Origin of the sequence: Paenibacillus sp. FSL R5-0766, assembly GCF_037971845.1 — a bacterium.
Lineage (GTDB): Bacteria > Bacillota > Bacilli > Paenibacillales > Paenibacillaceae > Paenibacillus.
The window spans coordinates 2,075,822-2,191,164 of sequence record NZ_CP150227.1 but is presented as its reverse complement, the minus strand read 5'-3'; the positions used below and the strand labels follow the sequence as shown (position 1 = coordinate 2,191,164).

Sequence of the window (115,343 nt, the reverse complement as noted above, 5' to 3'; positions counted from 1 at the left end):
AATTCAACTCTTTTGTATTGGAGTGATCCATATCCGGGAAATATTGGGCTGCATATTTCAAGCTCTCCTGCATGGAATAAAAAAGTGAATCCAGCGTTTGGCTCATTTGCACAGCGCTTGCATAGTTTAAGGACAGGGTGTTATCAATGAGTGACTGTTTCTGAGATGTGTAAGATGAGATGACCATGAGGGTCAATGTCATTATAACTGAAATAGTGACCAACCCGCCGAGTAAAGCCGTGAGGCTGATCTTCTTGATGTTCTTTATTTTTTTTCGTAATCTAGATCTCTTGATCTGTGCAATCATCGTTTACTTCCCCCGGATTTTCATGAAAAGGCATATTCCTTCTATCTTATACAAAAGTTGTTAAGATCAAATAAAGAGTTTGAGAAATCTTAACAATTACATCGTAAGATTGACGATTTAATGACATTTTACTTTCCCTGGAAGAATCACTGCTCAGGATCGCCCTAATCGACAATGATATATCCTTCTTCTGGCTCTTGTTCAACAAACCCTGCCATCTGACGAACCTGAAATTCGATCGGGTGATGACTACCCATTAAAATGCGATTTTGAACTTCATCCGCTGTTTCTGTAGGTAATGCAAATGCACGTGTATAGGCAAACTGTGCCTGAAGTGTCGTATAGATTGCATTGACAAGCCGATCGTTGCCCGCACATCCGAACACATTAAGGATCACAGCTCCGTCCGAGTCCAGCTTATCCTTGACCATGGCAAAAAAATCACTGGATATAAACTGCTCCGGTGTACCCGTTGCCGTAAAGGCATCAATAATAATATAATCATATGTCGCAGCGGGTTCCTGGCCTAATAATTCACGACCATCCCCAATGAGCACAGGACTTCCCTCATATCCAAATAAGGTTTGGCTCAACTCCACGACCTCTGCGTCAAGCTCGGCCACCTTTACCTGACGATCAGACAAGTAAGTTGGCAATGTGCCAATACCATGTCCCACCACAAATACGGTATCAAACTCAGGATCATTCCGTTCCATTAGATGCACCATCGCTCTCGGATACTCCAGCACCATCCGATTAGGCTCATCCAGATCCATGGCTCCCTGCACAGCTGCGTTGGAGAATTCTAATACACGAAACTGGCCCTTCTCTCCATAAAGCTTTTTGGTATCATATACCGTCAGCTCATGCTGTTCACTTTTATTCCGATACAGAACTCTCACTCACCGTTCTCCCTTCGATCTCTTGCACACATTCGACATATACCTTCATTCTATTACACGGGATGACAACATACCACCCTATACTTGAAAGATCGTGGTACAACAAAAAGACCGTTCCGACTCAACCGGAAACGGCCTTTTGATGAATCATTTAACACTTCTAAGACCCTATGGCCTCATGCAAAGCTTGGACATATGCTACACCCAGATTAGAGAGGGAAGTACTCTTGTGGCTTATCCACCCTACATTAATCGATTCCTCACATTCCAGCGGTACAGGAATGATCTCGTTTCCGTTCAGATCAGCGCTAAGTACACCCGTAGAGATCGTATAACCATTCAGACCAATCAACAGGTTAAACAATGTTGCGCGGTCATTAACCTGTATGCTTTTTGGGTGAGATAACGTACTCAGGATCTCTTCGGAAAAGTGAAATGAATTGTACTCTCCCTGGTCAAATGACAAGTACGGATAATCCTGCAATTGCTCAATTGCAACCGACTCCTGCTTCGCCAGCGGGTTCTTCACACTGATAAAGATATGGGGCTTGGCTGTGAACAAACTTGTGAAAACCAATCCCGCATCTTTTAACAATTTGTTAATCACCTTGGCATTGAACTCATTCAAATACAGGATGCCAATTTCACTACGCAGGCTTTTCACGTCCTGAATAATCTCGTAGGTCTTGGTCTCCCGAAGCGCCAGCTCGTATTCATCCTGACCATACTGCTGTACCAGACGAACAAAGGCATTCACCGCAAACGCATAATGCTGCGTCGATACGGAGAAGTGCTGCGGGGATGGCTTGGCGTTCAGATAACGATTCTCCAGCAATTCAGCTTGTTCTACCACCTGACGTGCATAACTCAGAAACTCAACGCCTTCTTTAGACAGAGATATCCCCTTATTGGTACGTTCAAAAATAGTAATTCGCAACTCCTGCTCCAGATCCCGAATGGCATTCGAAAGGCTGGGTTGCGAGATAAACAACCTTTTGGCTGCTTCATTCATGGAACCGCGCGTGGCAACTTCGATCACATATTTTAGTTGTTGTAATGTCACTGCACTATTCCTCTTTTCGTATCAATTGAACCTATTATATACCAAAAGAGGATCAGACCTTAAGCCATGCTTGCCGTCGGTCTCACTACAATCTCATTTACGTCCACCTCTGCCGGCTGGCTAATGGCAAACAAGATACTTTGCGCAATCGCCGAAGCGGGAATGGATATGCGCCGATACTCTTTCATGAGATCACGTGCTTCTTCATCAGAAATCGTATCCGCGAGTTCCGATTCCGTCACGCCCGGTGATACAAGGGTTACACGGATATCTCCGCCTACTTCCTGTCGCAACCCCTCCGATATGGCGCGGACCGCGTATTTGGTTGCACAATACACCGCTGCCGTTGGTGACACGGCATAGGCTCCAATAGAGGCGATATTAATAAACTGGCCGAAACCCTGCTTTTTCATAACAGGTAGTCCAGCCGCAATGCCATGCAGAACACCACGAATGTTAACATCTATCATGCGATTCCACTCATCTACTTTTAACGATTCAAGGGGAGATAGCGGCATGACTCCAGCGTTATTTAAAATAACATCGACACGTCCATAGCGAGTTTGAGCGAGGTCAACGATGGTTTGCATCTCTTCCAATCTGGTAACATCCAGTGAATGATACTCCACCGATCCGCCTTCCAAACGAATGGAGGAGGCCAACGCCGCCAAACGTTCCATACGTCTAGCTCCAATAACTACATGCGCTCCATGCTGTGCAAGCAATCGAGCTGTTGACTCACCAATTCCACTACTCGCACCGGTAATGACAACAACTTTCCCTTTTACATTGGACATATTATATCGCTCCTTATTTGATTGTTATTGTACATTTTCTCTATACAACACCATGCCTGCATGATACAAAACGCCGTCCCTGAAGACTCCATCCGCTGTAAATCCCGTATCATCCACGTATTCTATATGCTTCCCATGAACAACATAGCGACCCTGATATGCACTTTGCCGATCTCCTCTCGCTTCATCATATCTACCGCAAGGAAGGAGTTCGTGTCTGATATATCCATCCTTCGTGACCCACATCCCCACATACGGGTGTTTTGGTTCTTGTGGGTCGCCCATTGAATTACGTTCCATTGTCTCTCACTCCTCTCTGCTTCAAAAGATTCCGTTGCTTATCTCCATTATGTAGAGGATCAGTCGTTGTACGATAGAAAAATCCCGCAGTATTCTTGCCTATTCCTCCAGCGCGTTTTAAAATAATAGTAATAGTGATTTATAAGGGGGCTGCAATTCATGCTTATCAAAACAAATGAAGCGGATACGGGCATCACAGAGCAGCAGCAACAATTGGCTCAACTTATTGAGCATTTCACCCCAAATGACGGGATACATCCAACAGCAATCCCATCCCTTGCCTTAATCCGTGCCTCCGAGATCTCACAACCCATATATTCCGTTCATCAGCCTGCCCTTTGCATTGTCGCCCAAGGCTCCAAATTAGTTATACTCGGCCGCGAGAGTTACACCTACGATCTGTCACAATATTTGGTAGCTTCCGTAAACTTGCCTATTTCAGGGCAGGTTGTACAGGCTACAACCGAACATCCCTATCTATGTATTCGACTGGATTTTGATTCAGGGCAGATTTTTGATCTGATTCAGGATACGCCTTCTGCACAACCCAAACCTGACCATTCAACACAAAGAGGATTGTTTGTTAGCTCATCCAAACCATCCCTTCTTGAAGCCATGATCCGACTGGTTCGGCTGCTGGACACACCTGAAGACATTCCCGTCCTTGCCCCTCTGTTTATCCGCGAAATTCTATATCGTATTATTCAGGATGAACATGGACATTCCATCAAGCAGTTTGCTATTCAGGACAGTCATGCACAGCACATCGCCGAGGTGATCGAAGTCATCCAGTCTGATTACGCCAAGCCACTTCGGATTGAGCAACTTGCTGCCATGATCAACATGAGTTCTTCCTCATTACATCATCATTTCAAAGCCATTACTGCCATGAGCCCTTTGCAATTCCAGAAACAAATTCGATTGCATGAAGCCCGGCGAATGTTGCTAGCAGGTTCAACCGATGCCGCCAACGCTGCGTTCCAGGTTGGCTATGAAAGTCCGTCTCAATTCAGCCGGGAGTATGCCCGCATGTATGGTCTCCCTCCCAAAAGCGATATCAAACGACTTCGTCATACACTCGATATTAAATACTAGAAACAGCAAAAAGACCCGCGTCATCATGACGTGGGTTTTCAGATTCAAATAGGCAGCAGCGCCATCAAGAGAATAGGTTCTGTTTTTCAAAAACAGACAACTGCTTCTCCCCCGTAATAGGACATTCATCAGGATACATACTTCGTTTCTCCAACTTCTCATCGATAAAATCAACGACTTGCTGTAGCGAAGCAATCTGTGCTTCAACTTTCTTCCGGTGATTCACCAGCATCTCCCGTTCATCCGGGAAATCGGCGAGATCGGAATCCATGGACATTTGTAAATAAGGCTTCATTTCCTCCAGAGACATTCCTGTTTTTTTCAGGCAAGTGATCAACTTCATTGTATGGATATCCTCCGAGCGATATACCCGATGGCGATTGGCCTTGCGTTCCGCTCGGGGAAGCAGCCCAATCTTCTCATAATAACGAATTGTATCTTCTGATAATCCAGCCTGTTCTGACGTTTCTTTGATGGAGAACACTTCATTCTCACTCATTATATGGGCCTCCTCCACATTCATTTCTCTCCATATTACAACTTGGAGCTGACTCCAAGTCAAGCATGATCCATTCCATCCCAACACCCCTTGACTTGGAGTCGACTCCAAGTTATAGAATGAGCGCAGCATACAGATTCGTTCTGTAATCCCATTCTATCTGGAGGTATATATGAACACACAAAATCAGCTTCGCACCGCTCTCATCACAGGTTCAACGTCAGGAATTGGTCTTGAACTGACACGCAAGTTACTGGCTGAGAGATGGCAGGTAATCGGTCTCAACCGTTCTGCTTTCCCTTCCGAGGATACCGATATTCAGAACACCTTACGTTCAGGCCAGCTCCGCCCCGTTCAGGCTAATCTGACCAACTACGACAGCCTGAGAACTGCACTGGATCAGATTAAATCCGATACCGATTCGATCGATGTCTTGTTTAACAATGCCGGAGGCAGCGCTGCCGAACTTCGTTTCTCTGATCAGGGGCATGAACTACACTTTGAACTTCAGACGGTAGTCCCTTACATCATCTACATGGAATTCGTTGAGCTATTGCTCAAAGGACAGATGAAAACAGTTATTAATACTTCCACCACCTCGTTCAATATGGTCAGACAATTTGATCTGAACATCCTGGAACGTCCAGCCGAATTCAAAAAGCTGTTTGGTCCTTATGCCACCTCGAAGCTCGGCTTATCCCTATGGACACGCGAGGTTGCCAAGTCTGCCAGTTCGGATGGCATACAATTACTAAGCGTAGATCCCGGTGGAAATAACACGCTAAGGGGCAACAAAACATCCGGCCTGCCCTTCTATATCAAACCTATCATGAAATGGTTCTTTCCTCATCCAAGCCATGGCGCTTCATTGCTCTACAATGCGGCTTTATCCCCAACCGGACATGAATCCGGTACATTTCTGGTGAAAAACAAAGCGACAGCACTTCGTTTCACAGAGCAAGGTCCTGCCGTTCTCCATCGGGTAAACGAGATTTATGAGCAGCGTTTTCGTACAATGTAGTCTGGAATAAAGACGTGACCGCATGCGGTCACGTCTTTTTTGTCGTTTGTCCCTCATATTATCCAGGCCCTGATTCATAGGTGTAAACATAACGATACCATGTCGCGTGTGACATGGGACTGAATCTGGAGGGATCACTTCATGACCAAAGGACAGCAACCAAACGAAAAACCATTTATCATCCCGCAACCCATTCGCAGTGATGGCGCAGGAGGACCTGATCTGGGACCCAGAGACGTCATGAGAGATATACAAAACCCCGATATGCTGGTACCTCCGGCAACCGATAACGGGTTATTGCCCAATCTGAGAATGTCTTTTTCCGATACCCATATGCAATTGAACCATGGGGGTTGGTCACGTGAAATCACCGCACGGGATCTCCCTATTGCCACTACACTGGCGGGTGTGAACATGAGCCTGACACCGGGAGGTGTAAGGGAATTGCACTGGCATCAACAATCCGAGTGGGCCTATATGATCTGGGGAACGGCAAGAATCACTTCGGTAGATCAGAACGGACGTAATTTTATTGCGGATGTCGGGCCTGGCGATCTCTGGTTTTTCCCCAAAGGTCTACCCCATTCCATTCAGGGGCTGGAGGAAGGTTGTGAATTTCTGCTTGTGTTTGATGACGGGTCCTTCTCCGATCTGAATACGTTATCCATATCCGATTGGTTTGCCCATACCCCACCAGAGGTACTGTCTGTCAATTTCGGCGTGCCCGAATCCGCTTTTCAGTCAATGCCGAAGGAACAGGTCTACATTTTCCAAGATAACGTCCCGGGTTCCATCGAGAGCCAGGAAGTTCAGTCGCCATATGGCACCGTTCCTCTCACATTCAAACACCGATTGCTGGCCCAGGAACCACTCATTACCCCCGGCGGAAGCGTGCGGATCGTAGACTCCACCAACTTCCCCATCTCAACTACCGTTGCAGCCGCACTCGTTGAGATCCGACCTGGCGCCATGCGTGAACTGCATTGGCATCCCAATGCAGATGAATGGCAATACTATCTGACAGGACAAGGTAGAATGACTGTCTTTGGAGGCAATGGCATTGCTCGCACATTTGACTATCGGGCTGGAGATGTCGGATATGTTCCTGTCGCCATGGGACACTATATACAGAATACCGGCACAGACACTTTATGGTTTTTGGAAATATTCCGAAGTGATCGATTCGAGGATGTATCGCTGAATCAGTGGATGGCGTTAACCCCGCGGGATCTGGTCCGTGATAATCTTAATGCGCCACCTGAGTTGCTTGATGCGTTGCGTAAAGTAAAATGGCCCGTCGTTTAAATTAGTATGTATGTCTATCATTTATGCTGAAAAGGGGTAATTGTCAGAGAATCCCACTATAATAAGGAGGAATATGAAAGATGAGAGCCGTTACGTTTCAGGGAATCAAGGACATTCAAGTCAAAGAGGTTGAAGATCCCAAACTGCAACAGAAGGATGACATTATCGTTCGTATAACTTCCACAGCTATATGTGGATCCGATTTGCATATTTATCAGGGAGCCTTGCCTGCTGCCAAAGATTACGTTATCGGTCATGAACCGATGGGCATAGTAGAAGAAGTAGGTCCGGAAGTGACACGTGTGAAGAAGGGGGACCGTGTGGTCCTGCCTTTTAACATCGCTTGTGGTGAATGCTTCTATTGCAATCATGACATGGAGAGCCAGTGCGATCATTCCAATGGCAATCCGGATATTCATACAGGGGGTTATTTTGGGTTCACCGAACGCTACGGAAATCACCCCGGAGGTCAGGCAGAATTATTGCGTGTTCCCTACGGGAACTTCACTCCGTTTGTGATTCCGGAATCCTGTGAACTGGAAGATGAAGCCCTATTGTTCCTGTCCGATGTTCTTCCAACCGCTTACTGGAGCGTCGAGAATGCAGGAGTTAAACCGGGAGATACAGTCACTGTACTCGGAAGTGGTCCAATTGGGCTGATGACACAGAAGTTCGCATGGATGAAAGGTGCCAAACGCGTTATTGCTGTGGATCGCCTGCCCTATCGACTGGAGAAAGCCAAACGTTTGAACGATGCAGAGATCTTTAATTTCGAAGATTACGATGATATGGGTGAGCACATTCGCGAGATTACACAAGGCGGAACCGATGTTGTTATCGACTGTGTAGGTATGGATGGTAAAAAGAACATGCTGGAAGAAATCGGGCAGAAGCTGAAACTTCATGGCGGTTCACTAAGTGCGATTGAAATCGGCATGAAAGCGATCCGCAAATTCGGTACACTCCAACTTACGGGTGTATATGGCTCTTCCTACAACATGTTTCCTTTAGGCAATTTGTTTGAACGTAATATCAACCTCAAAATGGGACAAGCTCCTGTTATACATTACATGCCTGAATTGTTCCGCAAAATCACCGCTGGTGAATTTGATCCAACGGAGATCATCTCCCATCGGATTTCACTGGAGAATGCAAGCGATGCGTATCGCATTTTCAACGATCATGAAGACGAATGTACCAAAGTTATACTTAAACCCTAAACCGTCGCTTTGATTATAAATATGCAGAATAAAACAAGCAGAACTACCTGTTCAAGGTACTCTGCTTGTTTTATTTTATCAGCATTCATCCTGTTACCGTTGCATAAACTGCTCAGCTAAATGGTCCTTTACCTAATCAGATATGAGTCGGTTTAATCGCTTGGATATACACACTTTCTCCTTGGAAGCTGTCAAGCTTCCCGTTCTTGGTCACTTCAAAATTGAAAAAATTTCTAATGATGGACGGTGCACTCAACATGCTTGCCTCAAGCTCACCTCTCTCCCGTTCCGGCAGTGCTGCACGGTTACACCATTCTTCAAACTTAAAGCGTTTCTGAAAGGAAACCATCGTTTCCATTCGGAAGCCGGCATACTCCAGCATATGAATCCATTCCGTCTTGCGCCATGCTCGAACATGGCTTGTATCCCGGCACTTCTCCACTTCATTGTAAAACTGATCATTCTCATCACGTTCAGGTGCCACGTTGTCAATGAATAACAACCTTCCACCGGGCTTCATGACTCGTAATGCCTCATGAACAAACGAAGAAACGTCCGGAAAATGGTGGGCAGCAATTCGGCAGGTCACTAGGTCAAAGACATCATCATCGAATGGCAGCTTCTCTGCATCCCCGGCTACAAAATCTACATTACCGTGTCCATTCCCCAGGATAAACGCTTCAGCTACCTGAAGCATTTCTTCCGTTAGATCGAGGGCTGTCACCCGCTGAACAAGTGGAGCCAATGCATTAGCGACATGCCCTCCTCGAGTGGCGATATCCAGCACGTTCATATCCGGAGTGGCTTGAGATGAAGCCACGAGCAACGCGAGATCTTCACCTTTGGCATGCCCCGCACTCGTCACGTATTTACCTGCATTTTTCGCAAACTGCTTCTGCACCTGACTTTTGATTACATCAGACATTCCAATTCCTCCTGCATAAGTTTCATCAGCCGAAACATAGTTTCAAAATATAATTATATTTAGTTTACCACACATGAATGTAAAATCTAAATAAGCATTTTACACAAATCCGGAGGCAACTTTCCACTACCTAACAAAAAAGCTGAAATAAAAAACATCCCCCAAGTGAATTTCACCCAGGAGATGTTTCTTATATCTGTTACTTCACAAGTGTTGGTGACTTCTTCCACAGTCCCAGAATCAGACCAGAGATCACAGAACCAATTGCAACAGCGAGCAGGAACAATAATGCGTGGTTCGCCAGTGCTGCAACAAAGATGCCGCCGTGCGGAGCTGGCACATTAATGCTCCACAGTTGTGTCAATCCGCCAGCAACAGCGGAACCCAGAATACAAGAAGTCAATACACGCAATGGATCAGCCGCAGCAAATGGAATTGCACCTTCTGTAATGAAAGAGAATCCAAGTACATAGTTAGTCAAGCCTGATTTGCGTTCTTGCTCTGTAAATTTGGATTTGAAGAACGTTGTTGCAAGTGCAATCGCCAGAGGAGGCACCATACCGCCTGCCATAACCGCTGCCATCCATGCACCGTCTGTGTTACCACTGGATGTGAATACCCCAATGGCGAAGGTGTAAGCCGCTTTGTTGAACGGTCCACCCATATCGATGGACATCATGCCGCCAAGCAGCAAGCCCAGCAATACCGCATTACCTGTACCCAGGTTACCCAGTGCATCTACCAGCCAGGTGTTCAGGGAACCAAAGATTGGATCAAAGACATAGAAACTGATGGCACCCACGATCAGTAAACCAAATACCGGATACAGCAAGATTGGTTTCAAGCCATCAATCGCTTTTGGCAATCCTTTGAACAACTTACGGAGACCAACAACGACATAACCCGCCAGGAAACCAGCAGCCAAACCACCAAGGAAACCGGCGTTTGAGTTAACTGCCATCAATCCACCGACCATACCAGGCATCAGGGCCGGGCGATCACCAATGCTCATCGCGATAAATCCGGCAAGTACCGGAATCAGGAAGTGGAACGCACCTGTTCCGCCACCGATCGTTTGAAGCAGTTGCACAAGCGGATTCTCAGGGCTAGCGAGCTGTTCGAACAAGAAGGAGATTGCTAGCAGGATGCCGCCACCTACAACGAATGGTAGCATATGCGAGATACCGTTCATCAGATCTTTATAGATTTTGCTACCTACACTGATTTTGCCAGTGTTTGCGCCCTCTTCTTTGGCATTTCCGCCTTGGCTGCGATAGATCGGCGCGTCACCGTTAACGGCTTTGCGAATCAGCTCTTCGGATTTACGAATTCCATCACTCACCGGTCTTTGCAATACCGGTTTGCCATCGAAACGTGCCATCTCCACATTTTTGTCTGCAGCAACGATAACCCCTTTAGCACGAGCGATCTCATCAGCTGTGAGAACATTCTGCGCTCCTTCGGAACCGTTGGTCTCTACGCGAATATTAATGCCCATTTCCTGAGCTTTCTTTTTAAGTGCATCTTCAGCCATAAACGTATGCGCTATTCCGGTTGGACAGGCTGTAACCGCAACAACAAAATCTTCTGAATTGGCATTACCTACAATCACACCAGAAGTATTCTGTTGCTGACCAGTAGTAGAAGTGGATGCGGCATTTGCTGCTTTTTCAGCTTTTACTTTTTCTTTGGCTGCTTCCTTCTCCGCTGCTTCTGCCTGTTTGGCATCAAACAATGCACTAACTTCGGCAGGTGTATCTGTACTCATCAATTGTGAGATGAAATCGCTATCAATCAACAACCTGGAAAGAGCTGCAAGCGTACGCAGATGGGTATTACCAGCGCCTTCTGGAGCCGCAATCATGAAGAACACATGAGCTGGCTGATCATCCAACGCTTCAAAATCAAGCCCTTTTCTACTCTTGGCAAATACAACCGTTGGTTCGTTCACTGCTGTTGTCTTGGCATGTGGCATCGCAATTCCGCCACCGATCCCCGTGCTGGATTCTGCTTCTCTTTTATAGATCATTTCCTTGAACAGGACCGGATCATTAATTCGTCCGCTTCGGTTCAGGCTTGCAATCAGTTCATCAATAGCCTCATCTTTGGTTGTGGCTTGCAGGTCCATGATCATCGTTTCCTGGATCATCAAGTCTGTTATTCTCATCTCGGTACACTCCCTTAAGTTCAGTCGGCCTGCCTAGGCAGGCCTCACTACATTACAATTACAAAGAAGACCTTTTATATGGCAGTTAGACTAGATCGTCGTAATGGTTACTTGATTACGCAATTCATCAATTAATTTACGTGTTGCCAGATCATCCGAGAACGCAGTTGCGCTTCCAGATGCAACCCCTGTGCGGAAAGCTTCCAGCAAATCTCCGCTCTGTACATAGGTACCTACGAATCCGCCAATCATGGAGTCACCGGCACCAACCGAGTTTTTCACAGTGCCTTTTGGCACATTCGCATGATGAACTTCCGCTTTGGTAATGAATAGTGCACCCTCGCCTGCCATGGAGATCAACACATGTTTGGCACCGGCTTCCAGCAACTTACGCCCGTATAACACCAGTTCCTCGCGTGTATCAATCGTTACACCAAACAGTTCAGCCAGTTCATGATGATTTGGCTTCACCAGCAATGGTGCATGTTCAAGAGCTTCCATTAACGCAGGGCCAGTTGTATCAATCACAAATTCGGCACCCGTCTGCTTGCAGACTTTAATGAGACGATCATAAAAATCCGTTCCAAGTGAAGGCGGTACACTTCCGGAGAGGATGACAATATCTCCTTTTTCCAATGAAGACAATCTGTGAAGCAACTGCTCTGCCTCTTCGGCACTAATTGCAGGTCCAAGACCATTAATCTCTGTCTCTTCTCCATGCTTCAGCTTGATGTTAATGCGAGTATCGTCTGCAATTGTGACAAAGTCTGTCCGAATGTTATCTTCTTGCAACTTGTCATTAATGAAACGTCCCGTGAATCCACCAAGGAAACCAATAGCCGTGTTATCTGCTCCAAGTTGATTCAGTATGCGAGAGACATTAATGCCTTTGCCGCCAGGGAGCTTCAAATCCCGATTCATTCGATTCAATCCGCCAAGTTTTAGCTCATCCACTTCCACGATGTAATCAATGGACGGGTTAAGTGTTATCGTATATATCATCGTTATCCCTCAATTATTTTAGTTTTCTGGGCGATTCCAGGCCGCCAATGTTCTGGCATCTGCTCGGTAATCAAATCGGCCTCCTCCAAATCAAACAATTTGGCAAAAGTAATTTCCCCTATTTTGCTGGAATCAGCCAGCACATAAGATTTTCCCGACAATTGATGTGCACGCCTTTTAATCAAGGCTTCCTCCGGATCCGGTGTTGTATACCCCATTTCAGGATCAACTCCGTTGCTTCCAAGAAAACATTTATCAAAACGGAAATTATCCATGTTCTGTAATGCGATACTGCCAATGACTGCTTTCGTATGAATTTTCATCATACCTCCGAGCAAATAACTGCGAATACGCTTGCTTACCAAAGCTTCAACATGTGAAAGTCCGTTAGTAACAACCGTTACATCCTTAGCTTCAATGAAAGGAATCATGGCTAACGTTGTCGTCCCTGCATCCAGATAAATGCATTCGCCATTTTCGATCTCCTGTGCAGCCAAACGGGCAATCGTCGTTTTTTGTTGAATGTTTTTGAATGTTTTTTCTTCCATGCCTGGTTCCAGCGTTTTTTCATTCACCAGTGCGGCACCGCCGTGGATGCGTTTGAGCATCTGACGACTCTCCAGATCAATCAAATCACGTCTAATCGTTGATTCAGAAGCACCTAACACATCAACAAGCTCTTGTAATTTCACAATTCCCTGTAAATGTAAGCGCTCTATAATTGCAGCATATCGTTCTTCAGTCAGCATCTTCATTCCTCCAACTGCTTCTATAGTATCATAAATCCCTCAAAAAACAACCACTTTCATTCAAAATAATTTAGAAACCTTCAAAAACCCGCAACTTTCGACTTATTTTCTTGTCCAATTGTCCTTCGCGTCTTCATTAAAAATCCTGCAGCTTCCAGCGCTTGATGCGCGGCGTTGCAGGATTTTGCTTATCATGGGAACTTTATGGCGTTTAGGACTCTACAACCATTGTATCAGGTTTGGGTTTAAGCCATTTGCCATCCTCATTAATAAAAGCCCCCTTGAAGCGGCCCATTTCCAATTGTTCTATCAACCGCTCCTCATCCATGACCAGAATCTCAGCCAATTGCCCCGAGGTGTAATAATGAGCGGGATTGTAATCGAGCAGCACAGGAACAGACGTATCATATAGTTCTTTGATCAGATTCTCAAAGGAATGCCGACCCAGGTTCTCCATGTCTCTATAAAACTGCAAATGTTGGGACACCATATTACGGAAAGATTTATTCTCCAGATGCATCCACAACGTATTGCAGGCCTGAACACTCATATGATTTTGTTCCACATCGTAAAATTGAACTTCTTCAATTTTCATGTATTTCTCTTGAAATGCAACGATTTTAATCAAAGGTACATTTCGTTTACGCGACGCTTTCTTCAAATGGGCTCTAAATTGTTCATAGTTCATTTCATTCATCTATTATCCCTGCCTTTAACATGTTCCAACCGACATTTTACAACAAATTAAAGGCAAGTGTAACCTTCATCATATGAAAAACAAAAAAACGTGCAGCAACAGATGCCACACGTTCACAATATTATAGAGTGCAATTACTCAGCGAGTGCACCACTTTTCACCCACGTAGCGGTAAATTCCTGTTCTTCATACGCATAGAATTGTTGTAAAATAACCTCCCGATCATCGAGGAACAACTGATCCGCTATGGCAGAGACCAGTTTGGGCACCGCGCTCTTGGTTCCCGATATTGCCGATGCCGACAGACCACAACTGGCAAGTGCAGAGTAGTTGAATACAAACAGACCGTGCAACGTTTTCTCACCCTCTTCGCTCCTGCTCGTCATTGCAAACCCGGAACTCAGGTATGGATGTGCGTCCAACAATGCATTGCGATGTTCTGGCGGAGCCTGGTAACAGTCCTGCCAACGCGCGATGTACGGCTCCACAAGCTTCAGTTCAGGACGGAGTGCCGGATCACTAAGCAGACCTGTGCTAATAATCAGAAAATCAAACGTAAATGCTCCCTTTGCCGTGTGCACAATCGCACCTTGGTCCGTCGCTTCTACACTCAGCCAAGGCGAATTCAAATGCAGTTCGAATCCAGGCCAGGCTGCCGCACGATTAAACGTATCGTTGGTTGGCGGTTGATTGAATTTGAAGAAGTGAGAGATCACTTCATATTTATCAGCAACCGGCAGAGCGTGGTATCGCTCAATCATACCGGATTGTTCCATCTGACGAATGGGATTAACACTTGGCAGTTGTTCCCGCCGCACAAATACATGAGCTTCCGCCACACCCGTGGCAAGGGCATAACTCGCATTATCGAATGCAGAAGCACCGCCGCCAAGCACAGCAACCCTTTTACCTTTTAACCGATCAAAATCAATCGCTTCAGACGTATGGGCATACCGATCCCGAGGTAATCTATCCGCAATCATGGATGGCACATGCCACTCTCCACCACCTTGTATTCCCGTAGCAAACACTACTTTGCGAGCAAGGATAACGTCCATCTGAGTTCCTGCCTTGTTCACATGAAGTCGATGTATTCCGTTCTCTATAGGCTCAACCAGCGTTAATTTCACCTCATTAAACACAGGCAGATTCAGCACTTCCCGATACCATCGTAAATAATTCATCCAGTCTCCACGCGGGATCTTGTCTACCTCTTCCCAACCTTCGGGCCCAACCTGTGCTTCCCACCATGACCGAAAGGTTAACGAGGGGATACCCAGATCGATGGAAGTCAGATGCTTGGGTGTGCGCAAAGTAACCATACGTGCATAAGTCTCCCAAGGTCCTTCAAGCCCCGATGCATTCTCGTCAATGACCACAATATTGGAGATCCGTTCCCGTAGAAGTCCAAATGCCGCCCCTAATCCACTCTGTCCTCCACCCACAATGACAACATCATAGACATGACCATCCGCATGTTCTCTTGAACGCACCCAGTTTGCTCCACCAAATGACAAAAACGCCAGATCATTCTTCACACGTTCATTCAAAGCCTCCAGACTCATGATTCATCAACCCTTTCGAGATACATATATGAACTAGTCTTTCTTTGATTATTTGATGTAAGTTTTTTGTTAGATATTATTGAGGATGATTGTGATTTAACCTTGTATTGCTGAAATATATTAGCGTTATTATATGAGTTATCCGAGATCATTTAAAGTTCGCGGTAGCTTTATTGTCATCAAAACTAAAAATATCTAACATGCTTGTTAATTCACACGAAATCCTAACTGGGCGGTATCCTCTTCTTTGATGAGCTTTCTTCTAGATGGATGCTTTACAGAAAATAAAAAAGACAGACCAAGATGTAACCTTGGTCTGTCTTTTAAAGGAATGCTATTGGCCGGCCTGTTCCCGGCGCTGCAATTTTTCATTGGTTAATTTCTCAGGGGTCACATCATGCCCCAGCGGGTCCACAACGGATACTGCCAGCATGGTTGTCAGTACCTGACCTCGAATAGCCTGCAAATATTGTTTTCTAAGCTCGTGCTGCTCGCTTTGTTCTGCTTTTGTCAAACCGACGCTGCTGCGTTGTTTTCGACTTAATTCGTTAATGCGTCCCAAAATAGGAATCATGAAATCCACCTCACTTGTTAGTCCAATTTCCAAAAGATATTTCGAATATCTTCAAACTAACTTATTACAACTTTACGAATTTGTCCATAGGCATAATCCGTTGAGAAGTGTTTAGGTGATCTCATGCACAGACCACACAATGCCATTTGTAGCACCACTGCCCAGGTTCAACGTAATCGTCTGAAACAGATTCGTACCATGCGGTACAAGAGTGTCTGTTCACTGCTGGAGAAGTTTACGCAATCGGGATTCCGAATCCAGCTTCGGACAACTGTCACAATACCCATGTGTATGACTTCCGTCTCCAACCTGATATGCCAAACAACAATATCGGCGTATCAGGAACGGCGGTCCCTGCCACCCGGAATGTTCGAAGCACTGTAGCTCATTGGCAAATGTAAATGCATTTTCAGTTTGTTCTTCAAGCCATATGTTTTGATCTTCCTTGATCTGTTCAAGCCGTTCATCTGTCTTCCATATGCTCTCATCATTAATCATTCGTGCATACAATTGTTGCACATTATGCGCAACCAGAGACCACATGACCTTATCGTTCGCTCCTGTAGCGACGGCCACTGCTCGTAGAACAGGTTCCAGATGTAACAGCATTCTCTTCTTGAGCAAGCCACTCTCTGATCTGCGCTGAACAGGATCTCCCCCCTCCAACAAGGAGCTCTTCAGCCGAGTCTCATATCGCATGCCACCTGCTCCATTCAATTCAAACCGCACATCATCGTCTGCAACACTAAGTATAGTATCGTATAGACTGAAAGCTGAGATTACGGACATAACAAATACGGAGTAACGTTTGGCAAAAAGTGTACCGACGGCCACACTTCCTTTGCCGCCCAATTGAAGCCCTTGCTGCACAGCCTGTTCACGCAATATCAAGTTTCGTTTCTCTTCATTCAGCAGATCTTTCACATGGAAAGGATACTTGGAATCATCACAAGTCGCTTGGATCGTCGTCACAAAAAATTGCTGTAACGCTTCCGACATCTCTGAATAATCATGTCTTGGATAACGTCTCATCTATTAATCATGTCTTCAACTTCGTTGATAATCTCGCTTCGCCCAATTGCTCCCCAGCCCTTAAACAACCAGAAGGAATCTGTCGTATAGACCTGATCTGTACCAACAGCCGGTACTCCCTTCCAGAGTGAGCTTGCATTGATGTTGTTTAAATACTCATCGGCATTCGGGTCAATCTCCAGAACTACGAAATCAGCATCCACATCTGCAATTTTCTCCATGGACAAATCCTCACGTTGTTCGGCAGGTGTCACAGTCGTTGGCACAAATCCAAGATCATGATACAAAAGTGTGTTGGTTGGATGTCCTTTTGCCGCGTAAATTTGTAAGGTCTTCTCTCTTACACGCAGATAAGCCAACTTTTTTTGATCCAGTTGTTCGATCTTCGCTTTTAATTGCTTCGCCTGCTGCTCTACCTCGGCTATCTTTTCTTTTGCCAGATCCACTTTGTTGTACATCCCGGCAATGGTCAACAGATCCTGTGTCCAATATGTTGTATCATCAACAAAATCCAGCCATTCAGTACCAAGTACAATCGTCGGAGCGATTTTCTCCAACTGATCATACGTACTCTCCGCAGTTCGACTCTCAATAACGATGACATCCGGATCAATCTGAAGGATAGCCTCCAGGTTAGGACTGTCTGCAGACCCTACCGTTGGAATGCCGGCAAGCTGATCTGCAAAGTAAGGCAAATAATCTCCTCCGTAACGAACTTCTACATTAACGCCTGCTGGTTTCTCACCAATCGTCAACATGTGATCGATGTAAGCAGCAGATAATACCACCATACGCTCTATTTTTTGCGGTACAACCGTTGTTCCTTTAAGATGCTCAATCGTTTGTGTACCACTCTCTTCCACAGGTGTATCCTGTTGCGGAGGCGTTGCTTCTGTTGCCTTGCTACATGCCGTCAGAACGAGCACAAGCAGGGCAAACAGTATCATCGTTGTTGCTCTCTGTCTTACCATTTGTAGTAAATCCCCTCTACTATTTAATAATAATAATCATTATCACTATAGTAGGGAAAAGCGTACAGGCTTACCATGGATTATTCCACTCTCTTCTCTTGCACAATATCACCGTAAGGTAACCCCAAGTTGCTCTGCCACATATCGCATGGCCCACATGCGTCCGGTGGGACCCAGCGTTTTGAAGAAAATATCTCCTGCATTATATACATGGCCTTCTTGAACAGCCTTTAATGCCAACCATGCACTGGATTGCTGTAATTGCCTCAGTTGAGCACGTGCCTCTTCTGTGGGATCGACCATTACAAACACATGATCCGCGTCGTATAACTGCAAATCGCAAACTTTACTCTCTACAGCCCACTGTTGTTCCGGAAAATCACGAGGCAAATAAAATCCCAGATCATCATACAACAGGGCCCCTGTCTGGTTATTCAACCCATACATTCGGTAGAAATGAGAAGTCACCCGGATGAACATGGCACTCTGTTTCCCCCACCTCGATTGAATGCGTCCTCGAAGCACCCGGCTCAGTTCAGCATGCTGTTCAATCCACTGTACAGCCTGTTCGGTGCGGCCCATAATGTCCGCCATATACAGAAGCCTCTCGCCAAAATGGTTGGTGTGCTCCAGCATGGTGGTAGGCGCGATCCGATGCAGGGAGTCATTTGGCTCCAAACGATCACTTGTAATGATCAGATCCGGTTGGACTCGCCTCAAATCATCATAGTTCTGATTGAAGCTATCCAGAATAAGTCCCTGATGACTGTGTGCTTGAAGCACAGGTATGGCAACATGACGAACCACCCTCTGACCATAGGATAAAACGGATACTGGCCTCAAACCGAGCGTGATCACAAAATCGTCCAACCCGTAATACAAGGTCGCAATACGATTCACTTTATTTTTCATATACAACGTTGGGGCGATTCCTTCATTTTTCTTGAAGACTCTGCTGAAATAGTGCTCGTCCTTATAACCCACTTGCTCCGCAATTTCCTTGATTTTATCTGAAGAAAATAACAGCTGCTTGGCCTTCGTCATACGTAGTTTCATTATATATTCAATCGGGGTCATATTGAGTTGCCGTTTGAATGTTCTTATAAAATGATTCACACTAAGACCTGCCATGCGGGCCATCTGATCCATTCGAATGTCTTCCATATACTGATGCGTCATATATTCAAGTGCCAGATCCATCCCTGTTACAGGGGTAGTTGCTTCTTTCACGTGCATCATTAACTGAATCAACAACTGATGCAAAAGATGTTTCCTGCGCGTCTTCTCAAGACTCTTGATGGAGTACTTTCCATTCATCAGGGTATCCATCATCTCCTGAATATCACGTGTATTGGAAGGAACATTAAGCTTGCCCGTCACAGGGAGATCAAATGCCTCGGTATGCCAAGCATTCTGACGCCGAGTAAGTGTAACACAAGAAAATAAAATGATCTGATATCGGACAGGTGCTCCCATATCTGTCTGAAACTCCACATGCATTCCTGGCTTCAACAAAAACCAATCGTCTTGAGACACCGTATGTACAATGTTATCCATAGACACAGATCCCTTGCCAGCGATGACCCTGCAAATGGCGAACCTTTTCCATATCCGATGATGGACAGCCCCCGGACTGCTAGAGTAATGGTAGACGTGGACAGCAGAGAAATGTAGTTGCTCCAGTCGTTTGATCCAATCATTCTCCTCCATGCTCACGTCCCCTCCCCGTTCTGATCCGATTCTGTGTGAACTAATTAACTCTATTTTTTAGCTCCCAATAGTAAATTCTTTATACTATCTAACTGCAACTCCAGTGAATAGGGATCTTCCATGACGAACTCATCCTCTGTACCATCCAAGGAACCATAGACGTAAACTTGTCCTTTCTGCACAGCAGGCAGACGTTTCCACACCTCGCTGTTCAGGATCTCTTTGGCGTCTTCGCTACCCGAACCATATAAGAAGATATGATCTCCCATATACTCAGGCAGTACTTCAAGGGAGATCGTCTCGAATCCATCCTTCATATCGAGTGCTTGCTGAGTAGGAGGCAGTTTCAGCATCTCATAGATCGTGGAACTACCATAGTTCCCACCTTCTGCACCAAGTACATACAACGCTTTGTATCCTATTTGAATGATGGATACGGTCTCGCCTTCTTTAATTACACCATCAATCTGCTTCTTAGTCTCTTCGATATTCTCTTCATATGTCGTGATCCATTGCTCTGCTTCCTTCTCTTTACCAAAAACACCAGCAATCCGGCGCAGCTTTTCCAGTGGACCAGAAGTTTTATCGCCTTCCCAATAAGGTAAAAAGACGGTCGTTGCAATTTTTTCGTAATCCTCAATATTTTTATCAATGGAACCGATGATGAGATCCGGCTCAAGTGACACTAATTTCTCCAGATTCATTGGGAACTCTCCTCCCAAATCCTCAATACTCGCTATAACATCAGAAGCAATGCCAGACTTTTCAATCCATCCTTCGTTCAGCATAAATGTTCTTACACCAATCGGTACAATGCCCAGTTTCAGCAGGTACCCCATATATTGATCTGAAGCAACACGCTGAGGATTGGCCGGAATTACCACATCTCCCCTCATTGTGGAGACCGTCCGCGTCTCCGGTTGTGCAGTCGATTTCCCTGTCTCCGTTGTCTGGTTACCCGATTGTGTAGTAGCCGCATTGGTCTCTGTTTGCGTACCACTTGCAGACGGTGCCGGACTGGAACAGGCCGTGAGCAATAGCGTTAGACACAGCATCATGCTTAGTGCTGTCATTTTGAATTTTCCTTGCATTATTAATTCCCCTCCAACATTCTTTTGATATTGATAATCAATATCATTATATAGCTGGGAATGTAACGAATGAAGGGCATTTTCTTGCATTATACTGGGCAAATCTTGCTTGTTGTTCAATACCAATGTCTGTTTCGACTTGTTAAACCGTTGGCTTACTCCTTTTTTGTAGCGAATTGGAGAAAGACCTTTTATTTTTTTGAAGCTGCGGCTCAGTGAATGTGCATCCGGATAGCCGACCTGTTCTGCAATCTGTTGCAGCGTAGCACGGGTATGCACCAGAAGATGTGCTGCCCTCTCCATTCGGATCTGTCCAAGATACTGGATGGGACTGATGTTTAACTTTTGTTTGAACAACCTGGACAAGTGCCCCACACTGCATTCCATTGCTTCTGCCATTACGTCAAGAGCTATGGGCTTATGGAGATGAGCATTCATGTATTCAATAGCCTGTGTGACCGTATCCGGTTTATGTGGCTGAATGGATTGTTCGTATATGTCTGCCAACAAAGAATATACCCATTGATGAAATAAGGTTTTGGCATGTAACTTTGCAAGCTTAGTGGACTGTTCCCACTCCTGTTTTAATTCCTCCATACACTGATACATGTGCAGCGGACGGGTTGGTACAAGTGCGTATTGGTCCTGGAACGGACGTTCATGGTCCATCAGATGCTGGATTTCCATCCCACAGGGCAAGGCCAGAATGGCTTTGTACAAAATCATATAATACACCACGCCCGAATCCGTCTCCATGTTTAAATTCGCCTGTTTGCCTCCATGAATGATGTGGAATCCCTCCACGATGTATCTGTGTTGATCCATTCGTATCCGTGCACTCCCATCGGTGATATATAGATAGGTACTCGCTGGTAGTTGATAGTTCTTCAGCTTCTCCCCGGGATGCAAAGCGTTCTGGCGTACATCCAGTATTTTGACAAAAACATGATTCCACAACCTGATGTGATCATTCAAATTCATATCCGCTGTACTTTCCCTCCCGCCAAATTACATCGACATACCTTCTTGTTGCTGTTATGAACTTGCCTGTTATTTTCGATCATGATGTACATTTCATTATAAGTTAGTTGATAATAATTCTCAATAACATAAACAATCAATATTAACTTACCCATTTGGACAACATATACGGACTGCAATGTAACGTAGCGGGATAATAACACTAGAATCAGCAACATTTTCTAACCTGTTGCAAAATCATAAAAGGCATGATATATTAATTGAGCCATCAATGATTGACGCATCAAATATTGATACATCAATGATCGAGAGCATCCAAATAATCATTAGGCAATGGCATTGTATACTGCAACATTAATCATTGGTTAACATACGCCGTTGTTCATGATTCAGATTCACCCGGGAGGTCTAGTCATGACACGTATTGTTTCCAAAGAAGAACAAATCATCAATCTGTTAAACGTGTTGGGTAACAAAATCAGTCCCAAGTTTGAACGCTGTACAGGTATCAGTTCCTCTCGCTTCGAAATTCTGCATGAGCTGGATCAGGTAGATGAGATTAACCAATCCATGCTGCAGAAAATCATTAACATTGATAGTGCTGCGATTACACGCCACTTGAAACAGCTTGAGGCGGACCTGATGGTTACAAGACGCAAGAACCCCGAAGATAATCGGGTCACTTTTGTTCGTCTGACGGACCACGGTCGGAAGCAGATTGAAGGCTACAAAGCAGAGAAGACCAATTTTATCAACCAGATTTTACAGGATTTCAGTGAAGACGAAGTTCAGTCACTCGCGGATCTCCTGGAACGTATGCACAACAATTTCTAAACCCATATATAGAGGAGAGATCCATCATGAGTACAATTCAAAGCAAATTCCAAAAAACCAATGATTTTAACGAAATTACCTACGGTCGCCGTTCTGTTAAACTTTACGATCCTGAAGTGAAAATCAGCCGTGAAGAGATGACAGAAATTCTGTCCGAAGCTTCCCGTGCACCATCTTCGATCAATTTGCAGCCTTGGCGTTTTCTGGTTGTTGATACGGCTGAAGGTAAAGAAAAGCTTGCTCCACTTGCGAGATTTAATCAAAATCAAGTGTTAACTTCTGCCGCTGTTATTGGCGTATTTATTGATATGAACAACGTTGAATACATGGATGAGATTTTTGGTAAAGCTGTAGAACTTGGTTACATGCCACAAGACATTAAGGATATGCAGCTCAAAACTGTAATGCCTTATTACGAAAAGATGGCTGCTTCCGATCTTCGCGACGTTAACCTGATCGATGCTGGCCTTGCTTCCATGCAATTGATGCTTGCTGCACGTGCGCATGGTTATGACACCAACCCAATTGGTGGTTATGAGAAAGATCAAATTGCAGAAGCATTTGGCATGGACAAAGAGCGTTATCAACCCGTTATGTTGATCTCGATCGGTAAATCGGCCAAAGAAGGTCACCCTTCCTACCGTCTGCCTGTAGAAACCATCACAACTTGGGCATAATATCAGGGAGGGTTTCCCTATAAGTCTCGATTATATTGGTCAATAAGCATACATTCTTAACACATTCCAAACAAACACAATATGGAGGTTATACATTATGATTATCATTCACGCTCATCTGCAAGTTAAACCGGACCAAGAGCAAGCATTCCTCGCATCTGCGAAAGAACTGATTGCTGCAACACGCCAAGAAGAAGGTAACATCAGCTACGACCTGGCAAAAAGCACAGAACACGAACAACAATACACGATGATCGAGCTGTGGAAAGATGAAGCTGCTACAGCTTCCCACAACACAAGCGCGCATTTCCAAGCTTTTGTTCAACAAGCAGCAGCATTCATGGCCGCTCCAATGAACGTTGAAGTATTTGCTGGAGAACAAGTTAAAGCTTAATAGCTCATTAACTGCCATGCGTATCTAACATGTGAAAAAGCCGCTCTTGGTCATATGACCGAGGGTGGCTTTTTCATTCCTTTGAAAAGTAAGTTCGGCACACTGCCAATTAGTTCTCATGTTTGACCGTAATCACGACATTTCCCCTCTTTCGCCCTGTTTCCACATAACGATAAGCTTCCCGAATTTGCTCCAAGGCATAACGTCTATCAATCACCGCTTGCATCTCACCAGCCTCCATCAACTCTTTAAGAAGTATCAGATCCTTCGCAGTAACCCTTGCGATGCCTTGCCCATCAACAGTGACATATGTGCCGTTAGGTGCCAATAGGGGCCGACACTGAACTTTCGAGATTTTTCCAACTGCATCCAATATCAGATCATACCGCTGACTTGTTTTTGTGAAGTCTTCCTTCATATAATCTATAACATGCTCGGCACCAAGTGACTTCGCGAACTCCACATTCGTTGTACTGCATACCCCCGTCACTTCTGCTCCAAAATATTTCGCAAGCTGTACAGCAGCAGTTCCTACGGCTCCCGAAGCTCCATAGATGAGCACTTTCATTCCCCGTTTAATGTTTCCTTTGCGCAGAAAATATAAGGCCGTAGTTCCACCAAACGGAATTGCTGCTGCTTCCTCATACGTTGCGTTGAGGGGTTTCAGAGCGACTGGATCCTCTTCGGACAGACATATATACTGAGCATGGGCACCAAAAGACAATCCATTGATGGCATACACCTGATCACCTAACTTAAATTGCTTTACTTCCTTGCCAATCGCCGTAACTTCTCCTGCCAACTCTACGCCCAGGACCGAATTTCGAGGTTTTCGGAATCCCAAAAAAAGACGCATCGGTACCCAGTACAGAAACGGAACATTGGAACCACGAACTCTGCAGTCCCCGGATGTTACAGTTGTTGCGTGTATTTTAATCTGAATCTCATGATCTTTGGGTGATGGCTTCGCTATGTCTTTAAGCTGCAACACATCTGGTGATCCATACTTCGTACATATGATAGCTCTCATATCTTTCCCCCCACATGTTCCTGTTTGCCATGAGTATATCGGGAAGTGGGTTCGGCCCCTAGATACTAAAGTATCGTTTCAAGGATACACCCGTTACAGGAGTTTCCATTCACGTGCTTTTGCCACGGCTTCGGTTCGTCGCTTCACCTGCATTTTGTCAAAAATAATCCGGTTATGTCCTTTCACGGTAGGCAGCGCAATATGAAGTATCTCACTAATCTCCCGATTGGATCTTCCCTGCGCAATCAGATGTAATACTTCGAGCTCTCTCACACTTAACGGATCAATTCGCAGTTCAGAAACGTATGGAAATACATCTGTCTCTTCCGAAATCATTTCTATTCTGTTGTCCTCACTTTCATCAAATGCAGCCAGTAATTGAAGCAGATATAAATGCGAGTCACCGCGTGCTCTCATACTCTTCAAAAGACTGTACACGACAACACCTTCGTCTACAAATACACGAATGAAGCCTGCTGGCTCTGCCATCATCATGGCCTCAGTCAGGAGCTCGATAGCTTGTGTTCTATTTCCATGTTCCTCATGAATAACCGCCAGAAGGATTATTGCCTTGAGCTGTTCATCCTTGAAGCCTTTGGTTATGGCCAAGCGAAGACAGGATTCCATCATACCAAGTGCCTCCAAGGTGTTACCCTGCTTCAGCAATACTCTGGCCTGACTAAGCGCATGATTACTGTCCCATGATAATCGCATTGCTTTTTTCAGATCACCCTGACGAAGGAGCACAAGAACGTATGCAGCAGTAATATCAGGGATCGCCTTTGTAAAATTTAACCGTTGGGCCGTTTCGTTGATTCTATCTAACATGATAGCGGCTTGATGAAGATCCGCCTTCGCAAGCGTCACTCGGGCGAGCCATAACTCACTTGCAACAACCCTGTCCGTTTGGACAAATTGATGTGCCAACTGCACACTCTGTTGAGCGTGCAACATCGCCTCATCAAGGTTATTCCATTCATAATGAACTCGCGCCAGACCCAAATGGGCTTCACATGCTATGGGTAGCGGTGGCTTACCTGCCATATGTACCACCTGCTGATAGGCTTCATCCGCCAGGTGTAGCTGATTGTTGGATTCCTGCATATTCCCCACGCCCAGTGTCGCCATCATCGTGATGATATGATGTCCGATCCTGGTACTGTTCGATAATGATTCCTCGTAGGACAATTCGGCTTCCACACGTTTTCCCTGAAGCTGATATGCATATCCTAAGGTCCAAGCTGTTGCTGCACGAATGGGCAGATTATGAGGATGCAAATATTTGAGTGCTCGGAGTGACTCCGTAATAATCGTATCCGCATCGTGCCGGCTGACAGCCAGCGTGGCTCGGATGGAAGCGATATGTCCGATGAGATCAGAATTGATCTTTTCAGGTTCCATATTTTGTAACGCTTGTTCAGCAGACTGCAATTTGGGCACGACGTCTATCATATGTCCTGATACTAATAACGCAGCCGCATGCATCACCCATAAGGAAGGTATTGAATCCATTTCTGCTGAGGATAGAGAACTCAACCATTGCAAGGCAGGAGCAGCACCCCCGCGAAAAAGAAGTGGCATACCTTTACCTTCCAACAGATCCGATGCCCGATGAGTATCTGCCGCAGCTACAGCATGATTGAAAGCCTCCAGCTCCATTTGATGCTTCTCATACCAGATGCTCGCTCGCTTATGTATCTCAGTAACAGACAGATTGGTGTCAGCTGTGCCGGCATAATTTGAATTCTGGTGTACTCTTTTACGCAATAAATCTGCAAATAGATGATGGTAACGATACCATCGCCTCTCATTGTCCAAGGGAACGATGAAAAGATTGGCTTGCTCCAGCCACTCCAACATGTCCTGTCCGGTAAAATCAACGGATTCATGTTCCTTTGGTTCATCTATATTAAAGATCGCATCACACAATGAACCGCATAATCGATCCAACATGCACGTTTTCAACAAAAAGTTCTGTACCTGTTCGGTTAGCCCTTGTAATATTTCTTCCATTAGATAGTCCAGAACAAATGGGTCTCTGCCACTGAACGTTTCCATAAAGTGATTTGGATCAGAAGAACCCTGCATGGATAAGGCCGCTAACTGCAACCCGGCCACCCAGCCTTCTGTTCGTTTTTCAAGGAGAGCGACATGTTCCTCTGAAAGTTTCAATCCCATGACCCGATCCAAAAACTCACTGCATTCGGCAGAAGTAAACCGCAGATCACTACCACGTATTTCAATCAATTCCCCCTTTGCCCGCAGTCGAGCCAAAGGTAACTTGGGTTGCTGACGCGTAGTCATGACGATATGCATATGCGGGGGCATGTGCCTCAGTAAGTAGGCAAGCGCTTGATGGATCACTTCTGAAGTCATGAGATGATAATCATCCAGAACAAGTACAAAATGATTTGTTATTTGAGAAACTTCATTAAGAAGGTATGTAATAATGGTCTCGATCGGTGGCGGCTCGGAAGATTGAACAAATCCCATGATTCCTTCAGCAAGCTTGGGGACAATCGTCTGTAACGAAGCACATAGATATGTCAAAAAACGTGAAGGATCGTTATCTGCTTCTTCCAGCGAAAGCCAAGCTGTACCTATTGAAGAAAACTTAACCCATTGATTGACTAGTAGTGTTTTGCCTGATCCTGCAGGAGCAGAGACCAATATGAGTTTAGCATGCATCCCCTCGTCCAAACGGACATACAGGCGGGGACGATCGACTACATGGGAGCGCTGAACTGGAATGGTTAATTTCGTAGATAAGATCGGTGCATACATGAGCCAAACCTCCATTCAAGTGTCGAACAGCAACTGTATCGTTTCATATATCGTTTTGGCATCTATACTACCATAAATATCAATAAGACACGCCATAAAAGACGTGTCTTTATTATTAATAATACACAGATGAATTTAACTTCTAATTAGCACTAGCTGCTATTAAAAAATGAATGGCTCTACCTTACACTATCCGAGCCGGAGTGATACTTTGTGGATTGTTGAACACATTTTTCGGGTCATACTTGGCTTTGACTCTCCGCAGTCTGGCATAGTTGGCTCCATAGTACACTGGACCGGAATTTTTGATCCCTTGGTCTGGAACGTTGATATAGGAACCCACAATGTATGGTTGCAATTTCTTGCGAGTATTACGAGCGAGTGCGATATTTTTGGCGGCATGGGATGGTTTGAGCCACGTACTGGTCCATTCCACATAGAACTTCTCTTTACGCCAGAAGAAGGCGGTTGATCTAGGTGATTTGCGACTTACTGCTCCGCCCCAGTTGAGGAAATAGAATCCGCCTGGTCCCTCTTCCAGGTTCTCCAAAAATGTTCGCATCGATTTAATGGCTTTGTCGGGGAATGGTTTTCGTCCAAAACCGGACGAGAACTGGTTGCTATACCGTTGAGTCTCGGTCGGATCAGGTTGTAATAAGAACTTCACAACTTCCGTGTAAGGTAACAAACGAACAATGGAACTTGTCGGTGTGCCAACACTCGTAATCGGCTGCAATAGACGGAGTGCCTCTGTTTTTGACCCTAGGAACAGCCCCTCCATGACAACATTGCCACCCTTTTTCGGTCCGATGGACAACTCGCTGCCCAGTCTTGTATCCACAGAGGGAGCCCACCTCTGCCATACTTTGAGCACCTTTTCGAATTGAGACCATGGCCAGGTGATCTTAAATACAGTTGCTTTCGCTGGAGCACGGCGCACTTTGAATTTGTAACGTGTGTATACTCCGAAGTTACCGCCGCCTCCTCCCCGCGAGGCCCAAAAGAGATCCGAATTACGATTTTTATTAGCCCGAATCACTTTTCCTTTGGCGTCCACCATCTCTACCTCAAGCAGGTTATCACTGATGAGACCGATCGTACGCTGGAGAGGCCCAATTCCCCCACCTAACGTAATTCCACCGATCCCTACAGTAGGGCTGTCACCAAAAGGAGCTATGAAACCTTGCTTGGCAAGGGTATTCGCAATTCTCCCTACTCGGTTACCCGTACCCACAACAACGGTTCCATTTTTTTTATCAAGTTTGATGGAATTCAGATCACTTACATCAATGACAATTCCACCATTAACTTGTGAAAGGTTTACTTCAAGCGCATGTCTGCCGCTCCGCGGCCTGATCGGTACATTATTTTCTCGAGCCCATCGGATAGCGTTGGATACATCCTTCGTCTTTTGGGCAAAAACAAAAACTTTGGGAAATCTGTCCGTATGCGGGTCCCAGTTCTTACGCGCCGCTTCATATCCTGGATCACCTTTGTAAATAACCCGTCCGGTAAGCTTGGTTGATGATTTCACACATCCCACTCCCTGCTGAATAATTGTCCTACAGCCTCTGCTGCATCAAGCACTTTATACTGTATGACGGACATTCGCGGAGGGAATGGGCTGGTGCCCTTAATTTTCAAGGTTCATGTCTCAGATGAATCAATTCTGATTAACTTGCGCGCTTCCTGTTCTTTTTCACCATACCAGACGAGCACGTCGGCAAACAGATCCATGATGCGAACAAAGTTCTGCTTATCTGCTTCTGAAATCTGATCTGCATACTTGAAAATTTCATCAAAGCAAAGCTCCCTTACAAATTCGGTATACTTCGCATATACCTCGCGACCTTTCGGTGAAGGTTTGACGTAAATGTCTTTGCGGTTGCCGCTTAAATGAAATTTTTCGAGTAGACCTTTTTCCGTCAGATTCTTCACATTCTTGGAAAATGTACTGCGGCTTACGCCCAAGCGTGCGGCCATTTCCGACATCTTCTCTTCTTTGTCCTCAGCTTCCAGAATGTATTCCAGCGTCTGAATCTGTGAAGCCGAGAACATCATGTCTGTACCATAACTTCGTTGCAACTTGTAAGTGTTCGAGTACGCATTACCGTATTTGATAATTTTCTCAATCAGTTCCCGATGGTCGCCCATCCAATCTAATTTCATGAGTAATCCCTTTCATGTTCAGATTCTCTCTTACTCTACTGAAATCAGATTCGTTTTTCAATCCATGTAATTGCTTCTTCAATAACATCATCACGAGTCGGTTCATTAAAGATCTCATGCATCAGATGAGCATAAATTTTGAGTGTTTTATCCGTCGAAGCGATATCGCCGTAAAAGTCACGGGAATCCTTTTCGCTGACCAGTCCATCATTGGCCCCATGTAGTACAAGCACGGGATCTGTAAACTGCTTGGGGTTCTCCTTGAGCCATGTTATGCCATTTCCCAAGCTGTTAAATAAATCTACAGAGATCTGCTTTTCAACCAGTGGGTCATTGGCGTAAGCGGATACAACTGCGGGATCACTACATACGCCGCTGCCCAGCTCATTTAGGAAATACGTGCCTGCAGGAAGATCCATTGGCAGTTCTCCGGCAACTTTTGTATTGTATCGAGTGAGGGCTCCGGAGAGCACGATGCCTTTGACCTTGCCTGGATATTTCGTTCCAAAGGACGAGGTTGCAAAACCGCCCATACTATGTCCGATGATAAACAGCGGAAGATCGCCACTCTCTCGCAATGCCGCCTCGACAATGACATGAACATCTTCAATAAGATGATCAAATTCTTTATAGAACGTTCGCTGTCCCTCGGATCTGGCATGACCACGATGGTCAAACCGATACACGCTAAACCCACGCTGATTCAGCTTCTGTGTCAAATAATCGTAGCGCCCTGCATGCTCAGCTAGTCCGTGAACAATAACGACAGCGGCTTTTGCATCACTAACTAAATTTTTACTAGAATATAGCCGAGTACCGTCAAAAGATTCAATTGTTGTTTCAATTATACTCATAATATTTCCCATCCCTCTCGTTACGCTCAAGCACCAAACAATTAAAATTCTTTAGCACAGGGCGTTATTCGTATACTTAAGAATGAAGTCCTTATAATTATATTTGATAAGAACAATATAGTTTCTTATAGAAACAATATTATCACCGTCGACATCCCTTGTCTATATTAAATTAGAGCGCTTACATAAAGACTGTGTCATACCTTTGGCATCATTCCTGATCTGCTGTATCTAGTCGATTTACAGCTTCATGCACGCACGCGGACTAAGCTACGCATTCACTACCTGAACAATCCATAACGAAAAAAACGCCATAATATATTTCGTAATGACGTCTTTTTCGTTATGGTACCTAGGGGATCGAACCCCTGACCTTATCGCTGTCAGCGGATCGATACTCTTCTGATCGTTAACAGAAATGCGGAGAAAAGCCACTTGTGTCATCAGGCAATAATTTTATGCTCTACCACCCTGTAAACAACGGCTTCGGACCCACATGCGTGGGAAAGAGGGGCAATACTTCCTCTGCCAACTCCTGAATCACCTCAGCAGGAGGCCGACTCGAAAAATGAATGCCTAGTGCAGCATGATTAACGCCGACTGTTCGCCATTCCTCCAAAAGCTGAATCAAACCTGCCCGACCTGTACGTAATATGTACCCACCTCGAAGCGGTGTTCGAGGATAATTGACATCTTCCACCAGATCAATCCATTCGTTGGTCATATGCGGCTTGAACATGCCATTAGGTATTTTTTCACGCCAAGCACTAATCTTATGACCGAGCATTTGGGGACCGGATTCGTTTGCCGTTGCTTCGGGATATGTGAGCCAGCCGTCACTGTTCTCCGCAATCCAATCTAAAGACTGCCTGCTTGAACCCGTCACAACGAGCGGAATGCCACCGGCTGCGGGCTTCGGGAGCAATTCAAGCCCTTTCAATTGACCAAGAGAAGATTGAATTGCGCCAGTTCTATCCTGTATAAGCTCACGAAAAAACTCCACCGTCTCCCGGAATCGCACATCACGCTGCTCCCCATCTATCCCATAAGCCGGAAACTCAGCAGGTCGGTCGCCGGAAGCAATCCCTAGCACAAGTCGTCCGCCCGAAAGTACATCAATGGATGCAGCTGCCTTGGCTAAATCAATCGGATGGCGAAGTGTGAAGATCGCGCTTCCTGTTACCAGGGAGACGTTTTGGGTTCTTGCAGCAAGATAGGCAAGATAGATAAATGGATCAAATACTTGTCCAGCATCTCCAAAGGCAGGATCAAATAAAGGAACATCTCGCACCCATACGGCTGCAAAATTTCGTTGATCAATGCTTTCCACGAGGTCAGCTTGACCTTTTAGAACATCCATATGACCTTTATAAAATTTAAGTGGTAAAAACAGCCCGATTGTCAACTGGTCCGGGGCAAACATGCGGCGGAAACCAGGGTGTTGATTGAAGTTGTGCAACGCTTGTGTTGACGGATTTTCTATTCGTTCCATAACATCTATAGGTTTGTTCATTCCTTCTCCTCCTACAACAATAGTAATCCAGTAGACTGATATCTTTTTAATTCGACTGGAACTGATATAATTGTAACCATCGGTTGACCCCATAAGTAGTGACAACTCTCAACAAAATAACAGGGTCAGTTCCTGCAACGAGGAGGATTAGCATGATTGATTTGACATTATTGTTGAACAGAGAGTCTGGAGATCCGTTATACGCTCAGCTTTATCACTATATTAAGAAAGATATTTTGAACGGAAAGTTACCAGCCCATACTCGACTTCCCTCTATTCGCTCACTGTCCAGCCACCTCCACATTAGCCGTAATACAGTGTATATGGCGTATCAACAATTATTAGCCGAAGGTTATGTCCAGAGCAGACCTAGAAGTGGCTTATACATAATGGATTTGAAGCTGGAAGCATTACCCTTGTCCCATGTAGTGAGTAAGGATTGGTTGGAAAACAGTATTCAGGATAGCCCAGAGATTCGATACAATTTTCGTTATGGTGACGTAGATGCCGAGCATTTTCCATTTGCCACTTGGCGCAAGTTATCCAATCAGAGCTTGCTCCAGAACCAAATGAAGTTGTTCTCTTATGGTGATCCTCTTGGAGAACCGGGACTTCGATCTGAAATTGCAAATTACCTGCACAGCTCTAGGGGAGTAAATTGTTCACCTGATCAAATTATAATTGGAGCTGGTGTTCAATACCTGCTCGGTGTGTTATCTGGATTAATAGGTAACGTTAGTCATGGTATCGCGATGGAAGACCCGGGATATGACGGTGTTCGGACGGTTTTTCAACATAAAGGTTTGGACATTCACCCGATTCCGCTGGAAGCAGATGGACTTCATATCCATAAGTTATACAAAAGCAATTCCCGCATCGTCTACATTACACCGTCACATCAGTTCCCCTATGGAATGGTCATGCCGCTGGCCAAGAGAATGCAATTACTAAAATGGGCAACAGATCAGAATGGGATCATTATTGAGGACGATTATGATAGTGAGTTCAGATATGTCGGCAAACCGATACCTTCCCTGCAAAGCCTGGATACTCAACAGCGAACCGTTTACCTGGGGACATTTTCAAAGTGCCTTCTTCCTTCATTACGAATTGCATATATAGTTCTACCACAGACCATGTTAGAGCTACACCGTAAACAAGACTACCGATTATATGATCAAACGGTCTCTCATTTTCAGCAGAACACCTTAGAACTGTTTATGAGTAATGGACATTGGGAAGCCCACATTCGCAAGATGAGGAAGGTATATCGACAGAAGCAATTCACACTTATTTCAATGATTCAGAAGATGATGGGTGCTCGAGTTACCATCATTGGTGAGGATGCAGGACTTCATATTTTGTTGCGTGTGCATAACGGAATGGATGAACACAAGCTGATTGCTACTGCTGAGAAGGAAGGTGTCCAGGTCTACCCGGTATCCCCCTTTTGGGCGCAACCAGCTCAAGCGGAGCAATCCATGGTTCAGATTGGTTTTGGTGGATTGAGTATTGAGGATATTACAGAAGGCGTATCCGCCCTTCACCGGGCTTGGTTTGGGGTCTGAGAACATTCGTGTGAACACGACCACAAAACCAAACCATTTCCACATCAAAAAAACCCGCTTAACACTCGAAAATCCTTGTGTTAAGCGGGTTCTTTACTATGGAACCTGGAGTGATCTATATTTCTTATTTTATAACATTCTAATCATTCATTTCATCAACAGCAGTCTTACCAGCGATTCGTCCAAAAGTAAAGATATCCGTCAAGGCATTACCGCCTAAACGGTTGCCTGCATGTATGCCTCCTGCAACTTCCCCAGCGGCATAAAGATGTGCAATCGGCTGACCGTTTTCATCCAATACGCGAGTTTGGGTATCGATCTTGATACCACCCATTGTATGGTGAACCGCCGGCTTTCTAGGCGTAGCATAGAATGGAGACTTCTCAACTTTTAAGCTAAACGTATCCTTATGGAACTCCGGATCAAAGCCAGCATCCACATATGAGTTATACTTATCAATCGTATTTCTAAGAACTTCAGGTTCCATATTGATTCTCACGGCCAGTTCTTCTATGGTATCGGCTCTGAACAAGGTACCTGCTTCGACTTGACGGTCTATCTTTTCCTGGCTTGTGTTCGCTGCCGTTTTCTTGATCTCGTCATCCGCAATCAGGTAAAATAAACTTCCCTGCTCGATAGCTGCTTTCGTTAGGACATCTCGTCCAGAGAATTCATTAACAAATCGTTCTCCCTTTTTATTAACAATGACAAAGTTTTCAGGCGGTACTTGCAGTCCACTGAAGAGTTCGCCCGTATCCGGATCGGCTACCGGCATCATTTGAGTGAAGCCCATGCCTGTCAGTGCTGCTCCTGCACTCTTACCAAGTGATATTCCATCACCAGTCATCGCATAGGAATTTGTTGTTTTGATATCATCGTCAATATGGCTCCAGTACGTGTTATATTCCTTGAGCATCTGTGTATTTGCACCAAAACCACCACTAGCAAGAACAACCGCTTTTGCATGAATGGTAATTTTCTGTCCGTTAACTCCGGTTGCGATGACACCTGTTATTTCTCCATCTTCGATGATCAGTTGTTTAACCGGGCTATCTGTAATAATTTTCCCCTTATTCTCTTCTACATATTTGCTAAGTGCAATGATAAATGCAGAGCCATAACTTTTCACAGGTTTATGACCGCGACGCCAAAGGGCACCCACTGGAGCAAACACGATGCTTTTATCGTATTCAACACCGATATCCTCAAGCCATTGCACACTTTCCAAGGCACGGTCTGTAAGTACTTTGACCAGATCGTATTGTCCATAGATCATGCTCCCATTCAGGTCCGTACGTTTGCCCCCAAAATACGTTTGCATTCTGTGAAGAAGTGGGGAGTCGAATAAATAAGCCTTTTCTGTGCCGAACTGTTCCTGATACGCATTAAACTCTTCTTTGAGTGCATGGAAATCATCTACATATTCTGGATGGATCAAGCTCTCATCGGTACTTAATAAATTCTCAATCGTCTGTCTTTCCCCTGGATTCTCAGTGAACTGTTGTTGCCATACAGGATCTGCAGCATTGACAGGACCACCTGAGCGGATCGTATTTCCCCCAACAGCAGGATATTTCTCAAGTACAATCGCACTTGCTCCTTGTTGTAAAGCTGTAGCAGCAGCACTGAGTCCTGCGCCACCTCCACCTACAATGACCACATCGCAAGTGTATTCTTCGTCATCTTTCATCTGGCTGCTGGCAGGTTTTGGACGTCTTTTCAGGATGTCAGGGTTCACTCCGGCAAGCTTAACCGCTTTGGCTACACCATTGATGACAGCATTACTGGTTTCAGAAGCACCTGAGAGAGCATCTACATTCAGCGTCTGTCCCTCAATGATTTTATTCGGAATTCTTACAAAAACAACATCGGCGATGCCTTCGGTTTCACCCTTCGAATCGATATCGATGCTTTCAATTCTATTTTCACTAAAGGATACCTTCATCGGCAGATTGCCACTGTGACCTATGGCATTGATCTCATACACACCGGGTCTATAGGTAAACTCCTCTTCTTCGTTGAGCTGATTTGAAATTTTGGCAAACCGCAGGAATCGCAGGAAACATGTTTCCAGGAAATCGATCGTTCCTTCATTGTTCAGGTTACCTGATTCGTCAAATGCTTTATGTGCAGTTCCAAGTAAAAACTCATACCCTGGCATCACGTTAGCTTCGACACCTGGTGCATCCAGAATTTGACGAAGATGCAGCTGTGCACGCGAGGAACCTTGTGTTCCCTGTGACGCACCAATGATCATCACGGGTTTACCAGCCAGCGGATGGATTTCAAAGCTCAACCATTCCAGCAGGCTTTTAAGGGATGAAGGGATGGAATGGTTATATTCTGGAGTCGCAATAATGACACCATCACTTGCCATAATTTTTTCATTAAACGATTGTATAATTGCACTGTTTGTTTGGTTATCGGACTGATTAAACATCGGAACATCTGTAATATCGAGGATTTCAATGGCTGCTCTGGACTCAAAATGCTTTTGTATGAACTGAAGCAGCTTGCGATTATACGATTTCTTTGCATTTGTGCCAACGATCGCTATGATTTTCATTGTGATTAGCCCCCTACTCTTGCCAGGAAAATTTTTTCGTTTTTTTCTTCAACGTCCTTTTTGATAGCAGTTCCGTAGTGATCTCTGTAAACAAAACAAACTCATTGAAGATTTCGGCAAGCTCCGCTACTTTGTCAGCGTTAATGAGATTACCACTGCTATCAAACGCACTCTGTGATTTTCCCAAAAGAAACTCGCTGCTAGGCATCAATCTCGCACCAAGCTCAGGGGAATCCAGGATTTGTCTAAGATGCGCTTGTGCCCTGGAAGAACCGAGTGCACCATGTGAAGCACCCACAATCAGAACAGGCTTGTCTTTCAAGGTTTGAGTGGTATAACTGATCCATTCCAGCGCACTTTTCAACACTGCAGGGATCGCGTGATCATACTCAGGAGTAGCGATAATGACACCTTTCGCTTTAGAGATTTGATCTAGTAAGTCTTGTACCTTCACAGGAATATCAACTTCAGCATCCTCTAATTCATCTTTTTCAATAAAGGCAGGCAAACTCTTAATTTCAAACAAGTCAATCTGGACTTCACTAGCAAAATGCTTTTGCATAAATTGAAGCAGCATGCGGTTAGTGGACACATCCGAATTCGTGCCCACGATAGCTAAATAGTTCATCGTAATCCCCTCTCTGTCATTTGAGATGATGTTCGTAACTGTCAGGTTCGATCTTTCGGCCTAACTCTAACATATCAAAGCTCAAATAATCTAATAGTTATTCATTGCAGTTTGATAACTAATTTGTTATAATCACCTCAAATTCAAAGTTTGTTACTTTTTTCACAAGGGATGAGGGACATGTCTAAATTAGAATCTCAAGATATCTTGTGTTACATTGACAGCCTATTGAAATTCAGTAACTATAGTAGGGCTGCCCAATCTCTTTACATATCTCAGCCCTACCTCACTAAGGTTATCAAGAAAATCGAAAGTGAGTTGGGCTGTGAGCTAATCACTCGCAACAAACTTCCGTACCGATTAACCGAGCAGGGGAAAATATATTATCAATACCTAACGTCACTTGAACATAGCTACGCAAAGCTTATAAGGGAAATCTCATATGTATCGGATATCGACAATAAAGTGTTACGGATCGGCATTCTTCCGAGCCTCGGTGTATACTTAACGCCCCTTTTTCTACCAGATTTTTTGGAGCTTCATCCTGCTTATCAAATTAATCTTGTCGAGGATTTACCTGAAAAAAATGAGAAACGTCTCCAAAATAATGAACTGGACTTCTGGATCGGGCAAAATTCAAGCAGTATCTCCCCTAACTTGAACTCGTTTAACTGGGGCAGGCATAGTTACCAGGCCATCATTCCGCGTTGCTGCGAATTATATCAAGAGAATGTTGCAGTTATCCCGGAGGGCACGATTGAGATCAGCACCATTTTGAATCAAAAGCTTATTCTAACGTCCAAGGGTTCCGCAATCCGAAAACAGATTGATCAATTGCTCAGTGTCTACAAGGTACAGCCTAATATCGTTATGGAAAGCAATGAAATCTACACTGTACTCAAGCTTGCAAAACATAATTTAGGTCTGACCTTTGTGCCTGAAAGTATCCATATCAAGGAGTGCCCTTCTGAATACAACATCTATCCAATCCCTGTAGAGAAGATGAGTCTGGATTATTTTATAGCCCATCATGGAGCAAAAAAGCTGAATAGCGTGGATCATGACCTCATCCATACTTTTCTCAATCACGGACAACAATGTGCGATATAGGAGGCTATCATGAAACCTTTTACGAGAACGATACCGCTTATGGGAACTAACATATCCCTCTATATCGAGGGGACAGATGCTGAAGAGCTTGCCGAGGAAGCAGTGAATATGCTTGTCCGTTATGAACAAGTGTTTAGTGCCAACAGTGAGCACTCCCAGCTTGCCATGTTAAAAAAAGAAGCCGCATCACATCCGCTTAGAGTAGACAAGGAAATGTATGATCTTATTAAGATAGGCAAAGAACACAGCCTGAATAAAGATTCATTTTTAAATATTGCGATAGGGCCTTTGATCAAATTGTGGAGAATTGGTTTTCGCGAGGCACATGTGCCGGAAGATACCGAGATTAAAGCGGTGCTGGAGCTCTTGAATCCGGAGCATATACAGCTTGATGATGAGCAGCAAACGGTTCATTTATTAAGAAAAGGTATGGAGATCGACCTTGGGGCTATCGCTAAAGGTTATTTTGCCGATCAAGTGATGGCATTTTTCAAGGAAAATGGAGCTAGCTCTGCTATGGTTGATATGGGCGGCAATGTCTTGGTTCATGGCGATTCTCCCACCGGGTCCAGTCACTGGAAGGTTGGAATCCAAAATCCCTTTTTACCTAGGGGAAATGCAGCAGCACTCGTTAGTATACGCGAGCAATCCGTCGTTACATCAGGAATATACGAGAGAGTTTTAGAAAAGGAAGGACAGCAGTACCATCATATATTCAGCAGTAAAACTGGCTATCCCATCGAAAGTAATATTGCTTCGTTAACGATTATTGCGGATAAATCGCTGGACTGCGACATCTATACGACAGAATTGTTTGGGTGCGACGCTGTCTCCATTATTCATAAAGTAAATAATATGAAGGATATCGAAGCTGCCGTAATTACTACGGATGGAAATCTGGCCTATACCGATAATCTTAGGGGAAGAATTGAGCCCGTATTAAGGTAAAGTTAACAACTACTTCATTAAACCAGGATCTAACGGCTTCTCCTGCTCACTGATTAAACAGACAATAAAGTGGACGGAACAAGTTCTTCCGCCCTACTTTATTATCAGAGTGAATCAATAGCAACTGCCCTATACTTAACGTGTCTACATCAACCTCAACAAATTATAGATCATCACTGCTGCTTCTGCACGGCTAGCATTCTTCTTTGGTGCAAACTCATCGTTACCTACACCGTTTATTATGCCTGCTCCCTGTATTGCCTCTACCGCTTGCTTCGCATAACTTGCGATGTTTGCTTCATCCTTGAAGGCTGTAGCTTCACCACTTGCTAACGCTAGTTGCTTAATTTGGACAGCCTTGTATACCATAACCGCCATATCTTCTCGCGTAATGTTCTCATGAACTCCGAATCGTCCATTTGGTTTCCCGTTCACAATCCCCAGCTTCTGCGCGGTTGCGATATTTCCATGGTACCATTCTCCTTGCTTCACATCACTAAAACTTGTCGTTGCGCTCTCATCCGATAGCTCAAACATATTCATCAGCATGGTGATGAATTCTGCTCTTGTCACTTGACCATTCGGATTAAACTCGCCGTCGCCTACACCCTTCACAATGCCTCTTGCTCCCAATGCTGAGATCGCATCCTTCGCCCAATCTTGGGTCACATCCTTAAAGCTCGTTGCAACATACGCTACCGTATACTTGCTTAGATACGTTGGCTTGAACTCTACTTTTCCTGTCGCTGCATTGTATTTACCATTCGTCACCACTCTTAGCTCTCCGTTGTCCTTCACATCGTATACAACGACGTTGTTTGGATTTTCGCCAGCCTTTAGTGTGTATGGCAATTCAATCACGAGATCATCTCTGCCATCAAACTCTGTACGTTTCTTACCATCAATCGTTAGCTCGATATCGTATACGACCTCACCGGTTAGCCCAGCTTGTGCACTAGCTGGCAGTTGATTAGCTGTTATTTTCTTAATCGACAATCCTAACGTTTTCCCTGCACTTGTTCCTGTTCCAAGCAATTCGGTTGCCACGGTTACAACTGCAGAGCCTGTGTTGATCTCGATGCGATCTACCGTAGAAGATCCACTTGTTAAACGCGCATCTACTGCTAGCTCAATCGTTAGCCCGTTCAAGCTTTCATCAGCTTCGACTCGCACCCGTAGCTCACCGCCTGTCGTTTGATCAAGCGCACGCTTCACCGTATCCGCACTTAACTTCACGTTAGAAGCACCGCTATCACTTACGACTGGCTTAATGTTTATTTGACCGTTGTCCGTGACCACTGGCTCACTTCCACCTGGAGTTGGTGGTGCTGTAGGTGCAGGGATTTTACCGCCATCACTTCCATCCCCACTGCTTGGTGCTTGTGGTATCCCATCAATCAATGGTGTTACCGTTACCGTAGCGCTGGATGATAAACCACCATCCACTGTAGTTACTGTGATCCTTGCTGTTCCTGGTGCCACCGCTATTACTTGACCTGTCGCACTTACAGTGGCTACAGCTGTATTGCTTGAGCTCCATGTTACTGCTTTTTTCGTTGCATTAGCTGGTGCTACCGTAGCTGTCAATTGCCCTGATTGACCTTCTACGATGGACAACGTCGTTTTGTCCAAGCTAATTCCGCTAACGGGTACGGTCTTCCCGTTGAGTGCATCATACTCACTTTGTGTAATTGGAATTACCGTTCCGTGACGCGGACTAGCCGGTAAGTTGTAGTTAGAAGATAATGTCCAGACACCTGATGCAAGATTGGTTGTCTCGAATGGAACATAACCTCTTCCACCAAACTCATCTACGAATAAATACCATTTTTCATCTGTATTTGATTTGAAGATCGTTGGACCCTCGACCCATTTGATGTTACCAACGCCTTGATTAATCATCTTGAAGGTTGGATCTAAGATCGAGTCACCCACCTCTTGGAAGATCATCTTGCCAAATGGAGCAGAAGCTCCATTGTCTTGCTCATCCTTCGTAAAACGATACACTTTTCCTTCATGCTCAATCATCGTTGTGTCAATGATGGAATATCCATAATCCAAATATACTTGCGGTTCAGTAAACGTATAGAAATCTCTTGTCTTGCTATACATCATTTTTTGATAAGCACTGCCTGTATGGGATGCATCATCAAACATTCTTGATGCCCAAAATACGATATATTCACCCGTTGTCTTGTCGTACATAATTTCTGGTGCCCATGTATTACCCGCTTCTTCCGGTGCAACCTCTACCATGCGTTGATCTGTCCAGTTGACTAGATCATTCGATTCCCACACCATAATGGAACGACTGCCCCATGTCTGTGCTCTGCCCCAGTTACCATTGCCGTTAATTTTCAGATCGGTAGCGATCATGTAGAACTTGTCACCTTCAGGCGAACGAATAATGAACGGATCACGTACCCCCTTCTCCCCTAAGGTAGAGGTCAATACAGGTTTACCATCATTCAATTCTCGCCAGTTCAACGGATCATTGCCGTTACTTAGTGCAAAGTAAACTTGCTCGCCTGTTGCAGTACCTTCTCCAGTGAAATATGTGAAAAAGTATCCCGCATAATTTTCATCAGCAGGCAGTTCCTTCACCTTTGCAATGAATTCCTTCGTAGTGGATGCTGAATTTAATGTAATCGTAGCTGTAAGCTTCACGTCTACATTTCCACTACCGTGTGCCGGACGTTTTACTTCTCCAGTAACTGAAACGACGTTCGGTTGAGCAGAAGCCCAAGTAATTGTTGTTCCATATAGTCCAGATGCTGGTAGTGTTATATAACCTCTTACATCATTAATGTTATGAACGACTAGTGCTGCTTTTGCTTCATCTACAGAAGTGACATCGTTTGGCAATGCCTTAACTGTCAACTGAAAAGTTTTGTTAACTGTCTCTGTACCATCTGTAAATACTGCTGTTAACGTTACAACTTGATCACCTTTTGCGTTAGCTGGTCTGGTTACGGCACCTGTAGTTGAGATGACATTCCCCTTATCTGAAGTCCAGCTTATTGTTGTGCCATAAGCTCCTGATGTTGGCAATGTGACATTGCTTATAATCGTATCTTTTGATGCATTAGCAGCAAGAAGATCATGAATCGTTAATTTCTCCGTCGCAGCCGATACAAGCATACCCTCCATCAAAGCAATCTTCTGATCTGAATGGGCCTTAAGTGATGTAATATCTGCCGCAGTCATCGCACCATCATAGATTTGGAAGTCTGCAATCATACCACCGAAGTATGGATCAGCTGGATAGAATGACTTACCGATGTATCCACTGCTGCCTGAAGTATTTTTTATTTGTTCTAGTGTCATTCCATTCGTTGAGCCTGATGCAACTGCAACACCATCAATATAAAGCGTTAGTGTACCATCCGTGCCTGAAACAACAGTCGTAACGACTTTCCATTCATTATTCTTTAAGCCTGTGGTAGAAGTTGATGACTCATTATTCCAAGCATTCGTCGCGATACCAAGGCGAGCTAGACCGTTAGCATTATAACGTGGAGTGAAGTACGTATAGTGCGTGTTATTGTCTGGTCTTCCTAATGCATACAACCACTCCGCAGCGTTTTTACCGCTCCAGTTCACAATGGATGAAACGGTCATATCCGTTAATCCATCGAGTACTCCTTGTGGTAGCTCTACATAAGAGTTAGTTGTGCCACCAGTAAAGCTTAGTACACCAGCATCTTGTGTACGAATCCATTCTGCTTTTGACGGATTCATCCATTTCCCGTTGAAGTTTCCTGTTTGGTCAATAACCGTCGTACCATCGATATCATTCATATCGTAGTGAAGAATGAGCTCTGCCCCAGATGGCTGCTCTACTGGAGGAGTAACGTCTTCATCAGCTAATGTTGCAATCTCTTCAACGGATAATGCACGATTATAAATACGGAAATCATCAAATTTACCATCAAATAGACTGTGAGAGCTGTTTCTCGATTTACCAATATAATTCATCGTTGTTTCCAGTAACATTCTCGGCTCAACGTTAAATGTCGAGCTACGTTTAACCTCTTGACCATTCACATACAATACTGCATCAAATTCATCCATTGTAATGGCAACATGCTGCCAAGTCTTCGTTGGTAATAACCCGGTATTTCTCACCGCATATTTATATTCTGATCCGAGTTTCGTGCTGTCACTGCTAAATTTCTCTGTAAAAGGTGTTACGACAGCAAACTCCAGACCACCTGTATCCCCTTGTGTGCTCAAGTACATCGTGTTGCGGTTAACCTGTCTGCCTGTCTCGGAAGCAAAATCAAATATTCTTTGATTTGCTTGATTGCTGTCCATTTGAACCCATGTAGAGAACGTAGCCTTCTCAAGATTCAAGGATTGAATCAAGTTATCTGGCAGCTTCACATATCCTGTTGTTCCATTAAGCTCTAGTGCACCACCCGTTTTACCGATACGATCCTCTTCATTAATCGTTGCTCCACCTACTAGTGTTGCGTGATGACCATTACCAGAAATGTCATTCAACGTTGTACCATTCACTGTATTTGCATCAAATGAGTAATGTACAACCGGGTCTGTTGCTGGTGCTGGACCTTTCCATGCATACTTCTCTTGCAAAGCATCATACTCTGCACGTGAGATTGGAATTACCGTTCCGTGTCGTGGTCCTGGCGGAAGTGCATATTGATCACTACTTAATACATTGTTCATATATTGCGTGCTACTATCCAGATCTGTTGTATATCGGACATGATATGGCCATGAATCAAGGAACAGATACCATTTGTCTTTATTATTATCCTTAAAAATCGTCTGCCCTTCGTTGTTTCCATTATTTCCGATCAAGCCAAGTTTATTATCACGTGTACCCGGAACAGCGTCGTATTGAAGGCCGTTAGCTGCAATATTGTCCTTGTCATAGTAAAAAGTTGGTGCTTTCTCCACATACACTTTAGTATTTACTTCTGATTTGGTGAATCGGTACAACATATCATTATGCTCAATAAACGTTGTATCAATGGTCGGAAGTGACTCATCAATCATGACCTTTGGCTCAGAGAAGTTGTAGAAGTCTCTTGTTGTTGCGTAGTACATCACATTGTACTGACCTGCAGGTCTTCCGTTATAATCACCATATGTCTCTGTGTTTTTCATCGATGATGCCCAAAATACGATATACTCTCCAGTTACCGGATCATAGATCGCTTCGGGTGCCCACGTATTTCCTCCAGTCTTAGGAGCAACCTCGATCATACGCTGTTCGCTCCAATGAACGAGATCCTCCGACTCCCAAATCATCATGTAATGACTACCCGTAATTTGAGCTTGGTCGAAATTTGTACTTTCACCCATTTTCAAATCGGTTGCCAGCATATAGAATTTATCACCTTCTGGTGACCGAATAACGAATGGATCTCGAAGTCCTTTTTCACCCATATCCGATTGAAGGATCGACTTACCGTTATTCAACCCTTTCCAGAACAATGGATCTTCTGCTGTAGCGAAGGATATCTCTTCACCACCCTCATATTCACCTGTAAAGTACGCAAAGAAGTACGCATCAGGCTGTACTGGCGCAGCTGCTTTTTTAATCGTGACGTTAAAAGTACGCTCTTTAGAAGCTGTACCATTCGTAATTGTAGCTATTAGCGTAACGGGTATATCCGTAGCTTGACGGCTTACCCAGCCTAACTGTGTAGCGTTACCAGCCGCTTCAGCCGTTCCTTTAACAACCGTCGGTCTGCTAGATGTCCATGTAATGCTGGAGCCTTGTTCACCTGTAGTTACAAGACGTACGTTACCTTTTACGTTGTCCGCATTGTAAATCTCTAATTGTTCAGCATCCAGATCAACCTTCTGCTCGTCATCGAATTGCTTCAAGATCGTAACAGGGAATACAGCTGTAGTTGATACTCCTTGATACGTTAAAGTAGCCGTAAGCTCTGCCTGAACATTACCTGCTTGAACAGCTGGACGTTGTACAATGCCATGGTTAGAAATGACAGTAGGATGACTGGAACTCCAAGTAATGCTCACGCCGTTTTTACCGCTTGTCGGTAATGTAACGTTTCTCGTTATCTTATCGGTGCTTTTATCGCCTTCACCTAAGAAACTACTGATGTTAAGTTGATTTGCTGCATCATCAACAGTGAGCTGACGTATTTTTGAGATGTGAGTTGCTCCTTCTTGTTGATATAACTCGCCTACTTCTTGCTCTGTCAAGGCGCGATCATATACTTGAAAATCAGCCACGCTACCTTGAAGGTATGGATCGTTTGAGAAGATTGATTTACCGATAAAACCAGAGAACGTAGCATCCGGATTAATAATTTCTGACAGCTTTAGTCCCTTCGCATTACCCGAAGCAACCTTAACTCCATCCACGAATAACGTTATCCTATTGCTAGCTTCGGACAAGGACACCGTTACATGCTTCCACTGCCCACCGATCAGGTTTGAGTTTGCGCTACCTGTAACTAATGCTTCGTTTGGCCAGCCATTTTTAGAGATACCTGTAGCAATCATATTACCTGATCCGCTACCGTGCCGTGGGGTTACGAAGAAATATTTGTTCGTTTCTGGTGTTAATACAGTACCCAAACCGAAGATCCAGCGATTTGTCCCATCATTCGTCCAGTTCACGATTGAAGATACTGTAATCTCATTCAGACCGTGTAGTAGATCTAGTCCATTTGAGCCCTTAGGAATCTCAACATGCCCACTATTCGATGTAAAGCTTCCACCATTGAAGGAAATAAAGCCAACCTCACTGTTTGAAATGAATTGTCCATTGTTTGGATTTCTAAATATTCCGTCAAATGTAACTGCCTTGTTGGCAACATCCTTCAGTACGAGTTGACCGTCTACTTCTTCAGTCGTTTTCATGTTGTAATGAAGAATAAGATCATCTTTTAGCGATTTTCCCTTAACGGTAACGGCTGATGTAGCTGTAAACTCTCCATCTTCCGTCTGTACCGTAATTGTGGCTGTACCTTCACTAACAGCTGTAACTTTACCCGTTGAATTGACAATCGCTATACTGGAGTCACTAGATGTCCAGATAACTCTTTTATTCGTTGCATTTGAAGGTGAAATCGTAGCCACTAATGTCTCGCTGTCCCCCACTGATAAAATAAATGTAGGTTCATTAAGCGAAACATTCTTAACGGCAATCTGCTCAATAGAGTCATCCTTAGGTAGTAAGGTAACAATGAACTCCTTCGTTGCCTGGCTTCCACCCAAAGAAATGGTTGCAGTTAACGTCACTTGTTGTTCAATTTCTCGTAAGATTACTTCACCCGTTGGACTGATCGCACTCTCATCACTAGACGTCCATGAGATCATTGCGCCATTCTTATCTTCAGTAGGTAGTTCAAGAGATTCTGTAACTGCCGATATGTCTCCTAACGTTAGCTCTATTTTGCCTTGTTGTACTTGCTTTTCATTAAACGATTGTTCATATACTACAGCAATATCTTCATTATTTAGTGCCTCTCCGTAAATTCTTAAATCTTGAAAGCTGCCCGCAAAAGTAGCATCGCCTAAATAATTGGAGCGACCGATGTAAGCTTGCAGATCAGTACCAAAGCTTGCTGTTGTTTTCTCTTTGGCGGTCGTGCCTATATGAACACCGTTAATATAACCTGAAATAGAGCGTTCTGTAATAACCGTCGTATAGTGAACCCATTGACCTTCGTATGGTGACGTAGAAGTGCCTGATACTCCTACCTCAGTCGTCCAAGGCTGGTCAACATTATTGTTATTCGTAAATACTGACTTAAAATCACCACTTGGATTCGATGGATTAAACATCCAGTAATTCGTTGGCAAGTTATTGCCAGCTGCTGGAGTACCGTAGAATAACGCTGAGTAGTTCCCACTCCCAGTGTTGCTCTTGATCCATACAGATATCGTTGTATTTTCTTGATTATCAAACAAACCCGTAGGAAGCTGAACGTAATTTGTAGTACTATCTGTTCCCCCAGGCAGAGTGAGACCATCGGTGTACGTAATGTTTCCTACGGCCGTTCCATGCTTTTCATTCCCTGATATATCCTGTACATCCTCAAGCAATGGATAATGTGCCAACATCGTTGGTGTTATTGTGTCCGCTGAAGCTTGATTGCTAAATGGCAGGACAAGACTAAAACAGCTACTAAAGGTCAAAAGAAAAGCTAACATTATGATTGAAATTCGCTTCCGCATAGCATTCTCCCCTTCGGTTAATTTTCAGAAGCATACAACCCATATCCCTCACCTTTAAAACCAGACCCCCTCGCTCAAGGTACTAGAGATACGTCTTAAAAAAGAATGCGCTTACATTTCTTCTCATATTACGTCTTCAACACTTCCAATTCAATGTAGTATCTTGTTCATAAGGTGGATTTTTTTATTGCAATTCACGCTAACTTCAACACTATCCCTATACTTCGAAGTAATCGTTTTCATTCTGAATATACTCTATGTTTAAATTAAAGGATTGAACGCCTGATAAACATAATATATATAGTTGGGCGCTTGTCATATGGCAACGTGTCCGAAGACGATGCGGGTAAGCCATGGGCGCACCGGATCGAAAAATAAGGAGGATTTTCATTTATGCCAAAACGATTTAGCAGAATGCTCGCGTTCCTCTGTTGCTTGGTAATGGTGGCGTCGCTAATGCCTACCAGCTATGCCGCCGCCACTGACAACATCGAGAACGCAGAAGCGAATGAAACACCCACCGCCATTTTTGGAACTCCCGAACTCGGGTCAAACGACCCACTCTGGGACCAGACCATGGAGCATCACATCAACAAAAGCACTGTGCCCGCCGATCCCAGACCCCATGCCACGGGCACAGCCAGAATCCTTTGGGACCATGACTACCTGTATGCCCGAGTATTTGTGAATGACAGTAATCTATATCAGGGAGCTGGCGGAGATCACCAGTACGACAGCCTGGAGTTTTATGTCGGCACCGGAACCGGAGGCTCAAACCAATGGCGCGTCAGCGCGACGGGCGTGTTCTCAGGGCAGGCCGCTCCGGGCAGAGCTGCATGGACCCAGATCACGGAAACAGGATATATCGTGGAGATGAGAATACCCAAAAGAACCTTGACCTTGGAGGAGGGCAAGCTTACCTTTGAGGTTTATATTAATAACTCAACGGAAAAGGGCGGTGACCGCTATGAAGTCGTTTCCAGTTTCGGAGATCCGGACGCGGCTTACACCAGCGCTGCTTCTTTTACAGACAGCCTGCAGCTCTCTTTAGCCAATGAAGTGGACACCAGATTCTCAATCACCGCCACTGCGGGACCGGGCGGCCGAATAACGCCGAACCCACCCGGCGATGTTCTGAGAGTAGATCGGGACTCTAACAAAGAATTTACGTTTACCCCCGATTCCGGCAAAATGGTGGATACCGTAACGGTAGACGGCGAGACCGCGACTCTCTCTGCTGGCACTTATACCTTTTCGAATATTGAGGCTGACCATACAATTCACGTAACATTCAAAAACGATCCAGACGCGGGGCTGCTTCCCTTTGTTGTATGGAATGACAACTTCGCCAGTGGCGAGTACACAACGGCTGTCATCATTGATTTAGGCGAGGGGAAGGCAGCGTTAGGCTCCGCGCTTAATCCGGACTTGTTTGCCTTATCGGCTAGGAACACGACCCTGAACGGCGAAGCAGTTACCTTTGAAGGAACGCGCAAGATCACAAGGGTATATGCTAATGACGAACCGAAGGTACGCGGCTATCTGGGGCCGGTAAGCAATTCACCGGATTATCAGGACGGACTGGCAAGTGGCCGTTACATCGTAGTTGAGTCTGAGTTTTATTCAGCGAGCGGCGGCAAAACAACGCTGGATGGCAGCAGTAACTCGACAAAGCAGGTTTACAACATCGTACCAAACGGAGAGATCGTACTGACAGAGGGGAGTCCACTTCGCAACGTGGTTTTTGAACAGGAAAAAGTTGTGAATCCAATCCTTGACAAGTTTACAACATTCACGGACAATTCGGTCAATCGCTCGCTCTACCTTCACAAGGATGAAGACGGTAAAGTGATCAAAGGATTGCCGCTGTATGTTTATACACACGGCATGTCACGCGGCGGCACAAACGCTGGGACAGACCAAAAAGCGGCCATGAAATCCGCCAACGGCTCGGTCGCTCTAATGAAAAAAATGGAGAAAAATCCTGACAAGTACGCCAGCCATGTACTGAATATTTCCTATAATGGCGTATCTGTTCCCTCAACAGAGAATGTTAAGAAGGTCATAGACGCCCTGATTGCCAGCGGCGAAGTAGACCCTAACCGTGTTTACGCAGCTGGCTTCTCCTGGGGTGGCCAGTATACAAACAACTTAGTTAACAGCTACCCTGGCTTCTTCGCCGCCGCCGCACCTATGGCCCCGGTAAGCGGTTCACCGAACGCTAAGGACAATGACGCTCACAACAACCTGGCCTATTGGATGTTTTTAAATGCTCATAATGTTGGAGGCTACCAGACTAACCTCAATAACTTTATCAATAACAATATGCCGAAAATGATCAACGCAAGGGCTTCGCGCTTTGAGAGTAATGAGGTCCTCACGTGGCCCTACAATCAATTTGATCAGCCGAATCTGAGGCCGAATCCGGCCAACACACCTGTTCTGGCTGATTACATAGCGCACGAAGTTGAAGCGGCGGTTCTTTACAACGAGATAACTATGGGGGATTGGAGCATAGCTCCCACGGCGCAGTCCTCTAACTTGCCGGCTTGGAACAATGACTACACAGACGTCTTTGAATGGATGTTTGCACAGAGAAAACCGGTCGTGCCCGGTGCTCCGAGCGGCTTCAAGGCGACAGCCGGTGACGGACAGGTCACACTGAGCTGGACCGCCCCTGCTGACAACGGTGGCAGTGCGATCTTGGGCTACAAGGTATGGTATGGCAACGTAACGCCGGTCGTAATCGATGCGTCGGAGACCAAGTATACCTTCAAGAACCTGACAAACGGCCAAAATTACAGCTTCAAAATCGTTGCGGTGAACGCGAAGGGAGACGGCGCGGAGATCAGTGCACCGGCGATGCCGACGAAGACGACGACTCCTACCGTACCTGGTTCTGGTGGTACTACGGGCAACAACGGTAATACAGGCAACAGTGGTAATACACACAACACTAACAATACGAACACCGGGACAGACGCTGGAATGTCGAAATCGACCTACACATTGAATACACCGAAGGATAAACCCGCTATCACAGACAAAAATGGCAACACCACCCTGCCCGGCGGCGGCACGATTACGACCAAGGGAGGGACGGAGATCAAGGTGCCCGAAGGCACAACGATAGACTCAAATGGTAAGGTAACCATTCCGGCAGACAAGAGCGCCGAAGTGACACTACCCGCCAGCAACAGCACGGTGACCATTTCTGGCGGCTCGACGATAGCGAGCGACGGTACGGTCACAGTAGGCGGCAAAGACGCGCATGTGAAACTGCCAAACGGCAACCAGGTGCATATCCAAGGAGGATCGAAGATACGGAGCGGTGGAACGGTTGTGGTAGGACCCAGCGGTGCAAGAGTTGGCTTAGACAACGGCATGTCGCTGAACATCCGTGAGGGTACGGAGCTGGCGTTTGATGACTCCATCCCACTGGGCTTCCACGTGATAACAGGTAATCCTTTCAGGGATGCCGACATGGACGACTGGTTCTACAACGATATAAATTTCGCCTACACATACGATCTTTTCAACGGCACGACGTCCACAACGTTCTCACCGGGCAACGCAATGACGCGTGCAATGTTCGTGCAGGTACTGGCCAATCTTGAGAACATAAATCTCTCCAGCTACACAAGTTCCCGCTTTAGCGACGTGACGGACGGACAGTGGTACACCGCGGCAGCCGAGTGGGCGGCTGAAAAAGGCATAGTCAACGGTACAAACGCAGACCTGTTTGACCCCAATTCACCAATGACGCGTGAGCAGATGCTGGTGATCCTGTACAACTACATGAAGTACAAGGGCTATGAGATACCTGAAAGCCACTCTAAGTCCTTCACGGATCAGAGTGAGATCAGCTCCTGGGCGTTGGAGGCCGTTCAGGCGCTGCAAGGCAACGGCATTGTATTAGGCAAACCGGGCAACTTTTTTGCTCCCAAAGCCACCGCCACCCGCGCCGAAGTAGCCACGATCTTTGTAAGATTCGTCGAATATCTGGCTAACTGAAAGCGTATACAGATAAATGCAGACCCTTCCGGTTGGACAAAATCCAGCCGGAAGGGGATCCTTGTTTTCAAACTGACCCTCGATTTTTTGCATCTAGAATATTCGTCCTCAAGTCCAAAAATTCTAATTAATTAATGCATGTTCTGATTTATTTCACGCACAAAAAAACGCCATCAAATAATGTGATGGCGTTCTTGATTATGGAGCCTAGGGGGATCGAACCCCTGACCTCATCGCCGCCAGCGATGCACTCTCCCACGTAGTTCAGAAACACTTCCATTTCCAGCATTAGATAGAAACTGCACAATATCCAGTCTGAATTTAATATCAACACCATCGCGCATTACAGTGACAACATCGATGATGCTTCTTAACATAGTTTTCTTTTTTTCATCAGTCGCATCCTTGAAAATATCAATCCATACACTGATACTTTCAGCTAATTCTTTAATGTCGATAAGCTCCGATTTTTTAGACTGTAAATCTATTTCTAGTTTTCTTACTTCGGAATCTATAAGTGTCAACTCGTTTTGTTTTTGTTCTATTAATTCATTAAGCATTTCAGGTTTGAATACACTCTTCCCCAAGATACTTTTCGATATTTCAGATTTCAGAGCGTTTATTTCTTCGTAGCATGATTCAAGCTCTTTGTTTTTATTTTCAACCTCCTGTTTAATATAGTCGTATTCATCTTGATTATAGTCTTTGGCATATTCTTGATAATCCATCTTTTTTAAATAAGAAAGATAATTATCCACCTCTTCTAAAACGGGATCTTCTATTTTGGCTTGAGCATACATTGTTTGCCCCGCACATTCAACTTTCTTTAGTGCTTTCCCGCTACATCTGTATACTGCTCTCTTCCACTTCTGGATGTCTCCATTAGCTAGAATATATTTCTTACTATTATAAGTAGTCGTTAATGGTGATCCACAATAGCCGCATCGGATCATTCCAACAAGCAATAACGGACTTTTGGTACTATTTACTCTTGAGTAAAAGTGGTTTTTAATATTCTCTACCGATCTAGAGCTCCTAAATGTTTGTATGTAATCAAAATCATCTTCCGGTATGATAACTAAGTGAGTTTGACATTTTTCAGGCATTTTCCATTCACTTCTATCCTTTGTAACAAAAACCCCTTCTTTAGACTTTCTTTTTCCATATGCAGGATACCCCTTATAGGTTGGATTTCTTAATATGAAGTTTATTGCTCCTGTATTCCAATTGGAGCCAGTTGCAGTTTTAATTCCTCTTTCATTTAAATATTGCGAGATTCTATTACTTCCATAACCTTCATCTTTAACGAGATTAAATATTTCTCTAATTACAATAGCGCTCTCTTCATCAATTTCAAGCATCATAAGTTCTTTGCCTTTTTTATTTACATGTCCTGATTTTACTAGCTTATATCCAAACGGTGCGCTTCCACCTCTAAAAGCACCATCCTCAGCCATTTGCACATGTTTTTCGTCTACACGCATGGAAGTCTTACGTGACTCAATATTAGATTGCCAGAAGCGAAGAAAGTTAGTGATATCATGGCTCTCATCTTTAAATTCTTGCTGCCCTTCTTTGACTGACCACACTTCCACTCCTTGAGTGGTAAACCATTTAATTAACATAGGCGTTTCATATGTTCTTCTTCCTAATCTATCAAACATAAAACACAATAAAATGTCGTAATTTCCATTTTCAGCATCATATTTTGCTCTTTGTATTTCATCGCGATCATCGTTAGATGTCTTATATCCAGATACACCTTTCTCCACATACTCCTTTACTAATGTCCAACCTTTTGAATCTATAAATTCGATACACGATCTTCTTTGCATTGGTATATCATTTCCATCCAACTGTCCTTTAGTAGAAACCCTGTAGAATGTTGCTACACGTAACTTACCTGCCATAATTAATCCCTCCAATCGCTCTTATGTACATCCATAATTATATAGCATTTCTTTAATTGAGTAAACAAGCGTTGACTGTTTAAGATTAAAATGATATATTACTTTTTGTGTTCATCTCGGGGCGTTAGTTCAGTGGGAGAACGCTTCGCTGGCAGCGAAGAGGTCAGGGGTTCGACCCCCCTACGCTCCATAAATTTAAGACCCTATCTAATGTAGGGTCTTTTTCTTCATTTAAATATGTAATGTTTCTTATTCCCCGATATTGAAGGCTACCTTTTGGTCTAACTCTGCTATATTCACTGCATTTGAAAAACTCAAATTTACCCACATCATAGTCTTGCTATTAAACCGCTTTAATCCGTCTATTTTTCCGGTTGAATCTATACTAGTAATTCGATATGTATTATTTCCAATATTAATCTCTTCTCCAACAACTTCTTCTATGTATGCACTTTCTTTTAACCGCTCATACTCAATACTCATCCTGCGTCAATAGCGATAAGTGATCTGCATACTTTGCCGAGATGAGCCCGTCATGATGAAAGTCATGAATCCTATCCGCTATCTCAAATGACATCATTCCATTTTCACGCAACAAATTGATTAGTGCCAATATTACAGCGTCCTTATTTTCCCTTTTCGACATTCAAAAACTCCTCTATGTTTTTTGTTTACTTCATACTTTAACTTGGTATAGTGGCCCACCGTTAGATATTGCTACAGTATATGAAAGCATTCCGTGGGATGAAGAAACCCTTAAAGATAATAACGGCATATTCTTTTATAAAATTGCCCCATCGCTTGAAGAGTTGAATAAGTTTGGCGATAGTCTTTCATCTAACTAGCCCCCTAACAAGGGCTTTTTATTTTGTCTCAGTTTGTTTCATATGTGATTTTATTAAAATTTGATCTATTCATCTAATAGACACTTCAATATTTTTTTCCATAATTTATATCTATTTCTTCATTAACTCCTGCAATCAAACTTCTTTCATCGCTTCCCCAACCTCTTCATCAGAAAGTTGGTCATATTCCTCACCATTGAAATGTAAAAGAATATTTGTCATAATGTCTCCCTCTTCTGACTCAGAGTACATCTTCCATGCTGCCATGCCATGATTCTTATAGTTGTCTTCACATTTATCCATCCATTCGTTTACAATTGATACGTACTCACGAATCGCTTCATTCTTATCATCAAATTAAAACACTTCCGTTTTAAAGTGTCGCGGCTGTCTATTGATGCGCTTTGAGTCATCAAGATAGAAATGTGCTAAGATAATTTGCCATGGTTTCATGCTTACTCCTCTTTTCTAATTGTAGTTTTATTGTAATTCTTCAATTCAGTTTTAAATCCTATATGTATTGTCGAATATCCAAGTCCGACTTTGAATTGTACAATAACTACTGTTTGTGATATTTAATTTCACACAAGAGTTGGAACCCAAAGTTCTCTTATCCTTGGTCGTCAATAATATAGGACTCGCCATAAACGGCTAGTTGCAAGGATTCGCTTTTCGATTTAGAAAAGAATGTGGTAAGGGATTTACCCCGATTTCGTGGAGGAGTATTGTTCGTGTTATGCTTGAATTGGATGAAATAATAGGCGATAATCCAATGTGCACAAAAATGTGCATATTCAAAACATGAACAATCAGGATTGGTTATGAGCCATCATAACGTTGGGGGTTACTAGTTATCAGGTAAAGCAAAAAACAGCCGTGTGAGGGCTGTTAGGAGTGTTTCATTATATACTAACTCTTTGTTTGGAACGATCTATTTTAAAATCAGCCAGTATATATTTTGAGTAGATGCCTTGCTTCATGCATTCCCCACAAAACGTACCAACTTCAGTTGAACTTAAACGTATAGTTCTTTGACATCTGTTACACTCACACATCAATAATTTCTTCCTTAACTCATAATATTTCTTTGAAAGAGCTATGGTTTTATCATTGGTGTATCCTTCTTTTACTCGCTGCTTCTTACGATGATTGTTTGCTTTAAATCTCACTAATTGAACCAACTCCTCACATTTTTATTTCCTTTTTATTCTAACATACTTCGGTACTATACCCCAAGTTTTTACATCATAAGAACAAATAAAAAAGCCCCTAAGGGGCCGTATTTGAGAAGTCAGGTTGCATATAGCCAAGTTGGGTCATCAAGTATCTCCAAGTTAATTCAACCAGATTGCTAAGACTATTAAAAATTACCGATGAAAGGTCGGTAAAATTTGGAGTGTATTTGTAAAGTAAAATTGCTATCGCTGCAACTCCAAGGATGAATAGATATTTGATTTCATCCAATTTAATTGCGCGTATTATATTCATGTCCTTGATATTTATAGGGATATTATCCCATGAGAAGGACTGGAAATAAAAAAAGCTACGCTTTAAGCGTAGTTTCTAAATTGCTTTGTTATGTACTTTGGTAGTGTTTCTAGTAAGCGGGTTCTCCCAGCTGAGCTAAGGCCCCAGGATATGAAATAGATAACTTGTCCAGCACTGCTACGTTCCACAGGCGACTCCTATATCATATAAAATCCAGCTTTCGCTGTCAATCACTTTTTCAAGATCCAAAGTGATTGGAGAAGAACAACCGATTTCTCTGGTACACACGGACTGGAACTCCAGACTGCTCTTCTCCCTTTCCCCACTTCACTAATCCTCCAGATTGTCTTTGGACAACAGGGATTTCAGTTCTTTCATGAACATATTGATATCTTTGAACTGGCGATATACCGACGCAAAGCGTACATAAGCCACTTCATCTACGGGAAACAGCTGCTCCATCAATAACTCACCAATCTGGCGACTCTCGACTTCAGCATCGGCTGTATTACGCAGAGATTTCTCTACTTCAGATACCATCATCTCCAGGGTCTCTACGGAGACTGGACGTTTCTCACAGGCACGAATAAGCCCGCGGAGAATCTTGTCCCGGCTGAACTCTTCCCGACTGCCATCTTTCTTAATAACAATCAGTGGAGTCTCTTCAATCATCTCAAACGTTGTAAATCTGCGGGCACACTGCTCACACTCACGGCGACGACGAATGGATTTTGCCTCGTTGGCCGGACGCGAATCAAGCACTTTGGTACCCATATAACCGCAATAAGGACACTTCAAATCAGATCACTTCCCACGTTTTACTTTTTACCACATATTCCCTGTCTTGATTTTGTAATGAAAAATGCATTGCCGACACATAATACTTTTACCAACCCACGAGGAGGTGAACAGCAATGGCACAAAGCAATGGTAACTCCAACAACCTGGTGGTAACTAAAGCTTCCGCAGCACTCGAGCAAATGAAATATGAAGTTGCTCAAGAACTCGGAATCAGCATCCCACAAGACGGATACCAAGGTAACATGACTTCTTACGAGAACGGTTCGATCGGTGGATACATCACGAAGCGTCTGGTAACAATTGCAGAACAGCAATTGGCAGGTCAATACCAATAATATCTGCATCGTAATACGCTACACAGAGGAGCATGGAGCGGCCGGTGAATAACCGGCCTGCTCTGTGCTTCTACTTATATACTTAGAACGTATTATAGATCTTTACATACTGATTATAATAGTAAATGACTCTTTGTACATAGTGACGCGTCTCACCAAACGGAATATCTTTCACCGTATCAAATGAGCCATCCCACACACCATCTCTAAGCCAACTGTTCACTTTGCCTGGTCCCGCATTATAGGCAGCGATCATAACTGCTTCATTGCCATCGAATTGATCGGATAGATTCCGCAGATACCATGTGCCTAACTGAATATTTCGTTCAGGCTCGTGCTTTAATTCCTCCAGTGAAGTGTCGGGAATTTTGGCTTGTTCCAGTATCCAGTTTGCCGTGTCTGGCATCAGTTGCATGAGCCCGATGGCGCCCCGTTTGGATTCCTTGCTTGTCTTAAAATTGGTCTCCACCTTGATAATGGAAGCAATCAGAAACGGATCAACCTCATAACTCTGAGATTGGGCACGGATCTCTTCCTTATAATGTATGGGATAGAACCATGCCATCCAGTTAGTATTCAGAAATAACACCAGTACAAAGGACACAAACATCAACAGCAGTACACGTTTCTTACGCAATATTCTCATAACAAACCCTTACGCTGTAGAAATGAGTCAATTTGCTGCTCCGTCGCAGGCCATAAACCGCTGTTATCAATGACAATGTCTGCCAGCTTCTTTTTGCGCTCAATATCCATCTGTACATCCATCCGGGCCTCAGCCTGTTCTGCAGTCATTCCATCCCGACTCATCAAGCGATCTCGTTGGACCGACCTTGGAACATATACAACCATGACTTCCTCGAAACCATCTTCCAGACCTGATTCATAGAGCAAAGGAATATCAGACACCACAAGTTTATCCGGATGTTGCAATTCGTATGCAGCAGCCCGTTCACGCATCACTCTTCGGATCGCCGGATGTGTGATAGCCTCCAATGCCTTTCGTTCCTCTGGTTGTTGAAAAACAATGCTTCCGAGCTTTTTCCGATCCAGTGTTCCATCTTCGTTCAGTATGGCTTGTCCAAACCGCTTAACAGCGGCGGCCAACACGGGATGCCCGGGCATCATAACTTCCCGGGCAATAACGTCTGCATCGATGAGCAACGCTCCCTTACTGGCGAGATAGGCGGAAACACTGCTTTTGCCTGTCGCGATCCCGCCGGTTAAGCCTATATTCATCGTTTCACCTCATAACAACTTCATTATTCCCATAATCATTAACATTAGCGCTGGCAATACAGACAGTCTTCGCATCCAGCGCAGAGCTGAGAATCGTAGGCCAACCTTCATGCCGAGTGACAGAAACGCCCCACTAAACAGTGCAATAATGAGTGCTGTCCATAGTGTAGGGAATCCCAGAAGTGCCGCTCCCAAACCTGCTCCAAACGCATCCAGAGACAGGGCAATACCAAGCCACATCGCTTCTTGGGCAGATATACTCCCCGAGTTATCCATATCCGCCTTGGAGGGACTGCGAAGGATCTGAATGACAACGCCCAGCTTGCGCAACTCCAGTGTAAATACCATTCGTTCCAGTGATCCATTTGAAGCCGACTGCTCCAGATCCAGTGCAAGCACCTGATTTCTGCCCTTTGAAGTCGACAGTCTCTCTTGTGCTTCTCCCACCCCAGTTACCGTTTCTTCTGTTCCCTCACCCATTCCAGTGTCTATTTCCAGCTGTTCTTTGCCTTGCTTCCGAATTAGTTGCAACAGTGACCATGCACCAATACCTATCAATATGACGGCTCCCACGATCGAAGCGATATCCGGTGACACCACATGGGACAACAACACACCTACTTGCATCGACAAGGCAATAACCAATCCCGAACAGATCGAAATAACAGCGATAGATAACAGGGGAATCTTAGTCCTCCGTAACCCATATGTAATCCCGACTCCAAAACCATCTAAACTAAGCGCCAAAGCAAGCGCCAGCAATGAAATAAAATGATGCAGCACCCCGGACTCCTCCTCTGTGCGGTACTCGTGCCAACTGAAGATGCCAGTATGGGTATACGCCCGCTTATTTCTGCCATATCAGTATATGGAGGGAGGAATCCAAGGGTGCTATGATTTCATCATTTCGTTCATTCAGTTCATGTTACAACAGCTGACAGTTTGGACAAAAATGCGTGCCACGGCCACCAACCACCGTTTTTTCAATTAACGTACCACAAGTTGTACATGGTTCTGATTTGCGTCCATAGATTTTCAGTTGATGCTGGAACATCCCCATCTCACCCTGTCCATTCACATAGGACTTGATGGAAGATCCACCTGCATTCACTGCATCTTGCAACGTAGCCACAATCGCTTCATGAAGCACCGTTAACTGAGCTTCGGTCAGTGTCTTGGCGATGGTCTCGGGATGGATACCTGCGCGAAATAAAGCCTCGTCCACATAAATATTCCCGATACCAACCACATATGCCTGATTTAAAAGCACAGCCTTGATTTTGGTTGTACGCTTGCCAACCGCCTCGCGGAATGCAGTTACCGTAAAGGCTGGATCAAGCGGCTCCAGTCCCAGCTTCAGCAGAGGTTTGGACACCAGTTCCTCACCTGCATTGAACAGATGCATCGTACCAAATTGACGCACATCCTTATAACGCAATTCCGTACCATCATTAAAATGGAAGATCACATGTGTATGTTTCTCCACATCTTCATGCTGCTCGTACACACCGTATCTTCCTTCCATCCGCAGATGGGAGACAAGCACCAGCCCGTCCAGCAAAATACGCAAAAACTTGCCGCGGCGCTCCACCCCAATAACGGTATGTCCCGCTAGTTCCATTGCAAATGCATCTATGTCGTCCGGCCGCTGAATAATCCGCGGCAAGCTAACGGTAACATGATCAATCGTTTTGCCCACAATAAGTTGATTCAATGTTCTTCTGACTGTTTCGACTTCCGGTAATTCCGGCATGATGTTCTCACCTCCCCTATATTATAACGGAAGATGGCACTCAGCGGGACCCTTTTCTTATATCTCAAACATGGAAAGGCCTTTTGTAAAATACCGGAAAAACCGCGCAGCACTTGATTTATTTCGCTTCGTACCAGTTATCACCAAAGCTGACTTCTGCTTTCAGAGGAACGGACAGTTCCAAAGCTTTTTCCATAACAGAAGGGACTAACTCTTTCATCAGTTCCAATTCATCCGCAGGCACTTCGAATACAAGCTCATCGTGCACCTGAAGCAACATACGGCTCTTCAGCTTGCGTTCCCGCAGCGCTTCATCCATCTGTACCATGGCCAGCTTGATGATATCTGCCGCTGTTCCCTGAATCGGTGTATTCATCGCCGTACGCTCTGCGAAGGAACGCAGATTGAAGTTGCTGGCATTAATCTCTGGCAGGTAACGACGTCGTTCCAACAGCGTTTTGACGTAACCATCCTGACGAGCTTCCTTCACAATGTCATCCATATATCGGCGGACACCCTGGAATACTTCAAAATATTGATCAATAAACTGCGCAGCCTCTTTACGCGTAATGTGCAGGTTCTGGGACAAACCATAATCACTTATTCCATACACGATACCAAAGTTAACTGCCTTGGCGGAGCGACGCATATCTCCATCCACATCCTCAGGCTTCACGCCGAATACATCCGAAGCGGTCTTTGTATGAATATCCATATCGTTGACAAACGCTTCCTTCAAGCGCTCATCGTCCGAAATGTGTGCCAGTACACGCAGTTCAATCTGGGAATAGTCTGCTGCCAAAATGGACCATCCTGGCTCGGAAGGAACAAATACCTTCCGGATTTTGCGACCTTCCTCCATCCGAATCGGAATGTTCTGCAAGTTCGGGAATTGGCTGCTAAGTCGTCCGGTAGCGGCGATGGTCTGACGATAATACGTATGCACCTTGCCATCCCGATTGGATATCTCTTTGAGCAACCCTTCCACATAAGTGGATTGCAGCTTGGCAAGCTGACGATATTGCAGAATATGCTTGACCACATCATTATAAGGAGCCAATTTCTCCAATACTTCCGCATCTGTGGAATAACCCGTTTTTGTTTTCTTCACCACTGGCAAGCCCAATCTATCAAATAAAATCTCACCCAGTTGCTTCGGTGAATTTAGATTAAATTCCGTTCCTGACAGCTTGTAGATCTCAGCCATCAACCTGCTGATCTGTTCTTCAAACTCACTGCCCAAAGCCTGTAGATCGGCTGTATTGGCCTTGATACCCTGTTTCTCCATGTCTGCCAATATGCGTGACAACGGCATCTCCAGTTCATGGAACAGTGAATTCATCTCATCGGTTTCCAACACCTGCTCCTGAAGTGGAATAATGGCTGCTACTGCAGCAGCCTTCCGACATAGGAAATCGCCCAAGATCTCCACTTCCGGTACCTTGTACTTGGCCCCTTTGCCCATAACCGTGTCATCCTCCACAAGTGACGGCAGACCATACTTGGTCGTGAGTCCACTAATCGTCTGGTTGGATTCCGTTGGATCAAGCAAATACGCTGCCAGTTGTACATCAAATGACGCACCAGCAAATTCAATGCCATGCGCATGCAGGGCCAGGTCTACACGATGAAGATCATACCCGCGCTTTGGCTGGTCTGAATTACCAAGCCATGCACGCACTGGAGCCGCTGCCTCGGAATGAAGCAATTCGGGAGATATGAACGTATAGGTTCCAGCGGAACCTACAGCAAGTCCAATCAATTTCGCTTGGTGCGGGTTATCCCCATGTGTCTCCACGTGGAGGACATCAATGGAATCGAGGGAACTGAACAGCTCACTGATGTTGTCCTCTGTTGCAATGGAGGATTCAACTTCGGCAGCAGGAACCGCTTCCTGTTCAGAACCAAGACTGCCACTGAACGACAGGCGTTCGAGCAGAGATTTGAATTCCAGCTTAGCCAATGCAGGGCCAGCATGTTCTTCTTTTAATCCCGCGAATTGCATATCCTCCCACGTCTGCTCCAGCGGAACTTCCCGGTGAATCGTCGCGAGTTGTTTGCTCATCCGGGCATCTTCGGCATGGGCCTCGATCTTTTCTTTCATCTTGCCTTTCAGCTCACTTGTGCCGTTCAGCACATCCTCTACCGATCCGAACTGGTGCAACAGTTTCAACGCTGTTTTCTCTCCAACCCCGGGAATCCCCGGAATGTTATCGGACGCATCGCCCATCAGACCCTTGAGATCAATGATTTGCAATGGCGTCAGACCATAACGCTCTTTAATCTGAGCAGGATCATACAGCTCGATATCGGTTACCCCTTTACGTGTCAGCCCGATATGTACATGTTCGGAAGCAAGCTGCAGCATATCTTTGTCACCCGATACAACAAGCACCTGTCTGCCCGCTTCATCTGCGCGTTTGGTTAACGTTCCGATGATGTCATCCGCTTCGAATCCAGCCAGCTCAAACTGAGCAATACCAAGTCCTTTCAGCAGTTCTTTGAGCAAAGGAAATTGCTCTGACAACTCTGGTGGTGTTTTCTCCCGTCCACCCTTGTATTCCTGGTACCCTTCGTGGCGGAACGTGATTTTGCCTGCATCAAATGCAACCATGACATGTGTAGGCTTATGCTCTTCAAGCAGTCTCAGCAGCATCGTGGTGAAGCCATATACCGCATTCGTATGCAGACCTTTTGAGTTGGTCAGAGGCGGCATTGCAAAAAACGCCCTGTAAATAATGCTATTTCCATCTATGAGAATAAACTTGTCCATTCCAGCACCTCGCGTATTATATGGTCAACCTCTTCAAATTACATCTACTCTCATGATACCATACCCACCTGTCACATCAAAAAGAATAGCCTCTTTTCACTTCATTTTTAATTGCAAAAAAAGAACCTTCTCCGCAGACAGCTGTACACAGCCTACCTGAGAGAAAGTCCTTTTCCATTCATATGATTGCATTACTTAATCAGTACTGATTCCCCAATTCCAAAGTAATACTCTTCTATTGATTCAGATCCGGACGTTTACCTGTCACCAGGTATACCGTGCTCTCACCAATGTTGGTCGCATGGTCGCCAATACGTTCAATGTAACGTCCAACCATCATCAGCAGCATAGCCTGAGAAGCCTGATTAGGATGCTCTGTCATTAACGTGTAGAGATCACTGATCATGTGGCTGTACAGTTGATCGACCTGATCGTCCGTTTGAGCCATTTTATAGGCCAGGTCTGTGTTTTCTTTCAGGAAAGATTCGATGGATTCATCAATCATGGATTTCACGATCTCTGCCATTTGCGGGATATCCACCAGAGGTTTAATCAGCTTCTGTCCATCCATCCGTAGTGTTACCTTCGCCACATCGAGCGCAAGATCTCCCATACGCTCCAGATCACTGGAGATTTTGAATGCCACGATAATACGTCTGAGATCCTTCGCGACTGGCTGTTGTGTGATGATCAGTTTAGAGCCAAGTTCCATAATTTTGTCTTCAAGGGCATTCAGATTCGCATCATTCTTGATGATGACCTGAGCTTTCTCCGCGTTCATCGTTTGTAAACTCTCAATAGCACCATCCAATGCTGCTCCTACATGTTCACCCATTTGTTTGAGCAAAGTACGCAGCTCTTCAAGCTCCTGATCAAATTCTTTTCTGCGAATCATAGATTTCATGTCCTCCTTATCCATCATCTCCGGGTATGCCGGGATCATTCCAATTCAGCTCGCTTAACCGAACCTTCCAGATATATAATCCTCGGTCCGGGAATCTTGCGGTGTGGAGAATAACGTCTCCGTATCAGCTGCCTCCACCACTTCACCATTCAGGAAAAATACCGTGCGTCCAGATACCCTTGCCGCCTGGTGCATATTGTGGGTAACCATAACGATTGTGTACTTGTGATGCAATTCTTTCACCAGTTCCTCAATCTTCAATGTGGAGATCGGATCGAGTGCAGACGTTGCTTCATCCATTAGCAGAACGTCAGGCTGTACAGCCAGCGCCCGTGCAATACAGAGACGCTGTTGTTGCCCGCCAGACAAACTAAGTGCCGACTTTTTCAATACATCCTTCACTTCATCCCATAGGGCAGCATGGACAAGACTTTGTTCCACCAACTGATCCAGTTCAGCCTTTTGGGTTACCCCGTGCAAGCGCGGTCCATAAGCCACGTTATCATAGATGGACTTCGGGAAAGGATTCGGTTGTTGAAACACCATGCCAACTCGTTTGCGCAGTGTCTCCACTTCAATCTCATTACTGTAAATGTCAGAGCCACTCAGCATAACCTGTCCTTCCACACGAACACCCGGAATCATGTCATTCATCCGGTTTAACGTGCGAAGCAATGTCGATTTACCACAACCTGACGGCCCGATGAACGCAGTAACGGTTTTTTCCGGCAGATCCATCGATATATTTTTAAGCGCATGATGCGTATCATAATATAAATTAAGATTTTCAATGTGAATGAGGTCCTTCATGGATGTTCACTTCTCCTTCGCTGCAGGGACACGGAAACTCCCTTTACGTTGAGACCGATACTGATAATCTTTCATCGCTGCTCGGCCATCTTTAATATCCTACCCTTTCATTGTAAAAACAGTATCACTTTCATGTTAACGGAATGTAAAAAAGACATCCTTAACCTTCATGATCTGCTTGATGGATCAATCTGATTGCTGATGCCTGCTTTATTGACTACCTTATAGTTTACTCTCCATTCGAAACCATCTCATCCAGCTTCGTACGAATGTGCTCTGCAACTTCTCCAGCTTTCCCGCCTTCCATGGCGATCTCCTCTGCTATACGAGACAAATCTCTCACCGCACTGTTCAGTTGTCGGAACGTTGCTCCCCCTGCGGTGACATGCACCGAACTGTCGTCAATCTCCGCTCCGCTTGCCTTAACCAGTTCAACAGTCTGAAGGGTCAATCCACCAATATTCTCTAGCAATGAAGACATGTTCCCCGCAACCTCACGGGTCTGTTTCGCGAGCGCTCGAATCTCGCCTGCAACAATCTGAAAACCTCGTCCATATTCACCGGCATGAGCTGCTTCGATGGAAGCATTCAGGGCGAGAAGACCACTTTGATCTGCCAGGGAGCGAATGGATTGTGCCATGCCTGAGCCTGTTTTGATCGAATTCAGCATGTGATCTGCATGTTGACCTTGACTCTCCATATGCTGATGTACCCGGTTATAGGAAGCATCAACGTCCTTCAAACTCTCTTCCCCATGCTTGGACAATGCCATGATCTCACGTGCTTCATGTACAGTCTGATTCGCTGCATGCACCAGCTTGGTGACTGCATCGTTGATTCTCGATATCTCCTGTCTGCTCTCGGTTACCGTACGCACACGTTCTGCCGATGAAGCCTGTTGCAGCCTGCGGGAGAGGGACATCACATCACGCATCGTCAGCACACCAAGCAGTCTGTCTTGTTCCGTAACCAGCAGACAATCGTAGAAATGCTGTTCATTCCGTCCAAGTGCGATATCAATAATCGTTGAGGCTTCCATATGAATATCTGCTATAACCGGAGATGTATTCACTACTTGTATGACCGGCTTACGGTAGAATAAATCTGCGGCAAAACGGCCATTTAACATCCGATATAACGTCTCTCGCATTAACAATCCAGTAGGTTTCATTTGCTCATCACACAATACAATACATGGGTGCTCCTGATCCTGATTCATCATCGTCGCTGCTTCTCCACAGGTCGTATGGACCCCCGCGACAGGAACCTGACGATAATAGTCATGCAAATGGATTACAGTCTCTTCAGCAACTATTGCTACTTCAGTTTGCTCCATTATGGGTGTCGTTAATTCTTCATTATGTAAAACAACATGAGGCTGGTCGGGTTTCACTTCGAGCAACATGGGCATAAATGCGCAATCTCCTTTACGTATTAGCTCCGTCTTGAGGTGGGATGTATAGGTACAAAGTATCACTAATATAAGTCCATGCTACTCCCTCTACGTAAAGTAAAATCTTCCTTTATGTTAAATGAACGTAAAATAAAACTCCCCGATCATTGCTAACTTGAATGATGGGGAGTTTTTCTTTTGACAACCAATTTATAACCTACACCACGAATCGAATCAATGTGAACCGATTCCGGGTCCAGCTCCAGCTTTTTACGTAATGAGCTGACGTGAACATCCACGGTTCGTTGACCTCCGATATAATCGAAGCCCCACACAGCGTTCATCAGATCATCCCTTGTCAGTACCACACCCGGCTTTTTGGCCAAATACAGAAGTACTTCGAACTCTTTTGGACGCAGACTGATGGATTGTCCACCCAGTGTCACTTCATATTTCAGAGGATAAATCTCCAGCTCTCCCAGAATAATTCGTGAGCCATCCTTGTCCTCAAGCTGTGGTAAATCTTCACCATTGGAATAACGTCTTAATACCGCATCCACTCGGGCTAATAGCTCAGACACACCAAACGGTTTGGTAATATAATCATCGGCACCTGATTTCAGTCCCTGTACAACCTCGGCTTCACCGTTCTTGGCCGTCAGAATGATAACAGGTGTACTAACACCCTGTATTCTTAACTTGCTCAGAATGTCCAGACCATTCATGCCCGGAAGCATCAAATCCAGCAAAATGAGATCAAATTCCTGGGACAAGGCCCGATCATATCCTGCAGATCCGTGATCCTCTGCCGTAACGTCATAACCTTCCTGTGTCAGGTTATACGTGAGTAATCTTGATAATGTAGGTTCATCTTCAATAACTAGCAAACGCTGTGCCATGATACCCCTTCTCTCTTCATAGGTTGTCTATTGCCACAACACTTTTTCTATCATAGCACTAATTTGTTAACGCGGTGTAAAACAATACACACTTTTTACATTTTGATACCAGACGCCTACATCTCTTCGTCTTGAATGAATGGAAGGATCACACGGAACGTTGTCCCCATGCCCAGTTCACTCTCTACAGACAATTTGCCATGATGCAGTTCCACCAGATGTTTAACGATGGAAAGTCCAAGGCCTGTGCCCCCTGAATTACGGGATCTGCCTTTATCAACACGATAGAACCGTTCGAAGATTCGCGGCAAATCTTTTTTCGGTATGCCAATTCCTGTATCTGACACCGCAAAGATGACTTCATCATCGTTATCCATCGTCACCTGTAACTTCACTCGTCCACCATCGGGGGTATAGTTGATGCCGTTCGATAACAGATTGATGAATATCTGCTTCATCTTATCCTCATCTGCTTCAATGTACAGTTCCTCCGGAACATGCATTTCCAGACGAATCTGCTTTTTCTCCGCCACCTTGGACAAGGTGCCCAGCACCATTTCGAAGAAAGAGTGTACATGAACAGGTGAGCATTGCAGCGGTGCGCGTTTCGATTCAATTTTGGATAACTCCAGAATATCCCCGATTAATCGGTTAAGTCGATCTCCTTCATCATAGATGATTTTCAGGAATGATCGCTCTGTCTCCTTATCCTGTACCCCGCCGCTAAGCAGCGTTTCGGCAAACCCTTTGACTGCAGCAACTGGTGTCTTGAGCTCATGAGAGACATTTGCAACAAACTCACTGCGCATGGACTCCAATCGGCGAATCGCCGTCACGTCCTGCAACAGGAACAACATGCCCCGATACCCACCATCATCTTCAGACATCGGTACTCCATCAATACGGATCAGTTTTTCCTCCGGGTTGAACACACTTACTTCTTCATGCATCCGTTCTTTCAGTGCAACACTCTCTTCGATGGTACGTGTTAATTCGTAGTGTCTTTTCAATTCAGTATAAGGTTTACCCGTAACCTTTCCTGCTTGAATACCAAGCATACGCTCCGCTTCCCGATTGACCAGTGCAATGGATTGCCCTGCGTCGATCATGACAATACCTCCGGTCATATTCGCGAGGACACTCTGTAACAACGCTTCATTGTCACGGATCGTCTTCAGCTGGGACTGCAAGCTGTCTGCCATTCCATTTATGGCAAGCCCCAGCTGTCCGATCTCATCTCTACGCGTTACATCAACTCTGGCATCGTATTCCAGTTTGGTGATCCGATGGGCCACTTTTGTAATATGCTCAATCGGGGAGGTTAATCCGCGTGCAACCCGATAACTGACAAACGCGACAATTAGGAACAATAGTCCAAGTGCAGCAAACATAATCATCCAACCACGCTGAAGCCCTTGATCCACAGCCTGTAGACTCATGGATAGACGAATGTAGCCATCAAATTTGCCGCTAGGTATTTCAATCATGTCACTTTGATCCGAATTCACAGGTAGTGCTACATATAGCATGTCTTGTCCCAATGTCTCACTGTAACGTATGGATTGGCCGTATCCATCTCCGACGGCACCCTTAATCTCCTCACGGTTCAAGTGATTATCCATGGAGGCCGGATCACTCTCGGAATCCCCAATGACCATGCCGTCTTTATTGATGAAGGTTACCCGGGAATCCGTCAGACGATCCAGTTCCAACGCCCGATCTGAATAATACTTTCGTGTGGCTTCCGAGGTTGGATCACTTGCGTCATGGAATGGAAAAGTTGCTTTGAGCAAATTAATCTCGCGCACCATGGTTTGCTCCAATGCGGATATATGCGTAGTCTTAAACACTCTGCCCATCGTATATCCAGCCACAATGACGGATACGCCGATCAGCACCATCATAATGATGGCAAGGCGAATTCGGAACGGTCTCATCTATCTCTTCCTTTATGATCAGATTAATATCTTATGAATTGCTCTACATTGAATCCAGTTCAATTCGGTCCCCACGGGTACCTGGATTGGAAATTACGAGAAACTCCACTTCCTCGTTGCTCCGATTCTTCATCTGATGTGGCATTCCGGGTGCAATCTCTATTCCTTCATGGGTTTCCAGCACAAACGTGTCTCCATTAAGTTCCATACACGCTTCACCGCTGAGGATGAAAAAAAACTGACGGCTTACCGAATGATAATGTCGTATTTCAGCCGTTCCTGCGGGCATTCTCTCATGAATGATGCTCAATTTTTCGTTTTGAACAAGGTGCCAACCATCGCACTGTGCACCCCATATATAATGTGCTGCATTCTGTTTGCTAATTTTCATATGACTTGTCCCCCCCGAGTATAATTGCTCGATCTATCATATCACAGATTAGGGGCCTCCCAATCTTTTAGTCAGTACTGTGCAATACGCTATTCAACTGCAGTCAGACAAGGCTAATAATAAAATATCATAGTTGTATCAACAGAGATGCCGACTTTTGTAAACAGGTGCTAAACCGCATCTTTGACATACATATTCACCTGATATCAAAAAGACGCACCGCTCAGCCATGCTGAAAGCGATACGCCTCTCTATATAATCAAATTAATCCTATCCTGAGTCTAAACGTTCTTAACGTATTATCCGTTCACCACTTCGCCGCCATTCACATGTATCACCTGTCCGCTCACATAAGAAGAATCATCTGAAGCTAGATATACATAGGCGGGAGCCAGTTCATCCGGTTGTCCTGGCCGCTTCATTGGCTGCGTTGCGCCGAACTCACTTACTTTTTTCTCATCAAATGTGGATGGAATGAGTGGTGTCCAGATCGGCCCTGGTGCAACGGCATTAACACGAATTCCCTTCTCAATCACATTCATCGATAGCGAACGAGTGAACGAAGTAATTGCTCCTTTGGTAGATGAATAGTCAAGCAGAGTCGGGCTGCCGCGATAGGCTGTGATGGAAGTTGTATTAATAATCGTACTGCCCTTCTTCAGATGTGGCAGGGCTGCCTGCGTCACATAGAACATGCCAAAGATATTGGTGCGGAATGTACGCTCCAGCTGTTCTGGCGTAATATCCTCCAGATTCTGCTGTGGATGCTGTTCTGCTGCGTTATTTACGACAATGTCCAGTTTGCCCAGTTCATCTACTGTCTGCTGAACCGATTTCTTCGCAAAGGCATCATCACCGATGTCCCCTGCAATCAAGATACACTTGCGTCCTTCTTGTTCGACCTGACGCTTCGTTTCCTTGGCATCTTCGTGCTCGCTCAGGTATACAATGGCGACATCCGCGCCTTCCTTGGCATACGTAACAGCAACAGCACGTCCAATTCCGCTGTCACCCCCTGTAATAAGCGCCACCTTACCCGTCAGTTTACCTGCTGCCTTGTATTCAGGCTTCTCAAATTCCGGTCTGGGATGCATCTCTGATTCGATTCCGGGACGTTGATCCTGATGCTGCGCTGGCATTGTTTTTTGGTTTTGTGGTGTAGTTGACATCTAACATTCTCCTCTCAAAATGTGAACATATTTGGATTACAGAAGACATGGACATAACTGCACACTTCCTTGTCTTTCGTTCTCTGAAAAAAGTCTCATTCTGTAGGATGGCAGTAACAGTCCAGATTATTCTTCTGCGATCAACAGCAACTTAAGCCTCAGCGTGCTGTCTCTAATCGTTATTTACCACTCTCTTTGGATATCAAACAACCGATTTGCTTTAATGCCTGTTTGGCCAAAATTCGAAATTTATTCGAAATTAGACTGTTTCATGATACAAAGTGTATTCCTATGCTGCTTGGGCTGATGTACAATGTACAGTATACTGATGTGCTTTAACTCTCATCTTTATTGGTTTAATCATTCTAACCTAACATGGAGACCTGACAATGGAATCGCATATTAATTCATATATAACACTCGTAGCTACTTCAGCCGTGCTGAATGTCTTTTTGTGTTTATATACCTATTTCAGAAGATCCGAGATCCCCAGTTCCAAAATATTCATTCTCTACACAGCAGCACTCTCCATATACACTTTTGGTTATGCGATTGAGCTAGCCAGCAACACGCTGGAGCAGATGATGTTTTGGACCACCGTGGAGTATATAGGCATGCCCTTCTCCGCATCTCTTGGCCTCATGTTAATGATAAAGTACACTGGAAAAACGTTATCCAAAAAGGTAACTGCCTCATTGTTTGTAATCCCTTCCATTACACTAGCTATGGTTGCAACCAATGACTTTCATCATCTATTTTATAAAAAAGTATGGCTGAGAGAAGATAGTCCCGTTCCTCTGATGGATATCGCAGTGGGTCAATGGTATGTTGTACACGGTGCATTCACCTTCTCCTGTCTGTTATGTGCCTGCCTCATCCTGATTGGACAATGGAGACATACCAAGAAGATGTATCGTCGTCAATTACTTACTCTCATTACCTCACAGATTATTCCTATGGTCGCAGCTTTTCTGTATTTGCTTGGTGTGACCCCCGGCGGGATGGACCCCGTACCCGTACTCATGTGTATCACATCTGCTATGTATATCTGGGCGATTCTATCCTCACGTCTACTGACCATCGTACCCATCGCCAAAGACAGTATTTTCGAGAGCATGCGTGAAGGTGTTATTGTACTGGATAGTTTCAATCGACTGGTCGATTACAACCGATCTCTGCGTGACATGTTGCCAGAGCTTGATACAACCATGATTGGCCAACCCTTGGATGAGATCTGGCTCAATCTTGCTGGAAAGACGTTTCCCGTTGAATACGGAAGAGAAGGATTGCAAACCGATCTGTACTGGCAGTTAAATGGAGAGACCGTCTGTTACCAGGTCAGGACATCTTACGTGTATAACAAGGATGCACAGACTGTGGGCAGTCTAATTATGTTAATCGATATAACGGAACAACGATTCTTGCAAGAACAGCTGAAACAACTGGCTTATTTCGATGGTCTGACCAAAATCTATAACCGCACTCAATTTTTGTATAGAGGTCGGGAGATTTTGAGTGAAGCTCAGCTTAATCCGCAACCTGTCTCATTTATTTTATTTGATATTGATTACTTTAAACGCATCAACGATACCTACGGGCATGATGTTGGCGATCAGGCCATCATTCATGTGGTCTCTGTTTGTAATCGTTATTTAAGCCCTGAGATGTTGTTCGCCCGTTATGGAGGCGAAGAGTTTGTCATCGCTCTTCCGAATACCTCGCTTCAAGAAGCCGAGAAACTTGCCGAACAACTGAGAGTTGCCTTGTTGAATGACCCCCTGGACGTTAAGGGAGTGCCTATTACGCTGACCTCAAGCTTTGGTATTGCCCAGTACAAAGGAGGGTCAGATTCGCTGGAGTCCTTGTTACGCGACGCGGATACTGCCTTGTACGAATCCAAGCGCAATGGTCGAAATGCAGTGCGTGCGTATACTGTGAGTACAACCTAACCAATGTAAACCGTGTCTGATGGAATATGCATGCTGTTATGAAGGGTAGTGATCCCTCTAGTTCCAGTTCAAATACACCGAGGACTGCTGATTTCATCTCGGTAATAAAAAAATAGACAGCCAATGAGGCTGTCTATTTTTCATCTTCAACGAAACACCATCCTACATATCATCCGGATTGTCCTAAATACGTCTGCAAACGCTTAACCAACAACTAACAATACATCTTCGTAGGATGGATTAACCGTCCACAACGCACTTAGATTACCTGATTATTCACCATCAGGTACACCATGATTAGCAAGAATACAGCCAGAAGTGTACTGAACATACGGATCTTGCTTTGCTCAGGACCCACATCACGTTTGTTTTTCACACCTTCTGCAGCGAGTCGCAGTGGTTTACCCATAATTCCTCCAATAGCCGCAATAGCCAAGAGCAGAACAACAACGACAGCCATCCAGACATGAGAGTACTCACCTTTGGTCATCAGGTAACCACCAGTAAGAAGTTGGATTACAAGTCCATACTGCGCGACTTTGTTCAAAGAACGAAGCGATGCAAAGGCTCCCTCTTGTGCTGCGGCATTCAAAGTACGGATTTTACCGACCACAAATGGCAGAATCAAATAGAATCCCATCGCCAGTGCTCCAACAATATGGAGCAAATACATAATCATTGTCAAAATTTTCATCCTCCTCAACATTTTCGGTGTGCTATACATCACATCTCATTATACTGGGGAACTTATCCAAAGAAAAGAAAACCTCCGGGTTTACCGGAGGTTTTCTTTTAGCTTCTGTTCAAAAAGTTTTCAAACTTACAGGTTTACTACCGAAATGACGTTGCGAACCGAATCAGCCGATTTATCCAACCCTGCTTTTTCTTCCGTTGTCAGTTCAAGTTCGAATATTTTCTCAATGCCGTTACCACCCAAAATGGTTGGTACACCGAGGAACAGATCATTATAGCCATATTCACCTTCAAGATAAGCGATCACTGGAATGATACGTTTCTTGTCCTTCAAAATCGCTTCGGTCATCTGAACAAGTGAAGCCGCCGGTGCGTAATATGCACTGCCGTTACCAAGCAGGTTCACAATCTCACCACCGCCAACACGTGTGCGTTGAACAATGGACTCAATGCGGTCTGCCGGAATCAGCGTATTGATCGGAATACCACCTACACTCGAATAACGAACGAGTGGCACCATGTCGTCTCCGTGGCCGCCAAGAACGAATCCACGAACATCTTCAACAGATACGTTCAACTCTTGCGCAATGAAGGTACAATAACGTGCTGTATCCAGAACACCTGACTGACCGATAACACGGTTTTTAGGAAAACCAAGGGTCTGATAAGCTGCATAAGTCATCGCATCCACCGGGTTGCTTAGAATAATGACGATGGAATCAGGGCAATATTTTTTCACATTTTCACAAACGGACTTCACGATACCCGCATTCGTATTGACCAGATCGTCGCGGCTCATACCCGGTTTACGGGCGATACCAGCGGTGATGATTACAATCTCAGAACCTGCAGTATCTTCGTAGTTGGAAGTACCGACGATATGACTGTCAAATCCTTGAACAGGACTTGCTTCCATCATATCGAGTGCTTTCCCCTTTGTCGGGTTCTCCAGTTGAGGAATATCAACCAGCACAACATCCCCGAGTTCTTTTTGGGCAAGCATTAATGCGGTCGTAGCACCGGTAAAACCGGCGCCGACTACTGTGATTTTTTTGCGCTGAATAGTCAAGATTCACATCTCCCCTTACAGGTTTTTAATGATTTGATCCGCGAATTCAGAACATTTCACTTCAGTAGCGCCGTCCATCAGACGTGCAAAGTCATACGTTACTGTTTTATTGTTAATGGATGTTTCCATACCTTTGTAGATCAGGTTAGCTGCTTCTTGCCATCCCAAGTGCTCAAGCAACATTACTCCGGACAGAATAACGGAACCAGGGTTCACGACATCTTTGTCCGCGTATTTAGGTGCAGTACCGTGAGTTGCTTCGAAGATAGCATGTCCTGTTACGTAGTTGATGTTTGCTCCAGGAGCGATACCAATTCCGCCAACTTGCGCTGCAAGTGCATCGGACAGATAGTCACCGTTCAGGTTCAATGTTGCGATAACATCAAATTCGCCTGGACGAGTCAATACTTGTTGCAGAGCGATATCGGCAATCGCATCTTTTACGATGATTTTACCAGCATCTTCAGCAGCTTTTTGTGCTGCATTCGCTGCATCTGTACCTTCTTTTTCTTTGATGATGTCGTATTGTGCCCATGTGAATACTTTGTCAGCGAACTCTTCTTCAGCCACTTCATATCCCCAGTTTTTGAAGGCACCTTCTGTGAATTTCATGATATTACCTTTGTGTACCAATGTAACCGTCTTACGGTTATGGTCAATTGCATACTGCACTGCTGCACGTACCAGACGTTTCGAACCTTCGGAAGAAACTGGTTTGATACCGATACCGGAAGTCTCAGGGAAACGGATTTTGTTAGCACCCATCTCCTGTTGCAGGAACTGGATCACTTTTTTCACTTCTTCAGAACCTTCAGCATACTCGATTCCTGCATAGATATCTTCCGTATTCTCACGGAAAATGACCATATCTACCAGCTCCGGACGTTTAACCGGAGAAGGTACACCGTCGAAATAACGAACAGGACGCAGGCATGTGTACAGGTCAAGCTCTTGACGCAGGGCTACGTTCAGGGAACGAATACCGCCACCGATTGGCGTTGTCAATGGTCCTTTGATCGCTACGATATACTCACGAATGGATTCCAGTGTATCATTCGGCAACCACTCACCGTATGTATCGAATGCTTTTTGTCCAGCAAACACTTCATACCATGCGATTTTTTTGTTGCCATCATAAGCTTTTTCAACAGCTGCATCCAATACACGTTTGGAAGCTTTCCAGATATCACGGCCTGTACCGTCACCTTCGATAAATGGAATGATTGGATTACTAGGTACTTGAAGTGTACCGTTATCAATTTGGATTTTTTCGCCTTCAGTTGGGTGAGCAAATTTTTCTAATTTCATAGTTAAAATTCCTCCTAGGTTTCGTATATGCAGTATTCATCATACCACTAGTCTTGTTGAGAGAAGGGTCCTGAGAGCTTAAGCCAGTAAAGCCTCTGCTTTCCAACCCTTCACCTCGTCTATATTATTATACTGTTTTTACCGCTATTAGCGAAGTTCAATAGAAACGTATTTCTGTTCTGTAGGGCCAGTGTACTCCGCACGTGGACGAATGATGCGATTGTCAGCAAGCTGTTCCAAAATATGCGCAGTCCATCCAGACACCCGGCTGATGGCAAAGATCGGAGTGAACAATTCCTGTTCGATCTCCAGTTGGGTATATACAGAAGCAGAATAGAAGTCTACGTTAGGCTTCAGTCCTTTTTGTCCTGTTACCAGTTCCTCGATCTTCACAGACATATCATACAAGCGCGTATCATTGTTCATCTCGCCAAGTTCTTTGGACATCTTCTGTAGATGTTTGGCGCGTGGATCACCGTTTTTGTACACCCGATGTCCAAAGCCCATGATTTTTTCACGATTATTCAGTTTTTCCTGAATTGCCGCTTCAAGACGATCAGGCGTACCGATCTCATTCAACATTTTCATAACAGCTTCGTTAGCACCGCCATGCAGTGGTCCCTTCAGTGCGCCAATGGCGGAAGTTACACCGGAATAGATATCTGACAGCGTAGCAACCGTTACACGGGCTGCAAATGTTGATGCGTTTAACTCGTGATCCGCATGCAGGACAAGGGCTTGATCCAATGCTTTCACTGCGGTCTCGGATGGTTCTTCACCAGTCATCATATATAAAAAGTTCTCTGCGATGGAAGCGCCTTCTTTTGGAGCCACAGGTTCTTTGCCCTGACGGATACGGGCGATGGCTGCCACAATCGTTGGCAACTGTGCTTGCAACTTAACCGCTTTGTTCTCATTCGCTTCCGTTGTCATCTCATCCGCTTGCTCGTCGTACAGTGCAAGTGCAGAGACAGCGGAACGAAGTGCTGCCATGGTACTGACGTTTTTCGGATACAATTGGATTTGTGCAATCAACTCGCTCGGAATCGGCGCGTAATCGCTCAGGCTTTTACGAAGGGATTTCAGTTCATCCGTTGTTGGCAATTTACCAAACCACAACAAATAGGCAACTTCTTCAAAGCTGGCATGTTCAGCCAAATCGTCGATATCGTAACCACGGTATGTGAGCACACCGTCTACAATAGAACTGATCGAAGAGGTTGTTGCAACGATGCCTTCCAGACCTTTGGTAGCTGTCATATACATCTCTCCTTTAATAAGCGAAATCAGGAACCATTCCAGAGTGTCATATAAGTGCCAAAATGCACCTAATCTCTTTTTGTAAACATTTTCATTTTAAAATTAACAAATATTTCAGACTACGGTTTTCCTATCTGTCAATCGGTATTTACTTATAACATCATACTGGATTTTGTCGTTTATGTGAACATGATGAGAGTTCATTCGCACATCAAACTTCTTTATCGGTCCGATAAAGCATTTTTGAAAGCCTTTACAAAAACAAGGTTGACATTTAATGTTTTTTAACCAATCCTGTCGTATGAAGAACTTTCTATTGCTATATTCTGTAATACTAAGGCATACTCTAGGCAAAAGAAAGAATCCCCGCAGATCTTGTTCAAAAGTCCGCTTTTGAACAAGATCTGGTAACATCCCGGCGTTTCAAAACCTTGTAAATGCTCTATATTAATTAAGATAGCCATCTATTTCTAATACTGCTTTATGGATCATACATAGGTCGGCTTAATTGAAATAAGGAGAGTTGATGCTTGGATAGAATAATACTGAAACGCCTGCTCCGTGGCTTATGGGTTATCATTGCGGCCGTTCTGATCGCCGTTGCCATATACTTGTTGTTCCCGCTTTTGTACCCTTTTGCGATTGCCTGGATTATCGCCTATGCCATGAATCCATTAGTGAAACTGCTTCAGCATCGGGCACGTTTCCCCCGCTGGCTGGCTGTAACTCTTTCATTGATCCTTTATTTTGGAGCCATTGCGGTAGTGCTGTCTGCGGCGATTACCCGCATGGTAAAAGAAGTCATTTCACTTACGACAAGCTTTGATCTTCATGTTGATGAGATCAAGGACACATTTGTGCGCTGGACCCAGAATGACACCATTCAAAGTTTGACTGCGCAGATCAATGAATTTTACAAGGAAAATCCCAACTATCAGGAAACCATCAACAGCAATATTAGTAAAACGACTGAGACGGTGGGTACAGCCGTGACAGATCTGGTCACCGGATTTTTCAATATGATTCTGAGTCTGCTGACCTCCCTGCCGAACATGGGCGCGGTATTAATCGTTGTTCTGTTGTCTACATTCTTCATTAGCAAAAGTTGGACCAGGCACAACATCACCGTATCGGGATGGGTGCCCTCTTCCATTCGCAAGCCGATCTCCGACATATGGACTGACCTTAAGAAGGCCCTGTTCGGATACGCAAGAGCACAATTAATCATGATCTCGATTACAGCACTATTCGTCATGATTGGGCTGCTTATATTGCAAGTTAATTCAGCCTTCACCATCGCTCTGATGATTGGTTTGGTCGATCTGCTTCCTTATCTGGGTGTTGGCCTTGTCATGGTGCCTTGGGCAGCATACCTCTTTATGAATGGGGACCTGTATCTGGGTATTGGCATTAGTATTATTTATCTGATCTTACTGATCGCTCGTCAGATTATTGAACCAAAGGTACTTGCAAGCAGTGTAGGGCTCGACCCACTCGCCACGCTCGTTGGCATGTTTGTAGGTTTGAAGTTGTTCGGTGTTCTGGGCTTGATTATTGGCCCTGTCAGTCTCGTGATTCTCGATGCGTTCAATCGGGCTAACGTATTACGCGACCTCAGAACGTATATCATCAACGGACGTGTCCGATGAGGCATCATCTTATGAGCACGCAGGAAAATAGAAAAAGGCTTCATTCAACAGAAATTATCTGCTGAGCGGAGCCTCTTCCATTATGCAAAACAACTAGTGTTTCATTTCGGACGACGATAAAACGTAATTTTTCCACTTTTCATTTTTTTCTCCAGCCACCCCAGGAAGAACAGACGGTAAACCGGACGTGTTAATGGAAATATTAGTGTAAACCCGATCAGATCCGTTACAAAACCTGGAATCAAAAGCAAGAAACCACCGACAAAAATAAAAAGACCATCGACCATTTTTCTTCCAGGTACCTTGCCACGTTCCATCTCGGATTTGGCGTCCACAAGTACTTTTCGCCCTTCAAACTGCAACATTGCTATACCAATCAAGGACGTGAGAATCATGAGAAGCAATGTCTTTCCGGCTCCGATCCAGTCACTCATCAGAATAAAACCAAATAATTCAATCACCGGAATGATTAAGAGTAAAGCCCACATCCATTTTCGCATTGACGTATTACCCCTTTCCAGAAAGCCACACCTTTTCAAGCGAGCTGTATAGCTCAGAGGCTGCCTTATCCAGCCGAACTGGCTTCCAGTCCCCATTCACCCATACATGCTGGGTAGAACCTGTAACTAGCCTTTCACCGGGGAGTGATTCATCAGCTGACCATACCCGTTCTCCAATCGCCATATGCTCATCAGGTTCTTCAGACATGCGTCTTACGTCATACTCATAGTTCAGTCGCAGACCACTAAATGCAGCAATACGGGTGAAAATGATAATCTCATCATCATATCGGGCAGGCTTGTGATACTTCACATCCAGTCCGGTTACGGGAAGCAGTAACCCCTGTTCCTCCATTTTACGATATGTATACCCCATTTGGCGAATCATCTCAGTTCGACCGATTTCAAACCAATTCAAATAGTTCGCGTGGTAGACCACGCCCATCTGGTCACTTTCTTGATAGCGTACACGAAGACGTGCCGCATACCAGCTACCATTGCTCTGTTCTCGCACGTTATCGGCCTCCTCCGTTCTATCATTCATACGTGTTACATGGTTGTAAAGTGTCAATAAGATGGAAAAAAAAGCAACGGGACAAGAACGCCCCATTGCTTCTTTCCTGTTGCTTCTCCATCCAAGACGCTATTAAGCGTTGTTTGGAATTTGGCTTACTTTAATCAGGTTGGTAGAACCGGAACGACCCAAAGGTACACCTGCTGTGATCACAACCAGGTCTCCTTCTTTAACAAGTCCGGATTTTACGCCGCCTTCAATTGCGTTTTCGAACAAAGCATCCGTGGAATCAACCAGTCTTCCTTTGACAGGAGTTACACCCCAAGCCAGAGCTAAACGACGGGAAGTTCTGTCTTCCGTAGTCACAGCGATGATTGGAGATTCTGGACGATACTTGGAAATCATGCGTGCAGTATGTCCTGATTCAGTCGAAGTGATGATCGCTTTTGCGTTCAAATCTTGAGCTTGGAGAGCAACCGATTGGCTGATTGCTTCTGTAACTGTTGTTTGTTGAGCAACACGTTGTTTCAGGTACAACTCTTGGTAAGGCAGAGCAGATTCTGCTTTTTCAGCAATACGGGACATCGTCAGAACAGATTCAACTGGGTATTTACCCGCAGCTGTCTCACCAGACAACATGATTGCGTCCGTACCGTCGAAGATCGCATTCGCCACGTCACTTGCTTCCGCACGTGTTGGACGCGGGTTACGCTGCATGGAATCCAGCATTTGTGTAGCTGTGATAACCGGTTTACCTGCAACATTACATTTTTGGATCATGCGTTTTTGTACCAATGGTACTTCTTCCGCAGGAATCTCAACACCCAGGTCTCCACGAGCAACCATCAGGCCGTCAGACACTTCAAGGATTTCGTCGAGGTTATCGACACCTTGTTGGTTTTCGATTTTGGAGATGATTTGGATATGTCCAGCATTGTGTTTTTCAAGCAATTCACGAATCTCAAGTACGTCACTTGCTTTACGTACAAAAGAAGCCGCGATGAAATCGACACCTTGTTCGATACCAAATACGATATCGTTAGCGTCTTTCTCGGTGATACCCGGCAGAGAAATGGCAACGCCCGGAACGTTAACACCTTTTTTGCTTTTGATCGATCCGCCGTTAACGATACGGCATTTGATCTCGGTGCCTTGCACTTCCACCACAGTCAGTCCGATCAGACCGTCGTCGATCAGAATTGTAGATCCCGGTTCAACATCATTCGGAAGATCTGTATACGTAATGGAAAGACGTTCTTTGGTGCCCAGAATTTCTTCTGTTGTCAAAGTGATGTACTCGTCTTGAACCAATTCGATCGGTTCAACTTCGAGTTTACCTGTCCGAATTTCCGGTCCTTTGGTGTCCAGCAGGATCGCTACTGTTTTGTTCAACTCTTCGCATGCTTGGCGAATCGCAATGATCCGTCCGCCGTGCTCATCGAAATCACCGTGGGAGAAGTTCAGACGGGCCACATTCATACCGGCCATAATCAATTTTTTGGTGTTCTCCAGAGATTCACTGGATGGACCAATGGTACATACAATTTTCGTTTTACGCATTTTGGGTTTCCTCCGATTTTAAAGGTATTACTCTTTATCTATTTTTCTTTTTCCAACTATTAAATTTACTATACTTTTGCTCATTTGTATAGGAAATTCGTCACATTATTCAGCATTTCCCGACAAATTACTCGCAACATCGACTTTTACAAGCTCTTGAGGGGCTTCAATGGATGCTTGAGGTTCAAACGTCACCGATCCAATTTTACGGAATTTCTCATAACGATCCTGTTTCAGCTGATCCCCGCTCCAACTCTTCATATCGTCGAGATGACGGACCAAGGCTTCACTGATGAAAGCAGCAGACGCTTCATAATCCCGATGAGCACCGCCGCGTGGCTCAGGGACAATCTCTTCAATGACTTCCATCTCCAGCAGGTCTTTGGCTGTTATTTTCATGGCTTCAGCCGCCTGATCTGCCTTGGATGCATCCTTCCAGAGAATCGAAGCAGCGCCGTTTGGAGAGATTGCAGAATAGATCGCATGTTCCAGCATCAACACACGATTACCCACAGCCATAGCGAGGGCACCGCCGCTTCCACCTTCGCCGATGACCACAACAATAACAGGAACCGATAGCTTCGCCATCTCCATCAGGTTGCGAGCAATCGCTTCCGATTGACCTCTCTCTTCTGCAGTATTACCCGGATACGCCCCTTTAGTATCAATAAACGTAATAATAGGACGGCCAAATTTGTTCGCTTGTTTCATCAGACGAAGTCCTTTTCGGAAACCTTCTGGATGAGCGCTGCCGAAAAAGCGGGCGATATTATCCTTCGTGTCTTTCCCCCGCTGTTGTCCGATTACCGTTACTGTCTTTCCATTCAGCTTGGCAAGTCCGCCAACAACCGCAAGATCGTCTCCGAACATGCGATCACCGTGCAGCTCAATGAAGTCCGTAAATATCAGCTGGATCAGGTCCAGCGCCGTTGGGCGCTGCTGATGACGGGCCAGATGCATCTTCTGAGCTGCTGTTATGCCAGTGTAGATCTCTTCTTCAAGTCTATGGTAACGTTCTTCCAGGCGGGCAATCTCGTCCGTGAAGTCGATGCCTTTTTCCTGTCCAAACTGTACGAGTTCATCAATCTTTTTGCGCATCTCAACCAGAGGCGCTTCATATGGCAACTCACCCGCCATTTAGACCCCTCCTTTTTCACTATGCATATCCAGAAGCTTGCCAAGCGTGGCCCGAAGCTCTTTCCGGTGCACAACCATGTCCAACTGACCATGTTGCATATTAAATTCAGCCGTCTGGAAATCATCAGGTAACTTCTGACGGATCGTCTGTTCGATAACGATTCTGCCGGCAAAACCAAATACAGCGCCAGGTTCGGCAATATTAATATCGCCCAGGCTCGCAAAACTTGCCGAGACTCCACCTGTCGTTGGGTCCGTAATGACCGAAATGTACAGCCCGCCCTGTTCATCCAAACGGGATAACGCTGCGCTTGTTTTGGCCATTTGCATGAGGCTGAGAATACTCTCTTGCATCCGGGCACCACCTGATGTAGAGAAAATAATCAATGGTAACCGTTTCTCTGTTGCATGCTCAACGGCACGGGTAATTTTCTCCCCTACAACAGAACCCATGCTGCCTGTGAAGAAATCAAAGCTCATGACAGCCACAACTACAGGCAGGCCCTCAATGGTTCCTTCCCCTGTAATTACCGCTTCCTTCAGGCCTGATTTCAGACGCTGTTGTTCCAATTTGTTGCTATATCCAGGAAAGCCAAGTGGATCAACCGATATCATATCAGCATCAAACTCAACAAATCCTTGATCATCAAGTACCATAGCAATGCGCTCCATAGCGTTAAGACGCATATGGTAACCACAGGCAGGACATACTTTCAGATTTTTCTCCAATTCCTTGCTATATTGAATGGTGCCGCATTTGCTGCACTTGTTCATAAGCCCTTCAGGTATTTCACGTTTTGGGCGTTCTAGGACTTCCTGGCCTTCGCCGGGAAGTGCACGCTCGGAAGGTATGGTAGCGTACTTCCGTTTCTTCTGGAATATATCTTTGAACACAACTACACCTCTCCAGCCGTTGATTTGATGGCCGCAACCTGCAGAGCGCTGCTTGTGGCAGCTTCATCCGCGTGCTACGGTAAACCGCTTACGACCCACACGCTGCCATGGGCCTTGTCCAGCATTCACAACAAAAAATCCGCCGGTACAGGGCAAGGATCAGCGGCTTCTGTCAGCACGATTGATGTTACCTGCAAAAACCGAAAGATTGTTGCGCCGATGTTTGAATCTATCTTGGTAGGGTCTCCGGGAGCAACCAGGTCGGTCCTTGTCCTAACAAAAAAAGAAGGAAGGACAGCAGCATACAATACATGCAAGTCGATTCCTCTCTCCGCTTACGCGATTAGTCCCTTATGTACCGATGGTACTTCTTCATCTGCCAAGGCACGTTGATGTCGAACAAATCAGGAATGCAGAATGGAATTCAACACTTCCTGGACCTCTTCCAATTCCCCAGAAGGGACGCGAATCTCAAATTGCTGCTTGGATAAACTGATGGGACGGGTCTGTACCAGAAAACCTTCTTCCGAAAGCTTGGTCTTGATCTTGTCCGCAACCTTTGCTGTCGGTGCAATGTAAATCACCGTCCACATGCCTTGTCCGCCCCCTAAGCTAATGTTCAGAGCCCGTATATTGGACTAATGATAACATACCTCACTTTTTTTCTGCAAGAAAGGGTTCGGGACCTTTGGGGAGAATTTGGGATCATGAGGGACATTAGTCCCCCACGAATAACTCATATGGTTGACGAAATCTTCTTGTTCCTACCTCTTCCATAAGCAGCCGCAAGCTTATCAGGGCAGCGTCAGCCGCCCTTGAAGACCTTCATATGAGCCATTAGATTGACCATAACAGACAAGCATGGAAATACAGGGGGTTAAAGGTCTGAGGGGTATTTTTTGGCTTTAATATTTTTGTGTGCAATCCGGGCAGAAGCCGCAGCGGCCACCCCTGCGACCAGATCATCCAAAAAGACATGAATGGCTGTTGTGTGTTCGTTCAAATCATGAATTACACCTATTTTTTCTTTATCCAGGTAACCAAAGCTGGTTAAACCAATCATACCATACACATGAGTAATGCCGAGGGCCAGAGTCTCGTCCACTCCATACAGGGATTCATCCGCTTCCATAATAGCCTGTAACGGTTGGGGCAAGAGTTTTTTCTCCGCAAGTTCGTCGAGAGCAATACCCGTATAGAGCGTATATTGCACCTCTCGTTTCTGCAGAACAGATTTCACGCTGGTTACACAGTCGTCCAAGGTCAGTTCGGGGTGGTACCCTTTTTGCAGACGGTATACAATTGCTGCGATTGCATCAATCTGTACACCCCGCCGGGCCAGCATGGCTTCTACGATTTCATATGACATATCTCGACCTCCCGCATCAATCCCCCGAGGACCGCGAGGTCCTTCGGTGTTCTCAAGTGTATGCAGCAACCTGTTAAAATGTTCATAAAATGTGTGGATGGTTGAGACCTATCACATCCTTGACTTGTTGCAGGTTTGTACATTCAGCGCTGAACTGTAGCTGGCCTATAACAAGTCTGCAATTCGTTTGTTTAAACCCTGTCGTCAGGGAACCGCGCTAAAATAATCACAAAAAAACCTGTTCAGCATTGAGCCAAACAGGTTTCATAATATGGATAAGTGCTATCACTTATGGAACAGCCTCTTATTTAATTTTGACCGTGCCTTCACCCAGCATTTTCTCCATCTCGGAGAACAAGGTTGGTGATGGCTTAATCCGGTAGGCATCGCTCAGCGCAAGCAGCTTCTGCTGCTGCTCATAGAAGAGCACTGTCGCCACAGGTCCGGGATGCTCCTGAAGCAGCTGCTTCAGACGTGCCAGAAGCTCAGGCTTCTCCGCATGCGGGGCAATCTTCACGAACACCCGCTGCTCCACGGCCCGCGGTTCGCGACTCTGCTCCGGGCTGCCTGTCGCCTCAGCGGCACCGCCAGGCCGGGAAGCCGCCGCCGTGGCTGCGCCCGTCCCCCCCGCATCGCTGCGCGTCGCTGCTGAGCCTTGGCTCCCGCTGCTACGCGCAGCGGAAGCATCCCCGCCTGCGCTGCTGCGCTGCGCTTCGGCTCCTGCGCCCGCTGGTCGCCGCGGCGAAGCCGCCTGCGCCGGGCGCGAAGAGCTGCCGCTGCCGGGCTTGACGCGCCGGTCACGGCTGCGCAGCTGCTGCTCCAGTGCCGCCGGTGACAACGGCACCACTTCCTCAGCCAGCAGCTTAAACCCTTCGTCCTGCTGCTGCACTTTGGCACGCACGACGAGCAGTTCACCTTTCCCGACATGTTGCTGGCTACGCCGCCATACCTCGGGAAAGAGAACCACTTCACAGCGTTCAATCTGGTCTTCCAGCTCCATGAACGCCATAGCCTTGCCCTGTTTCGTCGTAATCGACTTCACAGACACAACCATACCCGCGGCGACGGTCATCGTGTCGTCTGCCGCCTCGGTCAGCTCCATGATCCGGTCAGCCCCACTCGATTCCAGCACATCTTCATAGTCATCCAGCGGATGCCCGGAGAGATACAAGCCTAACAACTCACGCTCTAACTCCAGTTGTTGCCCTGAGGAATAAGGAGGAATATCCGGATACTCAATCTCCCAGTTCGGCGTCTCAACAAAGTCGAACAATTGAATCTGCAGATCCTCGCGTTCCTTGCGCCATTTCAGAGCCGCTTCAACAGTCTCATCCAGCATCGCGAGCAACTGGGCCCGGTGCCCAGGTAGTGTATCAAAAGCTCCGGCCTGGATCAGCGATTCAATCACACGTTTGTTGCATACACGCAGATCCACACGACGACAAAAATCGAGCAAACTGTCGAACGGTCTCTCCTGCCTTACGATCATAATGCTTTCCATTGCCTGGGTACCGACATTTTTCACAGCGGCCAGACCAAATCGTATTGCACCCGTTAATTTTTCCTCATCCGAATTATCATTAGACACTGCAATGTTCTTCTCCACAGAGGACAGTTCCTCTTGTTCCGCGCGCGAAGAAGACACCTCTTGTCCTTCGTTATTACCATTTTCCATTGAAGAAGCCGTCACCAATCCAGGTTCCTTCCGGTTGTCGGATGTCTCAGGCATGGATGTTGCTGCCTGCCACTCATATTCCCCACTGTTCTCTTCCGGTCCAGGACCGGGATCATCCGGCAGAGGTGCTTCACCATATTCGGCTTGTCCCGAATGCCCATCATGCTCATGAACGTGATCTTCCCTCAAGGAACTCCCGTTACCATTCGCGGCATGTTCATCGGCAGGGCTTCCGGCGTCACTCTCTGCATCTGCTCCCGCAGTCTGCTGCGATGCATTGCTCTGATCCCCGGCTCCTGCGCTGCCGGACGGCACAAATACAGGTGTAAACAGAATACCGCTCTCATTCACATCCGGAGGAAGCACCTCCATGTCCATACGCCGACATTCCACCACGTACTCTGCCACTTTCCGATGACTGCCCATTACAGCTGTTAACATGGATGCCATAAAATGAACCGGATAATGCGCCTTCAGATACGCCGTCTGGAACGCAAGCACACCATATGCCGCGGCATGAGCACGCGGGAAGCCATAGTTGGCAAACTTGACGATCATATCATAGACCAGGTCTGCCTCTTCTTCGCTATACCCTTGTTTCAGGCTGCCTTGTACAAAGTGTCCACGCTCCAGATCCAGCACTTCCCGTTTCTTCTTGGAGACCGCTCTGCGAAGCAAATCTGCCTCACCCAGCGAGAAACCCGCCATCCGGGAGGCTATCTGCATGATCTGCTCCTGATACACGATGATGCCGTACGTATCTTTAAGGATAGGCTCCAGATCCACATGGGGGTAATCCACTTCAATCTGTCCATGCTTGCCCTGAATGTATTTGGATATGAACTCCATCGGGCCCGGACGGTACAAGGCAAGTACAGAGATTACATCTTCAAAACCACTTGGCTTCATCTCTTTCAGCACACGGCGTACCCCGGCAGATTCCAGTTGGAATATGCCCATCGTGTCCCCTCGCCCAAGCATCTCGTACGTTAACGGATCATCATCGGGAATAAGACGGAAATCCGGAATTTCTCCATGTTCCCCAATCCAGCGTACGCACCGCTCAATGATTGAGAGGGTACGCAAACCAAGAAAGTCCATTTTAAGCAACCCGATCGACTCCAGGTTTTCCATGGAATACTGGGTTAACGCTGTCCCTTCACTGCCCTCCTGAAGTGGCACCGTATCGGTCAGCGGGTCACGGGAGATGACCACTCCCGCCGCATGTGTTGAAGCATGACGTGGCATACCTTCGACCTTCATTGCCATATCCAGCAGTTCACGCGTTTTGGGTTTGGTTTCATACAGCGCCTTCAGCTCAGGTGTAGCTTCCATGGCCCGCTCAATGTTAATGCCAAGTTGCGCCGGAATCAGCTTTGCAGCCTTGTCCACTTCACCATAAGGCACATTCAGTGCCCGTCCAACATCACGTACGGCTGCACGGGCCGCCATCGTTCCAAAGGTAATAATCTGGGCGACATGGGCTTTGCCATATTTATGCGCGACATAATCAATGACCTCATCCCGCCGCTCATCGCTGAAGTCAATATCAATATCCGGCATCGAGATCCGTTCGGGATTCAGGAATCGTTCGAAGAGCAGGTTGTATTTCATCGGATCAACATCGGTAATATGCAACGTGTACGCTACCAGACTACCTGCCGAGGAGCCACGGCCTGGTCCAGTAACAATGCCTTGCTTATGTGCATAGGCGATAAAATCCCAGACAATCAGGAAATAATCCGAGAATCCCATGCTGTCGATTATACCCAGCTCATACGCCAATCGTTGTTCGAGTTCGGATCGAAGCTCCGCATCTGTCCAACGTGTGGACTGCGCATAACGCTCCTCCATTCCTTCTTCGCACAGCTGACGCAGATACGCCGAAGGGCTGAGTCCATCGGGAAGCGGTCTGTATTCCGGCAAAATCGATTTGCCAAATTCCAGCTTCAACTCACAGGAATCCGCAATGCGGACGGTGTTTGCCAGAGCTTCCGGTACATGAGGAAACAAACGAGCCATCTCTTCTTCACTTTTCAGATAGAGCTGATTGGTTCCAATCCGAAGCCGAGTCTCATCATCCACGGTCTTGCCCGTTCCGATACAGATCAGCACATCCTGAAGCTCAGCATCCTCTTCCGACAGATAATGCGCATCATTGGTCGCTACAAGCGGAATCTCAAGCTCAGCCGCCAGTTTGATCAACTGCGGATTTACCCTTTTTTGCTCGGAAAGCCCGTGATCCTGAAGTTCCAGATAGAAGTCGGCACCAAAGATATTTTTGTAGCGTAACGCGGCACGTCTTGCCTCTTCTTCTCGCCCATGCAGCAAATGTTGTGGTACTTCACCACCAAGACACGCACTTAGACAGATAATACCCTCGTGATGGGCAGCCAGACTTTCCATATCTACACGGGGTTTGTAATGAAAACCTTCGAGATGTCCAATGGAGCACAATTTCATCAGATTACGGTAACCCGTCATATTTTTGGCCAGCAAAATCAAATGATGAATCGGTTGATCCTTGCGGCTTCCCCGCTCTTTGCGGGACCCTGCTGTCATGTATGCCTCGCAACCTATAATCGGCTTGATGCCTCGCTCCATACATGCTTTATAAAAAGGAATTGCACCATACATCACGCCATGGTCGGTCAGCGCAAGTGTCGTCATTCCGAGATCTGCAGCCTTATTCACGAGATCCGGAATACGCGCAGCGCCGTCCAGCAAACTGTATTCGCTGTGAACGTGCAAATGCACAAAAGAACTCATGTTTTTTTCTTCCTTTCGCCGCAGATAGTCGCAGCATCGATCTTCTGATCCCTCTGCTACCCTATCTATCTCATATATATGAATTAAACAAATAAAAAATGGAATCCCCATATTAGAATTTGTAACAACCTCTTAAAAGGAGACTTTATTATTCTATTTTATCATAACGTTTGGGGGCACGCCCATACAATAGAAGTACAAGCCGCTCCCCCTGTGACAGACCGAAGACAGGAGGTGTGCTGCTAGGTCTGAAAGGGGTGTTGCCAGTGAGCACATTTTTGTCCAAAGCCATTCTTGATTTCTTTATTGCGTTTGGAATCGTGCTGGGCGGCGCGATGATCGGAGGTATTGGAGCAGTGATCTCTCTTCAGCCTCCGACACAGACGATGCTCGATATTTCTGGAAAAATAAAGATATGGGCACTCGCAGCCGCTGTTGGCGGCACAATAGATCCCATGCGTGTCATCGAGAGCAATTTCCTGGATGGCAACCTGTCTCCCGCGGTCAAACAAATCCTGTATTTGATCTCTGCTTTTATGGGCGCGCATATGGGAACCGAGCTGGTGAAATGGGTGTGCGGCGGAGGCCGGAGCTAATATGAGACAGGAACAGCGTTCATGAGAATTCCGCCATTTTCCCGTTACCGCCCGCTGATGCGAATGACCGCTGTGTTTGTTCTGGGAATGATCGCTGGATGTGTCGTCTACAACGGCGTATTTCACCTGAGTTACAATGCGTTGTGGCTGAACAATCAGGAGCTGCAGCTTCAGCTGCATCAGAATGAGGAGGATATCAAAACGCTGAAAAAATACAGTAAACGCCAAACCGTTATCAAGGAAATCAAAGTCCGTGCAGAAGAATCGGATAAGGGGCCAGACGAGGCTTCTCTGAAAGTGATGTTACAGAAGCTCGGAGACGAACTTGAGGTACTTCGGGGCAGAGATGTATTCAACATCGATGAGTATAGCAAAATGACGCGAATCATGCTGAATCAGAAAGTGTACTCGGTCAGGGAAAAGGAGTACACCGTTCAGGTCAAAACGATGCTGGTTATGGAAGGCGTACTGCAAGTTTGGGTACAGATTCGCATGCACGTTCCTGCGTAACAGCAAAAAACTGCCCTTGTCTGCATCTCTGCATGGTACAATAAGGGCAGTAAATGCTTTCCAGAAAAGGAGCTGCGTCTTTGTGTTCATTGATGTACTCAAATATGCTCTAATCGCCATCTTTGCTGTTGCCATGGTTTTTGCAGCGTTAAACAGTATTCGTTCACACAGAAGTTCGGATGCTACCAGCGCCGGTCTGTACCGTTCGTGGACAAATATCTGGATGGGTGGCATGCTTGTCGTGCTTGCCCTGATCCTGATGTTTGTCTTCACGGGCTCCACTTTATCTGTGATTGTGGAAGCGCTATTTCTGATTATGGGTGCGTACAATGTATTTGCCGGAATACGTAACCGCAGTTATTATGCGCGGCTTCAACAACGGTCCAGTAACGGATCAGGTAAAACCTCCGGACAATCTGCATGATTTGTTGAAGCGTAATCGTTGTGACTGCAAAAAGAGAGTACTTCCCCTTCATTAAGCGAAGCCAGAACCGCGCGACAACGCAACCCGGCAGAGCTTCTTGATCAGGAAGTACTCTCTTTGTCTATGCCCGAGGCAACGTACCCTGCTAGGCATGGTCAATCGACTGCAATGTCATTACCGCTTTGCATACCACACTGCCTTCACGGGTAACCACAATGTCCATTTTGCACGTTCGACGACTGGTTTCCAGAATTAACGGTCGAACCAGGATCTGATCCTCAATCTGTACCGGTCGAACAAAATACGTCGTTACATTATCCACCACATGGTCGTTCCCTGTAACATCCCACGCTGCCCGCCGGCCAGCCTGTGTCATCACATTCAACAGAACACCTTCGGAGATCGTGCCCAGATCCGTTGCCATCTGAGGAATGATGAATCCGTGAAATAACAATTCGTTCTGTTCACCACGCTCCTCGGCAAACCCGTTCCAGATCAAATGATCAAACGTCTCTCCCAGTTGTGGTTGCTTCTGTGCATCCCGCATGGCCTGAAGCACTTCCTTGCGTGTGACGGACGCAATCAGTTTGCGATTCCGATCCACGATTGGCAGAAAATCGATGCCTTCCCACGTCATGATCTGGGCAGCAGAAGCAAGAGATGTCTGCAATGAGGCCGTAATCGGGCGGCGTATCACACATTTCTCAATACTTTGATCTTCTTTTAGCTCACTAACATCCTTCAGACTCACAATCCCGATGACCCGGTTCCATTCATCCACCACCGGGAAGCGATGTTCACCCGTCTCTGAAACCAACATATGAAAATCTGCGGCTGAACTGGTCACCTTCAATACCTGCAAGCGAGGTTTCTGACCAATGATATCCTCAACAAGCATAATTTTTTTCTTAATCAGCCGATCGAAGATCGCACGGTTAATCATTGAAGCCACTGTGAATGTATCATGTCTGGATGAAATAATCGGTAGCCCAAGCTCGTCAGCCATAATTCTTACTTCACGACTTGTCCCAAAACCACCCGTAATCAACACGCCAGCCCCCTGTTCGAGGGCAAGCGAGTGAGCATCCTCACGGTTACCCACAATCAGCAGACTCCCAGCGTCAATATATCGGGCCATTGCCTGTTCTTTCATCGCACCAATCACATACTTGTGCAGCGGTTTGGTGAGACCTTCGTTCCCCCCCAACACATGGCCTTCCACAATGGTCACAACATCAGCAAAGGTCAACTGTTCCGACATGCCCCGAGGTCTCTTCTCGATCCGCACCGTTCCAATTCGTTCCTTGGTCACGACTAGCCCGAAGTTCTCCGCCTCTTTCACCGCACGATACGCTGTCCCTTCACTTACACCCAGCTCCCGCGCAAGACCACGTACTGATATTTTGCTGCCAACCTTCAGTTGTTCAATATGTTGAAGTAACTGTTCATGCTTCGTTACGTTCTCTTCCTGTCCGTCCAACTGTACCACCCCCGAAGATGCATCTGTACTATACTGTACCTATTATAACACGACGTCAGGAAAATAACCCCACTTCCTATCCCATTCTTATTGGGAAATGGGCTGCTTGAATTCAATCTTCCGATTATTCCCTGATCCTTGTATGTAACAAAAAGACCGGCCCCTTATGTGCAAGGGAATCCGGTCTTGTTCCAGAGGCAGAACCAACACTGTTGGCCCTGGCATACGGATTGTAATTCTATCCTTTATACAGACTCGCTCCGCTCCTGCTTGTCCAGCAGTTTCATCTCCCACTGCCGCAGCTTTGCCCGGCGAACGGCTTCCAGTGCACGCTTCTTCTCTTCATCTACACCGAGAATAAAATGCAGATGTGCACCAACGATTAATAAGGAGAACAGCACCCATACGATGCCAAAAATATTAACCCAGTCCATTCCTCCAGCAAAGGAAATCCGCGGCAGTGCAATGACCAGCATCGACAACGCAATAAGCAGATAGATTACATGTTTTGCTTTTTTCAATCTTTTCACCATTCACAGCTCCTTCGTTCTTGATCGACTCTATATGTCTAGTCTATGAACGATAAGGAGCCAATATGAAAGGTTCAGGTAAAAAAACAAGACAACCTTTTTGAACTACCTTTTTACGCTTCAGCGCCACCGTACAGATGACCCAGGCTATCAGCAATAATTTTATTCACGTCTTCAATGATGACACTGAGGCGACGCTCCGCGTCAAACAAGCGACGGATATTCAGATTCAAGCTCAGTACTTCAAACAATTTCTCCATTTTCTCCATCTCATCCGGAGCTGGCATATCGCCGCTCATCATACGTTGTTGCAGTTCCATTTGTTGATCACGGAAGTTATCCAGCATTGCTTTTGCATCCGGATCAGCTTCAATCAGCTTCATCGCGGAAGTAATCTCTTCCACCTCGCTGCTTTCTCTCAGTGCTTTGGCCAAATCATTGGCTTTGTCATAAATGTTCACTATTATTCCTCCTCAGATTGGTTTGTTCATCCGTGTTAATACACGCTTTTCTCCGCTGTCAAACAAGGACGATCTGAAACAGGCCATCCATAACCTGCCTCGAAATCAAATGCATTTTATCCATATGGGTCAATCACCAAGGGTTATATGTCCTCATATGATGAAGCACATGCCATGTTCAGATGCCGTTCAACTTCGAGATCAGACATCAAGTTGCCGCCCGGAAGGAGATCCGTGATGTCCACTAAAAAAGTAACGATTCAGGTTACCGGCTCGGGCATCCTGCAGGACGACGTCATCATGCTGGGCGAAGGGGTGCTTAAGGCGCTTAAAATCCCTTCAGGAAGGCCGCTTCAGCTGCAATTTGGCTCTTTCCGCCGCGAAGTCACTGTTATTCCGGTACCAAGGTATGACGGGCTGCGCATCAATCAGACAGTTGCCAGCAAGACCGGTCTCGTTCCACGTTCGGTTCTAAGGGTATCCTATCGTTCAGCCAGCCGTACGCTTCGCCTTGGACCCTACATCAGTGTACTGGTTAGCCAGGATTATCCCGATCAGCCCGATCGGCCCTTTGGCTCCATCACGATGTTCTGTCAAGAACTGGTGAACGCCTGCCGTAAGCGAGGCGCCTATGTATCCTTTTTCACACCGGAGGATATTGGAGCGGTAACGGGTTATATGAAAGGCTGGGTGTATGATGACGGCTGGAAAAAGACTGTTCTGCCTGTAGCAGACGTCGTCAATAACCGGCTAACGTCCCGCAAGCTTGAGAACAAACCTAGCGTACAGCATTTTATGAAAGAAGTAAAATCGCTCTACGGCACGCAAACCTTCAATGAAAAGTTTCTGGACAAAAACGAAGTGTTTGACGCACTCAAGTCCATTTCAACGCTTAAACGAGTTCTTCCCGAGTCTCATTTACTCAAGACGTCCGCCCTGCTCAAGACGATGTGCAACCGACATCCGGTTGTATTTCTGAAGCCCGTACGTGGTTCTTTGGGTAAAGGGATTATCCGGGTCTCACGTCAGACGGACGGAAGCTTCCTGACTCTGGCGACTGGCGTCGGGGGCACCCGGAAACAAACGTATACTTCTCTGGATAAACTGTATGCCAGTATGTCTGGGAAAATGAAAACAACGCGTTATCAGATCCAACAAGGGCTGACTCTCATTGACAACAGTGGCAGACCCGTGGATTTCCGTGCGCTCGTGCAAAAGAACCGTACAGGTAAATGGAGTGTAACCTCCATCGTCGCCCGGATTGCAGGCGGGAGTCACTACGTATCCAATCTGGCACGGGGTGGAAGTCTCAGCACCGTCAAGGATGCTGTTGCCAAAACACAGTTGTCTGGATCAGCCAAAGCTTCCGCTTATGCAGGATTGCACACCGCAGCACTGGATATCGCAAAAGGGATTGAGAGTGCCATCCCTGCCCATTTTGGTGAACTTGGTATTGATCTGGCTCTGGACACCACTGGGCGCGTATGGCTGCTCGAAGTCAACTCCAAACCATCCAAGAATGATAATACACCACTGAGTGAGAGCAAGATCCGCCCTTCCGTCAAAGCCATGCTTGAATATTCTACGTACCTGGCGGGTTTTTGAAAAGTTATTTCCTATTGGAAACAAATCTGATAGAGGAGAGGTGCAGCGTAATGTTTCCATCATCTCAGACCAAGACACTGGCCATTCTGGTACGTGCAACCGAAGGCTCACCTCCCTTTACAGATGAACTTTTCTGCCGTCGTCTCAGTGTGGGGAGCATACGATACGCCCTTCAGATTATTGTGATCCCGATATCAAATGATGCAGTCCATCTCCCTCTTCAATGGGGATATGCCTATCATCAAGGGAAGTGGAATTCGGTACCTGTTCCTGCAGTCGATCTCATTATGGATCGTTGTCTTCGCCCAATCTCCAGGTACGTCAGACAACAGCTTAAGGAATGGATACCAACCAACGGCACAGATCAACATCGTTATTGGTCTGCTTCCCTTCCAGGAAAATGGGAGGTGCATCGTGTGTTGTCCCGAAATCCTGACTTGAGGTCACAACTTGCTCCCACAACCCGGATCGGATCACATATTCCTTGGGAAACATGGCTGGACCGTTGGCCCAGAGGACTGTTCTTCAAACCGGTATCCGGGACTCATGGCAAAAATACTTTTCGCCTGTCTCGGGGAACGACCCCATCGACATGGATCGTGGAGGGGCGTAACGAAGACAATGAGCCCTTTATTCTTACATTCAACCATACCCAGGCTGTATCTTCCTGGCTAGCATTACATCAGGCTGAGCGTAAGATGATCGTGCAGCCATATCTGGAGCTTAGCCATCATGGAAGAGCATTCGACATACGGGCTCTAATGCAAAAGAATGGGCAAGGTCGCTGGACACTTACCGGATGTATGGTACGGGAAGGACCCGAAGGTTCACTCACGTCCAATCTTCACGGTGGGGGTAAAGCATATCCTGCCCACGCATATCTGCTCCAGCGATATGGAACGATCCGCACGGAAACTCTGCTGAAGAGCATCCGGCAGACTGCTACTCTTATCCCCACCCTGCTGGAAAGCCGTTTCGGCAGGTTAGCCGAATTGGGGCTTGATTTCGGAGCAGATGCAGAGGGCCAACTCTGGCTAATTGAAGTTAACTCCAAACCAGGCCGCACCTCATTTGCAGAAGCGGGCGACCGACGCATGCATACCCTGACTTATACGCGGCCGCTTGCCTATGCCCGTTATCTGTTGCAACAACATGTTCTCACGGACGTCATTCGTCCAATGAAATTGCCGAATACATCCAGCAAAGCTGGCCTGAAACCCATCCCGATTCACGGCGGCTGAGGCCCGCAGCGCCCGCTTGCCATGGAGCCCAAGGATCTTTTCAGGATAGGAGGATAAATCATGAGTTTGACCTTTTGCAATCTGCATTTCACCAAGCAACCGGATAAAGTGGTTTATGTATCCAACGCTTTAATGAAGAGCCTCAACCTGTCCGGCAAAAAAACGGTGCACCTTCGCTTCGGGCGTGACCGGGTACCTGCAACGATCAAACCAATCAAAAAAGCAGGTAAACATCTGTATCTCGCTTCAGGTATCCGTAATATGATGAACGTTCCGAAACGGGGCAGTATTTATCTCCGGAATTTGCAAAATGATGAGGTCCAGTTAGGTCCACTGATCGGCGTACTCTCTGATGGGCCTGCGACGAGCACGAATCCATTCGGTTCCCGTACTGGTTTCATCAAACAGTTACTCCGTGAAGGCAGCCGAAAATCCTATATTTATGCCTTTACTCCCCGGGATATCAATTGGCAGAATGAGACGGTATCCGGTTTTTTTCTGAATGAAAACGGAAGCTTTACCCGCAGAACGGTACCTCTGCCCGATGTTGTCTACAACCGATTGCCGAGCAGACGCTCAGACTTCTCACCAGCAATCAACCAGCTGCGGGAACGATTTGTTCGCCGAAAAATTCCGTTCTTCAACTGGAGCTTCTTCAACAAATCGGATATCTATACGTTGCTGGAGAACGAGCCGGCAGCAGGACGGTATATCCCTGAATCGATTACCAACCCGTCGGTGGAACAGATGAAGGAAATGTTGGAACGCCATCAGTTTGTCTACTATAAACCTACTGCCGGAAGTCTGGGGAACGGGATCTACCGCCTGACTTATTCGCCGAAACGTGGATATTTCGCACGTTATCGCAAAAAAGGCGGTAATGCACTCCTGCGTTTTGGGTCCTTCAACAGTCTGATGCGCATGCTTCAGGGAAGACATGGCAAACAGCTACGCGGATATGTCGTTCAGCAGGGAATACGTCTAATTGAGATTGATGAATGTCCAATTGATTTTCGTTTTCACATGCACAAAAATGGTAACAATCAATGGGTTGTTGTCGGAATTGGAGCCAAAAAGGCAGGACGTGGCAGCGTCACAACACACATCAAAAATGGCGGCTCCCTAATGACTCCTGAGCAGGCGCTCAGTCGCAACTTCGGCGATCGTGCGGGAGAAGTTCTTCAGCATGCCAAATCCGTCGCTATTACACTGGCCCAGGCGATTGAAACCCAGCACCAGCATCTGATTGGTGAGATTGGCTTTGATCTGGGCATTGATCAGGAGGAACATGTATGGATGTTCGAAGCGAACGCCAAACCCGGGCGCTCCATTTTCCGTCACCCTTCACTCCGGGTGGAGGGCAAATCGTCGGTGGAGCACATCTTGGAACACTGCCTGTATTTGAGCAAGTTCCGGAAGAAGGAAGAGATTTGATGACCCTTCATGATGATTTCAAACCTGTCATTGCTGTTTTGACCATGCATGATAAACAGCGTATGTTCAGGGGAAATCATCAAAATTTTCAGGATATCTTACAGACAGGCGAGAGCATGGGATACGTGGTGTACATTGTAACTGTTCGGGATCTGAATGTGAGTGGTCCCACCGTGAAAGGATATACGTACAACAAGGGGAGTGGAAAGTGGGTTTCACAACCTTTCCCCCTTCCCCATGTTCTGTACAATCGTATTCCCAACCGGGAAGACGAAGGAAAACCTTCCGTTCAGCGCAAAATTGACGAATGCATGCAATCCGGAATCGAACTGTATAACCCCTTCTTTTTCAACAAATGGGATCTGTTCGAATGGCTGAAGAAGTCCAAATCCACTCAGCAACTGATCCCTTATACTCGGCGGATGCGAAGTGCTTCTTCTCTGGGTGCGGTTCTACGGGCGTATCCCTATCTGTACCTTAAGCCCGAGAGCGGCAAAGCTGGCAAAGGAATCATGATGCTTAAATTTCAGGAAAAAGAACGGCTTCCCTACCGACTCAAAATACAAACCACACGTAAAAGCACAACCTATAAAGCAGCTACACTTGCCAAGTTATGGGCACGAATTCGCAAAGAAACGGGACATACGCCCTATATCATGCAACAAGGCATTGAACTGGCATCCTCTCGTAAACGCCCCTTCGATTTGCGTGTTCTTGTACAAAAGAACACCAAGGGCCAATGGAGCGTAACCGGTGTAGGAGCGCGACTTGCTGGCTCCCGCAGCATTACTACTCATGTGCCGCGCGGCGGGAGCGTAGAAGACCCTGAGAAGCTGCTGACCGAGCTTTTTGGAGAAGAAATGTCAACGACCCTGATGAAACGTGTGAAATCCACTTCATTAATGATCGCAAGACAGGTAGAACGCGGATCAGGTTTTACACTCGGAGAAATGTCCATGGATCTGGGCATTGATGATCTGGGGGAACTCTGGTTCTTCGAAGCCAATGCAAAGCCCATGAAGTTTGATGAACCACAGATCAGACGGCGATCATTGGAACGTATATTTCACTACAGCGCTTATCTTGCCCGTCAGTCCAAACGATGATAGACAGGAATACTGCAAAAAGAAGGTGATTGTTTGTGTCCTCACCTGTTCTGGGCATTATGACGTTGTACTTAAATGAACATCGCGCTCTTGAAGAACGAAGCGTCTATCGCAGAATGATTCTTGAAGGGCGCAAGCGGGGACTCGATATCTATGTATTCACACCAGCCGACGTACACCCCGGCGGCAAACAAATTGAAGCCATGGTTTTTCATGAGGGAAAAGGCTGGTCCAGGGAGTGGCGATCATTCCCGGACCTGATCTTTGATCGCTGCCGGATTCAGCGTAACCGAAGGTTCCAGCAATTGCTGGCTTTTCGTGAGAAATATGGGCATCTGCTCTTTCTGAACAGGCCACTGCGCAATAAATGGACCATTCACCAGACCCTTTTGCAAAAAGCCAACTTTCGTGAACACCTGCCGGAAACCGCTCTATTTCAGGATATGTCCGATGTAAACCGGATGCTCAAAGTTTCTTCCCTGGTCTATCTCAAACCCATTAATGGAACAGGCGGACGTGGTATTCTGCGCATTGAACGCAGCAGTAGTGAGGCTAATACGGTGCTTGTTCAGGGGCGGGATCAGAAGCGCCGTATCATCACTCCACGTAAAGTTCATTTATCACGACTTGGCGCGTTGCTCCAGCACTGGAACATGAAAGACAAGTATCTTGTACAAAAGGGCATTCAACTTCAGCTTCCGAATGGACGTGTGCATGATTATCGCATGCTCGTTCAGAAGAATGGTGAAGGACAATGGGAGCTTACTGGATGTGCTGGACGCATGGGTGCAGAAAAAAGCGTGACCTCCAATCTGCATGGCGGCGGTCAGGCAATAGCGATGAACCGACTCATGAAGCAATGGATCGAAGATGACGACCTCCGGGCAGAAATTAACACAACTGCAGAGACGTTTGGCATTGATGTTGCTTCGTTTCTGGAAGATACGTATGGCGACCTGTGTGAGCTGGCACTCGATTTGGCGATTGACAGAAGTGGACGTATCTACCTGCTTGAAGTTAATCCCAAACCTGCGCGTGAAGTATTCGCTCGCATCGGGGAGCGGGATATCTATTATAAAGCCATCACTCAACCGCTGGAGTATGCCTTATATGTATATCGCAACAGACCTCCCGGAATGTCCAGAAAACCAGCCATTCCCAGGCCCGTTTCGCAAAAATCCACCAGAGTAAAAAGAAAAAGGAAACTCAAATGAGTGGATTAGAAAAAGCAGGAGTCTATGTTCGCCAAGTGCGAGCATAGACTCCTGCTTCACTGTTTTTATTTCTGTTCTTTCGTCCATTGCAGCGTGTCGTTGTCAATCACAATATACCCTTTTTCCTCACCTTGCACATAAGATAATGCCAATCTCATCAGGTCAGGTTCTAGTTGGCATGTGGTAACACATGTAACCTGGTCAATATGATCCGCAGGCAGGCACAACGTCAGAATACCCACTTTTCCCGAGAAATCAGTCTTGCCCTGAATGACCGATGTTTCCGACTTGGAACCATACACCTCAGATACCCAGCCGGGCTGCTCTGTCAACTCGAAGGCTCCCTTCCCGATGCCTGCCGTAACCCATTGCATCGTCAGCGTTATGGAAGATGCCTCATAGCTCATATCCGCCGTCAATTCTCCAGCTTCATTGATTCTCAACGCAATATCCGCTTGCGGATGCAGGTGAAAACGTTGCTCCAGCGTATGCTCTGCTTCTGCCTCCAGCCAATCCACAATTAGTAGTATAGGGATCTCCACCCCTGCCAGCATCCACCGGCGATGTGTAACTGGATCTGGCAAATGTGTATATCCATCCTGTGAAGCATCAATGAAATGATAGCTGTCATTGCTCTCCCAACGTAACGTTGTGGCCTGAGCCTCCGGTTCACCCCATTGCTGTGTGGAGAGATAAGGTGTCTGATTCAGACCATCCACGGTGACGGTATTGTGCGCCCGCGTACTTTTGAAATACCGACGCCATTTCCCTTCTTCATACGTATAACGTCCGGTGTCCGTGAAGAAAAGCTGATTCTTCCACATCCACTCCACATTCAGCGCATCTGCATGTCCGTGTGCTCCACCCATGGCAGCCGCATCAAAAAAAAGATATTGATACTTGTCCCTCATAACATAATATCCTGTCTGCGGAAAAGCCCGGCTCGACAAAGCCGGAGAAGAAGAAGCCTGTAGTTGGAGGCATCGCTCATATTTCTCCACACCCAGCAACCAAAGACACTCCGAGCTATCCGTTCCGCGAGCCATCAAATCATCATCGTCCAGGATCGCTCCAAGCAGGGTCAGTCGTTGTCGTCCATCGCCAACCCAATCCGAATCACCAATACCCGTAGACTGATGATCTGGTCGGATCAGCGCCTCAGTAAATGCTGCCATTTGGCGTAGACAGCGGGCATACCATGCCGAGAAGGGATGTCCTGAAATCTCACCCAACCGATACGGGGTGCCAAACATCTCGATGCTGGCATTGTGGTAATGTGTTGTCAGTTCAACCTGTATTCCCTCTTCACCCAACTGATGTAGCAAACACAGCTCAAGACGTTCCATCGCCACTTGACGCCAGTGTGGACTTCGCGGGTGCTGGTGGTAGAACGTAGCGATCATGAACAAGCCTTGCATATGCATAATGGCATGATTGATTTCCGTGTTGCCGAGGTAACGGGTCAAAAACTCGGCGTGCTCGTCCAGACCTTGTCGGAACTCCGCCTGAAAGCCTTCGTCTATCAGCGAACTCGCTTCCATATATTTATATGCCGATATCCAGGACTGCACACGTAGTCCCGTCTCCAGCAGGCGCCACGGACCGGGTTTTTGAAAGAACACAGCCTCGTCATAAACCAGATTTACAGGTACCGGGTTTTGCTGTCTCCAGCTACGGAAGTGGTCAATAAATGCTGTTACATATAGCGGATTGCCCTTCATCAGATACGCCTTGCCCAGATCGAGCATATGCCAGTGTCGATTGATGCCCCATGTGAACTCCAGATCATTGGTCGGGTTGTGAAGCCAGTCCACAGGTGTCCCCATCGGAATCCAGCGATTCAGATCGTTGGTATAAGGAACGATAAATTCATTCAGGATGGCACGATTGGCAATTGTGAGCGAATTTCGGGCTTCTTCCGGAAAATGTTTTTCATAATATTGGGCAGCCCGTTGCAGATCCGTTGCCGAAAGGTAAAAATCGCTCATTGGGACGCCTCAAGGAAATCCTGACGGAACGGGGTAAACACATCCAGAATGACGGAGTCCTCCAGTGCCTTGACCCCATGCGGGACGTTATAACCAGCATAGAAGCTGTCCCCTGCTTTTAAGATGCAAGTTTCTTCACCGACCTGTACCTCAAAGCTACCTTTGACGATGTAGCTGACCTGCTCGTGCGCATCATGGGAGTGAACTTCTCCAATACCACCTTTAGCAAAGGTAACCTCCACCATCATTAATGTACCGCCCATACCCAAGATCTTCCGGGAACTCGTTTCGTTCACGATATGTGCATCGATAGACTTATGATTAATAATCATTTGCTTTTCCCCTTTCCTTGTGAATAAGCGACCGAAGTTGTTAAACCACGGCCGCTATGAACGTTTATTAGTCTTCTGTGGACAATTTACCCTGAAGCTTGGAAGAATCAAACGATGGATCAGCAGTTATGTTGGTCAGCCCTGCCGCTTTGGTTTTCTCCAGAGCTGCATTGTACCTTGTATCCAGATCCTTGATCACAGCATCGAGATCGCCACCCGTGAATACAAAGATTGAAAAAGCCTCACCCCATTTGGTGCCTTCCAGTGAACTCTCAGTCACCACACTTGGATTTGCCGGGAAAATGGCATCATAACGTTTGGGCAGGAAACCTTCAATGCCCGGTATGCTTGGTTTTTTGTCAGAGCTTAGTACAGCAGGAATCAGTGAGATTCCGTATCCCTTTTCGTAATACTCACTCTGAAGATCAGTGCTGTATACATACTCCATAAACTTCCATGCCGCTTCCTTGTTGGCAGAATCTGCATTGATGCCGATGTAGGAGCCCCCGATGACTTGTGAAGCGCCCTTGATCGTTCCATCATTTGTTGGCACAGGAGCCGCTGCCCAATTTTCTTTGGTAGGAAACTGATCTTTATATACCCCTGGTTCACCGGAGTGGTTAATGTACATTCCGATTTTTCCTTGAGCAAACTGGGCTCTGAGTGGATCGATGTCCAGACTTTCTACCCCTGGCAACATGCTGCCATCCTGATTCATCTGACGAAGCGCCATTGCGATATCCTTGTACATCCCAAAATCAAATTGGCCTGTCTTGTAGTTGTAACCATCAATACCAACATTATTGCTTGCACCTGCAATCGTATTGGCTGCTCTCCAGAAGCCGCTGCTGCTCTTGAACGGGCTGGCAAAGCCATAGATACCTTCACTTTTACCAACTTCGGTAATTTTTTTGGCATCCGCAACCATCTCAGCCAACGTTTTTGGCGGACTCTCGATCCCTGCCTTTTTGAAAATATCTTTGTTATACACAAGCCGCCAGACCTGCCCTGTATTGGGGAGGGAATATATTTTTCCATCAATCGTGTTTTTATTTTCAATCAAGCTGTCTTTAAACACGGCCTTCATCTCATCACTCATGTATCCATCGATCGGGGCGAGATACCCCTTCTGATAATACGTCTGAAAATCATTAACTTGCAGCACATCGGGTGCCTGCTTGCTGGCAAAAGCAATATCGACCGCCTGTGGATAGTTGTCCCCCATCACGGTCATCTCCACTTCAATGTTGTCCTTGTTCGTCTGGTTGAACTCATCGATCTTGGATTTCATAAAATCAGCATCATGGCGGTCCGGTGTCCAATATATGATTTTGGTTTTCCCTCCGGCATTCTCCCCGCTGGTCCCCGATTCGCTATTTGCCGAAGTACCACTGTCAGCAGAACAACCTGCCAAACTTAGCGCCAGCAATGCACTTAGCGTAGTCACCATCCACTTTTTAACCATTGATATGCCCCCTTATGCTTGTCTGGACAACCTGTTTGAGTTATCCGTTAACGTAATAATAATCGCTACGCTTTCATGGAGGTGAGGGACATTCTGACTTTGCATGGTGGGAAAAATGACGATCCGTATCTGTTTTCAGTTCTCATACATTTGCCGGAAGCAGGTCGGCGTCATGCCGCAATATTTCTTGAACAAACCGCTGAAATAAGGCCTGTCCTCATAACCCAGCCTCTGGCAGATCTCTTGCACCTGTACACCTGCAACCAGCAATTCTTTGGCCTTTTCCATCCTCATCTTAGTAATATATTGAATCGGCGTTATGCCCGTTTCCTTTTTGAAGGCATTGGCAAAGTAACTCGGACTTAAATGTACGGATTGGGCACAGGCATGCAACGTCAGATTTTCTGCAAGATTCAAACTGATATATTCCTGCGCCTTGCTAATCGCCTGTTTGACATCGGTGAGTCGTTTTTTGTCCATAATCTCGCAACCCATACTGCTAAAATGTTTGATATATCCCCTCCAGCCCTCAAACGTCAAGGAACGCATCGCCTCAAGCACTGTCAGGTCGGCCTCCAGACGCAAGCGTTCCTCTGCTGTAATCTCATCACAAAAGGCACGGTAGATGGCAAAAGCAAGTCCAGACAGCAAACGAATCATCGTGAGTGGCTCGGGAAAACCTTCGGAGACCTGCCATTCTTCGAGAATTTCATCAATGATGCGGTGACAGGTGCTCTCATTACCACATTTCAGTGCATAAAAGAGCTCTTTCTCCTTCTCCAGAGGATATATCGGAGCCACACAGGCCTGATTCTCCAGTTCAGCATACTGGAGGATGCAATTGCCTTCACTGTAAAAACGATAGGATATCGCCTGATCTGCATGTGCGTAGGACGTCCAAATTTCCTGTGGTCTGTGGGCAATCGTACCCACACCAATCGAGACTGTTTTTTTGCTGAATCGCTCCACATTTTGGCGGCATTGCTCCAGTAGCTCGGAGACGTCGATCTGGCTTGTTGTGTTCAATATGGCTGCAAGCCGGTATCGGTTTTCCCGTAAAACAACGCCTTTGGTATAACGATTTATGGTTTCTCCCACAATATTTTGGACCGCAAAAGGAACGATTTCGGCATCCAGATGCATCGTGTAACCATATCGCGTATAACCATCCACCTCGATGACCATGACGAGAAGATTGGAGGAATCGAGATCAATATGCAGCTCGTTCCAGTGACTTTCATTCAGGAATCCCCCGACTTCATGACGCAACAAGCCCAGTAGATAACTGTGACGCTCGTACTGGTTGCTGCTCTCCACCTTCTGCTCCAACTGTTCCAACTGTTTGCACTGTGCCTGCTCTTCCTTAATCACCTGTCTTACCTTCAACACCGCACCGAGTATTTCTTCAGGGGTAAACGGTTTGAGCAAATAATCCGATGCCCCCAGCTTGATGGCCTCCTGTGCATATTGAAAATCCGAATAACCACTGATGAAAATAAATTTGGCTCGCAGTCCGGCATCCAATGCCCGCTTCATTAGCTCCAGTCCGCTCAGCTTGGGCATCCTGATATCACTAATCACGATGTCGGGTTGCTGCTCCAGCAACAAGGACCAACCGTGCTCTCCATTGCCCGCCGTGCCTACAATCCGAACCTGATGATCTTCCCACGGAATAGTTGAAGATATGCCCTTTACAACTGCCTGGATATCATCCATAACACACATCGTCAATTGGCCCATACTGCCCCTCCTCAGGTGATCGGAATCGTGATAACAACCGTTGTTCCCACATCTGTACTGCTATGAAATACAATTGAGGCCACATCCCCATAGTGCAGGCTTAATCTGCCATGGAGATTGGATAGGGCATAACCTTTGCGTCCCCCGTCAGGAACATCCTCAGCATAGATGCTGGCTACATCCATCCCACATCCATTGTCAGCCACCTCCAGCCGTAGTGTGTCACCCTGACGATGAATGCGGATCAGGATAACGCCCAAATCTTCTTTGTCATTGAATCCATGCAGGATGGAATTCTCGACCAAGGGCTGAAGCAATATTTTTAAAATATCAACAGCGTAACAAGAGGGGTCTCCCACCTCAATTCGATAAACGAACAGATCCTCGTAACATTTTTGCTGAAGCTGCATGTATTGTTCGACATGTTTGATCTCCTGCTCCACACTGGTGATGTCTTTCCCATCATTCAGTCCCAGACGGAATAATAAGGATAAGGAGACGATCATCTCACTTACATCCTTCTTCTCTCCGCTCTCACTTTTCCAGAACATCGTATTCAGCGTATTGTAGAGGAAATGAGGATCAACCTGCGCCTGAAGCGCCTTGACTTCAAACCGCCGTTTGTCTTGCTCCGTTGTCCGTACTTCTTCAAACAGAATCTGAATCTGGTCCAACATCCGATTGAAACGATGCCCTACAGCGCTGACTTCATCGTCATACTTGCTGCGAAACCGTACATCCAGATCATTGGACTCCACCTCAACCATCAGGCGTCGCAGTTTGTTCAGCGGCTTCAGCAGAGCGGAGGCCACTAGCCTGGACAATCCGAGTGCGAGTAAAATGCAAAACAACATAATCAGGATGATCAGCCAGCGTATCTTTTGGAGGGGGGACAACAAGTCAGCCTTGGACTGCACACTTACCATGACCCAATCCTCGTTCATCGACAATGCCGAATAGTTAACAAGCATGTCCTCCCCCTGCTCGTTCCTGTAGGTAAAATCTCCAGCATCGTCACGGCTAAACTGTTGGGTAAAGTCAGGCTCCATAATGAAATCGTCATTTCGGGACCTGGGCCGAATGACTTCATTTCCGTTTTTGTGCAGCAAAAACAGTTGAATCTGGTTATTCATGAGATCCTGCGTCAGAATGTCTCGCATCGCCTCTTCCTTCATATTGACGACCATATATACATTCGAATAGGTATGATTATCGATCACAATGGGTTTGAGCAACAGAGATAACACATTTCCTTGGGATTGAAATAATTGACTCTGATGTGAACCAAACCACATCGTATTCCAGCCTTGGAGCTTCACGTAGCGTCCGTATTCCCTCTTGAACGAATTATTGCGATTCGGAAAATCTTTGGTGGAGAAAAAATCACCGATGGGTGTTGTCAGATAGGCAGTATCAATCAGTGGCTCTACAAGCTTCAATTGAGCAAAAGATGTTTGCAGCAGTGAGAGATTCTGATAATAATGAGATGTTTTATTTTCCCCCACGTCCTTCATGACCTGGGTGAATGCTTCATTGAGCATAAAAGAAAAAGAGGATACAACAATGTGCCTTAGATGTTCATCCATAACCTGCACTGATTTGTTCAGAATGCTTTGTTTCAGTTCAAGTGCATTCTGCTCAATGCTTCGTGCAGCAAAGAGATAAGAGCATATCCCGGTCACACTGATGCACAAGACAACGAGAAAAATGTACAGCAACTGTATTCTTTTTTTCAGGGACATTTTATAAAAGTCGAATATCATCGGCGCTCGCTCCTTGAACACGGCTTGGCCCGTCCGCTGTGAATTAAAATGAGTATAGCACAGTGGAATTACCCGTAAAACCGTTTCCATGATTGTGCTCACGCCTATCCTTTCACAGCTCCCAAGGTCACCTGCATGAATGATTTGTTGGCAAAAATATACACGATGAGCAGCGGCAAAATGGACAGACAGGCTCCGGCCATCATCAGTTGGACCTCAGCCGCAGCTCCGATGCCATATCGCAGATTAGCCAGCCCAACCGGCAAAGTCTGCAAGTCCGGATTGCTCATGGTGAACACAAAAGGAAGAATATATTCATTCCATGAACTCTGAAATACACCCAGACCTGCAACGGCGAGTCCGGGGCGCAGGAGTGGAAGAATAATTCGCCAGTATGTGGTGAAGAAATTACAACCATCAATCATCGCGGCTTCATCCAGTTCGCGCGGGATGCTCTTGAAGAAACCAATCAGAATAAAATATGTGGCAGCGTGTGCGCTGATCAGTATAATAATAACGCCCCACAATGTGGTATTCAGCCCCAGCTTGACCATGAGGTCAAATTGCGGACGCAGCACAACTGCGCCTATGGAAATAAACAGAGTAGATGCCATGAGCAGGGTGTACCCCTTTTTCCCTTTGAAATTCACTCGATCCACAGCGTAGGCTGACATCGAAGCTACCAGCAGCGTGCCAACTGTTGTACTGATGCTAACAAACACGCTGTTCATCGTAAAACCCGAAAAATTGGCCGTTTTCCAAGCCTGAGCGTAGTTGGAGAACTGCCAAATCTTCGGCCAAATGGTAGCTCCTCCTGTCAATTCCTGGTTTGTTTTGAAGGAACCAAGCAATACAAGTATGATGGGGAACAACGACAGCAGAGCGATTGCGGTCAAAAACAACCAAAGTACCGTTCGTTTGGTCCAGCGAATGAGTTGGGGAGACCCTGAGGGCGCAAGCACGTTTTGAGTCATCATCGTTTCCTCCTGATAGGGATTAATAGACATCATTGAGCTTTTTGGATATACGGAAATAAATGAGCGTCACAGCCCCTACGATGAGAGCCGTTGTGAAACCGACTGCACTGCCATAACCGAGCTGCTGGAGTGATTGGGTGTCAGCCGACACGGGAAACAACAGTTTGAACAAATACAGATACATCACCTCTGTTTTGCCATATGGCCCCCCTTCGGTCAGCACCATAATACTCTCGTAACCTTTCAGCGCCGTCGTAATTGCCAGCATGATGATCATCTGCAAGACAGGACCCAGCAATGGAATCGTTACATTCCGCAGTTTCTGAAACTCACTCGCTCCATCCAGCGATGCCGCCTCATAAAGCTCTTCAGGAATGCTCTGAAGACCCGCAATGAATAACAACATATAGTTGCCCACAGCCCCCCAGATGGCGATGATGATGGTTGTTAACATGGCATGTTCAGCCCCCAGCCAGCTAATGGATTCGGAGATCACATGATACTTGAGCAGCAATTGGTTCAATATTCCGTTATAAGAGTTGAAAATAATAAAGAATACAATTGCCATGACCGAAGCGCTAAAAATAGTGGGGAGATAATAGATCGCCCTAAAGAGGGATCGCCCTCTCCATTTGCGATTCAGAATAATCGCCAGAGTTAACGACAGTGGAATTGTAACGACGAGTTTGCCTAGGGCGTACACACCCGTGTTGCCTACAGAATCCCAGAATTGCCCGTCACGCAAAATGCGTCCAAAATTATCAAGCCCGATAAAGACCGGCGTCCCGATGCCTTGATAATCATAGAACATGTAACGCAGCGCCCATAACAGCGGATAGATCCCAAATACAAGAGTTAGAAAAAGACTTGGAAAGATGAACATATAGGCATGTATTTTGGATGGTTTCACCAGAATCGGACCCCCTATAGCTTTTGAATGAAGTATAGAGGGATTATGGAGGAAAGCGGGATAGGGAAATCAACTTTTTACAGGGGAGAATGTGACTGCATGACCAAACAAAAGAACCTGTATTCAACGAATTTCCGTTGAGTCTACAGGTTCATATCATGCGGTTCGTAATCTTAAATCTCAGTATACGTATGCAGCGTATAGGCTACTCTGCTTCATCATACAGACGCAGCAGTTCTGTAAAATCAGAGATGAGCACATCTGAGCCCGCAAGCTCCTCATCACGGCCAAACCCGGCATAAGCACAGCCGATGACCGCCTGACCGTTCATTTTACCCGCTTCCACGTCAGAAGAGCGATCCCCTACCATCCATGCGTCCTGAATGCGATGTTTCTCAAGCAGGATCTGCACCAGATTAATCTTGGAAGGAGTCTTGTACTGGCCTGCACTGTATACCCCTTCAAAGAAAGGCATAATCTCGTGTGCAAACGCCACACCCTTCACATAGTCCTCCAGCCCGTTACTTGCGACAAAAAGACGCACTCCTTGTTGTTTTAATGCTTGCAGTGTTTCTTTCACCCCCGGATACAATTGGGAACTTCCTTGATCAAGCCCTTCAATCTCCAGTTGAAGCAACAGTTCGTCTGCCCGGCGATGTGCCGCTTCCGACGCCTCAGGCATAACCACTTTCCATATATCTTCAAGCAACATGCCCAAACTTCCCAGCATCCGTTCCTCGGGTGGAGTTTCTCCTTCAAAGTGCCCTTCGGCACGCAATGTATCAAATAGTTGCTGGTAAGCTGGCAACAACAGGGTCTCTGTCTGGAACAGCGTACCATCCATGTCAAAAATCATCGCTTCCGGTTTGAGCAATACCTTCTCTTTATTCATGTCCAATGTTCCTTTCGGATTGGGATATTGTATATGTAATTGGAATCGTTCCCTACCCATGATAAACATAACGTTTGAACGTGTAAACCAACGATTGTAAAACATCATCAACCCCAACCTTATACAACATCAACCAAACCTTATATTGTAGTTAAACAAACTATATACAAAAGAAGTTTCTTTACGTATAATACTAAAAAATAGTGCTTTAGACACCTAATCTAAAGACCTACAATTATCACATTTCCAGTTTTTTCGACAACTACATATACCCCATAGAGAGGAATAACAAACATGAAAAAGCGAAAGACTTTTAAGATTTTTTATAAGATCGGATTAGGATATTTACTCGTACTGGCTGTACTGGCTGGTTGCATCCTGCTGATTCAGAACAGCACAAGTCAGCTCCAACGGGAACTGGATTTTCTGGTCGATCACGATATGCGGGTACATGCCCTCACCTATGAACTCGAAAGAAACATGGTAGATATGGAAACAGGTAAACGCGGTTACATCATCACGGGTCAGGACAATTATCTCGATCCCTACACCCAAGGAAAAGCGCAACTTATTACACTTAGAGATGAACTTGCTGCTTTAATTTCGGATAATCCGGCTCAACTTGCACTTTTGGAAGACATACATACTAATATGGAAAACTGGGTCCAGGTCGCTGGTGAACCTATGGTCGCCCTTCGTCAAGCCAATAATACACAGGCCATTCGAGATTTTTTCGCAGATGATCCAGGTAAAAGAGACATGGACCAGATTCGGACTGCTCTCGATACGTTTCGAACCAACGAGCATACGTTAACCGATAACCGTACAGAAGCACTGAAGCAAAAAAACACACTACTGAACCTGGAACTGTATGGGGCACTTATCGTTGTGGCTATTATCTCGTTCATCACTGCGTTGGTCCTGTCACGTGCCATTGTTAGAAACATTCGTACCGTGAAACAGGCATTAAATGACATTGGTTCTTCCAATGGTGACCTGACACTGAGAATCGCTACGCCAATGAAAGACGAAACTCGTGAACTCGCGGAGGCAGCCAATACAATGCTCACTGGTTTGCAGCAAATGATGCTGGACGTTCAGAGCAATGCCATGATTCTGAGTACAGCTTCGGATCGATTGGATAAAGGGGTTGCCGATAGCCATCTTGCAGGAAAAGAAGTTGCCACTGCCATGGAACGTGTCGCTGAAGGTGCTGATGAACAGGTTGCTCTTACGCAAACCATGGTAGCTGCGATGCAGCAATCCCTCAACGGCCTTAATCGTGTCGCCTCCTCGGCAAGTGACGTGGCAGGCCGTGCAGTTCGTACCGAATCCATTGCTGTGGATGGGCAACAGCGCATTGATAATGCTGTAGGTAAAATGAGTTCCATTGAACAATCCTTCCTCTCTGTACAGGAAGCCATTAATGAAATTTCGAAGATGTCTGATCAAGTGATCAACATTGCAGATTCAATGTCAGGTATTGCGAGACAAACCAATCTGCTTGCACTTAACGCCGGAATTGAAGCTGCCCGCGCTGGGGATAATGGACGTGGCTTCGCTGTTGTTGCCGCGGAAATCCGTAATCTTGCAGACCAAAGTGCAACATCAGCCAAAGAGATTACAAGTATATTGGAAACCGTGGTAGCAGGTGTTCAAAGTACGGTGCAGGTGGTTGATGAGAGCACTCTACATGTGAATGAAGGGTTGCGAACCATTGAGGATGCAGGTAATGCTTTTTCAACCATTACTCAGCATATTCATAACCTCAGTGGTGAAGTTCTGGAGGTATCTGCTGTTGTCGAGGAGTTAACTTCCGGTAGTGAGGCTGTGATGAAGTCCATCAATGAAGTATCGGCTGTTGTGGAAGATACTGCATCAGCCACGGAAGAAGTATCTGCAATGACGGAGGAACAACTTGCTTCTCTGCAGGAAATGTCTGACACGTCCAAGCAGTTGAATGAAATGTCCGACGCGCTTGATCAACTGGTTAAACGCTTCAAACTTGCATAATCCGACTCAACCTACTGATCGAGTATCTAAATAGCTGTATCATGAGCATATATCAAAGGAAAGAAGCATCGCAGACAGACTCATCCGAGCCTCTGCGATGCTTGTTTGTGTTAAGGAGAGCTGAATCAGGAAAAGGTGCACCGGGCACCTCATATGAAAAAACCTGACACTCCTTTTCTTATCCTGATTGTTCCGTGTTCCGTAGCGCTTCCAGTACCAATTGTGCCTGATACCCATCGTTAAAATCATATATCTTAGCTGATTTGCCCTGTATACGGGCAATGACATGTTTAAGAACCGGCAATTCACTGGCGGACTCAAGCACTTCCACAGGAGAAAGTGGCTGCCCCACCAGACCCGTCTTCAATTCTTCCCAATTTTCCAGGGCAATCGTACCCTTCGTACCGTACACCACCATGGATACACGTTCTTCCCCCGCAAATTGAGAGATGCCGTTCAGCTGAATTCGGGTTCCGTCTTCCAGTTCCATTGCAGCCTGTACTTCTAGTTCACAGTCACCATTCTCAGGATATTGAACCTGAGTGCTAACAACCCGGATGGCACCAAACACCTTTTGAATCATATGAATCCAGTGAATCCCCACTTCAAGAATAAATCCACCCTGTTCCCGGCTCGTAATCCATGCATTCTGTTGCCATGATCGTGGCCACTGCGGGAATTGCAAAATGAGATCTATTTTGCGAATTGTCCCCACTGTACCCTGCTCAATCATCTCTTGCAACTTCAGCACGGAAGGTTCATGCGGCATCGAGAAATGGATGGCGTGAACTACGCCCGCCTGCTCTGCTGCATCCAGCATCTCTTTCGCTTCTTCTACACTATTGGCAAGCGGTTTCTCGCAGAAAACATGAATTTTGCGCTCCAGTGCTTCCATGACAACCGGGTAATGAAATTTCGGCGGAACTGCAATATACAACAGATCAATCTGATGTTCATTCATCAATTGCTTGTAATCCGTATACGTCCTAACTCCCCGATGAGAAGCTGCAAAAGACGCCAAACTTTCCTCATTCGCATCACACACCGCAACAATCTCAATCTTCGTGTCCATCTTTGTATTCTCGATGAGATGAACCATATGTAATCCCATTTTACCCAGCCCAATCAGAGCCATCTTGATGACTGTCATTCCATCCCCTCCCAATTCCTTTCCAGTATAGCAGAAAGCAAAGAATTGCGAATGCGATGCGTTGATACGAAAAAAGATAAATCCGTAGCTTTCAAGTCGCTATTAGAGGCTGAAATTCATCATTGTTAGTCATATTTTTACATTATTTGTAACTTCGTAACAACCGGGTAATTCGTTCCAGGGATATATAACCAATTGTTTTCACTTTATCCAGCAACACTTAAAGCGTTACCAACTTAAGAATCAGGAATTTAGACTCACAAAAACAGGTTGACAAAAAACCACAAAAAAAGATACTCTTCCTAATAACAATGAATATTTCCTCTTACAACCTTAGATAGTAACTTGCATTCAACAAATGGAATATGCGTATGGTTCTAATAACCTATTTCATGAAGCGAGGTGTCCCGCATGAGAACAGTTGCGGACTATTTGGCAGAAACTCTGCGTAATCTAGGCGTTACTCATGTCTTTGGTATTATTGGTAAATCCATCTGCCCTGCTGTACTGAAAATGGTGGATTACGGATTAGAGTTCATTCCAGGCCGTCATGAATCCAGCTCAGGTTTTGCCGCATCCGGTTATGCATTACAGACGGGTAAACTCGGCGTTGCCTTTGCCACATCCGGTCCAGGCGGAACCAATCTGCTTACTGCAGCAGCACATGCAAAGGCCAACAATCTGCCTGTACTGTTTATTACGGGTCATCAATCCATCCAGGAACTGGGGTTACCTCAGTGCCAGGATTCCTCTTCCTATCTGGCTGATCTGGCCGAGATGTTCCGGCCTGCCACATTATTCAGCAAACTCGTTGAGCGTGGAGATCACTTCAGCACACTGCTGAATCATGCCCTTTCCATTGCACTCGGCCCTAATAAAGGCCCTGTTCACCTCTGTATTCCTTTTGACGTACAGACCGATTTGTTATCCCAATGCCGGATTGTCATTCCCGAACCGGAACCTCTGCTTAGCGTATCTAATCTGAATCGCATTTTTCCTCTCATTCAACAATCCAACCGCCCTTTAATTATTGCTGGTAAAGGTGTAAGTCGCGCCAGAGCCCATGATGAATTGCTTCAATTGGCCGAATCGTTCAACATTCCCGTCATTACTACGCCTGGTGGAAAAGGAGCGATTGCGTGGGACCATCCCCTGTACCATGGACCTTGTGGTGTTGGAGGTTTCCCACATGCAGACGACATGTTGAACCAAAGTGACCTTTATATTGTACTCGGTTCACGTCTGAGTGATATGACCCTATGCAACCTGAAACCTGAGAACCACCCGGCACACCTCATTCAATTTGATACTGATCCTACATTTGTGGGTAAGATTCTGAGCGCTCAAACCTTACATATCACCGGTGATTTGAAGGACAACCTGCAATATTTGCTGGGTACATTAGAAGACCTCCCTACTCCTGTGAGAACCACGGCACCCATCGATTACACTGTCCCTTTACCAGATCTCCCCCAACTGTCTCTGGCTTCTGTGTTAGACGGAATGAGTGATCTGCTTCCGTACGATCATAAGCTGTTTGTTGATGATGGCAGCCATGGATTTCATGCGGTTCAGCGATATAAAGTCAAGAAACCAGGCAGCTTTGTGTTTGACGCTTACTTTGCCTGCATGGGGAACGCCATTGGTATGGCGATAGGTGCAAAGGCCGCTTCACCTGAAGAGACCGTTGTATGTATCACCGGGGATGGATGTTTCATGATGCTGGGGACGGAGATCAATACCGCGGTATGCAACAATCTGAACGTCATTTTCATTGTCGTTAACAACAAACAACTGGACATGGCTCTCAAAGGAATGGAAAAAACAACAGGCAGAATTGATGGCACATTATATGAAGTTCCTATGGATGCCTTCAAATTTGCCGAATCTCTCGGTGCGGTTGCGTTTCGAGCAGAAACTCTTGCTGAATTCTCATCTGCGCTGAACACAGCCCAGACGTTGAATCAGGTAACTGTTATTGAGCTTCTGACTGATCGAGATGAAATTCCACCCACGGCTCACCGCACCGTAAATTTGAATTAGGAGGAGCAGATCATGAGTGAACATGTTGCCCAGGGACTGGACCGTTTTGCTAAACTTTCTGGTGAGTACGGCGCAAGAGCTCTCGCACCCATCAAAGAACATTTTCCCGAATTGTCGGAATTTATTATGGGGACGGCGTACGGGGATATTTTTCAGCGCACCACGATTACGGATCAATGGAAGGAAGTTGCTATCATCTCTTCGTTGATTACCCAAGGCCAGTATGAACAATTAGGGGTACATTACACGATGGCTCTAAGCGTGGGAGTGACGGTGGATCAACTCAAGGGAATATTGCTACATCTGGCACCATGTGTGGGTGCTCCACGCATTATTAGTGCATTTAATATTTTGCTTGCCACTCTAGACGAAATACAGTAATTCACTTTTCTACATTTTTATACATGATTCGACTTTTTTATTGATCTTTTTACATTCCTACCTTTATAATATGGTTAAATTATCCTTCGAACCAGCTCGCATCTTAGAAGCTTTCGGCAGAGGCCCAATGGGCTGTGTATCCACTAACAGGATAGCCTTAACTCATTTAAAGGAGAGAGATCAAACATGGGAAATTTCATTCTGAAGACTGACGTTCCAAACAAGGTGTTAAACATTGAACTGGAGGGTTCTTTCTCTCAAGAAGACGGTTTGCGTTCCATCTCGGCCTATCAGGATACGATCGCTTCTATTAACACCAAGGAGTATGACCTGAACATCGATTGCAAAAAGTTGAATGTTACTGCTCCGGAGATTGTTCCTCTTCTGGAAGGCTGCCTTCAATTGTTCAAAAAAGATGAATATAAAAAAGTCGTGTTGACCCTCGAGAACAACGCGATTCTAAAAATGCAATTGGCCCGGCTCGGCCGGTCAGTCGGTCTGGACAATCTCGAAATCATCTCTACCGTTACCACTTAATAAACCAGGCGGACAAGCTGTGAATTCACCCTTCCGCTCAAGAGGAGAATGAAGATGGCCGGAATTCGTATTGTAGATATCGATCTCTATCATCCAGCAACCAAGGTGCACAATGATTTTTATATTGAACATTTTGATGCAAGAGGTGTAGATATTCGTGGATTATTACAGGCACTTGGTCGTGATACACGTTATAAAATTGACAACGATGACGAAAATTCACTAAGCATGGCCTTTGAGGCAGCCAGTAACCTACTGGAGAAAACCGGACTCACCGGTGCAGATATTGATCTGATTGCTTATGCAAGC

93 protein-coding genes and 2 tRNA genes (2 of these 95 running past the window's edge) are annotated in these 115,343 nt (G+C 45.8%); 28 read left to right on the top strand and 67 right to left on the bottom strand.

The window, feature by feature from the left end; genetic code table 11:
- The 5 genes from MKY66_RS09935 to MKY66_RS09915 form a co-directional block, all read right to left on the bottom strand.
- Positions 1-202, bottom strand: partial view of a sensor domain-containing diguanylate cyclase gene (locus tag MKY66_RS09935; protein WP_339807128.1) — the beginning only. 1,310 nt of this gene lie to the left of the window's left edge; only the first 202 of its 1,512 coding nucleotides appear in the window; it begins with the start codon at positions 200-202; its stop codon lies beyond the left edge, outside the window.
- A gap of 269 nt (positions 203-471) precedes the next feature.
- Positions 472-1,209: a fused MFS/spermidine synthase gene (locus MKY66_RS09930; RefSeq protein ID WP_076209056.1), complete on the bottom strand. Its 738-nt coding sequence runs from the start codon at positions 1,207-1,209 to the stop codon at positions 472-474.
- Positions 1,210-1,369: 160 nt separating this feature from the next.
- Positions 1,370-2,272: a LysR family transcriptional regulator gene (locus tag MKY66_RS09925; protein WP_076209057.1), complete on the bottom strand. Its 903-nt coding sequence runs from the start codon at positions 2,270-2,272 to the stop codon at positions 1,370-1,372.
- Between the two features lie 59 nt (positions 2,273-2,331).
- Positions 2,332-3,069 carry an SDR family oxidoreductase gene (locus tag MKY66_RS09920; protein ID WP_076209058.1) on the bottom strand — a complete coding sequence of 246 codons (738 nt, stop codon included), beginning with the start codon at positions 3,067-3,069 and terminating at the stop codon, positions 2,332-2,334.
- Between the two features lie 24 nt (positions 3,070-3,093).
- Positions 3,094-3,369, bottom strand: coding sequence for an Atu4866 domain-containing protein (locus MKY66_RS09915; RefSeq protein ID WP_179088481.1), 276 nt, complete (start codon positions 3,367-3,369; stop codon positions 3,094-3,096).
- 159 nt (positions 3,370-3,528) lie between these two features.
- On the opposite strand from MKY66_RS09915, the gene MKY66_RS09910 reads away from it, so the two are divergent.
- Positions 3,529-4,464 (top strand): AraC family transcriptional regulator, encoded by a 936-nt coding sequence (locus tag MKY66_RS09910; RefSeq protein ID WP_076209059.1) that lies wholly within the window; start codon positions 3,529-3,531, stop codon positions 4,462-4,464.
- A 64-nt stretch (positions 4,465-4,528) separates the two neighbouring features.
- Here the strand turns inward: MKY66_RS09910 and MKY66_RS09905 are convergent, their stop codons facing one another.
- Positions 4,529-4,963: a MerR family transcriptional regulator gene (locus MKY66_RS09905; protein ID WP_256704112.1), complete on the bottom strand. Its 435-nt coding sequence runs from the start codon at positions 4,961-4,963 to the stop codon at positions 4,529-4,531.
- A 172-nt stretch (positions 4,964-5,135) separates the two neighbouring features.
- Between MKY66_RS09905 and MKY66_RS09900 the strand changes: the two genes are divergently transcribed.
- The 3 genes from MKY66_RS09900 (at position 5,136) to MKY66_RS09890 (ending at position 8,509) form a co-directional block, all read left to right on the top strand.
- Positions 5,136-5,984 (top strand): SDR family NAD(P)-dependent oxidoreductase, encoded by an 849-nt coding sequence (locus tag MKY66_RS09900; RefSeq protein ID WP_076209060.1) that lies wholly within the window; start codon positions 5,136-5,138, stop codon positions 5,982-5,984.
- 141 nt (positions 5,985-6,125) lie between these two features.
- Positions 6,126-7,289 carry an oxalate decarboxylase family bicupin gene (locus MKY66_RS09895; protein WP_076209061.1) on the top strand — a complete coding sequence of 388 codons (1,164 nt, stop codon included), beginning with the start codon at positions 6,126-6,128 and terminating at the stop codon, positions 7,287-7,289.
- 80 nt (positions 7,290-7,369) lie between these two features.
- The gene (locus MKY66_RS09890) at positions 7,370-8,509 is read left to right on the top strand and encodes a zinc-dependent alcohol dehydrogenase (protein ID WP_076209062.1); all 1,140 of its coding nucleotides are present in this window, start codon (positions 7,370-7,372) and stop codon (positions 8,507-8,509) included.
- Between the two features lie 136 nt (positions 8,510-8,645).
- Here MKY66_RS09890 and MKY66_RS09885 read toward each other — a convergent pair whose 3' ends face one another.
- The 11 genes from MKY66_RS09885 to MKY66_RS09835 form a co-directional block, all read right to left on the bottom strand.
- Positions 8,646-9,434 (bottom strand): class I SAM-dependent methyltransferase, encoded by a 789-nt coding sequence (locus MKY66_RS09885; protein WP_076209063.1) that lies wholly within the window; start codon positions 9,432-9,434, stop codon positions 8,646-8,648.
- Between the two features lie 199 nt (positions 9,435-9,633).
- Complete coding sequence (locus tag MKY66_RS09880; protein WP_076209064.1) at positions 9,634-11,601, bottom strand: PTS fructose transporter subunit IIABC; 1,968 nt, start codon at positions 11,599-11,601, stop codon at positions 9,634-9,636.
- A 90-nt stretch (positions 11,602-11,691) separates the two neighbouring features.
- Positions 11,692-12,603: a 1-phosphofructokinase gene (gene pfkB / locus MKY66_RS09875; protein ID WP_076209065.1), complete on the bottom strand. Its 912-nt coding sequence runs from the start codon at positions 12,601-12,603 to the stop codon at positions 11,692-11,694.
- Between the two features lie 2 nt (positions 12,604-12,605).
- Complete coding sequence (locus MKY66_RS09870; RefSeq protein WP_017689448.1) at positions 12,606-13,352, bottom strand: DeoR/GlpR family DNA-binding transcription regulator; 747 nt, start codon at positions 13,350-13,352, stop codon at positions 12,606-12,608.
- Between the two features lie 211 nt (positions 13,353-13,563).
- On the bottom strand, positions 13,564-14,049 hold the full coding sequence (locus MKY66_RS09865; protein ID WP_076209066.1) for a hypothetical protein: 486 nt from the start codon (positions 14,047-14,049) through the stop codon (positions 13,564-13,566).
- 134 nt (positions 14,050-14,183) lie between these two features.
- Positions 14,184-15,614, bottom strand: coding sequence for an NAD(P)/FAD-dependent oxidoreductase (locus MKY66_RS09860; protein WP_076209067.1), 1,431 nt, complete (start codon positions 15,612-15,614; stop codon positions 14,184-14,186).
- A gap of 334 nt (positions 15,615-15,948) precedes the next feature.
- Positions 15,949-16,188, bottom strand: a complete 240-nt coding sequence (locus tag MKY66_RS09855; protein WP_036670038.1) for a DUF896 domain-containing protein — start codon at positions 16,186-16,188, stop codon at positions 15,949-15,951.
- Positions 16,189-16,407: 219 nt separating this feature from the next.
- Positions 16,408-17,220, bottom strand: a complete 813-nt coding sequence (locus tag MKY66_RS09850; protein ID WP_076209068.1) for a (2Fe-2S)-binding protein — start codon at positions 17,218-17,220, stop codon at positions 16,408-16,410.
- Positions 17,217-18,191: an ABC transporter substrate-binding protein gene (locus tag MKY66_RS09845; RefSeq protein ID WP_076209069.1), complete on the bottom strand. Its 975-nt coding sequence runs from the start codon at positions 18,189-18,191 to the stop codon at positions 17,217-17,219. The genes MKY66_RS09850 and MKY66_RS09845 overlap by 4 nt, the downstream gene beginning before the upstream one ends.
- Before the next feature lie 108 nt (positions 18,192-18,299).
- Positions 18,300-19,901 (bottom strand): helix-turn-helix domain-containing protein, encoded by a 1,602-nt coding sequence (locus MKY66_RS09840; RefSeq protein ID WP_076209070.1) that lies wholly within the window; start codon positions 19,899-19,901, stop codon positions 18,300-18,302.
- A 50-nt stretch (positions 19,902-19,951) separates the two neighbouring features.
- The gene (locus tag MKY66_RS09835; RefSeq protein ID WP_076209071.1) at positions 19,952-21,973 is read right to left on the bottom strand and encodes an AraC family transcriptional regulator; all 2,022 of its coding nucleotides are present in this window, start codon (positions 21,971-21,973) and stop codon (positions 19,952-19,954) included.
- 414 nt (positions 21,974-22,387) lie between these two features.
- Here MKY66_RS09835 and MKY66_RS09830 point away from each other — a divergent pair, with 414 nt between their 5' ends.
- The 3 genes from MKY66_RS09830 (at position 22,388) to MKY66_RS09820 (ending at position 23,878) form a co-directional block, all read left to right on the top strand.
- The gene (locus MKY66_RS09830; protein WP_076209072.1) at positions 22,388-22,807 is read left to right on the top strand and encodes a MarR family transcriptional regulator; all 420 of its coding nucleotides are present in this window, start codon (positions 22,388-22,390) and stop codon (positions 22,805-22,807) included.
- A gap of 26 nt (positions 22,808-22,833) precedes the next feature.
- On the top strand, positions 22,834-23,484 hold the full coding sequence (locus tag MKY66_RS09825) for a nitroreductase family protein (protein ID WP_076209073.1): 651 nt from the start codon (positions 22,834-22,836) through the stop codon (positions 23,482-23,484).
- A 97-nt stretch (positions 23,485-23,581) separates the two neighbouring features.
- Positions 23,582-23,878, top strand: coding sequence for a putative quinol monooxygenase (locus MKY66_RS09820; protein ID WP_076209074.1), 297 nt, complete (start codon positions 23,582-23,584; stop codon positions 23,876-23,878).
- Positions 23,879-23,987: 109 nt separating this feature from the next.
- Here the strand turns inward: MKY66_RS09820 and MKY66_RS09815 are convergent, their stop codons facing one another.
- The 6 genes from MKY66_RS09815 to MKY66_RS09790 form a co-directional block, all read right to left on the bottom strand.
- Positions 23,988-24,908, bottom strand: a complete 921-nt coding sequence (locus tag MKY66_RS09815; RefSeq protein ID WP_076209075.1) for an NAD(P)-dependent alcohol dehydrogenase — start codon at positions 24,906-24,908, stop codon at positions 23,988-23,990.
- A gap of 93 nt (positions 24,909-25,001) precedes the next feature.
- Positions 25,002-27,692: a LuxR C-terminal-related transcriptional regulator gene (locus MKY66_RS09810; RefSeq protein ID WP_076209076.1), complete on the bottom strand. Its 2,691-nt coding sequence runs from the start codon at positions 27,690-27,692 to the stop codon at positions 25,002-25,004.
- A 184-nt stretch (positions 27,693-27,876) separates the two neighbouring features.
- Positions 27,877-29,226, bottom strand: a complete 1,350-nt coding sequence (locus MKY66_RS09805) for an FAD-binding oxidoreductase (RefSeq protein WP_076209077.1) — start codon at positions 29,224-29,226, stop codon at positions 27,877-27,879.
- A 113-nt stretch (positions 29,227-29,339) separates the two neighbouring features.
- A complete protein-coding gene (locus tag MKY66_RS09800) occupies positions 29,340-29,861 on the bottom strand; it encodes a MarR family winged helix-turn-helix transcriptional regulator (RefSeq protein WP_076209078.1) in 522 nt (173 codons plus the stop codon).
- Positions 29,862-29,905: 44 nt separating this feature from the next.
- Positions 29,906-30,715 carry an alpha/beta hydrolase gene (locus tag MKY66_RS09795; protein ID WP_076209079.1) on the bottom strand — a complete coding sequence of 270 codons (810 nt, stop codon included), beginning with the start codon at positions 30,713-30,715 and terminating at the stop codon, positions 29,906-29,908.
- 463 nt (positions 30,716-31,178) lie between these two features.
- Positions 31,179-32,228, bottom strand: coding sequence for an LLM class oxidoreductase (locus tag MKY66_RS09790; RefSeq protein WP_083656922.1), 1,050 nt, complete (start codon positions 32,226-32,228; stop codon positions 31,179-31,181).
- A gap of 152 nt (positions 32,229-32,380) precedes the next feature.
- On the opposite strand from MKY66_RS09790, the gene MKY66_RS09785 reads away from it, so the two are divergent.
- Positions 32,381-33,796, top strand: a complete 1,416-nt coding sequence (locus tag MKY66_RS09785; RefSeq protein WP_076209080.1) for a PLP-dependent aminotransferase family protein — start codon at positions 32,381-32,383, stop codon at positions 33,794-33,796.
- A gap of 139 nt (positions 33,797-33,935) precedes the next feature.
- On the opposite strand, the gene MKY66_RS09780 is transcribed toward MKY66_RS09785, so the two are convergent.
- Positions 33,936-36,362, bottom strand: a complete 2,427-nt coding sequence (locus tag MKY66_RS09780) for a flavocytochrome c (protein WP_076209081.1) — start codon at positions 36,360-36,362, stop codon at positions 33,936-33,938.
- A gap of 13 nt (positions 36,363-36,375) precedes the next feature.
- Positions 36,376-36,990 (bottom strand): NADPH-dependent FMN reductase, encoded by a 615-nt coding sequence (locus tag MKY66_RS09775; RefSeq protein ID WP_076209082.1) that lies wholly within the window; start codon positions 36,988-36,990, stop codon positions 36,376-36,378.
- 180 nt (positions 36,991-37,170) lie between these two features.
- On the opposite strand from MKY66_RS09775, the gene MKY66_RS09770 reads away from it, so the two are divergent.
- Positions 37,171-38,100, top strand: coding sequence for a LysR family transcriptional regulator (locus tag MKY66_RS09770; protein WP_076209083.1), 930 nt, complete (start codon positions 37,171-37,173; stop codon positions 38,098-38,100).
- 9 nt (positions 38,101-38,109) lie between these two features.
- Positions 38,110-39,048: an FAD:protein FMN transferase gene (locus MKY66_RS09765; RefSeq protein ID WP_076209084.1), complete on the top strand. Its 939-nt coding sequence runs from the start codon at positions 38,110-38,112 to the stop codon at positions 39,046-39,048.
- Positions 39,049-39,192: 144 nt separating this feature from the next.
- On the opposite strand, the gene MKY66_RS09760 is transcribed toward MKY66_RS09765, so the two are convergent.
- Positions 39,193-47,211 carry an immunoglobulin-like domain-containing protein gene (locus MKY66_RS09760; protein ID WP_339807126.1) on the bottom strand — a complete coding sequence of 2,673 codons (8,019 nt, stop codon included), beginning with the start codon at positions 47,209-47,211 and terminating at the stop codon, positions 39,193-39,195.
- Between the two features lie 417 nt (positions 47,212-47,628).
- On the opposite strand from MKY66_RS09760, the gene MKY66_RS09755 reads away from it, so the two are divergent.
- On the top strand, positions 47,629-51,249 hold the full coding sequence (locus MKY66_RS09755; RefSeq protein WP_076209086.1) for an S-layer homology domain-containing protein: 3,621 nt from the start codon (positions 47,629-47,631) through the stop codon (positions 51,247-51,249).
- Between the two features lie 201 nt (positions 51,250-51,450).
- On the opposite strand, the gene MKY66_RS09750 is transcribed toward MKY66_RS09755, so the two are convergent.
- Positions 51,451-51,514 (bottom strand) — tRNA-Ala (locus tag MKY66_RS09750).
- Between the two features lie 1,763 nt (positions 51,515-53,277).
- On the opposite strand from MKY66_RS09750, the gene MKY66_RS09745 reads away from it, so the two are divergent.
- Positions 53,278-53,349, top strand: a tRNA-Ala gene (locus tag MKY66_RS09745).
- Between the two features lie 59 nt (positions 53,350-53,408).
- Here the strand turns inward: MKY66_RS09745 and MKY66_RS09740 are convergent.
- The 4 genes from MKY66_RS09740 to nrdR all read right to left on the bottom strand — a co-directional run bounded on the left by MKY66_RS09740 (position 53,409) and on the right by nrdR (position 56,290).
- Positions 53,409-53,642: a hypothetical protein gene (locus MKY66_RS09740; protein WP_076209087.1), complete on the bottom strand. Its 234-nt coding sequence runs from the start codon at positions 53,640-53,642 to the stop codon at positions 53,409-53,411.
- 497 nt (positions 53,643-54,139) lie between these two features.
- Positions 54,140-54,271, bottom strand: a complete 132-nt coding sequence (locus MKY66_RS09735) for a hypothetical protein (RefSeq protein WP_256704113.1) — start codon at positions 54,269-54,271, stop codon at positions 54,140-54,142.
- Positions 54,272-54,906: 635 nt separating this feature from the next.
- Entirely contained in the window at positions 54,907-55,173 is a 267-nt protein-coding gene (locus tag MKY66_RS09730) for a hypothetical protein (protein ID WP_076209088.1), read from the bottom strand.
- Positions 55,174-55,822: 649 nt separating this feature from the next.
- On the bottom strand, positions 55,823-56,290 hold the full coding sequence (gene nrdR, locus MKY66_RS09725) for a transcriptional regulator NrdR (protein WP_026081166.1): 468 nt from the start codon (positions 56,288-56,290) through the stop codon (positions 55,823-55,825).
- Between the two features lie 116 nt (positions 56,291-56,406).
- Between nrdR and MKY66_RS09720 the strand changes: the two genes are divergently transcribed.
- A complete protein-coding gene (locus MKY66_RS09720) occupies positions 56,407-56,628 on the top strand; it encodes an alpha/beta-type small acid-soluble spore protein (RefSeq protein WP_017689472.1) in 222 nt (73 codons plus the stop codon).
- A gap of 82 nt (positions 56,629-56,710) precedes the next feature.
- Here the strand turns inward: MKY66_RS09720 and MKY66_RS09715 are convergent, their stop codons facing one another.
- The 12 genes from MKY66_RS09715 to MKY66_RS09660 all read right to left on the bottom strand — a co-directional run bounded on the left by MKY66_RS09715 (position 56,711) and on the right by MKY66_RS09660 (position 69,896).
- The gene (locus MKY66_RS09715; RefSeq protein WP_036609809.1) at positions 56,711-57,274 is read right to left on the bottom strand and encodes a lytic transglycosylase domain-containing protein; all 564 of its coding nucleotides are present in this window, start codon (positions 57,272-57,274) and stop codon (positions 56,711-56,713) included.
- Positions 57,271-57,867, bottom strand: a complete 597-nt coding sequence (gene coaE, locus MKY66_RS09710; RefSeq protein ID WP_076209089.1) for a dephospho-CoA kinase — start codon at positions 57,865-57,867, stop codon at positions 57,271-57,273. The genes MKY66_RS09715 and coaE overlap by 4 nt, the downstream gene beginning before the upstream one ends.
- Before the next feature lie 9 nt (positions 57,868-57,876).
- Positions 57,877-58,692: a manganese efflux pump gene (locus tag MKY66_RS09705; RefSeq protein ID WP_076209090.1), complete on the bottom strand. Its 816-nt coding sequence runs from the start codon at positions 58,690-58,692 to the stop codon at positions 57,877-57,879.
- 100 nt (positions 58,693-58,792) lie between these two features.
- Positions 58,793-59,620 (bottom strand): DNA-formamidopyrimidine glycosylase, encoded by an 828-nt coding sequence (gene mutM, locus MKY66_RS09700; RefSeq protein WP_036669994.1) that lies wholly within the window; start codon positions 59,618-59,620, stop codon positions 58,793-58,795.
- Between the two features lie 118 nt (positions 59,621-59,738).
- The gene (gene polA, locus MKY66_RS09695; RefSeq protein WP_076209091.1) at positions 59,739-62,393 is read right to left on the bottom strand and encodes a DNA polymerase I; all 2,655 of its coding nucleotides are present in this window, start codon (positions 62,391-62,393) and stop codon (positions 59,739-59,741) included.
- Between the two features lie 235 nt (positions 62,394-62,628).
- A complete protein-coding gene (gene phoU / locus MKY66_RS09690) occupies positions 62,629-63,288 on the bottom strand; it encodes a phosphate signaling complex protein PhoU (RefSeq protein ID WP_017689478.1) in 660 nt (219 codons plus the stop codon).
- Positions 63,289-63,351: 63 nt separating this feature from the next.
- Positions 63,352-64,107: a phosphate ABC transporter ATP-binding protein PstB gene (pstB, locus tag MKY66_RS09685; RefSeq protein WP_076209092.1), complete on the bottom strand. Its 756-nt coding sequence runs from the start codon at positions 64,105-64,107 to the stop codon at positions 63,352-63,354.
- A 229-nt stretch (positions 64,108-64,336) separates the two neighbouring features.
- Positions 64,337-65,518 (bottom strand): methyl-accepting chemotaxis protein, encoded by a 1,182-nt coding sequence (locus MKY66_RS09680; protein WP_076209093.1) that lies wholly within the window; start codon positions 65,516-65,518, stop codon positions 64,337-64,339.
- A 152-nt stretch (positions 65,519-65,670) separates the two neighbouring features.
- Positions 65,671-66,399, bottom strand: coding sequence for a response regulator transcription factor (locus MKY66_RS09675; protein WP_036609823.1), 729 nt, complete (start codon positions 66,397-66,399; stop codon positions 65,671-65,673).
- A gap of 116 nt (positions 66,400-66,515) precedes the next feature.
- Positions 66,516-68,336: an ATP-binding protein gene (locus MKY66_RS09670; protein WP_076209094.1), complete on the bottom strand. Its 1,821-nt coding sequence runs from the start codon at positions 68,334-68,336 to the stop codon at positions 66,516-66,518.
- 43 nt (positions 68,337-68,379) lie between these two features.
- The gene (locus MKY66_RS09665; protein WP_076209095.1) at positions 68,380-68,727 is read right to left on the bottom strand and encodes a cupin domain-containing protein; all 348 of its coding nucleotides are present in this window, start codon (positions 68,725-68,727) and stop codon (positions 68,380-68,382) included.
- Between the two features lie 299 nt (positions 68,728-69,026).
- Positions 69,027-69,896 carry an SDR family oxidoreductase gene (locus tag MKY66_RS09660; protein WP_076209096.1) on the bottom strand — a complete coding sequence of 290 codons (870 nt, stop codon included), beginning with the start codon at positions 69,894-69,896 and terminating at the stop codon, positions 69,027-69,029.
- A 389-nt stretch (positions 69,897-70,285) separates the two neighbouring features.
- Between MKY66_RS09660 and MKY66_RS09655 the strand changes: the two genes are divergently transcribed.
- Positions 70,286-71,845, top strand: a complete 1,560-nt coding sequence (locus tag MKY66_RS09655; RefSeq protein WP_076209097.1) for a histidine kinase N-terminal 7TM domain-containing protein — start codon at positions 70,286-70,288, stop codon at positions 71,843-71,845.
- A gap of 259 nt (positions 71,846-72,104) precedes the next feature.
- Here the strand turns inward: MKY66_RS09655 and MKY66_RS09650 are convergent, their stop codons facing one another.
- From MKY66_RS09650 to citZ, 4 genes are all read right to left on the bottom strand, one after another.
- Positions 72,105-72,524: a hypothetical protein gene (locus tag MKY66_RS09650; RefSeq protein WP_036610969.1), complete on the bottom strand. Its 420-nt coding sequence runs from the start codon at positions 72,522-72,524 to the stop codon at positions 72,105-72,107.
- 141 nt (positions 72,525-72,665) lie between these two features.
- On the bottom strand, positions 72,666-73,607 hold the full coding sequence (mdh, locus tag MKY66_RS09645) for a malate dehydrogenase (protein WP_076209098.1): 942 nt from the start codon (positions 73,605-73,607) through the stop codon (positions 72,666-72,668).
- 15 nt (positions 73,608-73,622) lie between these two features.
- On the bottom strand, positions 73,623-74,915 hold the full coding sequence (icd, locus tag MKY66_RS09640; RefSeq protein WP_076209099.1) for an NADP-dependent isocitrate dehydrogenase: 1,293 nt from the start codon (positions 74,913-74,915) through the stop codon (positions 73,623-73,625).
- Positions 74,916-75,062: 147 nt separating this feature from the next.
- On the bottom strand, positions 75,063-76,175 hold the full coding sequence (gene citZ / locus MKY66_RS09635) for a citrate synthase (protein WP_017689488.1): 1,113 nt from the start codon (positions 76,173-76,175) through the stop codon (positions 75,063-75,065).
- Between the two features lie 530 nt (positions 76,176-76,705).
- Between citZ and ytvI the strand changes: the two genes are divergently transcribed.
- Positions 76,706-77,824, top strand: coding sequence for a sporulation integral membrane protein YtvI (gene ytvI, locus MKY66_RS09630; protein ID WP_076209100.1), 1,119 nt, complete (start codon positions 76,706-76,708; stop codon positions 77,822-77,824).
- A gap of 101 nt (positions 77,825-77,925) precedes the next feature.
- Here ytvI and MKY66_RS09625 read toward each other — a convergent pair whose 3' ends face one another.
- From MKY66_RS09625 to MKY66_RS09590, 8 genes are all read right to left on the bottom strand, one after another.
- Positions 77,926-78,324, bottom strand: a complete 399-nt coding sequence (locus tag MKY66_RS09625) for an FxsA family protein (RefSeq protein WP_076209101.1) — start codon at positions 78,322-78,324, stop codon at positions 77,926-77,928.
- A 7-nt stretch (positions 78,325-78,331) separates the two neighbouring features.
- On the bottom strand, positions 78,332-78,868 hold the full coding sequence (locus MKY66_RS09620) for a thioesterase family protein (RefSeq protein WP_076209509.1): 537 nt from the start codon (positions 78,866-78,868) through the stop codon (positions 78,332-78,334).
- Between the two features lie 102 nt (positions 78,869-78,970).
- Complete coding sequence (pyk, locus tag MKY66_RS09615; RefSeq protein WP_017689492.1) at positions 78,971-80,398, bottom strand: pyruvate kinase; 1,428 nt, start codon at positions 80,396-80,398, stop codon at positions 78,971-78,973.
- A 105-nt stretch (positions 80,399-80,503) separates the two neighbouring features.
- Positions 80,504-81,535 (bottom strand): acetyl-CoA carboxylase carboxyltransferase subunit alpha, encoded by a 1,032-nt coding sequence (locus MKY66_RS09610; protein WP_076209102.1) that lies wholly within the window; start codon positions 81,533-81,535, stop codon positions 80,504-80,506.
- Positions 81,536-82,429, bottom strand: a complete 894-nt coding sequence (gene accD / locus MKY66_RS09605; protein ID WP_076209103.1) for an acetyl-CoA carboxylase, carboxyltransferase subunit beta — start codon at positions 82,427-82,429, stop codon at positions 81,536-81,538.
- 404 nt (positions 82,430-82,833) lie between these two features.
- A complete protein-coding gene (locus MKY66_RS09600) occupies positions 82,834-83,022 on the bottom strand; it encodes a hypothetical protein (RefSeq protein WP_017689496.1) in 189 nt (62 codons plus the stop codon).
- Positions 83,023-83,306: 284 nt separating this feature from the next.
- Positions 83,307-83,798, bottom strand: a complete 492-nt coding sequence (locus tag MKY66_RS09595; protein WP_076209104.1) for a phosphatidylglycerophosphatase A — start codon at positions 83,796-83,798, stop codon at positions 83,307-83,309.
- 304 nt (positions 83,799-84,102) lie between these two features.
- Entirely contained in the window at positions 84,103-88,242 is a 4,140-nt protein-coding gene (locus MKY66_RS09590) for a DNA polymerase III subunit alpha (protein WP_256704115.1), read from the bottom strand.
- A gap of 266 nt (positions 88,243-88,508) precedes the next feature.
- Here MKY66_RS09590 and MKY66_RS09585 point away from each other — a divergent pair, with 266 nt between their 5' ends.
- The 3 genes from MKY66_RS09585 (at position 88,509) to MKY66_RS09575 (ending at position 89,772) form a co-directional block, all read left to right on the top strand.
- Complete coding sequence (locus MKY66_RS09585) at positions 88,509-88,838, top strand: YtrH family sporulation protein (protein WP_026081169.1); 330 nt, start codon at positions 88,509-88,511, stop codon at positions 88,836-88,838.
- Positions 88,839-88,859: 21 nt separating this feature from the next.
- Positions 88,860-89,348, top strand: coding sequence for a hypothetical protein (locus tag MKY66_RS09580; RefSeq protein WP_017689500.1), 489 nt, complete (start codon positions 88,860-88,862; stop codon positions 89,346-89,348).
- An 82-nt stretch (positions 89,349-89,430) separates the two neighbouring features.
- Positions 89,431-89,772: a YtpI family protein gene (locus MKY66_RS09575; RefSeq protein WP_036609858.1), complete on the top strand. Its 342-nt coding sequence runs from the start codon at positions 89,431-89,433 to the stop codon at positions 89,770-89,772.
- Between the two features lie 145 nt (positions 89,773-89,917).
- Here MKY66_RS09575 and MKY66_RS09570 read toward each other — a convergent pair whose 3' ends face one another.
- From MKY66_RS09570 to MKY66_RS09560, 3 genes are all read right to left on the bottom strand, one after another.
- Positions 89,918-91,252 carry a DRTGG domain-containing protein gene (locus MKY66_RS09570; RefSeq protein WP_076209105.1) on the bottom strand — a complete coding sequence of 445 codons (1,335 nt, stop codon included), beginning with the start codon at positions 91,250-91,252 and terminating at the stop codon, positions 89,918-89,920.
- Positions 91,253-91,497: 245 nt separating this feature from the next.
- A complete protein-coding gene (locus tag MKY66_RS09565; protein ID WP_085981456.1) occupies positions 91,498-91,782 on the bottom strand; it encodes a hypothetical protein in 285 nt (94 codons plus the stop codon).
- 113 nt (positions 91,783-91,895) lie between these two features.
- Entirely contained in the window at positions 91,896-92,243 is a 348-nt protein-coding gene (locus tag MKY66_RS09560) for a YlbF family regulator (RefSeq protein ID WP_036609862.1), read from the bottom strand.
- A gap of 237 nt (positions 92,244-92,480) precedes the next feature.
- Between MKY66_RS09560 and MKY66_RS09555 the strand changes: the two genes are divergently transcribed.
- The 5 genes from MKY66_RS09555 to MKY66_RS09535 are packed head-to-tail and all read left to right on the top strand — an operon-like array spanning position 92,481 to position 98,843.
- Positions 92,481-93,848, top strand: a complete 1,368-nt coding sequence (locus MKY66_RS09555; RefSeq protein WP_076209106.1) for a YheC/YheD family protein — start codon at positions 92,481-92,483, stop codon at positions 93,846-93,848.
- A 50-nt stretch (positions 93,849-93,898) separates the two neighbouring features.
- Entirely contained in the window at positions 93,899-95,089 is a 1,191-nt protein-coding gene (locus MKY66_RS09550; protein WP_076209107.1) for a YheC/YheD family protein, read from the top strand.
- A 60-nt stretch (positions 95,090-95,149) separates the two neighbouring features.
- Positions 95,150-96,523: a YheC/YheD family protein gene (locus MKY66_RS09545; protein WP_074094374.1), complete on the top strand. Its 1,374-nt coding sequence runs from the start codon at positions 95,150-95,152 to the stop codon at positions 96,521-96,523.
- Positions 96,523-97,629: a YheC/YheD family protein gene (locus tag MKY66_RS09540; RefSeq protein WP_076209108.1), complete on the top strand. Its 1,107-nt coding sequence runs from the start codon at positions 96,523-96,525 to the stop codon at positions 97,627-97,629. The genes MKY66_RS09545 and MKY66_RS09540 overlap by 1 nt, the downstream gene beginning before the upstream one ends.
- A 35-nt stretch (positions 97,630-97,664) precedes the next feature.
- Positions 97,665-98,843, top strand: a complete 1,179-nt coding sequence (locus MKY66_RS09535; RefSeq protein WP_076209109.1) for a YheC/YheD family protein — start codon at positions 97,665-97,667, stop codon at positions 98,841-98,843.
- A 65-nt stretch (positions 98,844-98,908) separates the two neighbouring features.
- Here MKY66_RS09535 and MKY66_RS09530 read toward each other — a convergent pair whose 3' ends face one another.
- The 8 genes from MKY66_RS09530 to MKY66_RS09495 form a co-directional block, all read right to left on the bottom strand.
- The gene (locus MKY66_RS09530; RefSeq protein WP_076209110.1) at positions 98,909-100,831 is read right to left on the bottom strand and encodes an alginate lyase family protein; all 1,923 of its coding nucleotides are present in this window, start codon (positions 100,829-100,831) and stop codon (positions 98,909-98,911) included.
- Positions 100,828-101,163 carry a cupin domain-containing protein gene (locus tag MKY66_RS09525; RefSeq protein WP_076209111.1) on the bottom strand — a complete coding sequence of 112 codons (336 nt, stop codon included), beginning with the start codon at positions 101,161-101,163 and terminating at the stop codon, positions 100,828-100,830. The genes MKY66_RS09530 and MKY66_RS09525 overlap by 4 nt, the downstream gene beginning before the upstream one ends.
- 67 nt (positions 101,164-101,230) lie before the next feature.
- Positions 101,231-102,628 (bottom strand): sugar ABC transporter substrate-binding protein, encoded by a 1,398-nt coding sequence (locus MKY66_RS09520; protein WP_076209112.1) that lies wholly within the window; start codon positions 102,626-102,628, stop codon positions 101,231-101,233.
- Between the two features lie 135 nt (positions 102,629-102,763).
- Positions 102,764-104,368 carry a helix-turn-helix domain-containing protein gene (locus MKY66_RS09515; RefSeq protein ID WP_076209113.1) on the bottom strand — a complete coding sequence of 535 codons (1,605 nt, stop codon included), beginning with the start codon at positions 104,366-104,368 and terminating at the stop codon, positions 102,764-102,766.
- Between the two features lie 11 nt (positions 104,369-104,379).
- Positions 104,380-106,131, bottom strand: a complete 1,752-nt coding sequence (locus tag MKY66_RS09510; RefSeq protein WP_076209114.1) for a sensor histidine kinase — start codon at positions 106,129-106,131, stop codon at positions 104,380-104,382.
- 104 nt (positions 106,132-106,235) lie between these two features.
- Positions 106,236-107,105 carry a carbohydrate ABC transporter permease gene (locus tag MKY66_RS09505; RefSeq protein ID WP_076209115.1) on the bottom strand — a complete coding sequence of 290 codons (870 nt, stop codon included), beginning with the start codon at positions 107,103-107,105 and terminating at the stop codon, positions 106,236-106,238.
- Positions 107,106-107,127: 22 nt separating this feature from the next.
- The gene (locus tag MKY66_RS09500) at positions 107,128-108,018 is read right to left on the bottom strand and encodes a sugar ABC transporter permease (RefSeq protein WP_076209116.1); all 891 of its coding nucleotides are present in this window, start codon (positions 108,016-108,018) and stop codon (positions 107,128-107,130) included.
- A gap of 205 nt (positions 108,019-108,223) precedes the next feature.
- Positions 108,224-108,910 (bottom strand): HAD hydrolase-like protein, encoded by a 687-nt coding sequence (locus MKY66_RS09495; protein WP_047844222.1) that lies wholly within the window; start codon positions 108,908-108,910, stop codon positions 108,224-108,226.
- A 294-nt stretch (positions 108,911-109,204) separates the two neighbouring features.
- On the opposite strand from MKY66_RS09495, the gene MKY66_RS09490 reads away from it, so the two are divergent.
- Positions 109,205-110,923, top strand: coding sequence for a methyl-accepting chemotaxis protein (locus MKY66_RS09490; protein ID WP_076209117.1), 1,719 nt, complete (start codon positions 109,205-109,207; stop codon positions 110,921-110,923).
- A gap of 178 nt (positions 110,924-111,101) precedes the next feature.
- On the opposite strand, the gene MKY66_RS09485 is transcribed toward MKY66_RS09490, so the two are convergent.
- On the bottom strand, positions 111,102-112,073 hold the full coding sequence (locus MKY66_RS09485) for a Gfo/Idh/MocA family oxidoreductase (RefSeq protein ID WP_076209118.1): 972 nt from the start codon (positions 112,071-112,073) through the stop codon (positions 111,102-111,104).
- A gap of 411 nt (positions 112,074-112,484) precedes the next feature.
- On the opposite strand from MKY66_RS09485, the gene MKY66_RS09480 reads away from it, so the two are divergent.
- The 4 genes from MKY66_RS09480 to MKY66_RS09465 all read left to right on the top strand — a co-directional run.
- The gene (locus MKY66_RS09480) at positions 112,485-114,116 is read left to right on the top strand and encodes a thiamine pyrophosphate-binding protein (protein WP_076209119.1); all 1,632 of its coding nucleotides are present in this window, start codon (positions 112,485-112,487) and stop codon (positions 114,114-114,116) included.
- Positions 114,117-114,128: 12 nt separating this feature from the next.
- Complete coding sequence (locus tag MKY66_RS09475; RefSeq protein WP_017689521.1) at positions 114,129-114,497, top strand: carboxymuconolactone decarboxylase family protein; 369 nt, start codon at positions 114,129-114,131, stop codon at positions 114,495-114,497.
- Between the two features lie 186 nt (positions 114,498-114,683).
- Positions 114,684-115,034, top strand: a complete 351-nt coding sequence (locus MKY66_RS09470; RefSeq protein WP_076209120.1) for a hypothetical protein — start codon at positions 114,684-114,686, stop codon at positions 115,032-115,034.
- Positions 115,035-115,088: 54 nt separating this feature from the next.
- On the top strand, positions 115,089-115,343 hold the beginning of the coding sequence (locus MKY66_RS09465) for a 3-oxoacyl-[acyl-carrier-protein] synthase III C-terminal domain-containing protein (RefSeq protein WP_076209121.1). 738 nt of this gene lie beyond the right edge of the window; the window shows 255 of its 993 coding nt (coding positions 1-255); it begins with the start codon at positions 115,089-115,091; the stop codon falls past the right edge of the window.

What these genes read in the sequence shown, in the direction of transcription:
- MKY66_RS09865 (WP_076209066.1), bottom strand. Translation starts at nt 14,049, where the DNA reads ATGAATGAAATGAACTATGAACAATTTAGAGCCCATTTGAAGAAAGCG.
- MKY66_RS09660 (WP_076209096.1), bottom strand. Translation starts at nt 69,896, where the DNA reads ATGTCAACTACACCACAAAACCAAAAAACAATGCCAGCGCAGCATCAG.
- MKY66_RS09785 (WP_076209080.1), top strand. Translation starts at nt 32,381, where the DNA reads ATGATTGATTTGACATTATTGTTGAACAGAGAGTCTGGAGATCCGTTA.
- MKY66_RS09855 (WP_036670038.1), bottom strand. Translation starts at nt 16,188, where the DNA reads ATGATTCCTATTTTGGGACGCATTAACGAATTAAGTCGAAAACAACGC.
- MKY66_RS09830 (WP_076209072.1), top strand. Translation starts at nt 22,388, where the DNA reads ATGACACGTATTGTTTCCAAAGAAGAACAAATCATCAATCTGTTAAAC.
- MKY66_RS09810 (WP_076209076.1), bottom strand. Translation starts at nt 27,692, where the DNA reads ATGTATGCACCGATCTTATCTACGAAATTAACCATTCCAGTTCAGCGC.
- MKY66_RS09490 (WP_076209117.1), top strand. Translation starts at nt 109,205, where the DNA reads ATGAAAAAGCGAAAGACTTTTAAGATTTTTTATAAGATCGGATTAGGA.
- MKY66_RS09850 (WP_076209068.1), bottom strand. Translation starts at nt 17,220, where the DNA reads ATGAGACGTTATCCAAGACATGATTATTCAGAGATGTCGGAAGCGTTA.
- MKY66_RS09545 (WP_074094374.1), top strand. Translation starts at nt 95,150, where the DNA reads ATGAGTTTGACCTTTTGCAATCTGCATTTCACCAAGCAACCGGATAAA.
- icd (WP_076209099.1), bottom strand. Translation starts at nt 74,915, where the DNA reads ATGAAATTAGAAAAATTTGCTCACCCAACTGAAGGCGAAAAAATCCAA.
- MKY66_RS09885 (WP_076209063.1), bottom strand. Translation starts at nt 9,434, where the DNA reads ATGTCTGATGTAATCAAAAGTCAGGTGCAGAAGCAGTTTGCGAAAAAT.
- MKY66_RS09665 (WP_076209095.1), bottom strand. Translation starts at nt 68,727, where the DNA reads ATGAAAATTAGCAAACAGAATGCAGCACATTATATATGGGGTGCACAG.
- MKY66_RS09525 (WP_076209111.1), bottom strand. Translation starts at nt 101,163, where the DNA reads ATGATTATTAATCATAAGTCTATCGATGCACATATCGTGAACGAAACG.
- MKY66_RS09775 (WP_076209082.1), bottom strand. Translation starts at nt 36,990, where the DNA reads ATGAACTATTTAGCTATCGTGGGCACGAATTCGGATGTGTCCACTAAC.
- pyk (WP_017689492.1), bottom strand. Translation starts at nt 80,398, where the DNA reads ATGCGTAAAACGAAAATTGTATGTACCATTGGTCCATCCAGTGAATCT.
- MKY66_RS09715 (WP_036609809.1), bottom strand. Translation starts at nt 57,274, where the DNA reads ATGAGAATATTGCGTAAGAAACGTGTACTGCTGTTGATGTTTGTGTCC.
- MKY66_RS09670 (WP_076209094.1), bottom strand. Translation starts at nt 68,336, where the DNA reads ATGAGACCGTTCCGAATTCGCCTTGCCATCATTATGATGGTGCTGATC.
- MKY66_RS09680 (WP_076209093.1), bottom strand. Translation starts at nt 65,518, where the DNA reads ATGCCCATGTTGCTCGAAGTGAAACCCGACCAGCCTCATGTTGTTTTA.
- MKY66_RS09795 (WP_076209079.1), bottom strand. Translation starts at nt 30,715, where the DNA reads ATGAGTATAATTGAAACAACAATTGAATCTTTTGACGGTACTCGGCTA.
- MKY66_RS09480 (WP_076209119.1), top strand. Translation starts at nt 112,485, where the DNA reads ATGAGAACAGTTGCGGACTATTTGGCAGAAACTCTGCGTAATCTAGGC.
- MKY66_RS09765 (WP_076209084.1), top strand. Translation starts at nt 38,110, where the DNA reads ATGAAACCTTTTACGAGAACGATACCGCTTATGGGAACTAACATATCC.
- MKY66_RS09550 (WP_076209107.1), top strand. Translation starts at nt 93,899, where the DNA reads ATGTTTCCATCATCTCAGACCAAGACACTGGCCATTCTGGTACGTGCA.
- pstB (WP_076209092.1), bottom strand. Translation starts at nt 64,107, where the DNA reads ATGAAGGACCTCATTCACATTGAAAATCTTAATTTATATTATGATACG.
- MKY66_RS09920 (WP_076209058.1), bottom strand. Translation starts at nt 3,069, where the DNA reads ATGTCCAATGTAAAAGGGAAAGTTGTTGTCATTACCGGTGCGAGTAGT.
- MKY66_RS09470 (WP_076209120.1), top strand. Translation starts at nt 114,684, where the DNA reads ATGGGAAATTTCATTCTGAAGACTGACGTTCCAAACAAGGTGTTAAAC.
- MKY66_RS09755 (WP_076209086.1), top strand. Translation starts at nt 47,629, where the DNA reads ATGCCAAAACGATTTAGCAGAATGCTCGCGTTCCTCTGTTGCTTGGTA.
- MKY66_RS09520 (WP_076209112.1), bottom strand. Translation starts at nt 102,628, where the DNA reads ATGGTTAAAAAGTGGATGGTGACTACGCTAAGTGCATTGCTGGCGCTA.
- MKY66_RS09515 (WP_076209113.1), bottom strand. Translation starts at nt 104,368, where the DNA reads ATGGGCCAATTGACGATGTGTGTTATGGATGATATCCAGGCAGTTGTA.
- MKY66_RS09610 (WP_076209102.1), bottom strand. Translation starts at nt 81,535, where the DNA reads ATGGCGGGTGAGTTGCCATATGAAGCGCCTCTGGTTGAGATGCGCAAA.
- MKY66_RS09825 (WP_076209073.1), top strand. Translation starts at nt 22,834, where the DNA reads ATGAGTACAATTCAAAGCAAATTCCAAAAAACCAATGATTTTAACGAA.
- MKY66_RS09620 (WP_076209509.1), bottom strand. Translation starts at nt 78,868, where the DNA reads ATGAATGATAGAACGGAGGAGGCCGATAACGTGCGAGAACAGAGCAAT.
- MKY66_RS09595 (WP_076209104.1), bottom strand. Translation starts at nt 83,798, where the DNA reads ATGTCATATGAAATCGTAGAAGCCATGCTGGCCCGGCGGGGTGTACAG.
- MKY66_RS09475 (WP_017689521.1), top strand. Translation starts at nt 114,129, where the DNA reads ATGAGTGAACATGTTGCCCAGGGACTGGACCGTTTTGCTAAACTTTCT.
- MKY66_RS09880 (WP_076209064.1), bottom strand. Translation starts at nt 11,601, where the DNA reads ATGAGAATAACAGACTTGATGATCCAGGAAACGATGATCATGGACCTG.
- MKY66_RS09650 (WP_036610969.1), bottom strand. Translation starts at nt 72,524, where the DNA reads ATGATTATGTATTTGCTCCATATTGTTGGAGCACTGGCGATGGGATTC.
- MKY66_RS09675 (WP_036609823.1), bottom strand. Translation starts at nt 66,399, where the DNA reads ATGGCACAGCGTTTGCTAGTTATTGAAGATGAACCTACATTATCAAGA.
- pfkB (WP_076209065.1), bottom strand. Translation starts at nt 12,603, where the DNA reads ATGATATATACGATAACACTTAACCCGTCCATTGATTACATCGTGGAA.
- MKY66_RS09580 (WP_017689500.1), top strand. Translation starts at nt 88,860, where the DNA reads ATGAGAATTCCGCCATTTTCCCGTTACCGCCCGCTGATGCGAATGACC.
- MKY66_RS09905 (WP_256704112.1), bottom strand. Translation starts at nt 4,963, where the DNA reads ATGAGTGAGAATGAAGTGTTCTCCATCAAAGAAACGTCAGAACAGGCT.
- MKY66_RS09860 (WP_076209067.1), bottom strand. Translation starts at nt 15,614, where the DNA reads ATGAGTCTGGAGGCTTTGAATGAACGTGTGAAGAATGATCTGGCGTTT.
- MKY66_RS09740 (WP_076209087.1), bottom strand. Translation starts at nt 53,642, where the DNA reads ATGAGTATTGAGTATGAGCGGTTAAAAGAAAGTGCATACATAGAAGAA.
- MKY66_RS09555 (WP_076209106.1), top strand. Translation starts at nt 92,481, where the DNA reads ATGTCCACTAAAAAAGTAACGATTCAGGTTACCGGCTCGGGCATCCTG.
- coaE (WP_076209089.1), bottom strand. Translation starts at nt 57,867, where the DNA reads ATGAATATAGGCTTAACCGGCGGGATCGCGACAGGCAAAAGCAGTGTT.
- citZ (WP_017689488.1), bottom strand. Translation starts at nt 76,175, where the DNA reads ATGACAGCTACCAAAGGTCTGGAAGGCATCGTTGCAACAACCTCTTCG.
- MKY66_RS09510 (WP_076209114.1), bottom strand. Translation starts at nt 106,131, where the DNA reads ATGATATTCGACTTTTATAAAATGTCCCTGAAAAAAAGAATACAGTTG.
- MKY66_RS09915 (WP_179088481.1), bottom strand. Translation starts at nt 3,369, where the DNA reads ATGGAACGTAATTCAATGGGCGACCCACAAGAACCAAAACACCCGTAT.
- MKY66_RS09820 (WP_076209074.1), top strand. Translation starts at nt 23,582, where the DNA reads ATGATTATCATTCACGCTCATCTGCAAGTTAAACCGGACCAAGAGCAA.
- MKY66_RS09900 (WP_076209060.1), top strand. Translation starts at nt 5,136, where the DNA reads ATGAACACACAAAATCAGCTTCGCACCGCTCTCATCACAGGTTCAACG.
- MKY66_RS09495 (WP_047844222.1), bottom strand. Translation starts at nt 108,910, where the DNA reads ATGAATAAAGAGAAGGTATTGCTCAAACCGGAAGCGATGATTTTTGAC.
- MKY66_RS09735 (WP_256704113.1), bottom strand. Translation starts at nt 54,271, where the DNA reads ATGGCAGCATGGAAGATGTACTCTGAGTCAGAAGAGGGAGACATTATG.
- MKY66_RS09895 (WP_076209061.1), top strand. Translation starts at nt 6,126, where the DNA reads ATGACCAAAGGACAGCAACCAAACGAAAAACCATTTATCATCCCGCAA.
- MKY66_RS09720 (WP_017689472.1), top strand. Translation starts at nt 56,407, where the DNA reads ATGGCACAAAGCAATGGTAACTCCAACAACCTGGTGGTAACTAAAGCT.
- MKY66_RS09870 (WP_017689448.1), bottom strand. Translation starts at nt 13,352, where the DNA reads ATGCTGACTGAAGAACGATATGCTGCAATTATAGAGCGCTTACATTTA.
- MKY66_RS09840 (WP_076209070.1), bottom strand. Translation starts at nt 19,901, where the DNA reads ATGGAGGAGAATGATTGGATCAAACGACTGGAGCAACTACATTTCTCT.
- MKY66_RS09910 (WP_076209059.1), top strand. Translation starts at nt 3,529, where the DNA reads ATGCTTATCAAAACAAATGAAGCGGATACGGGCATCACAGAGCAGCAG.
- phoU (WP_017689478.1), bottom strand. Translation starts at nt 63,288, where the DNA reads ATGATTCGCAGAAAAGAATTTGATCAGGAGCTTGAAGAGCTGCGTACT.
- MKY66_RS09780 (WP_076209081.1), bottom strand. Translation starts at nt 36,362, where the DNA reads ATGAAAATCATAGCGATCGTTGGCACAAATGCAAAGAAATCGTATAAT.
- MKY66_RS09540 (WP_076209108.1), top strand. Translation starts at nt 96,523, where the DNA reads ATGACCCTTCATGATGATTTCAAACCTGTCATTGCTGTTTTGACCATG.
- mutM (WP_036669994.1), bottom strand. Translation starts at nt 59,620, where the DNA reads ATGCCGGAATTACCGGAAGTCGAAACAGTCAGAAGAACATTGAATCAA.
- MKY66_RS09625 (WP_076209101.1), bottom strand. Translation starts at nt 78,324, where the DNA reads ATGCGAAAATGGATGTGGGCTTTACTCTTAATCATTCCGGTGATTGAA.
- polA (WP_076209091.1), bottom strand. Translation starts at nt 62,393, where the DNA reads ATGGACAAGTTTATTCTCATAGATGGAAATAGCATTATTTACAGGGCG.
- MKY66_RS09800 (WP_076209078.1), bottom strand. Translation starts at nt 29,861, where the DNA reads ATGAAATTAGATTGGATGGGCGACCATCGGGAACTGATTGAGAAAATT.
- MKY66_RS09485 (WP_076209118.1), bottom strand. Translation starts at nt 112,073, where the DNA reads ATGACAGTCATCAAGATGGCTCTGATTGGGCTGGGTAAAATGGGATTA.
- MKY66_RS09590 (WP_256704115.1), bottom strand. Translation starts at nt 88,242, where the DNA reads ATGAGTTCTTTTGTGCATTTGCACGTTCACAGCGAATACAGTTTGCTG.
- MKY66_RS09835 (WP_076209071.1), bottom strand. Translation starts at nt 21,973, where the DNA reads ATGAATTTGAATGATCACATCAGGTTGTGGAATCATGTTTTTGTCAAA.
- MKY66_RS09600 (WP_017689496.1), bottom strand. Translation starts at nt 83,022, where the DNA reads ATGTGGACGGTGATTTACATTGCACCGACAGCAAAGGTTGCGGACAAG.
- MKY66_RS09760 (WP_339807126.1), bottom strand. Translation starts at nt 47,211, where the DNA reads ATGTTAGCTTTTCTTTTGACCTTTAGTAGCTGTTTTAGTCTTGTCCTG.
- MKY66_RS09890 (WP_076209062.1), top strand. Translation starts at nt 7,370, where the DNA reads ATGAGAGCCGTTACGTTTCAGGGAATCAAGGACATTCAAGTCAAAGAG.
- MKY66_RS09815 (WP_076209075.1), bottom strand. Translation starts at nt 24,908, where the DNA reads ATGAGAGCTATCATATGTACGAAGTATGGATCACCAGATGTGTTGCAG.
- MKY66_RS09770 (WP_076209083.1), top strand. Translation starts at nt 37,171, where the DNA reads ATGTCTAAATTAGAATCTCAAGATATCTTGTGTTACATTGACAGCCTA.
- MKY66_RS09655 (WP_076209097.1), top strand. Translation starts at nt 70,286, where the DNA reads ATGGAATCGCATATTAATTCATATATAACACTCGTAGCTACTTCAGCC.
- MKY66_RS09530 (WP_076209110.1), bottom strand. Translation starts at nt 100,831, where the DNA reads ATGAGCGATTTTTACCTTTCGGCAACGGATCTGCAACGGGCTGCCCAA.
- MKY66_RS09505 (WP_076209115.1), bottom strand. Translation starts at nt 107,105, where the DNA reads ATGACTCAAAACGTGCTTGCGCCCTCAGGGTCTCCCCAACTCATTCGC.
- MKY66_RS09845 (WP_076209069.1), bottom strand. Translation starts at nt 18,191, where the DNA reads ATGGTAAGACAGAGAGCAACAACGATGATACTGTTTGCCCTGCTTGTG.
- MKY66_RS09790 (WP_083656922.1), bottom strand. Translation starts at nt 32,228, where the DNA reads ATGAACAAACCTATAGATGTTATGGAACGAATAGAAAATCCGTCAACA.